This is a genomic window from Ensifer sp. EB106-03-01-XG145, from assembly GCF_058792075.1.
This window is the reverse complement of the sequence record NZ_JBYTEC010000004.1, coordinates 1-115,343: the sequence shown is the minus strand read 5'-3', so window position 1 is coordinate 115,343 and position 115,343 is coordinate 1. Positions and strand designations below refer to the sequence as shown.

The window sequence follows — 115,343 nt, the reverse complement described above, 5'->3', positions numbered from 1 at the left end:
AACGTAATGCGAGCAGCCGAACCCGCGATGACATCGACATTGGCCCAGACAAAAGAGGACATCAGCCGTGCGATCGCACGGATGCACGGCGCGGTCTTGAGCAGCGCCATCGACTGCGAATGCCGTGACCGCGTGGGCGAGGCACTGCGCGACCTTGAGAGGCTGGAGCGCGAGCGGATCGAGCGGAGCCTGTTGACCGCGGCCGGCGAGCAACGGCGTAGGATCGCGGCACTTCTCGAACTGCTGGATGATTTCGACCCGAACGAAACAGATGCGCTCGACGACGGCACCATGGCGGAGGCGGGTCTGCTCTTTGCCGATATCGCTGCCGCCGCAGAGTTGGGTTCCTATCTGCTACGACAATCGCGCCAGGTTCGCCATTCATCCGGCGTGGTGCAGGAGGTGAGCAATCGTGCCGCACCCAGCGAGTGACCTTTGCCCAGCGCGTTTCGAAGGCTTGCAGCGACGCGACGCCTCGCAGCGCAGCCGGTTCAGAGACGCGCTTCTGGACATTGCCATGTCCCAAACCGTTGCGCTCGGGGAAATGAGCTTGCTTCTCGAAACCCTGCAAGACGATAGAGGAACCGGAAGCACGGACTGGCGCTGATGTGGCCGTCCCTCGCGTCCTGGCCGTTGCGTCGGGTAGTGACATCCGGTTCGCCACGGAACCCGACGAAGGCGGAGCCCATCCGTACAGACGCTGCGCATGGTCATGGCCGTTTGGCAGGGTGGGCCGCTCCGGAAGCGGCCCACCCTTCGTCGTCCGCTTAGATATCCCAGTCGGAGTCCAGCGAGTACGCCTCGATGGAGTCGATCTTCATCTCCGCGCCGTCGGCAAAGTCGTCATTAGGCGTGTCGGCCATCCCTCCAACCGCGAGATTGACGAGCATATACATCGGCTCGTGCATATCCGCGGGCGTGTCCGTGCGGGCGATCTCCGTGTCGTCGAAGTACCAGACGATCTCATCTTCCGTCCAAAGCACGCCATAGTCGTGAAACCCATCGGTATCGGCGACCTGCACTCCGTCTCGGCTGACGGTGTGCTCGCCACTTTCGTTGGAATGGGCGGTGGTGATCACGGTATTGGTGTCCTGCCCGCGCATTTCGACGACGTCGAGTTCCGGCGGCCAGGAGCCGTCGGCGGGTAGCAGCCAGAAAGCGGGCCAGGCGCCTTGATCGTCCGGCATGTCGGCTCGCATCTCGAAGTAGCCGTAGGTCTGGGCGAAGGACGAATAGGTCGTCAGCATCCCGGACGTGTAATCATAGCCACCGATCTCGGACTGGATTTCTCCCGAGGCGCGCTCGGCGGTGATCGTCAGCACGCCGTCCTCGACCGAAAACGGGTTGACGGAAGCGGTCGGCTCATAACTCGGATTGACGTACCATTGCAGCTCGCCGTTTTCGGTTAGCGTTGCCCCCTCTTCCGGCGCCCACCAGTATTTCGCATCCCAGACACCGCCTGTGTCGCTGCGGAGTTGAAGCGTGTCGAAATCATCGGAGAAAGTCTGCGTGAAGGCGGACCGGTCCAGGCTCAGCTTGAACTGGTTCTCCTGCAATTGGTCGGTTGTCGTATCGGCGAACACCACACTTTCGCCGTCGGCGAGATGAAGGCGGAGATCGTCCCCGTCCTGGGCAGAATTGGCCAGGACCTGTTCGAACGAGGTGAACCCATAGCCATCGAGGCGGACAGTGTCGTTGGAGCTGAAATCGGCGATGAGATCGCTGCCGTTGCCATGTTCGAACACGAAGGTATCGGCTCCACCGGCGCCGATGAGCACGTCGTTACCTGCGCGTCCGTCGATGGTCTGGCTGCCCGAACCACCGGTGATGATATTGTCGGCACTGTTGCCGAACGCATATCGGTCGTTGCCGGTGACGGTCAGGTTCTCGAAATTCTCCGGCAAGGTGTAGCTCATCCACGTATCGATCGTGTCTACGCCTTCGCCGGGGGCCTCTTCGGCCCGGTTCGTCGATGAATAAAGGTAGTAGATGTCGTCGCCCGTGCCGCCGACCATCGTTACGTCGACGGAACTGTCGCCCCAGATGGAATCGTTGGCGGGCGTGCCGAAAAGGCTCGGTCCGGATCCGCTTGCGGAATACCATGCCGTCGAACTTCCGCTGTAATAGACCGGCTGTCCTAGGGCGTTCATGGCAGTTCTGCTCATCGAGAAGTCTCCTGCTTGATAGAGTGCCCCTTCCCGGTGAGCACCCCTAGCATCTCTGACTGTGGCCTGTCGCCCACACCTCCAACTCTTTTGCCCCTGCGCATTCTTCAACTGTGATGCAGCAGCTGGCCGCCGACAGGCTCCCGTGGGGATCGAGGCGCCCACCGGAAAGCAGCCTATGCGCCGGCGACGCGATATTTGGATGGAGAAAGGAAAGCGCTCACGCCGCAGCATCACGATGGCGCGGATTCCGATCGATACCTCGTGGGAAGTCCCCCGGTCGCTGCTTTGCCTATTGATAGATATGGATTGTCGACACGCCGAGAGTGTGTCAGCTTCCCGCCTGGGAGGCCGATCGATGACAACGCCGCTATCGCATATACGTGAGATAGAGCGTGTTGGCTCGGGCGCTGCGAGCCCGCGCGATGCACCCGTGGTCCAATCCTGGCTTCGCTGCCTCAATGATTACAAGCTGGATCCGACGATCGCGCAGGAAGCCTATATCGTTCCGGGATCGAAGCTGCGCGAGCATCGCGAACAGGCTGAAGAACTGATCCGCATCGGCCGCTCCGGCCTTGAAGGGCTGTTCAACCAGGTCGCCGAACAGAACTATGTTTTGTTGCTGTCCGATGCGCGTGGCGTCACCGTCGATTTCATGGGCGACCCGACTTTCGACAACCAGCTGCGCAAGGCGGGGCTCTATCTCGGCTCGGAATGGTCGGAGAGCCGAGCAGGAACCTGTGCCGTCGGGGCCTGCATTGTCTCCGGCGAACCGGTCATCATTCATCAGGACGATCATTTCGACGCCAGCCATATCGGACTGACCTGTACGGCGGCGCCCGTCTTCGACACGCTTGGCGACCTTACCGCCGTGCTCGACATCTCCCAGCTCCGGTCACCCACCGCCAAGGCGAGCCAGCAGCTGGCGCTGCATCTGGTGTCCGCGACTGCACGCCGGATCGAGCTCGCCAATCTCATGACCCGTACCCGCAATGACTGGGTCCTGCGGCTCGCGCGGTCGCCGGAATTCCTTGATGTCGACCCGGACGCCGCCATCGCCCTGGATGGCAGCGGGCGTATCACTGGCATGACCCATGGTGGTTTCGGCGCACTCGCCCGCTCGATGAACATCCGCGGCCTCAGAACGCGTGATTTCCTTGGCCTTCCGGTTTCGGAGATCTTCGATATCGACGTAGACGACCTGCCGAATTTCATGCGCGGCCGGCCGAACGGCGAACGCCTGCTTCGAGCCAAGAGTGGTCTTGTCCTTTTCGCTAGCGCCATCGCGCCCGTCGTCAGCCTTCGCACGCCTGCCGGCGCGGAACCGCGCCTCCCACGGGCTTTGCGCGATCTCAGTCGCGGCGACGCCGCAATGGAACGGGTGCAGACCCGCGCGGCGAAACTTGCGACCCGCAACATCTCTATTCTCATTCAAGGGGAAACGGGCAGCGGCAAGGAATATCTTGCGCGCGCGATCCATGACAGTTGCGGCGGCAATGGCAACTTCGTCGCGGTCAATTGCGCGGCAATCCCGGAGCATCTCATCGAGTCCGAACTCTTCGGCTACGCTCCCGGCGCGTTCACTGGCGCCAGCCAGAAGGGCAAGCGCGGCCTGATCGAGGATGCCGACGGCGGCACCCTGTTCCTCGACGAGATCGGCGACATGCCGCTTTCGCTGCAAAGCCGGCTGTTGCGCGTGCTCTCGGAAAATGAAGTCCAGCCGGTCGGCGCGCTGAAGGCGCGCCCGATCCGCCTGCGCGTGGTTTCCGCCTCCCACCGCGATCTCGCGGAACTGGTGAAGGAAGGCCGTTTCCGAGAAGACCTTTATTACCGCCTGAACGCCGCAACGCTCTGCCTGCCAGCCTTGCGAGAGCGCCAGGATCTCGGCTGGCTGATCGACCAATTGCTCGCTCGCATCGAGAAGGAGAACAACGAGCCCTACCGCATCGACAAGGCCGCCCGGGCGGCCTTGCTGGCGCATGAATGGCCGGGAAATCTGCGTGAGCTTTCCAACGTCCTGCGGGTCGCCGCCGCACTTTCCGAAGGTGGCCTCATCGATACCGAGTGCCTGCCGGAACATCTCTTCGCCGCCCAGGTCGGTTCGCTGCCTGGCGAGGACGATGCATTGAGACAGGCGCTGCGAGACTGCGGCGACAACATCTCGGCACTTGCAAGGAAGCTCGGCGTCAACCGCTCGACCATCCACCGTCGCCTGAAGCGTCTCAACTGACGCAACGCCTGCAACACCTGTTGCGCAGCAACTGTTGCATTCCACGAGACATTCGGCTGCGATCATTTTTAAGAAATTGATATTACTGAATAAATAGGCAACCTGGCGATCTGGCATGCTGCTTGCTGTCCCTCCTGTGCAAGAACAACAGGAGGAAACACAAATGAAAGCTCTGCGCTTTCACGCAGCCAGGAATCTCCGCATTGACGATGTCGAGGCCCCGCCTCAGCCCGGGCCGGGCGAGGTGCTGGTGGAGAACCGTTTCTGCGGCATCTGCGGGACCGATCTGCATGAATATGCCTATGGGCCGATCTTCATCCCGAAAGAGCCGCATCCCTTCACCGGCGCCCATGGACCACAGATCCTTGGTCATGAATTCGGCGGCGTCGTAAAGGCAGTCGGCGAAGGGGTCAGCCATGTGAAGCCGGGCGACCGGGTCTCAGTCCAGCCGCTGATCATGCCCCGCCGTGGCGACTACTATGCCGATCGCGGTCTGTTTCACCTGAGCGCCAACCTCGCACTTGCGGGCCTCTCCTGGCATTCCGGGGGAATGGCGGAAGCAGCCCTTCTCAACGACTACAATGTCCAGCCCATTCCCGATGCACTGTCCGACGAGGAGGCCGCGCTGATCGAGCCCACCGCAGTCGCTGTTTACGCCTGCGACCGCGGCGGCGTCACCGCCGGTTGCAGCGTGCTGGTCACCGGCGCAGGGCCGATCGGCATTCTCGTTGCGATGGCTGCGCGGGCCGCCGGCGCTTCGAAGATTTTCCTCTCCGACCCCAACGAGACGCGACTGTCGCTGGCCAAGGAAGCGCTGGGCGACGTCCGCACGATCAATCCGAAGATGGAAAAGGTCAGCGACGTCGTCCAGGCCGAGACCGAGGGCGGTGTCGGCTGCGACGTCGCCATCGAATGCGTCGGCAACGAACATGCGCTCAAGGCCTGCGCAAGCGCCGTGCGCAAGCGGGGCGTTGTCGTACAGACCGGTCTTCACCCAGGAGAAAACCCGTTGAACTGGTTCGACGTAACCTTCAAGGACATCGATATCCGCGGTTCCTGGGCCTACCCGACCCACTACTGGCCGCGTGTCGCGCGCCTGATCGCCAGCGGCCAGATTCCGGCGCGGCGGATCGTCACCAAATATGTCTCGCTCGGCGAGGCGGTTTCGGCAGGGTTCGATAAGCTACTCGATCCCGCCGGCACCCATTTGAAAATTCTGATCGACCTGAAGCGTTAGGCCGGTCCGCGTTGCGGGACGGTTGAGGAGCCGTCCCATCTTCATCACAGAGCAGGAGGAGAAACGATGCTCGAGAAGACCCCCACCACCCGCGTTCAGACGCTGCTTGATGCCTTTGGCGACGCGCTCGAAACCGGCCGCATCGACGATGCAGCCAAGCTCTTCGCCGAGGAATGCTACTGGCGCGACCTCGTCGCCTTCACCTGGAATATCAAGACGGTCGAGGGCCGGGATCAGGTGCGCGACATGCTTGATGCGCAGCTCGCCTTTGCAAAGCCCTCCAATTGGCGCGTCGCCGCCGGCGAGGAAGCGACCGAGACCGATGGCGTGCTCGAAAGCTGGATCTCGTTCGAGACGGCGACCGGGCGCGGCTATGGCCTCGTGCGCATCAAGAACGGCCTTATCTGGACGCTGCTGACGGCGCTTGCCGAACTCAAGGGCCACGAGGAAAAGTCCGGCTTTACCCGCCCCCTCGGCGCCAAGCATGGCCAGAATGTTGGCGCGAAGACCTGGAAAGAGGAGCGCGAGCATGAGGAGCGCACGCTCGGCTATGAATACCAGCCCTATGTCGTGATCATCGGCGGCGGACAGGGCGGCATTGCGCTCGGCGCTCGGCTTCGTCAGCTGGGCGTGCCCACCATCATCCTCGAAAGGAACGAGCGGCCAGGCGACAGCTGGCGCAAGCGCTACAAGTCGCTCTGCCTGCATGACCCCGTCTGGTACGATCACCTGCCCTACATCGACTTCCCGAAAAACTGGCCGGTCTTCGCGCCAAAGGACAAGATCGGCGATTGGCTGGAATTCTATACGAAGGTGATGGAGCTGAACTACTGGACACGCTCCACCGCCAAGTCGGCCAAATGGGACGAAGCCACGAAGGAATGGACGATCGTGGTCGACCGCGACGGCGAGGAAGTGGTGCTGCGGCCGAAACAGCTCGTCTTTGCAACCGGCATGTCCGGCAAGGCGAACATCCCGGATTTCAAGGGCCGCGAGCGCTTTAGGGGTGAGCAGCATCATTCCTCGCAGCACCCGGGGCCGGATGGCTACAAGGGCAAGAAGGTTGTCGTGATCGGCTCGAACAATTCGGCCCATGACATCTGCGCCGCACTTTACGAAGCAGGCGTCGACGTCACGATGATCCAACGCTCGACAACCCATATCGTTAAATCCGACACGCTGATGGATATCGGCCTCGGCGGGCTCTATTCCGAACAGGCGCTGGCAAATGGCGTGACGACGGGCAAGGCGGACCTCATCTTCGCCTCGCTGCCCTATCGGATCATGCACGAGTTCCAGATCCCGCTTTACGACAAGATGCGCGAGCGCGACGCCGACTTCTACGCGGCGCTGGAGAAAGCCGGCTTCCAGCTGGATTGGGGGGCGGATGGCTCGGGTCTTTTCATGAAGTACCTGCGCCGCGGATCCGGCTACTACATCGATATCGGCGCTTCACAGCTGATCATCGATGGCAAGGTGAAGCTTGCCGCGGGACAGGTGGAAGAGATCACCGAGACCTCGGTAAAACTGTCTGACGGCAAGGAAATCCCGGCCGACGTCATCGTCTATGCGACGGGCTACGGCTCGATGAACGGCTGGGTCGCGGACCTCATCGACCAGGAGACCGCCGACCGCATCGGCAAAGTCTGGGGGCTCGGCTCCGATACGCCGAAGGATCCCGGCCCCTGGGAGGGCGAACAGCGCAACATGTGGAAGCCGACGCAACAGGAGGCGCTTTGGTTCCACGGCGGCAACTTGCACCAGTCGCGCCATTACTCGCAGTATCTCTCGCTGCAACTGAAGGCACGATTGGAGGGCATCCAGACACCGGTCTATGGCCTGCAAAGCGTTCATCACAAACGCTGACGAAAGTGCGCCGACGAGAGGGCGGTTTGCCCGCCCTCTCCCCGCGCTCGCGAGAAGTCCAGGCTAGCTTCACGCGAGAGATCTGGAACGCCCTCCGAAGCGCGGATGAACGTATCTCCGAACCCGCCGCGAGCGGAGACTCTGGCAAACGCTTATCTATGGTCGTTCCAGAGACCACGCAAATCGCGCGGAGCTCTCCTCAAGGCCTTACCAGTCCATCACTACCTTGCCGGAATTGCCGGAGCGCATGGCCTCGAAGCCGTCGCGGAATTCGTCGATCCTGATGCGGTGGGTGATGACGGGAGAAAGATCGAGCCCGCCCTGCACGAAGGCAATCATCTTGTACCAGGTCTCGAACATCTCGCGACCGTAGATGCCCTTGAGGTTGAGCATCTTGAAGATCACCTTGTTCCAGTCGATCTCGAAGCCGGCCGGCGCAATGCCGAGGATGGCGATCTTGCCGCCATTGTTCATCTTGTCGATCATGTCGCGGAAGGCCGGTGCCGCTCCCGACATCTCCAGCCCGACATCAAAGCCCTCGGTCATGCCGATCGCCTTCATCACGTCGGCGAGGTTCTCCTTCGAGGCGTCGACGACGTAATCGATGCCGACGCTTTTGGCGAGCGCGAGGCGCGTCGGGTTGATGTCGGTGATCACCACCTTGCGCGCACCCGAGCGCTTGGCAACCAGTGCCCCCATGATGCCGATCGGCCCGGCGCCGGTGACGAGCACGTCCTCGCCGACGAGATCGAAGGAAAGGGCGGTGTGCACGGCATTGCCGAACGGGTCGAAGATCGCCGCGACCTCGTCCGGCACGTCCTCAGGGATCGGCACGACGTTATATTCCGGCAGGCAGACGAACTCGCCGAAGGAACCCGGGCGGTTGACGCCGACGCCGAGCGTGTTGCGGCACAGATGCCCGCGGCCGGCGCGGCAGTTGCGGCACTTGCCGCAGACGATATGGCCCTCGCCCGACACCCGCTCGCCGACATGGTACTTGGTGACGGCCGAGCCGACCTCGGCGATCTCGCCCATGAACTCATGGCCGACGACCATCGGCACCGGGATGGTCTTTTGCGCCCACTGGTCCCAGTTCCAGATGTGCACGTCGGTGCCGCAGATCGCCGATTTCTTCACCTTGATCAGCACGTCATTCGGGCCGATCTCCGGCACCGGCACCCGCTCCATCCAGAGGCCTTCTTCCGGCTTCGACTTCACCAGCGCCTTCATCATGTTCGTCATCGGTCTCTCCCTCAGATCACGCCAAGCTCGCGGCCGACCGCCTCGAAGGCGGTGATCGCCCGGCGTACGTCGTTCTCGCTGTGGGCCGCCGACATCTGCGTGCGGATGCGCGCCTGCCCCTTCGGCACCACCGGGAACGAGAAGCCGATGACATAGACACCCTTTTTCAGCATGCGCGCCGCCATCTCCTGGGCGAGCGCCGCATCGCCGAGCATGACAGGGATGATCGGATGGCCCTCGCCGGCGAGCGTGAAGCCGAGCTTCGACATCTCGGTGCGGAACAGGGTGGCATTGGCATAGAGCCGCTCACGCAGCGCGTCGCCGTTTTCGATCAGGTCGAAGACCGTGAGCGAGGCGGCGGCAATCACCGGCGCCAGCGTGTTGGAAAACAGATAGGGCCGCGAGCGCTGGCGCAGCCACTCGACGACCTCGGCCTTGGCCGAGGTGTAACCGCCGGAGGCGCCGCCGAGCGCCTTGCCGAGCGTGCCGGTGATGATGTCGATGCGGCCCTCGACGCCGCAATGTTCGGCCGAGCCGCGGCCATTCTTGCCGACGAAGCCGACCGCATGGCTGTCGTCGACCATGACCATGGCGCCGTATTTGTCGGCGAGGTCGCAGACGCCTTGCAGGTTGGCGATGATGCCGTCCATCGAGAACACGCCGTCGGTGGCGATCAGCTTGAAGCGACTGCCCTCCGCCTTCTTCAGCTCCTCCTCCAGTGCTGCCATGTCGTTGTTGGCGTAGCGGAAGCGTTTGGCCTTGGAGAGCCGCACGCCGTCGATGATCGAGGCGTGGTTGAGCGCGTCGGAGATGATCGCGTCCTCTTCGCCAAGCAGCGTTTCGAACAGGCCGCCATTGGCATCGAAGCAGGAGGAATAGAGGATGGTGTCTTCCAGGCCGAGGAACGACGAGATGCGGGCCTCGAGCTGCTTGTGCTCCTCCTGCGTGCCGCAGATGAAGCGCACCGAGGCCATGCCGTAGCCGTAACGGTCGAGCGCCTGCTTGCCGGCCTCAGCCGGTTCTTCGTTGTCGGCAAGGCCGAGATAGTTGTTGGCGCAGAAATTGAGCACGCGGTCGCCCGAGGCGACCTCGATCGCGCCCGCCTGCTTCGAGGTGATGACACGCTCCGACTTGTACAGCCCGGCCGTCTTCAGGCCCTCGAGTTCAGAACGAAGATGGGTGAGGAAGCGATCGCTCATTCAGACGCGTCCCTCGGCTCGATCGACAGCGACGACAGGCGGGAAGCCGGTGCGGCACAGGGCATCGAGACCTTCGAGATCCAGCCGCTCGAGGCCCAGTTCCGGAAGGAGGTCGTTCTCGCCTTCGAAGTCCCGGCCGTACATGGCCGAGAAGATGCGGATACCGGCCTCGTGCAGGTCTGCCGGGCATCCGGCCAGGCGCGCGAGCTGCGCCGTGACCACCAGACCGAAGGGAACATCCTCCGTCACGTAGCGGCTGTCGGCCGTCGCAGGACCCGTGCCATTATGTCCGGCCTCATGCATTTCCTGGTTCATCTGCGAGATGGTGCTGACCGGCACATGGAACGACAGGTGGAAATGTTGGAAAATGTCGCGCACTTTCAGGTCCAACTTCTCGGCTATGGCCAGGCGCTCGCGATCGAGCGTCTCTAGAAGACGGCCTATATTGGGGGTGACGTTCTGGGCCTGAACCCAGCTCTCGCCACGCTCCATACGCGACATGTTGCCAAGCGCGATGCCCAGGTGGTTTTGCGGATTCAGGTTCGACAGGGCGATTGCCAGCAGGCTGCCGCGATCGACAAAATGTTCGCCGAAGAGCGCCTTGCAAACCGCGTGTCCCCTGGCGCTCTCCGACGCCGGAACGGTCGCCAGATCAACCTGCTTTCGTATCGTGTTCACCTGGACCAGCGCCGGGCCGAGCTTCCGACCGCTGACGATCGTCGTACCCCAGGCGACGATCGGCACGCTCATGCCGCGCGCGGCCAGAAGCGATGAAAGGTAGAGCGCTCCGAACGAGGTGTGCGAACTGAAGATTACCACTTGCCAAGCAGCGAGATGGGGCGCGATTTCGTCCAGCACGAACCTGTGACCGTAGGCCGGCAACGCGATGACGATCGCATCTGCACCGCTGACCAGATCTGCTGCGCTCTGAGCGACCGCCGGATCGAACACGCCTTCGACGGCACCCTCGGCCGTCAGGCTTTCTCCCTCGGCCAGCGCCAAGGTCCCTGTGCCGGATGGCGACCAGAGCGTTGCCTTGTGTCCCAGTTTTTCAAGAAGTGCGGCGGTGCCAAAGGCAATAGAGCCCGCACCCGCGATACCTACTCGCATGTCGTTTTCCATTTTAACTGATATCGGGTAACGGGCGCCGCCAGGCGCCCGTCGTTAAGACGTTGCGGCTATGACGCCGCGTTTCGGGAGGGGATGAGTGTGGTCGCTTCGGACGGCCAGCCAACCCAGATGTCGTCGCGGCGGAGGCCTTCCATTTCGCTTGGATGAACGAGCGCGTTGAGCAGGTGTCCGTCACCGATCTCAACCTTGAGCGATGTGTGGTTGCCCTTGAAGACGCGCTGGCGGATCCGCCCCTGCACCCGGTTTGCCACGCTCGGTTCGTGCGCCGAGCATTGGATTGCCTCTGGCCGCAACACGACGTAGATCGCGTCGCCTGGGTTCGGAGACAGCGCGCCGGGGGAGGTCTTGATCGTCACACCGTTCCACCGCACCGCGGCTTCCCCTGCTTCGGTGCCGACGACATCGGAACGCAACAGATTGGTTTCACCGAGGAAGGTCGCCACGAAAGCGGAGCCCGGGCGATTGTACAGGGTCGCCGGATCGCCCATCTGCTCGATCCGGCCATTGTTCATGACCACGATCGTATCCGACATAGTCAGTGCCTCTTCCTGATCGTGGGTGACGAACATGAACGTCTTGCCGGTCTGCTCCTGGATCGCCTTGAGCTCGACCTGCATGGTCTGGCGAAGCTTCGCATCGAGTGCAGAAAGCGGCTCGTCGAGCAGGAGAACGTCGGGATCGGGCGCCAGCGCTCGCATCAAAGCGACACGCTGGCGCTGACCGCCCGACAGCTCGGACGGAAGTCGGCCTGCGAATTCCTGCAACTGTACGAGTTCCAGAAGTTCCGATACCCGCTTCTGGATCTGCCGGTTGTCGACCCCCTTCAATTCCAGACCGAAGGCGATGTTCTTCGCGACGGTCATGTGCGGAAACAGCGCATAATCCTGAAACACGATGTTCACGTTGCGCCGGTTCGGCGGAACCCGGGTCACGTCACGGCCCGATAGCAGGATGCGGCCGCTCGTGGGTGTTTCAAACCCGCCGAGCATGCGCAGCGTCGTCGACTTGCCGCAGCCGGAGGGGCCTAGCAGCGTGACGAATTTGCCGCGCTCGATATTGAGGTTGAGATTATCGACCGCGACAAAGCTGCCGAAGCTCTTCCTGACATTTTCGAACTGAACAACCGGTTCCATCAGCGGATCCTCGAACGACGTGTGAGATATTCTGCGTAAAGTCCAACGATGGCGGTGACGACCAGGACGAGTGTCGCCATGACGTTGATCTCAGGCGACATGCCGGACTGTACGCGGGCGAAGATGAGCATCGGCAACGTGGGGCGATAGCCGCCGAGGAAGAAGGTGCGGACGAAGTCATCGCTCGACAGCAGCAGGCAGAAGATCATGCCGCCGAAAATGGCCGGCCCCAGGTAAGGAAGAGTGACGCGGAAGAAGGTGACGATGCTGTCTGCGCCGAGATCACGCGCGGCGTCGACCAGATTGCCCGGCATCGAGCGCAGTCGCGTCAGCACCATGACCACAACGAACGGAACGGCATGAACGACGTGGCCGAGAATGATGGCTGCCGTGCCGGTCGGAAGATCTATGGTCGTGATGAAGATGCGCAAGGAGATCGCCGAGATCATGCCCGGCACGACGGCGGGAAGGCACGCCACGGCAAAGGCCACGTATTGAGCGGCCCCGCGCAGCGACCCGATCAACATCGCAATCCAGACCCCGATCACCGTTGCGATGGCTGTCGTCGCCGCGGCGATCATGATGGTGTAAAGGCAGGCGTCCAGGAACTGCTTGTTCTGAATGACCTTGGCGTACCAGTCGATCGTCAGGTTTCCGAGCGGAAACGAGATGAAGCTCGCATCCTTGAAGCTGACAGCGACCATCAGCGACAACGGCAGAAACAGATAGAGGACAAACAGCCAGTAGACGGACTTGAGAGCCAGCCCCGGCCAATCGAGAAACATGGCGCGCATCAGAATGTCCTTTGCTTCGAGCCGCCGACGACCCGCATGAACAGACCCACGGTCACGAGGGATGCAGCCAGCATGATCATTGCGAAGGCGGCACCCGCCGGCCAGCGGCTGCTGGCACCGTGGAAGAAGCTGCTGATCGTCTCGGAGAACATGCTGGTGGTCGGCCCGCCAAGCAGGATGGGGGCAGAAAACACGCCCATGCAGGTGAGGAAGACCAGCGAACAACCGGAGACGATACCGTCGCGCGAAAGCGGCAGCACGATGCGGCGGAAGCGCGTGAACGGCCCTGCCCCGAGGTCGGCTGACGCATCAAGCAGGGATTTCGGGATCTTCTCGATGGCCGAATAGAGCGGCAGCAACATGTACAGGCAGACCATGTAGACCAGGCCGAAGCTGATCGAGAATGAGGTGTAGAGCATCTGGATGGGGCGGTCGGTCAGCCCGATCTCCCGCAGAAGCACGTTGACTGCACCACGATTGGCCAGAAGCATGATGACCGAGAAGATGCGGATGATTTCGCCGGCCCAGAACGGTGCCAACAGCAGGAGCAGCGCTCGCGACCTACCCCCGGGCGAGACCACCTTTGCCACGTAGTAGGCAACCGGATAGACCACGATCAGGGTTACCGCAGTTGCAATCGATGCGTAGACGAAGCTACGCAGCAGCGGCATCCAGTAGAGTTTCTCGCTGAAGAACAGCGCGTAGTTGTCGAGCGTGAAATTCGCCTCCACGCCAGGCTGTGGCGGATAGCTGGAAAGAAGGCTGATTCGCAGCATCTCGTAGATGGGGCCGATATGCATCATCAGCATCCAGACAACCGGCACGCCGGCAAACAGAAGGATGCGTCCGTATCGCCACTCGGCAACGGCGCCCAACGTATATCGATAGGCCGGCGAGTGGATCACCCGGGCAATGCCTGTCGAATATTTCATTTGAGCGGCATAGGCGGGGATACCCCCATCCGCTGTGCTTGTTCCCACGGCCATTGAATTGTCCCAAACCTTGACCCGCTGGGCGGCGACCAGACGTGCGTCGTCTTACTGACCCCGTCGCTACAACGGGGTCAGGGCCAATCGCCGCTCTATGGTTGCTTAAGCCGCCTTCAGTTCGGCGACGGCACGATCAATGATTTCGTTTTTCAGCGAACGGTTGGTCGAGCTGAAGAAGGTGACGCGCTCAAGTTCGTCCTGCGGCAACGTCGACGCCAGCCGCTCCTTGTCGTTGAGCAGCTTGTCGACGCCCGAGATTGTCGAGCTGAAACCGGAGGTGCGCGTCATTGCGGCACCGACCTCAGGATTGGCCAGGATAGCATCGAACAGTTTGTAGGCGTTCTCGCCGTTAGGCGCGTTATTGACGATGTTCAGCGTGTAGCAGAACCCGTAGGTGCCTTCTTTCGGAACGGACAGTTTTACTGGCACGCCGTCCATGATCAGCTTGGCGGCCGGGCCCGACCAGGCTTGCGCCAGGTGGATATCCTCGTTGATGAACATCTGCTGCACTTCGCTGGCTGCGTCGTAGTATTTGCGAACCATATGCTTGTGCTTGATCAGGAAGTCGCGCGCCTCGTTGGCGGCGTTGCGGGCCTCTTCGGCCTTGTCGGTATAGGTAACGAAGTCGCCATCGTGGCCGAGATACTTCATGGTGATCGACATGAAGTCGCCCGCCAGGTACGCGGTCAGACCCTCGTATTTCTCGTCGAACATGATGCCCCAGCTGTCGGCCTCCGGCACGTAGTCCGTATTGCGGACCAGGCCTTCGTAGCCGGCCAGGATCGGCAACCCCCACAGGTTGCCCTCGTAGCGCGCCCAGGACGCGTCCTGATAGGCCGGGTTGAGGTTCGACCAATTGCGCAGCCTGGCCGTGTCGAGCGCCTGTACCAGCTTCGAACCGATGAACTGGCTATAGCGATGGCCCGCAACGGTGACGATGTCGGTGGTCGGACTTGCGCCTTCTGCCGTGAGCAGATTGTACTGCTTGCCCTGGTCGTCCGTCAGACGGATGCGCACCTCAATGCCGCTTTCCTTCTGGAACTGCTCGATGAAGTCCTGCGGCAGGAACTTGTCGTATGTGGTGATGTTGAGAACCGAGCTCTGCGCGCTGGCCGGCCGGATGATGTACGGCGCTGCGAGCAGCGTCGCGCTGCCAGCTCCCAGCAGCTTGAGTGCGTTCCTGCGATTGATCTTCTGTCCGATAATCATTGTTCCTCCTCGCGCCTCCCAGCGTGACTTGATGAGCGTCGGTCCGTGCGTGGCGCAATGCCGGGCCGATCGCCAATCGCGCAACCGGATAGATCCGACTGCAGCCTGCACATAGATAGGCGCAGCAATTTTGACCCGTCTAATTGTTTTTGAGTCTGCCTCTATTCCAAAAGGTTATAGGATCGCAATTCGCGTCGCGGCGCCGAGCGCCGGTGTTTTCCAGCATAGCGAGCGGTCACATTGTCAACATCCGGTGACGGCGCTAGGGTGATTGCAGGCCGCCCCCTTTTGAGAAGTTATGGAATGAAGCGCGCACCGAACCTGCGACAAATCGAGGCCCTCAAGGCCGTCATCGAATGTGGTACGGTCAGCCGTGCAGCCGAGATATTGCATATCTCGCAACCTGCGGTGAGCAAGCTGTTGGCGCATTTGGAAGAGGATACGGAACTTGCGCTGTTCGATCGCGTCAAGGGGCGGCTCATCCCTTCGGAACATGGGATGCGGCTCTACAAGGAGATTGATCGTGTCTTTGCCGGCATCAAGCAGATAGAGCGGGCCGTCGACCTGATCCGGCGCGAGGAGCTTGGGCAAATTTCCGTTGGCGTGATGCCGGCCCTGTCCGGTCCCTTCATCAGCCACACCAACAAGCGCTTTCTTGCCAGGTATGGCGATGCCTATATTTCCGTGGTGATCCGCAGTTCGCAATTCATCGTTGAATGGCTGCTCTCCAAACAGGTCGACATCGGCCTGATCAATCGCAATACGGACAACCCCTATATCGAATGTGTTCCCCTACGCGGCGGTGACCTTGTCTGCATAGCGCCGGCGGGCCATCGCTTCGCGGCGAAACAACAGGTCGAGCCGGCCGACATCGACGGCGAGCCCTATATCGGCTTTGCCGCCGACAACCGCATCCGGCAGAAGATCGAAAGCACACTTGATGGCTACGGCACCCGCCTGAATTACATCATGGACGCAACCCTTGCACCGGCGGTGTGTGAAATGGTCGCCAACGGGCTCGGGATTGCCATTGTCGACCCGGTGTTCGCCTACGGCCAGCGCGATCACCTTACGATCAGGCCCTTCCGCCCCAACATTGCATCTGATCTCAGCCTCTGCTGGCTTCGCGATACAAAGAATCGCCATCTCGTTGATGCCTATGTTGAGGCGACGCGCGCCACCGTGCAGGAAATGCAGCTCGGAATGGGTGTGACCAGCCAAGCGACTGAGTGACATGGAAGTTCTCGGGCAGTCGGCGGATCGCCGACTGCGATAAGGTGCGTCTTGCTTCAGACGAGTTTGATGAGAGCGACACCCGCAAGCAGCAGCACCACACCGGCAAGACGCAAGCCCGACACCGACCTTTGCGGGAGGCGGAACCAGCCGTAGCGATCGACGAATACGCTTGCGACCTGCTGACCTGCGACAGTGAAACCAACGGCTGCGGCAGCGCCGATCACCGGGATCGCAGTAAACACCGTGGTGACATAGGTCGCTCCGGCGAAACCGCCGAGCCAACCCCACCAGGGCATGGTCTGCACGCCGCCGATGTTGGGGCGAGGTGTCTTCTGCCTGGCGAGCGCCACCAGCATCACCGCTGCCATGGCGAGCGTGGCGACGAAGAACGAGATCGCGCCCACCGCAAAGGGTGCACCGCCAAGCTCCTGGCGCAGCAGCGCATTGACGGCCCCCTGGACCGGGAGGACCGCGCCGGCCACGAGTGCCAAGGCGATCCATCCAAGCTTGTCAGCTTTGAGGTTGTCCTTTCCGCCTTGGCCGAACACGACCATGCCGACGCCGATGAGCACGACAAGCGTGCCAGCCGCGGCTCCGGCCCGAAGCCCGGTTTGCACCACACCAAGCAGGCCAAAGCTATCGAGTGCGAGAGAAGCGAGCATCTGCCCGGCGATAAAGAGGCCGACCGATACCACTGCGCCGAGGCGGGGAAATAGAACGATCGTCGAGACAACGTAGACGGCCGAGGCAGTGCCTCCGATGAGATGCCACCACTCAGCCCGCGGAACCGCGCCAAGCACGGCGAGGGTCCCGGTGAACAGGGCGACGAGAAACAGCAAACCGGTGCCAATCGCGAGCTGGAGCGTGGTCGCCGCGAACGGTGATCCGACCGCTTTCGAAAGCTGCGCATTGGCGCCGGCCTGAACGGCGAGCAGACCGCCCGCAACCAGAGCCATTGGGACGAACAGGGTCTCCATGACGGACCTCCTTGATGAGAATGACGTTGAGCGTGGATGGGGAGAAAGGATCAGGCGCTGATGCTCTCGCGGGCCGGCAGCCGCGGGACGACAAGTCCGCGCAGCACAGCTGGGCGGGCACCGACCGCCATGTACCACCGGGCGAGATGGGGCGTTGCGTCGAGCGTGAGGCCGAGCTTGGTGAGACCGGCATGGATCCATGGCCAGGTCATCACGTCGGCAATGCCGTATGCCTCACCCGCGATGTGGGAGTAGCGCGCCAGTTGCCCTTCGAGCACCCGGTAGACGCGGTTTGCTTCCGCCTCGAAGCGGCCAATGACATAGGGGATCTTCTCCGGCGCGAAGACCTTGTAGTTCCAGAGCTGACCCAATGTCGGCCCGACATGGGCTGCCTGGAACAAAGTCCAGCTTTGCGCCTGGATGCGCTCGGCATCGGAGCCGGGCAAGAGCACACCGGACCGCGCGGCGAGATAGGGCAGAATCGCGCCTGACTCGAAGACGGTGCGATCCTGATCCGGATCGACGATAACCGGTATCTTGTTGTTGGGATTGAGGGCCAGGAATTCCGGTGTCCTCTGCTCGCCGACCTCGATATCGATGACGTGAGCATCATAGGGCAGTCCGGTCTCTTCCAGCATGATCGAGGCCTTGTGACCATTCGGCGTCTGGTAGGTGTAAAGTTGGATGGGGGTCATCTTGCGTATCTCCATCGACCGGTCCGCTCGATCGTGGTTATTTAGTTAGACCGTGCTTTCTCGCAGCGCGATCTGTCTCTTTGCCGTCTGACGCTGCATATTTGCACACCAACCACTACGCGCCGACCAAACACCAAGGCGCCTGATCGTGAGGGGTCGGCTTTGCCGATCCGATCGAGAATGGCGGGGACAGCGCTGCAACTTCGCTCGCCCGGTCCGCTTCCCTGTTGTAAGTTTGCGCAATCATGCACAGCCACCACCAAATCGACTGGGAAGATCTCCGCTTTGTCCTGGCGGTCGCGGAGGCGAATTCTCTTGCCGCTGCCGCCCGCGCGCTCGGCGTCAATCACACCACCGTGCTCCGCCGCGTCGGATCGTTCGAACAGAAATTGGGGGTTCGGCTGTTTGATCGCCTCCCGTCCGGCTACACGCTCACGGCCGGCGGCGAGGAACTGCTCGCGGTGGCGCGCCAGATGGCCGAAACGGTCACTGAACTCGAACGGCGCCTGACGGGACAGGATCTGCGTCTGGAAGGCAGCCTGCGGATCACCACCACCGATACGCTCATGGCCTCGATCCTGCCGTCGATATTGGCTGCCTTCCAGCAGCGCCACCCCGGCGTCCTGCTTGAGGTGAGCACGTCGAATGCCCTGGCAAATCTCTCCCACCGCGACGCGGACGTCGCCATTCGCCCAGCCGTCGATTCCCCCGATGCCCTCGTTGGCCGCCGGATCGCGAGTGTTGCCTTTGCCGTTTATGCGGCGCCTTCCTACCTGCAGGAACGCGGTTTGGCATCAGTCGACGAGATCGACTTCGCGAGGGAACGCTGGGTTGGGCTCGGCGACGCCCTTGCTTCCACAAGCGTCGCACGATGGATGCGCGCGACGCTGCCGGCGCCAGCGGTGCTGCGCTGTGACTCGCTGGTTACGGCGCGCGAAGCGGCAGCAGCCGGCATCGGGCTTACCGCTCTCCCTTGCTATCTCGGCGATACGACGTCCGGCCTGATGCGCATCGGCGCGCCCGTTGCTGAAATGACGCGAGAACTCTGGCTTCTCACCCACGAGGATCTGCGCCGCACGGCCCGGGTCAGCGCCTTTACCGAGTTTGCAGGCCAGGCGCTCACGAAACATCGCCCGTTATTCGAAGGGCATCATCCCTCCGACCCCTCTCGTTAGAAAATGCGACTGGCCCACTAGTCCACTGCCGGGTCCTTCCCGCACTTTAACCGACCGAGCGCTTCGGCATGGAGCGTATCGTTTGCTGCCATGAGGACTGTCTCGTACCGGTGCGTGTCAGCCAGTGGGTGGCCCTCCCAGTCCGTAACGATACCGCCCGCCCCTTCGATGATGGGTATCTGCGGAAGGATGTCGTAATCGAACACGTTGCTCTCGACCAGGAGATCAACGCTACCGAGCGCAAGCAGACCGGCAGCGTAGCAATCGTGCGACATGCGCGTGAAGCGCGCCCCGGCGGCCAGCCGCGAGAAACGCTCTCTGGCATCGAGATCGAACTGCTCCAGCGCCGATGTATAGACGATCGCCTCCTTGAGACGGGCCGTATCGCTCGTTTGGACCGGTACACCGTTGAAGAGGGTCGGGCATCCGCGCTGGCCAACCCAGCGCTCGTTTGTTACGGGCTGATCTATGATTCCAAGGAACGGCGTGCCCTGATGCAACAGAGCGATTTGGGTGCCGAAAGCCAGCGAGCCGGAAGCAAAAGACTTCGTGCCGTCAATCGGATCGAGCACCCAAACCCATTCCGCATGCGCGTTGGCAACGCCAAACTCCTCGCCGCGAACGCCGTGGTCAGGAAAGCACGTCTCGATCATCTGCCGCATCGTCATTTCGGCAAGGCGATCGGCTTCAGTAACGGGACTGCTGTCCGCTTTGGCTGAGATCTCCAGCCGTTGGCGGAAATAGGGGCGTATAACGGTGGCGGCGGCATCGGCCAGTTCGTGGGCGAATGCCAGAAACGCCGGCGGGCAGACGTGTTCGGCCGTCATTCTTGGACCTTCTCAGCTTGGGTTATGATTTTCTGCAACAGGCTTCGGACGGTTTCGACCTGCCCGTGGGCGGCCGCTATCTCCTGGCGCAGCCGCGTCTCCTGATTGCCCGTTCCGATCGTCGTGAAGCTTGGCGAGCGGGCGGGAATGAACGGGTCCCCGGCCTCGGAAGCAAAGCGGAGTGCAGGCGCGAAGTAGCCCTCCTCCTCTTCCAGCCCGAAGGCCAGGACCTGGGGCCTGTCGCCGCCAAGCAGCAAGAGTTCCACCAACATCGCGAGCATCGGCAAATCGCCGTTTCCAGACAGGCAGGCGAGATGCGCCCAACCGCCGCGGTCCGCCCGCACGAGGCAGTCCTTGACATGTACCTCGGTGATGTATGGCGCCTGCGCTGCCAGGGCCGACATCGGTGCTTCGAACGCATTGATCATGTTGCCGAAATCGAACAGGAGGCTGAGGCGCGGGTTAGCGACCGCCTCGATGATTTGGATCAACTCTGCTGATTTGAGATCCTCATGCTGTTCAAGCGTGAACCGGAGCCTGCCTTCAGGATCGAGTACCTCAAGCCGCCTGAGATCTGCGATCGTCCACGCAACGATCTGCGAGATACGCCCCTCGTAACGCGGATAGCAGCGAAGCGAGCTGGCTCCGATCAAAAGCGCAATGCGCACCGCATCCGAGAGCCCGGCAAGCTCCGTCGTGCTGGTTTCGACATGCAATTCCAGGCCGAACTCGCTCACCGCCGCGCCAAAGGCGCTCAACGCCTCGTCCGGCATTCTGGCGAGACTTGCCTGCTCGCCGTCCTCGACATGAATCTTGAGGCCCGCGAGACGCTGCCCTCTCGCGAATTCAACTAGATCCAAGGGTTTCATGCCGCCAAAGCGGAAGTTCAGGTGAAAGGCATAGGCATGGGCAAACAGCGGCGCGCGTCGTGCCCGCGCAGCGAGCCGCGCGCGACTTTCGGCCGACAACCCCTCTATCCTCTGCCTCCAGTTCGGACGATGCGTCATTTCCCATGGCATATCGGTCACCATCCTGGTTCCTTCGCGAGCTTCGTCAGGCGGCAAGAACGAGCAGGTCACGATCAGAAATACTGACCTCGACCGGGGTGCCGACCGAAGGCGGCGGCGTGTCGGGTTGGTTGAAGGTGTCGAGCGAGACGAACTGACCGGCAACCGCGACACGGATGCGGATCACAGACCCCAGGAAATGCACCTCCTCAATATGGCCGGAGAGAACGACGCTGCCCTCGTCTTTTCGCCCCAGCACCACTGTTTCCGGCCGGAGCGCCAGGCTCAACCGGTCACCAACCCGGCCGGGCAGTTCCCGGTTCAGCGCCACCGGGATATCCCCCAGCCCTACGCGCCCCGCGGCTGCGTCGAGGAGGCGGGCGTCGAGGAGATTGAGTGTCCCCACGAACTGCGCCACGAAACGCGTCGCCGGCCGATTGTAGATTTCAAATGGCGTGCCGACCTGATCGGCTATGCCTTGATGCATGACCACTACGCGGTCCGACATCGACAGCGCCTCTTCCTGATCGTGCGTCACGAAGATGGTGGTGATCCCGAGCTCCCGCTGGATGCGGCGGATCTCCTCCCGCAGGCTCATGCGTATCTTCGCGTCAAGCGCCGATAGAGGTTCATCAAGCAGCAGAACCTGCGGCCGGATTGCGAGCGCACGCGCCAAGGCTACCCGCTGCTGCTGGCCGCCGGAAAGCTGGAACGGGTAGCGCTCGCCGAGTTTCGGCAGGCCGACCATCTCCAACATTTCACCAACACGCGCGCTGATCGCTGCCTTTCCCTCGCCCTTTATTCGCAGGCCGAACCCGATGTTCTGCTCAACCGTAAGGTTGGGAAAAAGTGCATAGGCCTGGAACACCATCCCGATGTTGCGACGGTTAGCAGCCAGGCCGCTTACATCGCGCCCGTCGATGCAAATCGCGCCGGACGTCGGCGTCTCGAACCCGGCGACCATACGCAGGACCGTGGTCTTGCCGCAGCCGGAAGGCCCGAGGAAGGAGATGAATTCGCCCTTCTCGATGCCGAGATTGAAATCCTTGACGACGCGCTGCGCGCCGAAGGACTTTTCCAGATGAAGGATGTCGAGAAAGGCCATGGTCAACGCCTCACGGTAGAGAATTTGGAAAAGCGGGTGAAAAGCTGGATCAGCCCCATGCAGGCCCAGGTAATGGCAAAGGCCACCACCGCGAGCGCCGATGGCTCGTAGGCGCGATTGCCGCCCATCCAGACCATGTACGGACCGAAGGACCCGACGTTGAGCAAGGCGGCGAAGACATATTCGCCGATGACGATCGCGAAGGTCAGGAAGGCCCCTGAGAGTACCGAGACGAAGACGTTCGGCAGGATGACGACGGCGAGAATGCGCGCCCAGCCGGCCCCAAGACTCTGTGCCGCCTCCGTCAGGCTACCGATATCGATGGTGCGAAGGCCCGTGTCCACCGAGCGATACATGTAGGGTAGCGACAACGTCGCATACCCGAACAGAAGCAGGAGGTTGGTGCCCCACCAGCTTCCCGTCAGCGGCAGGGCCGAGGACGTGTTGTAAATGCGGATATAGCCGAAGACGATGACGATCGGCGGAATGACCAACGGCAGCAGCGTCAGGAACTCGACGATCGGGCGCAACCCGGGAAAACGCAGCCGCACGAAATAGGCGGTCGGGACCACGATCAGGATACCGAGTGCAATCGTCAGCAGTGCCAACACGACCGAATAGCCGAAGGTCTGCTGGAATTGCGGATCGGCCAGCACGACACGATAGGCTTCGAAGCTGTAGCCATCGCGCTGCATGCGCATGGAGAAATCGAACATGCCGACGAGCGGCAGCAGGAAGTAGAGCCCGCCCAAGGCGACGGCGAGCCAGGACCAGAGGCGTCTCTCCGTCATTTGACCCACCTTTCCGCACGCATGCGCAGGAGGATGTAGATCGCGTTGGCAATGGCGGTCAGCAGGATCATGGCAAAGGCGATGGCGTAGCCCAGATGCGGATCGTTGAGCACGTCGCCGCGGATCTGCGCAAACAGTACGATCGGCGCGATCGAGAGTGATGAGCCGGTCAGTGCGATTGCGGTCGCAACAGCACCAAAGGCATTGGCGAAAAGCAGAGCGAGCGTGCCGAGAAGCGAGGGCCACAGCACCGGCAACGCCACCAGTCGCCAGTATTGAAAACCGCTGGCGCCAAGGCTTTCCGCCGCCTCCCGCCATTCGCGCCGCAGCCCCTCCAGCGCTGGCGTGATAATCAGCACCATCAGCGGGATCTGGAAATAGAGATAGGTAAGTGCCAGCCCGAGAAACGAGACGATGTTGAAGCCGGCCCCGTAAAGATTGATGCCGAACCAATGGCGCAACAGCATGGTCACGAAACCGAGGCGGCCGAGTGTTGCGATGAAGGCGAAGGCGAGTGGCACACCGGCAAAATTCGAGGCGACGCCCGAGAAAGTGAGGATGGCATTGCGCAACGGGCGCGGAAGGCCACCGAGGGTGATGGCGGCAGCGATCAGGAAACCGAAAAGACATCCAAGTACCGCGGTCAGCAGGCTGAGCTCGATCGAAATCCAGAAGGCCGACCGTATCGAGGGCGCCAGAAGCTTGCCAAGGTTCTCAAGCGTCACATGTCCCTCAGCGTTGCGGAACGCGCCAAGCACGATGTTGAGAGTGGGTAGGATGAGGAAGAGCGTGGCAAAGAGGAAGAAAGGGGCAACCCCGAGCCAGCTGAGGACCTGCCGCGGCTTGAAGGCCGCCGGCAGGTATGCGACGCTTGTCGTCATCGGATTTGTCCCTGGAATAAATTGCGCCAAAGGCTGGCGAGAGGCCTCCTGACAGGTAAGCCTCCCGCCGACCGGGAGAGTTATTTCACGTTGGCGCCGACCACCTTGTCCCAGCCCTCGACCACCGCGGTCTTGTTGGCGGAAAGTTCATCGACTGTTGGGAAAATTGCCTTTTCATAGGCTTCGGCCGGCGGCAGCTTGTCGAGCAGCTCCTGCGGGAACTTGCCGGCCTTCAGCATGGCGTTGAAACGCGCGGGGTGGCAGTAGCCCTTCAGCCAGCCGGTCTGCCCCTCGTCGGAATAGAGATATTCCATCCAGAGCTTGGCGGCGTTCGGGTGCGGCGCATAGGCCGAGATCGCCTGCACATAGACGCCGGCGACGACACCGCTTGCCGGCACGACCACGTCCATCGGCGGATTGCCGTTCAGCGCGTCGCGCCAGGCCAGCAGATTGTAGTCCCAGGCAGCGACGATCGGCGTTTGCCCCTGTGCGATGGTGCCGGCCTTGCCGAGGACCGGCACGAAGTTGCCGGACTTGTTCAGTTCGGCAAAGAGCTCAAGGCCCTTGCCGCCGGATTCCGCTCCAGGCTTGGCGCCGCGCGAGATGCCTGCCGACATCAGCGCAAGGATCGCCTGCGCCGAGGACCGCGGGTCGCCGGTCAGCGCCACGGCCCCGGAGTATTCGGACTTCGACAGATCCGACCAGTCGGCCGGTGCGGTCTCAAGCAGGTCCTTGTTCACACCGAATGCCATGACGCCGTAGTAGTCGCCGTACCAATAGCCCTTCTCGTCCTTGATGTTGTCAGGGATTTCGTCCCAGGTCGCCACCTTGTAGGGTTGCAGGAGGCCCTCCTGCGCGGCGGCCGGCGCAAAGGCCAGGCCGAGATCGACGACGTCGGGTGCCTGCGAGCCGGTATTGCCCTTGTTCGCCCGGATTGCTTCCAGCTCATCGGCCGTACCGGCATCGGGGTTCAGCTCGTTGACCTCGATGCCCGGATATTTCGCCTTGAAGCCGGCGATCACTTCTCCGTAGTTGCACCAGTCGTGGGGCAGCGCGATGACTGTCAGCGTGCCTTCCTTGGTGGCAGCTGCCACGAGTTCTTGCGAAGCCTCGGCGCGGGCGATACCCGGCAGCGCCGCGGCCAGGGCAAGGGTGGAGACGAAGGCGCGGCTCGTTGCGCGCGATAGAAGTCTCTTCATGGTTTCCTCCTGTTGACCGTCTGCGACGGATCGTGGGCGATGACTACTTCTGTCCTTGCATCCGGTCGTCGGCACCGCCGTCAGGCCCGGTTCCCCCGCACCTTGTCTGCGTCCTGCGGAAGGCTGCATCGGTGCGTTTTCGTGTAGGGACAGGATGTAACAATTGGACGACAAAGAAACGTCCATTATGGTGCAATTGACTGTACCAATTTTGGAGACGCATCGGTGGTCAAACAGCTTGAAGGCCCGATCCTGCCTTTCCTTCGCCTTGATGCCTCGATTGCCCTGCCGAAATTCCGCCAGGTGCAGGACCAATTGCGCATGGCGATCCTCAAGGGGCACCTGCGCGCCGGAACACGCCTGCCTGCGAGCCGCATCCTTGCCGAAGAGTTGGGCCTGTCGCGCCAGACCTTGGTGCGCGTGCTCGATAACCTCAAGGCAGAGGGCTATCTGGAAGCCCGACAGGGAGCCGGTACCTTCGTGTCGGTGGCATTGCCTCGCCAATCCGCGAAACACCGGTTCACCCCAACTCCGCGGGATGCCGCAGAGACTGCACCGCAGCGCCTTTCGCGTATTGGCGAGCTGTCACGCCGGATGTCAGCCGATATCGGCCAGATGGAAGACAGGCCCTTCCTCCCCAACCGTCCGGCGCTCGACCGGTTTCCCTTTGCCGTCTGGCGGAAATGCTGGAATTCGGTGACGCGCGGTGGCAAGGCCGTGGCCATGGGTTATGGCGATGTTGCGGGCGAGCTGGTTCTGCGGCAGAGGATCGCCGAATATCTGGCCCTGCATCGGCGCGATCCCTGCGATCCCGAGCAGATCGTCATCACGCCCGGCGGGCATGCCGCCTTCACGCTCGCAGTCCTGGCGCTCGCCGATCCTGGCGATGGGATATGGTTCGAAAACCCGGGGCCCGTCACCACCAGCAACCTGTTCCGCACGCTCGGGCTGCGGCTGTGCCCAACGAAGGTCGACGCAGACGGTTTGGATGTCGAAGGCGCCATGGCTCGTTATCCCGATGCGCGGCTCGCCTTCGTCATGCCATCGCGCCACCACCCGCTCGGTGTCACCCTGTCGCTGCCGCGCCGGCTTGCCCTGCTCGAATGGGCGCGAGCAAACGATACCTGGATCATCGAGGACGATTACGACAGCGAATTCCGTTATGACGGCGCGCCGCTGCCCTCCATGCGCTCCATCGACGGCAACGGACGCGTGATCTATGCCGGCAGTTTCAGCAAAGCGCTCTATCCGGGTCTGCGTATCGGCTATCTCGTCTTGCCACCGCAACTGATCGGTGCTTTCCGCAACCTGTCGGCACTGATCCATCGCAGCGTGCCGGTCGAAACCCAGCTCGCGCTCGCCGAGTTCATCGGCGGCGGACATTTTGCCAGTCATCTGCGCCGCATGCGCGGCCTTTATGCCGAGCGCCGCGAGGCGTTCATGCAAGCCGGGCGGGACGTCCTTGCAGGGCTTGCCCGCGTCGACTGTTCCGAAAGCGGGCTCAACGCACTCGCTTGGCTGCAAGACGGGAGTGAAGACCAGGCCTCGCACCGCGCCGTGCTCGATGCGGGGCTGCAGTGCTATCCGCTATCCGACTATACGATCGCCACACCTCAGCCGGCTGCGCTCATTCTCGGCTATGCCGGTGTTCCGGCGGATCGGATGAAACCTCTTCTTCTTCGGCTGGCCGAAGCGATCGCCCGAAAATAGCCCCTCGTCGAGGACATGTTCCAGATCGCTCACCACGCAGCTAGCGCCGTATGCGACGGAGAACTCTGCGCGCGGCGCCGCGACTAGGCCTTCCGGCCCGGCTTTGTGCCAGGCTTCTTCTGGCCGATGACCCGAATTGGCGCGGAGGGCGAGCCTGCGCCCTCCGCCTTTTCACGATCGTCAGGCCGCCTTCGCCTTGATGTTGGCGGCAGAGAGAGCGATTTTGGTGAGTGCCTTGTCGGTGGCCGCTTCTTCCTGAAGGGTTTGGTCGAGCAGCGGCACCGCTTTCTCCAACCCAAGTTGCTTGGCCCAGGTCTTCAGGGTGCCATAGCGCGCGATCTCATAGTGTTCGACCGCCTGAGCCGTGGAGATGAGGCCGGCGTCGAGAGCCGGGCTCCCTTTGAACTCCTCGATGATCTCCTCGCCCTCGGCGATGATCCCCTGGATAGCCTCGCAGGTCTTTCCCTGCGCGCGCTTGCCAAGGATCTCGAAGACCTGTTGCAAGCGCTCGACATGGCCCTCCGTTTCGTCTCGGTGCTTCTGGAACGCCGCTTTGCTGTCGGGCAATTGCGCGGCGCGCGCCATCTTTGGCAGCGCTTTCAGTATCTGCCTCTCCGCATAGTAGATGTCCTTAAGGCCGTCATAGAACAGCGCCTCGAGCGTCTTCTCCGGCATAGCAAGCTCCTGTGCCATCTGGTTGGAACGCCTCCAACAGCCGCGGAGCCGAAAGGTTCCAGACGGAAACAATACTTCGCCGGCACCAGTTGGAACCCGTTCAGCGCGCCATGCATTGATGAGACCCGGCATGCTCGATCCAGCGCAACACAATGGCCGCCGGAGCATTCGAAACATCCAGTCGCAAGGAGAACTGGTAATGAAAGACAATGGCTCTGCCCCGGTCCCGGGCACATCAGCCAGAACAGGCGCGCGAAATACGAAGCGTGTGCGAGCAAAGCGCTTCGACCCATCGACGGTCTTTGCGAACGGCCACTACGACCTGACGGAATTCATCGCCAAATAGGACTCCAGCCGACGGCCGCCAGCGAGATCTTCGAGCGGACCGGACCGAGCTGGCGTAATATTGACCGCCACACGACAGAGCAATCCAGACCCGTGAGCCGGGACCCGCCTCTAGTTCGAATTGGCTAATCGCTAAACCTTGACGGGAATGCGCGCCTGGAGTTCAATCTCGTTTGAGGCGCAATGCTTCGAGGCCGCCAGAGGCCCGACAAAGGGAAGTGGCGGCCTCACCAGGCGACGGCGAAGCGTCGCTCGCCGCGACGGATGGCGCGCAGCAGCCCTCCTGGCGATCGGAACCGATGGGCATGAACTGGCAAGATTGACCGCGACGACATTTCAATCTCCCACGCTTAAGCCTCGGAGATAAAAGGGCATCGGCAAGTGGCAAGGGCCCTGATCCCTCTACCGCGGCATTCTTCGGGTTTGACAAGCCCGATCGTCGCCCCAGTTCATGGTGATGGCTTTAAGTGAGGTCGTGCGCAACAACGCACAACGAACAGCAGCACTGGTCAAATGGACCCTCGGTCGGGAACGACCGCGCCCGAGCGGCCCTGTTTCCTCCATGCGCAACTTCTGGGGCCTGTTGCTCGCCTATTGGCTCTCCGAACGTTGGCGCGAGGCCTGGGGCTTGACCTTTATCATCCTGCTGCTCACCGGATTGTCGGCGCAAGCAAGCGTCTACTTCGCCCTGACGTCCGGCGAGCTCGTCAATCGGATCGCCAATTTTCACCATCCCACCGTGCCCACCACGCCTTCGTCGCTCCTGACCACCGCAGCAACGCTCGCGGCGATCGCGATCACCAGGGATGCCGGGTTCACTGCGGTCCGTCATTTCTTCTCGACCACGCTCCACCGGAAATGGCGCCAGTGGCTGGATGAACGCTTCAACCAGGCGCTGCTCGATTCCAACCATACCCATTTCCACCTTCAGCAGAACGGATTTGGCGCCGCGACCGAAGGCGAGAGTTCGTCGCCCGACAACATCGACCAGAGGGTACAGGAAGCCATAAAGGGCATGACCGGCGGTGCCATCGGTCTTGGCGTGGGCATCGCCGGCGTTGTTTTGTCGCTTGGCTTCGTCGGGAGCAAACTGATCGAAACATCGAGCCCCGTCAGGGGGCTTGATCTGCTCGGCAGCTACGGCAGCGCCTGCCTGATGTTTCTGGCGATCGCGATCTACGTGCCGCTCAATACGTTCATCGCAGCCAAACTCGGCAGTGTCCTGCAGGGCCTGTCCACACGCATTCAATCGGCCGAGGGCAGCTATCGCAGCGAATTGAACCAATTGTTGCACCGTAGTTTTCATGTTGCGGTCATCAAGGGCGAACCGGCGCAGAAGGCCATCAACGGGCGCCGATATCGCGAGATCGACCACACCTGGACGAGGCTCAACCGCGTGACCGCCGGCTACATGGGCTTCGAGCTGGTGCATAATTTCCTCGGCTCACGCATCGTCGCCTATGCGCCAGGGCTACTCCCCTACGTCGACAAAACGATCAGCCTGCAGGACTATGTCACCGGCGCCGAGCTGGCGACGGCTCTGATCAACGAATGCTCGTGGTTCATCCATGCGATGCCCGACATCGCGACGCTCAGGGCGAATGCACACCGGATCACCGAGCTTGCCCAAGCAATAGAAGCGGTGCAGCAGCCGCAGAATTACTATGCTCGCAGCGGCCCCTCGGTGTTCGAGTACAAGACCCAGGACACCGCGCGCGGACTTACGATCCAAGCGGTCGAGCTCATGCATGCCGGCGATGACCAGGCTTTCCTGACCGCTGACGAACTGAATTTCCTTCCCGGAGAGTGGACCTTGGTGGTCGGTGAATCTGGAAGCGGCAAGACTTCGCTTCTGAAGGCAATCAACGGTCTGTGGGCACACGGACGCGGCACGATCACGACGCCGGAGAACGTGCGAAGCCTCTACGCTGCCCAGGACGTCAAGCTCCAGGGTGTTTGCCTGAAGGATCTCGTCTGCCTGCCGGATGAGGCTGACGCCCATGACGTCGCCTCTGTCGTATCGGCGTTGGAGGAAGCCGGGCTCGAAGAAATTACGGAAGGGCTTTCGAGCGATGGTCGCGATGGGCAGAACTGGGACAAGCTTCTGTCGGGAGGCGAGAAGCAGAAACTGGTCCTTGCGAGAATCCTGCTATTAAGGCCAGGCCTGCTCTTCCTCGACGAGGCGACAAGCGCCCTTGATAGCGACGCGGTTCGGGCGTTCCATCAATCGATCAAGGGCCATTGCCCGGAGGCGACGGTGATCGCCGTTATGCACGACACCTCGTCGATCCAGTCAGAAAGCGGGGTCGATTTCTTCGATAGCGTGCTCACCATCGACAACGGCATCGCGACGAAAACGCCAATTACCGACTGGCGCGATACGCAGGAGTAGCTGCCACCGGCGGCCCGCCCTATTTCTTGGGTCATGTGCCGCGCATTCATTTTGTGACGCGGCGTGAACAGCGATCAAATTCCCCCGAAGCTAGGAGCCCCAATGCGTATTGCCCTCCTTGTCAACGCACTCGAAACCGAAGCGCCGGCCTATACGACGACCGCATTGGCGCTTGCCGCGCTCTCTCGCGGACACGAGGTTCTTTACGTCACGCCTGGTGATTTTATCCTGCGCCCTGACGATACACTGATGATACGGGCGGCCGGTTTCGTCGGCACGCGACCGAAGAAGCCCGAGACGCTCTTGCGAGCACTTACGGACGCCGACAAAACCATCGTCAACGTCGAAGAAGTGGACGTTCTGCTGCTTCGCAACGATCCGTCGGAGGACGCCGAAAACCGACCCTGGGCATCTCACGCCGGGGCGAATTTCGGCCGTCTCGCCGCGGAGCGCGGTACGATCGTTGTCAACGATCCCTGCGGCTTGGCATTGGCCCAGGACAAGCTCTACTTCCAGGATTTCCCGGTGACCGTTCGCCCGACAACCTTGATCTCCAAGGACATCGATGAAATCCGTACGTTCATTGACAGCCACTCCGAGGGGGTGATCATCAAACCGTTGCAGGGTTCTGGCGGTCGAAACGTCTTCCGGGTGGGTACCAGCACGGAGGGCAATCTTACCCAAATTGTCGAGGCTGTCGGCGTCGTCGGCTATCTTATCGTGCAGAGCTACCTTCCGAAGGCGTCGGACGGCGATACGCGGTTGTTCCTGATGAACGGACGACCGCTGCACAGGGGCGACGTCTATGCTGCGTTCAGACGCGTGCCGCCCAAGGGAGACGTCCGCTCCAACATCCACGCAAGCGGCACTCCAAAGCCGGCCAACGTTACGAAGGAGATGCTGGCGATCGCCGAGACGCTACGGCCGAAGCTCGTTGAAGACGGCATGTTCCTGGTCGGCCTTGATATCGTCGGCGACAAGCTTCTCGAGATCAACGTATTCACGCCTGGCGGCCTCCAGACCATTCGCGAACTCCACGACATCGATTTCTGCGACGAGATCCTGGACTCGCTGGAAAACAAGGTGGACATCAAAAAGACCTATCGGGGATCACTCAGCAATCGGATCCTGTCGACGCTTTGAATTGGCGGCCCAATCCGTCGCGCGCTCCACTTTCGCGCAATGTGTTGACGGAACAGAACCGCCGATCCGGATGTTACTGTCCGCGAGTGGCAGGCAGAGCCCGTTTGCCGCAAAGGGCGACAAAGGAGATAGCGTTTCTGTGAATTTTCTACACCAGATTGTCTCTGACGTGCAGTTGATGCTTCGCCGGCCGCCGCGCATGCAGTACGCGGCCTTGTGTTATCGCTTTCGCAAAGACAACACACTGGAGATCCTTCTCATTACCAGCCGGGACACCGGACGCTGGGTCATTCCCAAGGGCTGGCCGATGAAAGGAAAGCGCGCGCATGAGGTGGCTGCGAGAGAAGCCTATGAAGAGGCTGGCGTGAAGGGCACCTGCCAGAGGTTTCCTTTCGGCCACTACTTCTACAAGAAGAGGCTGGACCATGGGCTCAAGATCTCCTGCAGGGTTCAACTCCACCCCCTGGAAGTCACGCGCATGCGCGGGAAATTCCCCGAGAAGGGAGAGCGAAAGCTCGCCTGGTTCGACTATCGGGAAGCGGCGAAGCGTGTCGCCGAGCCTTCGCTGCGCGACCGGATACTCCGTTTCGGACAGCAACGCGTTCCCTAGAGCCCCGCGCGTTTGGTTTCCAGAGCATCTTTCCGCTTCAAGTGATTCCACTTGAATGCGGGATCCTCTAGTGGACGCTGGCGACCTTGACGGCGTGGGCGAAATCCTCCGCCACCAGCTCACTGATCGCGATCAACACCTCCTCCACCGAAAACCCGGAGTCGATCGTCTCGCGGATCAAAAGCTGGAGGTCAAGTTCAACGACGTCCCGGCAATCCTCGAGCCGTTCCTCAGATACCGTGATGCTCTGCAGTTCTTCCATCGCGAGACTCCTCTTGACGTGGATTCTGCTGGTTCGCCCTCGCAAGCTTGTTCGCACGACCTTCCAACCCTTGGGAGGAGGTTTGAGTTCCGGCGAGAACTCCTCGAAGAGATCAAAGAAAGAGATTCGCTGCAACGCCTTGCGGTCGCATTGAGCCGCCTACCGGTCGCGGTTGCCTTGACGGCGTGACCGCCCTGCATCTCTCGACGGTTCTTCCGGCCCTTCCCAGCCAAAGACGCTGCGACCGCCGAACTCTTGCGATTGTCGAAACTCGCCGGCCACGATCTCCTTGAGATCCGGGCCGGTCACGTATCTCTCGAACTGGCGAGCCTGATCGTCGAGGCGCTTGAGAACCTGCATCTCTTCGTCACGACCGAGCTTCGCTTTCGACACGGCTGACTTCATCACCCGGATCGTCTCGTCGTAGACTTTCAGTGGAACCGGGAACGGGTGGCGATCCTTGCCGCCGTGGGCGAGCGAGAAGCGCGCCGGATCGGCGAACCGGCATGGCGCACCGTGCACCACTTCGGCCACCATCGCCAGCGCCTTGACGGTCCGCGCCCCAACGCCCGGCACCAGCAGGAGATGCTCGAAATCCTCTGGGCCACGGTCGGCGGCCGCAGCGAGCGTGGCATGCAGGCGTTTCATATTGACGTCTTCTTCGCGCACGTCGTGATGTTCAGGCATAATCAGATGCGGCAGCATTGGCTGCGCGCTTTGCTTGGTCACCCGCCTTGGCTCGATGGCTGCGACCTCCCGGACGATCCGATCCGGCCCCAGCGAAGCCAGAAGATCGAGCTGGCTATTGCGCGAGGCCGCGGCGCGGCGGTCGGCAAGGTTGACGATCTCGCCCTGCCGCGCGCCTTCGATCGCCGTGTGGGGCGAATCCACGAAGCTGGTGATCCCCTCCGAAAGCCAATGGTAGCGCCGGGCCTGCCGCTTTTCGCCGTTCATGCCCTGTTGCACGATGACCCATTTGCCGTCGTCGGTGACGATAAAACCGTGCAGGTAAAGGTCGAAGCCGTCTTGAACTGCTGCACTGTCGACCTTTGCGACGAGGCGGCTGGTTGTCGCCAGGCCACTTCCATCGAGGCCCACGCGCTCGCCAATTGCAATCAGCTCGCCGGGGGTCTCCCGGGAGTTCCGCCCTCGACCGCCACAGACATGAATACCGAGTTCGCCTGACAGAGGCGACAAACCACGCTTCAGGGCGCCGATGACGCTGGTGGTGATGCCGGAAGAGTGCCAGTCCATGCCCATGACGCATCCGAAAGACTGAAACCAGAACGGATGTGCCAACCGCCGAAGAAACTCGTCTCGACCATATTCGATGACGATCGCCTGGGTGATGATCGCACCAAGTTTCGTCATGCGCTCGCCAAGCCACCGGGGAACCCGGCCACCGTGAAGCGGAAGATCTGCACTGCCTGCTCTCTGGACCATCCGGCTCTTATACACCGGCAGATGGTGCAGTCACACAGGAAAGTTCTGCAAACGTTCTCATTTGCGCCGGCAGTCGGCGAGACCACGGTCGCAAGCCGAATGGTCATGACGAGACCTTGCCCCCAGGAAGGTTCGACTGCACCAGCTTGAGTAACCACCAACACTACCTTTGCGCTTAAGATAGGGTTCAGCAATCGGCGATATGCTCCGCACCAAACGGCATTTGAGCAGGGTGCAGAATGAGTGAGTTCCAAAACAGAGCTGTTCGATTGATGGTTGCCTCCATAGGCGATGCTTCGACCAGCGATATCTCCGTGCGTCGCACGAACGTTCTGACGACTGCGATGGAACTCTACGTTGCCTTGGGGGGATCGCACGAGCAGCTTGAGACCGCCATCGCGAAAGAGGCGAAAAAGGAAAGCGACGCGCCGAGACGTATTGATCTGGTAATCGGCGATCTGATGATGGAGATGGCAACCATAAGCCACATTCACGATATCGACGTCATGCAGGCAGCGCACAATGTTCTCGACAGCGGCGTCCGTGAAACGACTTCCGCCTGAACTCCGCCCGTCCCGGCGGGTTTCTCGCTGCTCTGCGCCTTGCGCCCTTGGTGCCGTCGATTGTCGCTTGAGTAGCCAACCATTCCCTTGGGAGGCAGAAATCCTCGGCTTCCCGCTTCTCCGGCACCGCGTAGCAATGGTCTGTTAGAAGGGGGCGGCCAGGAAGTTCAATTGGACGTTCAGCCAATACCGGGCCTGTCTGGTCGCGGATTGAACCTCATGCCCAAACTCCTGGGTGTAGCGGCCTTCACACATCGTCGTGTCGACCACCCACAATCCGCCCGCGTAAATCGCCATCAGCAGGAAACCGCGCATGGCGGAGCAGAATGAACATTCGATATTTCTAAATTATTAACGCGGGACGTGATCTGCGATTTATGTCGAGCGGACCGCCTCCGGTCGGCTACCGCCCACGCCCGCGTCCAAAAAAAGAGCCTCCACCAACCAAGCAGAGGCCCAGAGTCAGGTGCTTGCGATTGGCCGCTGCAGCGGGGACTGCGACGTCGGCGCAACCGCAATCGGAAAAGGCTGACAGAGGCTTCATCGGAAGGCAATGAACCTAAACGGACTATTGGATAACCAGCCGGGGCTAGACGGAACACCTCCAGGGCAGTAGCGATCGAACGCCCACAGGGCGATCCGCTGGCGTGCGCGCGAGATTGTGCGGCGGCCTCCGCGCTCACGGCCCAATGATGATTTGATCGCTCAGCGTTACCTTCTCGAAGTCATTGATCAGAACATCGGCACGTACCTGCCAGGCGCCCGCCAGCGGTATGTTCACGCGCTCGATCCGCCAATCTGCGTCGCCCCTCCGCGCTGCCGCACGTTTGAATGGCTCGATGCCGGAATCAGGCTTGGATAGGACGAGCGTCACCTCCTTGGCGGCAAGCGGTTCGACTTCGCCCGTGGCGAGGTTGATCGATACGTCGACCTCGCCCACCCGTCCGGGCAAGACCTCAACGAGGGCCATCGCCTTGTCCGTGTGGATGTGAACGCTTGCAGGCTGAGCCGCCAGAGCTAAGAGCGCGCGCGACGGCGGCGTGAAGCGCCAGCAAGAAACGGCGCCGAAAATCAGGACGACGATCAGTGTTTCCGCGGCGATCGAGCGGACCAGCCGCTTCGCCGATACCCGATCGTCAGCCATTACCGGTTCCGTCAGGCGCCAGCGATTTGCAAGCGCCAACAGAAACAGTCCGACCAGCAATGCCATCTTGACCATCAGCACCTGGCCATAGGCGGTTTCCACCAGCGCCCGTGGCTTCTCCACCTGCACGATGGCCAAGATGAAACCCGCCACGATAAGAACAACGAGCACGTAAGGGATGGACGCCGAGAACCGGCCGAGCGCCTGAAGGGCCATCGGGTCCTTGCGCCGCAACGCGAGGCCCAGGGGAGCCAGCGCTCCAACCCAGAGACTGATCGTTGCGACGTGCAGGAAGACTGCCGGGCGCATCAGCCATTGCGGCTCGGCTGTCGATGCATGGCCGCTCAGCGACAAGGCGACGGATGACGCGATCAGCGCGGCGAGAGATGACAGTCGAGCAGACCGACCCTTCGCCCGGAGAGCGATGGCGGCCACACAAAAGGCAGCGAAGGCGGCAATGGCCGTCCCGCCGAAGCTCGTTGCCATCGCCGTGGACCAAACGACCGGCTCGACAATTTGCGTCACGGAAACGCCCAGTGCATCGAGCCCCTGAAAACCCACAGCGGCAAGTGCGCCGAGGAGCCCTATACCGAGCGCTGCTGCGACGACTTTGCACCCTGATCGCGGACCAAAGAGCAGCCAGTGGCGCGAAAACACACCGCCGACGCCGATGAACAGCCCCACGTAAAGCGCGAGCTTCGATAGGAGGAGACCGGCGCGCACGGCCCAGTCGATCTCGTCTTCGTTCATGAACGGAGCGGTGCTGGCCGCGCCGACCGAAAAGACGACCGATCCACCGATCGGATGCCCGTCGGCAGAGGTCACGCGCCAGCTGAGCACATGTGTGCCGTGCCCAAGATCGGGTGGCGCCGCGATCACGACCACTCGATCCTTCAGGTCGAACCGCTCGAGCGGGATCGCTGTTCCATCCGGTCTGACGAGCTTTAAGGACAACGGCGAAACCGGCTCGCTGAAGGTCAGCACGTAGACCGATGGCGCGGTGCCGACGACCGCGCCATCCTGCGGTTCACTTGTGTTGAGCGATGCGTGGGCGAAGGCCGCGGCGGCCTGCATGAGGACCCCGCAGAGCGCGATCACCATCAGCCTCGCAAGACGAGTGAAGCTCGATGATACCTGCATCATGCGTGATCTCCGGTCACTTGGCCCTCGCCCCCACGTTGCGCTGCTCAGTGCACGCTTTTCTTTTCAAGCAGCTTGATGCCGGGCGCCGGATATTCGAGATCGTCACTCGACTTGCCTTCTGCCGGGACCTCGATCCAACGCTCGGTCGCGCCATCAGGGCACTCCTGCACCAGCGGCACGTAGAGTGTCTTGCCGACTGGCAGGCCCTCAGTCAGAAACGCGCGGAAGACAAACTCCTCATATTCGTCGTCGGCCAGGCTGCCGCCCTTCCAGACGACCTCCTTCACGCCCTCCTTCATCGGCGTGCCGAAGTAGTCATAGGACTTCTCGTAGGCTCCCTTGACCTTCTCCAGCGTCCAGCCCGGCTTCGGCATCGGCTTTGCGGCGATCATGCCTTCCGGGATCTGAACGCGCAGAGCGATGGTCGGCTTGCCCTCGCATCCATGCGGGACGCGGATGACGGCCTTGTAGGACGCGCCGACATGCGCCTCCGTTGTTTCGAGCGTGGAGTGGGCAAAAGCTGCCGTGGTGCTTATCGCGATGAAGGCAGCGGTGGTGATGAGTTTCGACAACATATGGCTATTCCTTTGAGATTATTGGGCTTGTGTTGGGTCGCGGGAAATCCCCCCGCGGCTATCAGGGATTGGATGCAGTGATCCGGAAAAGGTTGCCGACATTGTTGGTCGGTGGCGGGCAGCGATCGCACAAGACGGTCAGTGCACGGGTCCCCGTTGGCTCAAGAGCGGCTTGCAGTCAGTCTTGGACCACGCGGAAGGGACGTCGGGATGCGCCGAAGATCGTCGCGATGGGGCCGGCGGACGCCAGGGGAGGATATCCCTCCCCCCGACATAGGCTGGCGCGAACGCAACCGATCAGGCGAGCAGCCGAGGGGGCGCGCGAGGATAGCCGAGGCGATGTTCGCCCGTCGGCAACGGCTCTGCCGCGGACCAAAACGTGTGCACCGCCGACGCGACTTGGTGGTTAAGATCGTCGCCAGGCTGCGCAGTCGCCGCCAAGACCTGCGAGGACACGCAACATCCAAGAAGGCAGCAATTGGCAGCCTTGCCATGGCCGCCGTCGTGATTGCCGTCGTGATTGCCGTTGCTGGCGTGATCCGCGCTGATGCACAGTGCATTGCCGAAAGCGTCGAGTTGCGAGACGGCAGGCATCGAGCTGAAGGCAAATGCGCCGGCGACCGATTGCAGCACGAACAGGCAGGCAGCGATGAACGCCAGTCCCCAACCGTTGCGTCGCCTCACCACAATCAAGCTCCTTCTACGCTGTCTCCGAAAATGTCCGGAGCCACCGCATAGCTAGCCGGTACGCCCGCCCCCTTCCTTGCTCCGCAGCAAGCATCCGCGTGACGTTCAGGGTATCGGCCAGTTGAGTGGCGCCATTCTTCGGGCTCCCCGGCAAGAACAGACCTGCCGCAACCAGGGAGCGCGCCGCCGCCTGACAGCGTAATCAAACTTTCATTTTTCCATCATGCAGATTGGCAAGGACTGTCACACTCAACTGTTAGCAAGCGCCCGGCTTCATTCGTGCCACCGATCCTGGTGTCCGCCAATCTGCAAGGAGCGTTTTGCAATGAGAGTCTCCGTCACTACGTCCGTATTCATCGGCCTGATGGCAAGCGTCGCGTTTGGCGCGTCGGCGGCCGCAGCCGCAAAGACGAAGTTCGAATTCTGGTACGGCCTTTCGGGTGATCTTGGCGAACGTGTCCAGGATGCCTGCAAGAAGTTCAACGACAGCCAGTCCGAGTTCGAGATCGTCTGCACCTCTCAAAATGGATACGACACGACCCTGCAGAACACGATTGCCGCCTACCGCGCCAAGAAGCAGCCGGCAATCACCCAGATCTATGATGCCGGCACTCTGGACATGATGCTGTCGGGCGCATTCGTGCCCGCCAAGAAGCTGATGGCCGACAACGGCTACACCATCGACTGGAACAACTATTTCGGCGGCATCGCCAACTATTACGCCACGGCAAAAGGCGAGCTGAATTCCTTCCCGTTCAACTCCTCGACGGCCATGTTCTATTACAACGTCGACGCCTTCCAGAAGGCCGGCATCGACTTCAAGCCGGACACCTGGGAACAGGTCGAGGAAGCTGCCCGTAAGCTGAAGGCCGCCGGTTACGAATGCCCGCTCGCCTTCAATTTCGACACCTGGCCGCTGATGGAGCAGTTCTCGGCCATCCACAACCAGCCGCTCGCCACCAAGGCCAACGGTTACAACGGGTTGGACGCCGAGCTTGTCGTCAACAAGACCAAGTTCGTCGATCACGTGAAGTTCTTCAAGAAGATGGCCGACGAGAAGCTCTTCGTGGTCAAGACCAAGCAACTCGGCATGGACATCGTCCCCGCCTTCACGTCCCAGACCTGCCAGATGATACAGACCTCGATCGCCGACCACGGCACGATCGGCAAGACCCTTCCCGAAGGTGTGAAGTGGGAAGTCGCCATGTTGCCCGTATGGAAGGGCACCGAGCGGCAGAACTCACTCGTCGGCGGCGCATCGCTCTGGGTGCTCGCCGGTCGTCCGGAAGCGGAATACAAGGGCGCGGCGGCCTTCCTCAACTACCTTGCGACGCCGGAAATGGCCGAGTGGTGGTCAACGGTGACGGGTTATATCCCGGTGACCAAGACCGGTTTCGACGCCATGAAGGCCAACGGGTTCTACGACAAGGCACCCTACAAGGGGCGTGAACTCGCCATCCAGAGCCTGTCCTTCACCCCGACCTCTGAAAACACCCGCGGCATTCGCCTCGGCGGCTTCACGCAGATCCGCAAGGAGTTCGCGACCGCTCTCGAAGCGATCTTCATGCAGAACGCAGACGTCCAGGCTGAGCTCGACAAGACGGTTGAACGCGGCAACGCCGTTCTGCGTCGCTTCGAGAAGACCTACGCCGGACAGACCCTGAACTAACATCTGATCCGTCCGGAGCCTGCCGCAACATCGGCAGGCTCCGATTTCTATTCTTGCGCATCGGAAATACAACACATGGACAAGCGTGCGGCCTTTCGCAGCTGGTGGCTGCCCAGCCTATTCGCCCTGCCACAGATCATTTTGATCCTGCTCTTTTTCTATTGGCCCGCAATTGCCGTGTTGCGGTGGGCCTTCACGCTCGAGCCGCCATTCGGCGGCGCCGCTGAGTTCGTCGGTTTTGCCAACTTCCAGGAAGTATTCGCCGACCCGCTCTACTGGAACTCCGTCGGCGTCAGCCTGGCATTCGCCCTTTGCGGCACGCTTGCCACCATTTTCATTGGCCTTGTTCTTGCCCTTGCTGTCGACCGGCAGTTGCCGGGCTCCGCACCGTTCCGGTTCCTCTACATTCTGCCTTACGCGATTGCGGGGCCGGCTGCCGGCATGGCTTTCCGTTTCATCCTGTCGCCTGAGCGCGGGCTGATGGCATCGGTCAACGCCACGTTTCCGGATTTCTGGAACCCAGCCAAGTACGGCAGCCACGCCCTTATCCTCGTTATCGTCGTCTTTGCCTGGAAATGGGCGGGCTACACCTTCATCTTCCTTCTTGCTGGTCTGCAGTCGGTCCCTCGATCGCTGATCGAGGCGGCCGCGATGGACGGATGTGGCCCGATCCGCCGCGCAGTCGACATCCAGATCCCGCTGCTGGCGCCAACGCTCTTCTTCCTGCTGGTCATCATGATGACCGAAGGTTTCGTCGGCGCCGATACCTACGGCATCGTCGCCCGAACCACGGATGGCGGCCCGAACCACGGCACCGACGTGATGGTGTACCGCATCGTCGAGGAGGCATTCCGCGGTTTGAACTACTCCGGCGCGTCGGCCCAGAGCCTCGTGCTCATAGGCCTCATCATGATCTTCACCTTCATCCAGTTCCGCTTCATCGAGCGCCAGGTCCATTACAAGTGAGGCTCCTATGATCCAGCGGACACCTTTCGCCAACGCGCTGACCTATGGCGTGATGATCTTCGGCTTACTGCTGCTGATCGGCCCCTTCATCGTCATCGTGTCGGGCGCCAGCCAGACATTCCAGCAGGTCAACGCCATACCCTTCAGCTTCGTGCCGCAGGACCGCCTCTTCGAGAACATGGGCGCCGCCTGGTCGCGCGCCAACCTCGGAACAGCGATGCTGAACAGCTTCGTCATGGCCAGCCTCGTCACGGTCGGCAAGGTGGCGCTGTCGGCGCTGACGGCCTTTGCCATCGTGTTCTTCAGAACGCCGCTGAAGGGCTTCTTCTTCTGGATGGTGTTCATCACCCTGATGCTGCCGCTCGAGGTGCGCGTGGTGCCCACCTATGCGGTCGCTGCCGACCTGTTTCAGCCGGTTCGACTGCTGATTTCCGCCGTCACCGGTTTCGAAGTTTCCGTCGATTGGAACCTTCTCAATTCCTATGCCGGCCTCACGCTGCCGTTGATCGCAACCGCGACCGGAACGTTCCTCTATCGCCAATTCTACCTGACCCTGCCCGACGAGCTGGCGGAGGCCGCACGCATGGACGGGTCAGGCGCGATCCGCTTTTTCATCGACATGCTGCTGCCGCTCTCGCGCACCAACATGCTCGCACTGACGACGATCATGTTCGTCTATGGGTGGAACCAGTATCTCTGGCCCCTCCTGATGGTGACGGACCCCCAATACAAGACCACGATGATGTCGCTGGTCGCACTCCTGCCGTCCGACAACGGCACGCCGGACTGGAACGTGACGCTCGCCGGATCGCTGATCATCATGCTGCCTCCGCTCATCGTCGTTGCCGTCCTGCAGCGGTGGTTCGTTCGCGGCCTCGTGGCCACGGAAAAATGACCCCGCTTTCCCCAAACAGAACAGACAGAGAGGTCCGCGCCCATGGCTGACATCGCAATTCGCGCCGTGCGTAAATCCTACGGAAAAAACCCCACCCTGCATGGCATCGACCTCGCCTTTGCGTCGGGAGAATTCGTCGTGATCCTCGGCCCGTCCGGCTGCGGAAAATCCACGCTTCTGAGGATGATCGCGGGGCTTGAGGACATCACCGCTGGCGAAATCGCCATCAACGGCCACGTCGTAAACAGGCTCGAGCCACGTGAACGCGGTTGCGCCATGGTGTTCCAGAACTACGCCCTCTATCCGCACATGACGGTCGCGGGAAATATCGGCTATGCCCTGAAGGTGGCCGGTGTCCCGAAGGCGGAGCGTTTGCGCCGGATCGAGGAAACGGCGAAGATCGTCGGGCTCTCCGATTATCTCGATCGCAAGCCGGCGGCACTTTCCGGCGGCCAGCGCCAGCGCGTTGCCATGGCGCGCGCGATCATTCGCGAACCGAAAGTCTTTCTTTTCGACGAGCCGCTGTCGAACCTGGACGCCAAGCTGCGCGTCACCATGCGGGCCGAGATCCGCAAGCTGCATCAGCGTCTCCAGGCAACGTCCATCTTCGTCACCCACGATCAGGTGGAAGCGATGACGCTGGCGGACAAGCTGGTCGTGATGAACAAGGGCGTGGTCGAACAGGTCGGCCAGCCGCTCGACATCTACCACCGACCGGCAAGCATCTTCGTCGCATCCTTCATCGGCTCGCCGGCGATGAACCTGTTCGATGCCGCTGTCGACGTTGACAACGCCTGCCTAGCGTTCGGCGGCACAAAGATGCCCATCGACAGGGCGCTTGCTGGGCGACTGGGCGCAAGGCACGTCACGGTCGGTATTCGCCCGGAACAATGTGTCGTTGCGCCTGAAGCAAAGGGCGTCTCGATCAAGGTGGATTTCGTCGAGGAGCTCGGCTCCGGCCGCGTCATCCACTCGGAACTGAATGGCCATCCCTTCGCCGCCAGTGTCGACGAGCATACGCGCACCCGGCCGGGCGATCGGATCACCCTGGAGCTGCCTCTGGCGCATTTGCATCTCTTCGACCAGGAGACCGGCCGGCGGATCCACGTCGATCTGGAGCCCCGCGCCGTCAGCAGCGCAGCCAGCCATCCAACGCTCCAAGCAGTCTGATCACTTCAATAAATCAGGAGAAACCGTGATGAACGACATCATATCCGCCGTGGGATTCTGTAATCGAACGGGCAAGGGCGATCTTTCGAGCCTTGACGCCTCCTTGCGCGAAATTGCCGAGACCGGAGCCGACGCCTGCGAGATCGGAATCTATGGCGAAGAGATCGTCAGTGGCGGCCGCATCATCGAAGACCGTGTCCAGCGCGTCGCCGAGACGACGAAGAAGTACACCTTCAAGAAGCTTTCGCTGCACGGCCAGATCGTATCCAACTTCATGGATCGCCAGCACCACCATCTGCAAAAGAAGGTCGTGAGGGCGATGCTCGAGCTGTGCGACCGGCTTGGTGCGGGGATTCTCGTCCATCACTCCGGCGCAGCACAGCTTGCCCCCGGAGAGAATGCCGCTGATCTCGACAAGATGGAACGCAACGCACTCGCGGAGATGGCGGAGGTCGCAAAAGGCTACGGCGTCCGCATCGCGCTCGAGAACATTTTCACGACCGAAAGCGGCCAGTATCGACAGACACCGAGCCAGGTCGCCGAAACCGTGCGAGCGATCGGTTCCAACAACGTCGTCGCGCTCATCGACTTCTCGCATGCTTATATCGAGTCCACGCATCGCGGGCTGGATTTCCGTGACGAACTGAGGGCAATGGCGCCCGTGACGGGCCACCTGCATGTTCACGACAGTTTCGGCCTGCCCTATTCCATGAACCGCTTCTATCATCCGGCCGAAGCGACCGCGCTCGGCATCGGCGATCTGCATCTGCCGATCGGCTGGGGCGACATTGCCTGGGATGACATCTTCTCCGAACTGACCTTCCTTCCGGATACGACGCTGATCATGGAAATCGGCGCCGAGCGGTTTGCCGATCAGCAACCTGCGTGCCTGAAACGGGCAAGGGGTCTCGCCGCAGCGGTCGGACTTCGATCCGCTGCATAATATTTCCGGTTGCCCCGCCGCATGTGTGGTGGGGCAACCGGATTGCACCCGCTCAAAGCGCACATTCCGGCCGCGTGTTGCGATACACCTGAGACTTGAGCCGCCGCTTCGCCGCTCGGCATGAAACCGGTCTCCCACAGCGCCTTGCCGTATCACCGCAAAAATCCGACCTTCGACATCCCTGATCTCGGCGCACCTATCCCTGTTCGCACGGTCAGTGCCGACGCCAATCCATCGGCCGCGCGTTTTTCTAATGCGGCCGAATGGCTCAGCGGGCGGCCGCGACATCACCCGACTTGTCGCGGGGATAGGCGTAGGCACCTGCCTTTGAGGTTCGAAAGCCGCCACTCGCCAATGCCTCGGCGAGCTTGACGGCCGCCACCACGCCATCGATGACGGGTACTCCAGCTTCGCGGGAGAGCCAATCGCACAGCTCCGCCATGCCTGCACAGCCAAGAACGATCGCGTCGACGCCATCCTCGCGTATCGCCGCGCGCGCTTCGCTGAGTAGTTTGGTCCGCGCACTTTCCGGGTCGGCTTCCAGGGCCAGAACAGGCAGATCGACCGAGCGCACGCGGCGGCAGCGCGCGGCAGCACCATATTGCCTGACGAGATCCTCGATCACCGGCACCGACCTCGGCAAGGTGGTGATCACGGCAAAGCGGGTCGCCACCGTCATTGCGACCTGCACCGCCGCCTGGCAGATACCGATGACCGGGCCGGTTGCCACTTCGCGCGCGGCCGCAAGGCCGGGATCATCGAAACAGGCAATCACATGCGCCGACGCACCCCGCTTCTCCGCAGCACGGATCGCCGCCAGCATCGCCGGGACGGCCATCGCCTCGTCCGCGTAACCTTCGATCGAGACGGGCGCACCGATTGCGGTCTCCGCATCGATCACAGAGCCTTCCGATCGCACAGCTTCGGCGGCCCGTGCGATCTGATCGGTCATTGATGCGGTCGAGTTCGGGTTGATGACATGTATGCGGATCATCGGGCGGCCCTCTCCGGCCTTGGGTTCACTTGCGCGAGCTCGAGAGGCAGCAGTTCCTCCGGCTTCTTAAGTTCGAATTGTCGATCTGAGGTGATGTAATTGTCGGCATGTAGCCGCGCGATCGGCTGATAGGTCTCGGGGTTCGCATAGCGCCCCGCAGGATCGAGGCACCGGTCCTGGATATGCATGTGCACGACCCTGCCGATGACCAGCACGCGCTTGTGATAGTCGAGGATCTGCTCGACCCTGCATTCAAAGCTGCAGGGACTTTCGCCAATACGGGCGGCGTCGATCTGGTTGCACGGTATCGGCGTCAGGCCCGCGAAATCGAGTTCATCGACCTCCGAGGCGAAATTGACGCCACAGACGATCATCGCATCGGCGAGCGCCATGTCGACCATGTTGACGACGAACTCGCCGGTTCGGCGGATGTTCGTGACCGTGTCCTTCTCGTCGCCATTGCCACGGTTCTGGATCCCGAGCACCACCAACGGCGGTTCATGGGAGAACACGTTGAAGAAGCTCATGGGCGCTGCGTTGTTGTGTCCGGCTGGCGATCGCGTGCCGACGAGCGCGATGGGGCGCGGACCGATGAAGTTGGTCAGCAGTCGATAGCGATCCGGAGGCGGTAGCGTGGTGAAATCTATGTTCAAGTCCGGATCTCCTGCTTGCCTGTTGATAAATTCAGCAAAGAACCCCGACGCCCGGCGCGACGACAATCGGGGCGGCAGCGCGCACGCCCGCCGTTGACTACATTGGGGAATGGCGTCGGTGAACGGCAAACGGCGGCGAAAAGCACTGATGGCTCGAGCGCGCAGACACGGCCGACACCGACATACATCCTTCGGTGGGAACTATAGATTCTCAGGAAAGCATCGCCGGCCCGCCGGTCGGCAACGGGTACGATGCGCATGCTGCCCTCCCCGACAGTGCCAATCCCGAAGATCAAGCTATATTGCATCCATTATAACGTCAATATCGCACACGAGAATTGCATACAATAATGGGAGAAATTAGAGAGATGGACCTTTCTCCGGCAAGGCAAGAAACTCGCCGCGTAAAACTGGCAGGCATATATGGAAAAGAAATCAGGATCTCGCCGAACTCCACGGGAAGATGGGGTGGTAGAGGCGGACCCAGGTCACCCGCACGCGGCAGATGTGGACGAGCTTTCCTTGATCGCATCCCCGAATAAATTGCATACAAAACGTGCGGGTACGCATCCCCGAACCTGAGCTTCCGCAGGCAAGCAGCGTCCGAGTGGGCGTTGCGATCTAAAGGCCCTCTTCCTTTGCGTAGGCAGCAAGGAGATCCGGCAAGCCGTCCTCAGCGTTGCTTTTCAGCAGAGCTCGGGCCGTGATGGCGCCGATGTGGTGGCCCATCAGCTCGCATGCCTTTTCGCGATCGTTCCGCGCAAGGGCGGCGATCAGGGCGCGGTGCTCGGATACGGCGCAATCGGAAGAATGGGGGCGTCCATAGAGCGAAAGGATCATCGAAGAGCGCGAAACGAGTTCCGTAACATACCGCAATAGGGTCGCGTTCTCAGTCAGTCTTGCGAGCAGGACGTGAAACTCACCGGCGAGTTGAATCGAGGTCGACGGATTGCTGACCCTTGCCTTGTCCTCGGCATCGACATGCGCTTCAAGCTCCTTGATCTTCGGCGGCGTCAGCCTGCCGATCAGGCTATCGATCACCAATGTCTCCAGGGCTCGCCGCACGGCAAAGATATCGTGCCCATCCTCGAGGCTGGGATGGCTGACACAGGCGCCCTTGTTGGGACGCAATTCGATCAGTCCCTCGCCGTTCAGCCGCGCCAGCGCCTGGCGCACGATCGTGCGGCTAACGCCGAGCCGCTCGCCGATCGAATCCTCCGGAAGCTTCGTTCCCGCAGCGAAGGCCTGGTCTAGGATCGCGCGCTTCAGGATACGATAGACCACGTCCGACTTGGGAACCGAGGATTTTGCATTGCTGGCGCTGGGTTTGGGCGTCGTCATGAAGAACCTGAAAAATGGCGGGGCGTGCGGTCGAAAGAGTCTGCCGAGGGATGGACCGCAAACAACTATCATCCCCCAACCGGAACGGCAAAGGCGCGGCCGACCCCTTCGGCCGACCGTTCCTGCGATTGCCTGTCGACGTCTCGACCGGTCGAACTCTCCTCCGTCAGCCCGGTTGCCGATCTCATCAACAAAGCGTCACTCGATGGCCGGCAGGTCACCTGCCAGTTCGCCGCCGTCCACGACGACGCGGCCGCGCCGGATAACGGTGCGCTTGCGCGGGGTTAGCGCGACCGCCTCCGCCAACGTGCGCGCCGGCACCAGCACCAAATCGCCGAAACAACCTTCGGAGAGACCATAACCGCCGAGCCCGATGCCTTCCGCTCCACCGAAAGTGCAGACGCGGGCCGCATATTCGAGATCGACGTCGTTGGCCATGCCATTGCGCTGCGCCAAATACTTCGCCCGCTCCAGCATGTCGCCATTTCCATACGGCTCCCAGGTGCCTTGAATACCGTCGGAACCGGAGGCGACGGTGAGACCGCTCGCGCGCATCAACCTCAGTGGCAATGCGGGCGCCGATGGACTTCCCACGGTCATAACCGCGATACGCTCGGCAGTCAGCCGTTCGACCAACCCAGCCTGCCGTGAGGCATCGAGCATCCCCAGGCAGTAGGCATGGCTTACCATGACCCGCCCCTGCAGCGACAAGGCGCGCGTGCGTTCGATGATGAGATCAAGGCAAAATGCACCGAGGTCACCCGGTTCGTGCAGATGGATGTCGATCGGTTTTGCATGACGTTCCGCAAGAGCGAAGATTGCATCGAGATGACGCACCGGATCGCGCTCGATGGAGGCAGGGTCGATACCGCCGACGATGTCGGCGCCGGCGCTCAGAGCCGCGTCCATCAACTCGAGCGTGCCCACGCGCGGTAGCATGCCACTCTGCGGGAAAGCCACGATCTGCACGTCGACCAGATCTCGCATTGCCTCGCGCGTTTCGAGGACACCCTCGATATTGGCAATGCCGATCTCGGTATCGACGTCGACGTGGCTGCGAATGCTCAAAACGCCGTAGGAAAGCGTCTGCATGATCTGACGGGCCGACTGCCGGCGGGCATTGATGCCAAGTTCGCGCTTGGCGTTGCGGTCGGCCAAGATCCGGTCATTGCGGGTCGGGCCGACGCGGTTTTCGAACCAGTCCATGCCGATGAGGGTCTTGTCGAGATGGGTATGAGCCTCGACAAGACCCGGCATGGCGACATGTCCGGCCGCATCGATCTCGACCGCGGCACGGACGCTATCTGCCGCAACGAACCGGCCGTCACGGATGAAAAGGTCTTCGAGCGGGCCGCCGAAGGGACGGGCATTGCGGATGAGTAGGTCTGCAGTCACCTTGAAATCCTCGTCTATGCCGGTGTTTACGTGCGATCGCCTAGTCCGGCACGGGCCATGGCGAGATCAAAGGCGCGCAAGGCGCGATCTAGGATCGCGTCTTCGTCCTGACCAACAAGGCGCCGCCCGCGCATCAGCACACGTCCACCGACGATGGTCGTATCCACGTCCGCCCCGTTGGCGAAGCGCGCGATGCGCTGCACCGGATCGTGCGGCGGCCAGAGATGGGGCTGACGCATGTTTACGAGGAGGATATCGGCGCGCTTGCCGGCCTCGAGCGAGCCGAGCTGATGCTCCATCATCAGTGCGCGCGCGCCCTCGATCGTTGCCATCTCAAGCAGCTGCAGCGGCGGCAACACGGCATCGTCTGCAAAATGGCGCGCGTGGTAACGGTGCGCCTGGAACAGGTTGCGAAACATGTCGAAAGGCCTATCGGGTGCCGCGGCATCGGTGCCGAGGGAAACAGTGACGCCGTCCGCCATCAGTTCCGGCGCCGGGCACCGACCGTAAACCGACATCAATGCACTGGGATTGTGTGCGACCTTGGCACCGGTTCGTTTCAGGACTGCGCGGTCGCCCTCAGTCAGGTCTATGCAATGGGCAAGCAGCGATCGCTCGTCAAAGAGGCCGAGGCGCACGTCATTGGCGGCGATGGACCCGTCGCGGTGTCCATCCTGTACCAGGAGGCATTCTCTTTCCCGCGCACGATCTCGGACCTTGCATGCAATTCTGTATACCGTTTCATCGCGCAGTTCCTGCTCATCGAATACCGGCAGGGAAAAGACGACCTGTAGCCGCTCGTCACGTCCCGCCCAAGCATCGACCAACTCCGAGGCCACGTCGATTTGCCGGTCCGGGTCGACGACGATGTCGCTGTGGGCCGTCGGCGTATACTGGCGATACACATGATCCTGTCCTGGACGGTTCGGCCCCACTGCCAGAACCTCCCGCACGCCCATGGCGGCAACCGAGGCGAGGTGCGCTTCGGCCGCCTCCGGGGCCTCGCTGCGCATGATATCCGGGCCGCCGCCAAACAGCAGCGCCGCGGTCGTCGTGCCGCATTTGATCCTCTCGGCGGCCGACAGTGCCGCCTCCGCCGCCCAGAATTCGGGATCTGTCGCGGTTGCGTAGATACGGCCGGTCACGGACATCCAGTCCTCGGCCTCACTGCCCAGCCCCTTGGTCAGCATATGTCCGGCATGGGCGTGCGTGTCGATCAATCCGGGCATCGCGACCATGCCGGCCGCGTCGATGCGCTCCGCATGCGTTTTTCCGACAAGGTTTCTGTCACCGATGGCGGCGATGCGTCCATTCTCAACCAGGATATGGGCGCGTTCGAGAACCCGCCGTCCCGGATCCATCGTGATGATCGTGGCATTTTCAATCAGTAGTGCGTTCGTCATGGACGTTTCCCTCTCCGGCTGCCGGGTTTGGCGTTCTTTTTTGACAAAGCGCTGCCAAATCGACTTTCGCCATCTTGATATTGTTTGCATCAGATGTACACTATTTTTGGGAACATTCGTATCCAATAGCAAAGACAATATGTATACGCTAAACGGGAGAAAGCAGTGAAAACCTCTATAAAGACCCTTCTGGCGGGACTCGCCCTTCTGGCGCCGCTGTCTGCGCCCGCATTTGCCGAAACGCTGCGGTGGGCCTCATCCGGCGATGTCATTTCCTACGACCCGAACGCTCAGGTCGACAGTTTCACCCAGAGCGTTCACCACATGGTTTTCGATCCTCTGGTGCGCCGCAACAAGGATCTGAAGCTGGAGCCGGCGCTTGCCACGTCCTGGGAAGTCGTCGAGCCCACGCGCTGGCGCTTCAAGCTGCGCCAGGGCGTGAAGTTTCATGAGGGCCAGCCCTTCAACGCCGACGACGTGGTGGCAACGATCCAGCGCCAGATCGATCCCGGCGCGCGCAACCGCGAAAACCTCTCCACCGTTGTCGGTGTCGAGAAGGTGGACGAGTATACCGTCGACCTCATCCTGCGCGCACCTTACCCGCTGCTCCTCAACGATCTTGCCGCCATCTACATCATGAGCAAGCCCTGGATGGAGGAGCACGACGCACTGAAACCGGGCAATGCTTCGACCGGCGTCGTCACCTATGCCAGCAACCATGCCAACGGCACGGGCGCGTTCAAGCTGAAGGCCTACGAGCCGGACTCGCGCTCGGTCTTCGAAGTGAACAAGGAGTGGTGGGACAAGCCGCAGCATAATCTGGACGAGGTAGAATTCCGCCCGATTGCCTCCGACGCGACCCGCGTCGCGGCCCTGCTGTCAGGTGAGGTCGACATGATTGCGCCGGTTCCGCTGCAGGACGTCGACCGCATTGCGGCCACCGACGGTCTGAAGGTCGTCGAAAACCCGTCGCTGCGCACCATCTTCTTCGTCTTTAGCTACCGGCCGGAACTGCATGCAACTCCAGGCCAGCCCAATCCGCTGCGCGATGTGCGCGTGCGCCAGGCACTGTGGCACGCGATCGACACCAACACCATCCAGAAGCGCCTGATGCGCGGCAAGTCCCGCACGGCCGGCATGCTCGTCGCACCGGCAGTGACCGGCTACGACGAGGACATCGATGTACCGCTGCCTTACGACGTCGCCAAGGCCAAGGCGCTGCTGGCGGAAGCCGGCTATCCGGACGGCTTCAAGACCGGCCTCGCCTGCCCCAACGACCGCTATATCGCTGACGAACAGATCTGCCTTGCCGTTGCCTCCATGTGGGCGCAGATCGGCGTCCAGGCCAATGTGAGCGTCGAGAGCAAGACGACCTATTTCCCACGGACAGACAAGGGCGAGTTCGATGTCTATCTTCTCGGCTGGGCTTCGTTGCCGCCGATGGACGGTTTCAGCCCGCTGCAAGCGCTGCTCGCCACCAATGACGGCACCTTCGGCGGCAGCAACGCAGATGGGCTTTCCAATCCCGAGATCGACAAGCTGGCCTATGCTGCTTCGACGGAACTCGACGAAACCAAGCGCGTCGAGGAGTTGAAGCAGGCCTTCCGCATCACCCATGATCAGGTGCTCTACCTGCCGCTGCATCAGCAGCCGGTCGCATGGGCGATGAACAGCAAGGTCGACATGCCGCAGTTCCCGGACGAGTATGTCCGTCCGTGGTTCGCGCAGATCAAGAAGTAATCGGGACTCTCCCAAGGCCAGTCCCGGCAAGCGAAAGCAAACCGGGACTGGCCCGCAAACCGGGTCAACCCCTCCAGAACCGGCGACGGCACGGAGGATGCGGGAGCGCATAAGCCCGGCGGCCGCCCTTAGGGCAACATCGCTCCCCGTAAGGACTATCCGATGATCAGACTTCTTTCAGTCAGGCTGCTTCAGGCCATCCTCGTGATGGTCGCGGTGACGGCCATCGCCTTCGTCATGTTCCGTTTCGTCGGCGATCCAGTCGCCTCAATGGTTCGTGAGGGTGCAACCCAGGCGGAAAAGGACGCAGTGCGCGTCGCGCTCGGTCTCGACAAGCCGGTCTTGGCTCAGTTCGTCAAATTCGTTGGCCAAGTGCTGACCGGCGACCTCGGCACAAGCTATCGCTACCAGCAGCCCGTGACGACCCTGTTGCTCAGTCGCCTTCCCGCCACGCTGGAACTGGTGATCGTTGCCACCGTGCTGGCACTGTCGCTCGGCATACCGCTTGGGGTGCTCTGCGCGCTGAAGCCGCACGCCTTTTTCTCTCGGCTGACCCAGTCAGCGACACTTGTCGGCATTTCGATGCCCACTTTCGTCACAGGCCTGCTGCTGATCCTGGTTTTCGCAGTGAACCTGCGATGGTTGCCATCGTCCGGACGCGGAGATCTCGTCGATATCGGATTCTGGCAGACCGGATTTCTCTCGCTCTCGGGCCTGAAGTCGCTGATCCTGCCCTCGATCACGCTGGCATTGTTCCAGCTCACGCTGATCATGCGGCTGGTGCGCTCGGAAATGATCGACGTCTTGTCGTCGGACTACATCCGCTTCGCCTTCGCACGCGGCCTGCCGCGGACCTACATCTATGGGCGGCTCGCGCTGCGCAACGCATTGATGCCGGTCGTCACCGTCACAGGCCTGCAGATCGGGCAACTCATCGCATTCGCGATCGTCACCGAGACGGTGTTCCAATGGCCGGGCATGGGCCTGCTGTTCACGAACGCCGTCGGCTATCCCGACGTGCCGGTGCTGGCCGCCTACCTTCTCTTCGTGGGCTTCCTGTTCGTCATGATCAACATGATCGTCGACATTCTCTACACCTTCATCGATCCGCGCCTGAGGACACGATAATGGCTACGCAATCCCTGATGCGCCGACTTCCGCCGGTTTCCGTTGTCATCGCCAGCCTGGTGCTCGTCGTCATGCTGGTCCTCGTCATCTTCGCGCCGATGATCGCGCCGATGGACCCGCGCGACGTCGCCTCCTATTCGCTGATGGACATGGAAATTCCGCCAGCCTTCATGGAGGGCGGCGATTCCCGCTTCCTGCTCGGCACCGACAACCAGGGCCGCGACCTTGTCTCGGTCATCCTGTTCGGCTTGAGGATCTCCGTCGTCATCGGCCTCGGCGCAGTGGTCTTTGCGGCCGTGCTCGGCGTCGTGCTCGGCCTCGTCGCCGGCTTCTTCGGCGGCGTGGTCGATAGCATCGTGATGCGGATCGCCGATATCTTTGTCAGCTTCCCGACCATCCTCGTCGCACTGCTCATCAGCGGCATTGCCCGCGCCCAGCTCAGCGCCGAGACGATGCTCGCCTGGGCGCCGCTGGTGCTGATCTTCTCCATCGCCATCAACGAATGGGTGCAATACGCGCGAACCGTACGCGCCTCGACCATGGTGGAGATCGCGCGAGACTATGTGCGCGCCGCCAAGGTCATCGGCCTGCCATCCACCCGCATCATGGGCCGCCACATCCTGCCGAACATCATGAGTCCGGTGATGGTCATCGCCACGATCAACCTCGCCGGCGCGATCCTGACGGAGGCAACGCTCTCCTTCCTCGGCGCAGGCATGCCGCCGACCTATCCTTCGCTCGGCACGCTGATCCGCATCGGCAACCAGTTCCTGTTCTCCGGTCTCTGGTGGATCGCAGTGATGCCGGCGACAGTGCTGGTCATCCTCGTGCTGGCCGTCAACGTGATTGGCGACTATCTGCGCGACCATTTCAACCCGAAACTGATGGCCCGATGAGATGACCGAAACAACGCGCCCCGTCCTCGATATCCGCAATCTCCGTGTCGAGTATCCGCTGGCCAACGGCGACACGCTTGTCGCCGTCAAGGACATCGATCTCACGATCCGGCCCGGAGAAATCCACGCCCTCGTTGGCGAATCCGGCGCCGGCAAGACCACCGTCGGCAACGCGCTGATGGGTCTCTTGCAGGCCCCCGGCAAGATCGCCGCCGGCTCGATCATCATCGCCGGCAAGCAGATCAACCTGCGCACCGGCCGCACCGAAGGCATCGTGCCCGGGCGTGACGTCGGTGCGATCTTCCAGGATCCGATGACGAGCCTCAACCCGCTCTTCACGGTGGAAAGCCAGCTGTGCGAAGGCATGCTCACGCATCTGAAGCTCTCCTCAAGGGAGGCGAAAGCTCGCGCGCTCGAACTGATGAAGGCCGTCGGCATCCCGGAGCCCGAGCGTCGGCTTGGCAGCTACCCGCACCAGCTTTCCGGCGGACAGCGCCAGCGGGTGGTCATCGCCACAGCACTCGCCTGCAATCCGCAGCTGATCGTGGCCGATGAGCCGACCACCGCGCTCGACGTCTCGGTGCAGGCGCAGATCCTCAAGCTCATCCGGGATCTTGCCGACCAGCGGGGTGTCGGCGTGTTGCTCGTCACCCACAATATGGGCGTCGTCGCCGAGATCGCCGACCGCGTTACCATCATGCAGAACGGTGCGGTCGTGGAAAGCGGCCCGACGCGCGAGGTGTTGACAGCACCGAAGGCGCCCTATGCCCGCACACTGATCGCGGCCGTGCCGCCCATCGATACGCGGCTCGAGCGTCTGCCAGTGCCGAGCGAAGAAACGCAGGTAACGCTCGACGCGCGCGCCACGGTGCGCCGCAAGAGTGCGAAGAGCGAGACCGGTAGTCGCGACGAGGTGGTGCTCTCGGTGCGCGACCTTGCCGTGGAATACGGCGGCCGCGGATTGCTTCGCAAGACATCGGTCTTCAAGGCCGTCAAGGGCGTGTCCTTCGATGTTCGGCGCGGCGAGATTTTCGGCCTCGTCGGCGAATCCGGCTGCGGCAAGACCACCGTTGCCAACACCATCGCCGGTCTTGTCACCCAGAGCGCAGGCTCCATCGATTTCGAGGGCACGGCGCTTGGCGGCCGAAGAGAAAAATCGATCCGCCAGTCCCTGCAGATGGTGTTCCAGGATCCCTATTCGGCGCTCAATCCGCGCCTGAGGATCAACGCCGCCATTGCGGAACCGATCCTGTTCTACAAGCTGGCCTCGAATGCGGATGAAGCCAGGCAGGACGCAAAGACATTGCTCGAAGCGGTCGGCCTTCCCGCCGATGCCGGCGCACGCTTCGCGCACGCCTTCTCCGGCGGCCAGCGCCAGCGCATCGCCATTGCCCGCGCTCTGGGTCCGCGCCCGTCGCTACTCATTTGCGACGAGCCGACTTCGGCGCTCGACGTCTCGGTGCAGGCACAGCTCCTCAACCTGCTGAAGGATCTGCGTGATCTCGCTGGGCTCTCCATGCTGTTCATCAGCCACGACCTCGCGGTGATCCGCCAGATGTGCGACCGCGTTGCCGTGATGAAGGCTGGAGAGATCGTCGAGCTCGCCGATACCGAAACCCTCTTCACCGCGCCGAAACACGAATATACCCGCGAGCTTCTCCGCCTTGCCCCCTCGGTCGAGCGCATCATGGGGCGGGAACTGGCTTCGGCGTAAGCGTGGATGGCAAGGCCTTTGCCGCCTTTCCGCGCCGGCCAAACCCCAACGGCATTGGGGACCTGTCGCCGACATCCTTTTTGGCCCGCCACTGTCCCGGCTTGCGCTGGTGACCTTGGGGGGCCTCCCATCGCGAATGACTGACGCGCCACCGCGCAAGTGCCTCTTCGGGCCACAAACAAGAAGAAGACGTAAAGGAAATACCCGATCATGCCCAAATCAACCCAGCCCACGACGGGCCGCCAATGGATGCTGCTCATTCTCGTCGTGCTGGTCGCCGTCAATCTGCGGCCATTTCTTACCGCCCCCGGGCCTGTGCTGTCCGAGATCGTCGCCGATACCGGCATGGGATATGGCAGCCTGGCCCTGCTGACATTGTTGCCGATGATGCTGATGGGTGTGGGTGCCTTCGTATCCCCGTCGCTGCAGGCCTTGATCGGCACGCGGCGCGGCATTCTCATCGCTCTCGTTGTGCTGGCTGCCGGTTCCCTGCTTCGGCTCGTCGCACCGGGCGGCATAGCGTTGGTGATGACGGCCGCCCTTTGCGGCGCAGGCGTCGCCTTTATCCAGGCGGCTTTCCCGGGGATCATCAAGGCGGAGTTTCCGCGCAGCATACCCGTGGTCACCGGCCTCTATTCCGCCATCCTGATGGGCGGCGGGGCTTTGGGCGCGCGGCTGACGCCATTCCTCGTCAGTGCCGGCTACGGCTGGCGCCCGGCCCTTGCCTGGCTCGCGGCACCGGCGCTTGTTGCTCTCAGTGCCGCGTGGCTGATCCTGTCGGATTCGCGCAGCGATCGCCCGAACAAGGCGCTCACCGGCCGGCTGCTCCGCCGGCCCCGGACCTGGACGCTCATTCTCGCCTTCGGCCTGGTCAACGCCGGCTACTCTTCGGCCGTCGCCTGGCTCGCCTCCTATTACCAGTCTCTTGGCTGGAGCAGCGGAGATAGCGGCAATCTCGTAGCGCTGATGGCCATCTGTCAGGCGGCTGCCGCCCTCGCCCTTCCGGTCTTGGCCCGCAGCAGCATCGATCGCCGTGCGTTCCTGCGCCTGACGCTGGCGATGCAGGCGATCGGTTTCGCCGGTCTTGCGTTCCTGCCCCAGGCGGCGCCCGCGATCTGGGTTGGCCTGTGCGGTGCCGGCCTCGGCAGCAGCTTCTCGCTGGCGATCGTCACCGCCCTCGATCATCTGCCGCGGCCGGAAGAAGCCGGCGTGCTGGTAGCATTGATGCAGGGCGGCGGCTTCCTGATCGCGTCCCTCGGCCCCTTCGCCACGGCATTTCTGCACGACATCAGCGGCAGCTTCGCCCCTGGGTGGACGCTGCATCTCGTCTGCGTCGTCGGCGTTTTCTTCCTCTATACGCGCTTCAACCCGTCACACTACGCACAAGCCATGCAGTCCCCGATCTGAGCAAAATATTGCTCTCTCGATGGGTTTCGACCCTTGGCCCTCCTCGTGTGGGCTGACCGGCATCTTGCGAACGAACTCGGCCAGAACACGAGAGGCATCACCTGGCGACGAGCCTTTTCGTTTTGCGCCCACCGCTGTTGCCGAGGGTCGATGCCAAATCACTAGACATCTCGCCGTTTTGTATGCAATTCGAGGAGACAATTGCTACGGCTTGGAGTGACCAGTATGGCAAAGAAAGAGAGCGAAGGCGGCGGCGGCCGCGCTCAGGCCGTTCATCGCGTCCTGAAACGCGCAATCCTTGATCAGGCGCTGTCTCCAGGATCGAAGCTGCCGGAAGATTCGATCGGCGAAAGGTTGGGTGTCAGCCGGACCCTGGTGCGCGAGGCGCTGGTTCGCCTCAGCGAGGAAGGGCTAGTGGAGTTGCGGCCGAACAGGGGCGCCGTGGTCGCGCGGCCGACCCTTGAGGAAGGACGCAATCTGTTCCTGACCCGAATGGCGCTGGAGCGGCTGGTGGTGGAGACGCTTTCTGGAAAATTGACGAGCGAACAAATCGGCATTCTTTCGTCTCATATCGCTGCCGAGGAAGCGGCGAAGAAGGAGCGTGCTCCGTCGATCCGTCTGGCGGGCGAATTCCATACACTCCTTGCACAGATGACGAACAACGCCAGCCTCATCCGCTACGTGAACGAACTGGTCGCCCGCAGTTCCCTGATCCTAGCACTCTATGGCCGACCGCATTCTTCGGAATGCGCCGTATCGGAGCACCAGGAGCTTCTGGACAAATTGATTGCCGGCAAAACCGACGAGGCGGCAGCCCTCATGGCGCATCACCTCGATTCGGTGACGACCCGGGCTTTGCTTCCGACCGACGGAGACAGAAACATCAAGGAAGTGCTGTCCGCCTACGCTGTCGCGGAAGGCCTTGCCTAGGCGAAACGCGGCACTCCCGGAAGGTAACCGAGAGCCTAGTGCGACAGTCGGGGCGGGAGCCATTTCTTGGACACCCGCGCTACCGACCTTGTAACACTTCGACGTTCGGCACGAGGCAGACTGCCGGCTCGTGATGACGAACGTCGGTGCAGTCCAGGCAAACCCTGAGCTCTATCAGGCTTCGCCAACCCCACCCGACACGAGACGCCCCTTATGGAAGGTCGCAGTCCTGGCGGGCACGCGGGCCACCGCCTCTGCAGAGCAACTCGCCCCGACGAGCGTGAATGAGGCCTCATCGCCGACGTTTGGCCACGCGCGCTTGCCCTTGTCGTCGAGGGGCAAGATGCCACCGGTGGCGATAGACATGGACCGTGAGAGACGGAACTCGTCCGACCCACGATAAAGCTGCGCATAGAGATACGCCTTTTCCAACATGTCCCCGCTGCCGAACGGCGACCAGTGATCGATGACGCTATCGGTTCCGGTCATGACGAAGACCCCCTTCTGCGCCAACTGCGGCAAGGGCATCATCAGTCCACCGATCGGCACCGTCGAGGCAATCGAGATCTTCTGTTCCGCCAGGCGCGACGCCGTCTCCTCCAGCACCTCCGGAGCAAGTGTCGTCAGTGCGAAGGCGTGGCTGATCGTGACTTTGCCGCGCAGAGCGAGATTCTTCTCGACCGTATCGATCATGTAGTTGACCGCCGCCACGCCGGCGGGGCTCGTTTCATGCAGATGAATGTCCACACCCTTGCCGGTATCCAGCGCGATCTGGAACATGGCGTCGAGTGACTTTTCCATGGCGCCGTCGACATTCGTCGGATCCAGGCCGCCGACATACTGAACGCCCATCTGCATGGCTTCACGCATCAGGCCATCGACCTTGGAGTGAAGCAGGCCGTGTTGGGGGAAAGCCACGATTTCACACACGAAATCATCACGATGGTTTTCCAACGCCTGCTGCAGGTGCTCAAGGCTTTTGAGGCCGCTGACCGGGTCGATGTTGCAATGGCTGCGTGCGACGGTGCTTCCCTTGGACTGCAGCAGCGCGATCAGGCCCTCGGCGCGCTCTCGCGAGGTCGGCAGCAACTGAGGAAGCAGCTTCTCCTCAAGCGCGATCATATCCATGATGGTTTTGCCCTGACGCGGGCGCGGCGCCTGCCACGGGCCACCATAAAACGTCTTATCGAGATGGATGTGCATATCGCGCATCGTCGGCAGCAACAGTTGCCCGTGCGCCTGATAGCGCGGCACACCTTCGGGCAGGTTCGCATTCTCCGCGTGCAAGGCGACAATCGCGCCGTCCTTGATCTCCAACGCGTAGAGCGCAGTCCGTGTGGCGACGACGACATCGCCGTCATACTCAAACCCCTCCTCCAATCGCACGCCGGTCAGGATGTAGTGGCGATCCGCGAGCGTCTTGGTGTTCGTCTCGCCGGCGCTCTTACCCGCGCTGGCCGATGCCTCGCGAACCGCTCCGCCAGACAACCCGGCGACAGCGCACGCCGTGGTCAGCGCCCCGGTCCGGCTGAGAAAGGTTCTGCGGCTTTGCGGTAGCATCTGTTCCAACATTGTTGCGTTGCCTCATCATGGATTGGGTTAGGGCCGCCAATCTACCGAACGGCGCCACCGCATGGCAGCGACATTTACCAATGCTGGCTATTCGATTTGCCAATGCAAGCGGGCGATCACGCAGCGATTGTGAATAACGAAGGGGTGGACGCCTCCCCTCTGTCGCTACCTCCGCAGGTCACAATACTCGATGAGGCGTTCCGCCAAGGCCAGTGCTGCAGGGCTAGCATCGTCGCGGTAAAACAGCGCCAGTTCAAAGTCATCGACGGACGGCAGACGCTCGGCAGCGCCCAGCACGCGGTGGGAAGGCAGACGGCAACTCGCAGGCAGCAGACTGACACCAAGCCCGGCAGCCGAGGCGGCGGCAAGCGCTGCGAGACTGGCGCTGCTGTAGCTGATGCGCCAGCGGATGCCGAGAGTGTCGAGCGCCTGACATAATTCGTCGCGGTAGAGGCCGTTCAGTGGGAACACAGCCAAGGGCACCGGCACCTGCTCGATCGCCGGACGCACGAGGCTGTCCAGCCACAGCAACGGTTCCGGCCTTGCCGCGCGCGGCTGTTGCTTGCGGCGCTGTTTGACGAGAATAAGGTCGAGCTCCCCGTCCCGATAGGCGAGTTGCAGATCGGCGCTGAGACCGCTCGTCACGTCCAGCCGCAAGTGCGGATGCTGGCTATTGAAAGCCGCCAGCAGATCGGCCGTCGGCACCATGAAATCCTCGGGCATTCCCAAGCGAAGCACGCCGTCGCGCCATGGGCCCGCCAAGGCGTCATGCGCCTCTTCGTTCAGCGCGATGATGCGGCGCGCATAGCTCAGCAACTTGACGCCTTCCTCCGTCAGCTGCACCTGATGTGACGAGCGTTCGAAAAGCGCCTTCCCGAGCATTTCCTCAAGTCGGCGAATTTGCTGACTGACTGTCGATTGGGAAAGGTTCACCCGCTCGGCTGCGCGGGTGAAGCTGTTGCTTTCGCAAATGGCCACAAAGCTCAGCAACAGCTGGGGATTGAACATGGGATAGCGGTTCATTCGTCCCCCAAAAATGTGCTTGAGCCGATTTCGGCGAGGATGACGGCGGATCGCCGCACCATGCGATCACCAGGCGGTCCAGATCACGCCTCACACCAAGATTGAATGCGTTGCATTTATTATCTTGTATACAATCTGCATGCAAAGGGAAAAGTCAGGCTTCGCTGCGAAACGATGGCCAGCCTCCATCCGAACCTACCCTAGAAGCCCTGGAGCGCGCCAGGTATGCGCCCGACGAGTTCATGAAGGATCGTCGCGTTTGGAACGGAAAAATCGGTTCCTGCATCTCGCACCCCGGTCCATTCGCTAACGCAATGGTTTCCATCGGTTTTCTTAATTTCCGAACAGCCGAAAACATCCCTATAGGCGAGGCCATGTCGCGCTCTCCGGTCGCGAATTGCGCAATGCGGCAGCGGCGAACATCGCATTGGTACCCCAGACGCCGCAACGAGCAGCTGCCTCTCGAAAGGCGGCTAGCCCGAGGGGCGAACAGCCGCCTGGAAAGGTGCAATGTGATGACGCAAGAACTGGACAGCGCAGCCCGTTCCGACACGATCCCAGGCGAGCGCTCCTCCACATGCGCGCTTCGCGTCGGTTTCCTGGCCAGGATCGCGTCATCTTTTCTCCTTTATCCAGGGTATCGAAGGCTCTGGATATCCAACCTTTTCTTCTTCGGGGGCCTCTGGACGCAGACGCTCGTGCTCGGCTGGCTGGTGTTTGAGACCACCCGCTCGGAGTTTTCCGTCGCCCTCTTCACCGCGGCAAGGCTGGGGCCGATGATGCTTGGTCCCCTCGCAGGCGTGATCTCGGACCGCTTCGACCGGCCCAAACTGCTTTTGGCTGCGTCCGGCTGGGCCTTTGCCGTCCTCAGCGTGATTGCGCTTCTCGTAGCCCTGGACAAAATATCCTTCTGGGGCCTGGTCTTTGGGGGCTTCTGCATTGGCCTGGCGCAATCCCCATCCCAGCCGGCACGTTTCGCGCTGGTCGCCGACCTCGTCGATCGCGAGAAGCTCAGCAACGCGAATGCTCTGAACTCGCTTGTCCTGAGCATGACGCAGATGATCGGGCCGGCGCTTGGAGGAACGATGATCGTGGCATTCGGAGCTGCATCGGCGCTAGCGATCACCGCCGGCTGGTATCTCGTTTCGTTCGTAGCGCTCTGGCCGATGAGGAACCTGAAGAGCGGCCGGCAACCAGATCGAGAAGAAGGCTTTGTGAGCCTTGTCGCGTCAGGCTTTCGCACCATCTCCGGGAACGTCCTCCTCCGGTCTGTCCTGGGCGTCACGTTCTTGGCCAATATTCTGCTGTGGCCGATCTACCAGGGCTTCATGCCGGTTATCGCTAGGGAACATCTGGACCTGACGCCACAGGGGCTCGGCCTGCTATTGGCATGCGCCGGCACCGGCAGCCTGGCTGGGGCTCTCGTCATCGCCAGTCTCGGAGACTTCCGCTACAAGGGCGGCCTTTTCCTGATTGGCACGGCCATCTGGGGCGGACTATGGGCGACTTTCGCTCTGTCGTCCTCGGTGCCTCTGTCGTTCGCTCTCATGGGGCTCATCGGACTGTCGGCGTCACCGTTCGGCATCCTGCAGACCACGCTCATGCTCATGATGACCGAACCGCACGTGCAGGGACGCGTGATGGGCATTCAGGAATTGACCATCGGCGTGATGCCGGTTTCGAGCCTGCTGCTCGGCTCGGCGGCAGAAATCATCGGCATTGCCAATGTGGCGCTGATCAGTGGGACGCAGTTGGCCATTTCACTTGCGATCTTGGCTCTGCGTGTTCCGGAACTGCTACGCTACAGCGGCCACAATAATTGAGCGCGCCAACAGAAGCCTACCCTCGCGATGCAATGTCGTTTTGCCCGCTTAACGGGATCGACGGCTTGCAACCTCCACAAACGCGTCAAATACGCGAGCGCCCGGATGGCTTTCGGCGTCCAGCAATTCCGGGTGCCATTGCAGCCCCATGGCAAAAGACTGCGAGCCGATCTCTATCGCTTCGACGACTCCATCGGATGCTCGGGCCGTGACGGTCACGGCGCCGGATACCTCCACAATCGCCTCTCGATGAAACGTGTTCACAGCGAATGTGTCGGCGCCGAAGATTTCAGCCATTCTGGTGCCGGCGACGATGCGCACGTCATGCGACACATTTGCCTGGTCATGATTGAGGGCTTCCGGCCACGCCGAATGGACATCCGAGACCATCCGGCAGCCGTTGAGACACCCAAGCATTTGCATGCCATTGCAGATGCCAAGCACAGGTTTGTTACGCGCAAGGAACCCTTCCATCAACGCCATATCGACAGCAAGACGATCAGATGGCGGATATTGGGATTGGTCTCCATCGACGTACCAGCCTTTCGGAAAATTGATACGGCCGCCGACGCTCAGGAACCCATCGAACTCCTCGACGACCTGGTCAACCAGATCATGAATGTACGGGATGCCGAAGGCAAAAGCGCCGGCGCGGCGGATCGCAGAGAAGTAATTCTTCGAGGTATCATAGCGTCCGCCACCTGAACTGGTGTTCTCATCCATGATCACGGCGATCTTCGGCATGCGGTCCATTGGTTCATCCAGAATCTAGAAATTCTACGTATATTTATCCCGTCCGGACCGCGCAGGCAGTCGTTTTCATACCGACACCACATCTATCTCCGAACGTGACCCACTGGCTAGGCCAAAGCCATCCGGACCCTATGGTTTCCGCCGATCTCGATAAGCTCGGATCGCGCCGGTGCCGTAAAGACATCCGGCGCGGTGCTGCCGTCGGAAACGAAGCTGCGGCCGACGAGTTGCGGCATGGTGGCGTAGAGATCCTGCCTGGCCGCCGGATTCAGGGCCGCATCCGGATCGGGAATGGCCGCGATCAACCGTCGCGTATAGGGATGGGTGGGCGCTTCGAAAATCTCGCGCCAGCCGCCCTCTTCCACGATCTCGCCGAAATACATGACCAGCACCCGATCGCTCATATGCTCGACCACGCTAAGATCATGGCTGATCATCAGATAGGAGAGGCTGAGCTTTTCCTGAAGGTCGAGCAGCAGGTTGATGATCTGTGCGCGGATCGATACGTCGAGGGCAGAGACCGGCTCGTCGAGCACGACGATCTCGGGCTCGAGGATCAGCGCGCGGGCGATGCCGATGCGCTGGCGCTGGCCGCCGGAGAATTCATGCGGGTAGCGCCCCGCCTAATATTCAATTACTTATGTATTCACCCCTCACGTACAGACGTCCGCGCTCCGTCAACACACGGTCGGTAGACGGCCGAACTCTCGCCGAACCCACCATCGGCCGCGGCGCTGCCTCTCAGGTTTAAAGAAGCTCGGCCATCGACCGTAGGAGCCGGTCGATCTGGTGAGGCGTGTGCTCGGAAAACACCGCAAGCCGCATGGTCGAGACGTCTGATGCATCGGAATAGCCGCCGGGCTGCTGCACCCTGACGATGATGTCGCGCTCCGCAAGATGATCGCGCAATTGCTCGAGGTCGGTGACGCCCTTGATGGTGACGATCGGCACTGGCGTGTCGGCGACTTCGAAACCCAGTGCCCGCAGCCCGCTGCGCATGTGCTTGACGTTGCGGACGAGATTGGCACGCTTTTCCGGCGTCGTTTGCAGAACCCGCAACGATGCTGCGGCGGCGGCCGCAAGACCCGGAGGCGCCGGCGAGGCACCGCGCATGATCATGGCATTGCCCGCGATCTTCGCGGCAAGATCCGCGCCACCAGGGACGATGCCGCCAAGCGCACCGAATGCCTTGCTCATCGTACCGGCAAGATAGTTGCCCTCGCCTTCGAGCCCCGCATGTTGCAGCGATCCGCGGCCGGTCTCGCCAAGGACGCCAACGCCGTGGGAATCGTCGATGCAGAGCAATGCGCCATCATAGGAGGCCATCGCTTGCCGGTAGTCGATAAGCGGTGCCAACTTGCCCGAGGACGGAAAAACGCCATCCGTCAGAACCGCCGGCCGCTCGCCCGGTTTCACATGCTGCGACAATTGCGCGGCCAGATCGTCCGGGTCGACATGGCGAAATTCATGGATCCGCTTGCCGAGCGTCGGGATTGCGTCGCGGGTGCTGTAGTGCGTCGCCGAATCCATCAGGATCACGTCGAAATCGTCGCGCAAGCCCTGCAGCAGCACCATCGGGCTGGTGTAGCCGGAGATCATGTAGACGACCTCCTCGGCTCCGAACCAGTCGCGCAGACGCCCCTGCAGGTCGGCATAGACCTGCATATGGGCGAGCGTGCCCGGGCCCATGCCGTACTGCCTGGTGGCGTCGCAGGCCGCCTCGATCACTTCGGGGTGGCCGTGCAGGCAGAAGTAGGACGTGCCGCAATAGTAGTCGACCTCGCGCCCGCCGATGAACATGCGGGCGCCCAGGGGTGACTCCATCTTGATCGGAGCGGCCATGGTCCGGCTCACGCCGCTTCCGCCTGGGACGGGCTGCGCCGCTCCAGGAACATCGGCCCGACGCGAATGCCGCGCTTGCCGTTGTCGTCGACGGCGTCGAGCTCGAGGATCTCGTCTTCGTAAAGCCGTCCATGCATGCGGAAGCGGCCATCCTCGACCGGCTCGCAAGTGTGGGTGCAGAAGTACTCGATCAGGCATTTCATCCCGCCATGGCTGTAGGTCAGGTAGGTGACGTTGAAATCCGGCCCGTATTCGCCGAGATGTGGCGCGATCGCGTCGGGCACGGTTTCGTCCTCAGGCGCCTCGATGCGTGTCCACTTCGCATCCTTCCAAACGAGTTTGCCGGCTTCGGGAAACGAGAGGTTCATGTGGGCGTAGTCCGCGCCGCGGCCGTAGATACGGCCGTCGATGACAAAGTCGTTGCCGGCAACCGGACGGATCCGGTGCGGCACGCCCTCGCCCATCAGATAGATCTTGCCGTCCTTGGACTTGACCTCGACGATCTCCTGCGTGGCGTCGTCCCGGTAGCAGCCCGGCAGGGTCTTGAACTGAGCTTCGGAGATCTCCGGAGGACGCTGTGTCCGCTCCGGCATCTTGCCCATCTTGCGCTCGGCAAGGACGATGCGCACGCCGTCGACGCCGAGCCGCGAGGCGATCTGGTTGGCGAAATCAAGGGTAGCGAAGATCAGCACCCCGACGCCGGCGGCCGGCAGCAGCATCATCTGCGAGGCATAGCCGTAGACGGCACCGCCATGACCGACAGAGGTCCAGCCATCGACGTCGCCGGAACCGAAGCACAGGCCATAACCGTTGAGCGTCTTGTCGTGGCCGGCCGGACGCTTGCCGAACGGCGTCCACATTTCGCGCAGCGAGGCTGGCGAGATGATGGAATTGCCCTCTGCGTCGAAGCCGCCACGAAGCAGGCATTGGGCGTAGCGTGCCATGTCGCCGGTGGTGGAAAAGATGTTGCCGGCCGGAGATCCGCCGAGGCTGAAGACCGGGGCCGGCGTGTCGCCGTCGAGCGTCCACATGTCGGCAGGCGCGAGCCGCTCGCGAATGCCGGGCGCCATGCCGCAGGAGGAGTTGTCCATGCCGAGCGGCTTCAGGATATTGGCGGCGACATAGTCGGAATAGCTCTGGCCGGTCACCGTCTCGATCACCCGGCCGACGACAGCGATGCCGGCATTGGAATAGTGCATCACCCCAAGGCTCGGATCTTGCTTCAGGATCGAGCTCGCGAGCTCGTTGACGGTATCTTCGAGCGGCGGCCGGGTGGCGTCGAGATAGTGGCCGCTCTTCGGCTCGCGCACGAGACCGGCCGTATGGGTCATCAGCTTGCGCAGGCTGATGACCGAACCGTGTGGCCCGCCTTCAGCGCCGGCAAACGGGTTCTCCGGCTTGAACCCCGGCAGATAGGTCGACACGTCGACATCGATATCGACCAGGCCCTTTTCGGCCAGTTGCATGATTGCCAGCGAGGTGAAGGTCTTGGTGATCGAGCCGATGCGGAAGCAGGTGTCCTTGCCCATGTCGAAATGGCGGTCGTGACGCTGGACATGGCCTTCGGCGAGCACGCCATCTCGATCAACGAGGGCGTAGGAGATCGACGGGATCGCCTTGTCCTCGACCTCGTATCGGATCAGATCCTCGAAAAGCTCGATGGCAGCAGCAGACAGAGAGGACATGGAAAATGCTCCTTTGATCTTAAAGGGATTGGGGGACCTTAAAGGCATTGGGTCTCAATGGGCGTGACGGGGGTCGAGCATGTCGCGCAGCGCATCGCCGACCAGGTTCCACGACAGCACGAAAAGGAAGACGGCAGCGCCGGGGAAGGCAAGCGTGTACCAGAACTGGAAGGGGTTGCCGGGCTGGCCGACGATCCAGTTGCGCGAATAGGCGATGAACTGCCCCCAGTCGGCGTAGCCTTCTTCGGTACCGACACCGAGGAAGCTGAGCGCCGAGGCCGACAGCACCATGGAGCCGGTCGCCATCGTCGCCAGAACCAGCACCGGGAACATGGCATTCGGCAGGATATGCAGCACGATCAGCCTGAGGTCGCTGGCGCCGTAGCTCCTCGCCGCGTGGATGTAATCCATCTCACGGATCCTCAGGATCTCGCTTCGCACGATGCGGGCATAACTCATCCAGCCGAATGTCGTCAGCGCGATCGTGATCGGCGCGATGCCCTTGCCGAGCAGCGCCGTCAGCACCATCGCCGCGATCAGGAAGGGCACTGCCATGAACACGTCGACGATGCGCATCAGCACTTCCTCGACGACCCCGCCGTAATAGGCGGCGACTGCACCGACGACCGTGCCGATCAGCACCGAGATCGCGACGACCCCGAGCCCGATCTTGAATGCCGTGCGCGTGCCCCAAACGACACCGTAGAAGATGTCGTACTGGCCCTGCGTGGTGCCGAAAACGGCCTCCGGCGACGGTGGCTGCGGCGTTGCCAGGAAGCCGGCGCGCGGCGTGTCGTAGGGGGAAAGCTGGAAGCTTTGCGGCGGCGCCAGGACCGACGCGAAAACGGCGATCAGCACGAAGGCGGTGAGGATCACGACGCCGAACAGGGACACCGGATTTCTTGCGAGGTAACGAAGAAACTTCATTGCGTCTTCACCCTCGGATCGAGCAACGGATAGATGAGGTCGACGATCAGGTTCATCAGCACCAGGACGACCGCAAAATAGAGGCCGAAGCCGAGAACGGCGGGAAAATCGAGATTGGCGGCGGTCTTGGCGGCGAACTGGCCGAGCCCGGCATAGTCGAAGATGGTCTCGGTGATGACGACACCACCCATCATGACGGCCAGCTCCATGCCGGCGATGGTCGCAAGCGGCAGAAGCGCATTGCGCCGGGCATGGTGCAGTTCGACCACACGGCGCGGCAGACCCTTGGCGCGGGCAGTGCGCACATAATCCTGGCGCAGGGTTTCCAGCATCGAGGTGCGCATGACCCGCGTCATGCTGGCGACGTTGACGTAGGTCAGCGTGATGACGGGTGCCGCAAGGTGGCGAAGCGCGTCGCCGAAGATTGCCAGATTGCCGTTGAGCAGCGCGTCGATGGTGTTGGCGCCGGTGTAGCGCACGAAGTCGCTGGAGCTAACCACGGTCTGTGCCCATTGGCTGAGCCGGCCGGGCGGGAACCAGTCGAGCGCCGAATAGAAGATCAACAGCATCAGCAGGCCGAAGACGTAGACCGGGAAAGACCAGCCGAGAATGGTGAAGATGCGGATGACGTGGTCCGGCCAGCGGTTGAGATAGATGCCGGCGCGCGAACCGAGGAAGACGGCGAGCAGCAGGCAGGGAACGAAGGCGAGCACCACCAGTTCCAGCGTCGCTGGAAACAACGACATCAGCGCCGTGGACACCGGCTGACGCGCGGTTTCCGACCAGCCGAGATTGCCACTGAGCACACCGCCGATCCAGCGACCATACTGGATGTAGGAGGGATCATTGAGCCCATACTGCTCGATCATCCTGCGGATGCTCTCCTGACCACCCTTGAGATAGTCGGGTGACGGCGCGTAGGCCGCCAATCTCTGGGTCGGCGAAAGCGACATCTGCAGCGCGAAGATCATCAACGACAGTGCGAAGAGGACGATCGGCAGCATCATCAGTCGTCTGAGTGCATAGTTCAGCACGGTTCACACGTTCCGATTTCAGGGAAGATGAAACAGGTGCGGGGGGGGGGGGGGGGGGGGGGGGGGTTTCCCCCCCGACCCGCACTCGCCAATCAGTCGTTGGCCTTGGTGACCGGGTAGAAGTCCCAGGCGCCGTAGAGGATCATGTTGTCGACATAGCCATCGATATTGCTGCGGGTGACGACGTAGCCGAAGTCCTCCCAGAGGAACTGGGTGGTGGCGTATTCGTAGGACATTTCCTGCAGCTTGGCGTAGATCGGCTCGCGCACGGCGGGATCGACCGAGGCCCAGGCTTCGTCGAGCAGCGGCTTGAATTTCTCGGCCATCAGGTCGCGGTAACCCTGGCCGACCATGCCGCCGACGAGACCCGTGGGCGAGAGGTAGTAGCTGGCAGCGCCGAGCGGGCCACCCGGGTCGGAATAGTCAGGACCCCAGCCCATTACCGTCAAGGGTGCCGCCGGCTTTTCGCGGTTGTTGAGCTTGTCCGAAACAGATGCCCATGGCAGCGCCTGGATCTGCATCTTGAACTTCGGATTGATGCGCGACAGGCCCTGCTGCAACGCCGAGAGCGCCGCAGTCAGCTGCGGATAGCCTTCGGTCACGTAGGCCGTGAAGGTAAAGCCCGTGTCCCACAGCTTGCCGCCAAACGCCTTCTTAAAGTGCTCCTCGGCCTTGGCGGGATCGTAGCTGTAAACAGGCGAGTCCGGGCGGTAGCCCATGATGCCGCGCACCGTCGGCCCGCGCGACTGCACGGTCTTGCCGAGCAGCACCTGGTTCAGCAGCGCGTCGTAGTTCTGGGCATAGTTGAAGCCCTTGCGCACGTCGATGTCGGCGAAGAAATCCGGCGGGATGCCCGCACCGTCGAGCTTACCGCTACCGATCGCCGGATTGTCGTTGTCGTCGAGCGGCCATGCAAAGAAGACCCCGCGCGAAAACACCTTCTGCAGGCCGTCGATGACCTTGACGCCCTCGGTCTTGCTGAGTTCGTCGATGAACTCGACCGGTGCGGTCACGAAATCGGCGTCACCGGACAGAAGCTGCAGGCGCCGCGTCGTCCATTCCGGAACGGTGCGCATCACCACGCGCTCGAGCTTGGCAGGCCCCATGAAGTAATTGTCGAAGCGCTTCAGCGTTATGCGCCGGTCGGTGCGATCCCATTCCTCGAGCATGAAGGGGCCGGTGCCGTTTTCTTCGGCGAACAGGGGATTGGCGCCGAGTTCCGGACGGTAATGGGCCTTCCAGGTGTCGCCCGAGCCATCCCAGCCGCCGACCGAGGCAACCCATTCCTTGTCAAGGACCGAGGTGCCGAAAGGCAGCGCGATCACGCCAAGCGTTGCCGGAAACGACTTGGGCAGCTTGAGCGTGACGTTGTCGCCATCGACGACGATCTGCGATGCGAGCTGGTCATAGACCTTGCGCAGGACCTCGGGGCTGGCGTCGTTGATGGATTTGACTTCGCCTTCTGTCTCAACCCACTTGGCGATGTCGGTGTATTTGCCGGCGGTGATCACCTCCGTGATCGCGTTCGACATCCACGACTGCCCCTGAAGGATGGCGCGCAACAGCGAATAGCGCACGTCCTCCGGCGTGATCTGGCCGTAACCCGGCTCGATCGTCGCCTTCTGTGCGTCGGTCAGCTTGTCGTAATATTCCCAGGTGACTTTGCCGTCGGCGCCCTTCGTCCCGACCTTGTGGGCGAAAACGCCCTTGCGGATCGGGAAGGTGTAGCTGACCGAACCGTCATTGCCTTGCTTGATGAGGCCGTTTTCAAGCGACGGAACCTCGGTCGAGAGTGACGGCACGAACTCTGAAATCTTCGAGCCGTTGAAGTTCAATAGACGGCTGTAGATATTGAGCGAGCCGTAGGAGCTCGGCGTGTTGGCGATATAGGCCGGGTCGAACGACTGGATGTCGTCGGTCCACATGAAGATGAAAGTGCCGGGGTTCTTGGTCTCGGCCATAGCGGGCGCAGCCGCGATGCCGAGCCCCAGGCAGAGGGCTAGGGCTAAGTTGCGTTTCATCGTTGTTCCCATTTGGTGGAGGCGGAAGTTTTTCTTCTCGTTATGGGGGAGGCTAGAAGAGCCCTTGCACGTCTGTCCAATGTGTAATTAGGATAGACTATGCAAAACACGCATGAGGGCCAGCATGGAACTGCAATGGCTTGAAGATTTTCTGGAAATTGCCGCGACAAGGAATTTCTCGACGGCGGCGACTGCACGCAACATTTCCCAGCCCGCCTTTAGTCGGCGCATCAAATCGCTTGAGAACTGGATCGGCGCCGATCTCATCGACCGCAGCACCTATCCCGTGCAATTGACGCGGGCCGGCACGATGTTCCTGCCGGGCTGCCAACGCCTCGTGCGCGAGGCCTACCGGCTGCGCACCGATTGTCGCAATGTCGCCGGCGAGAGCTCGGCCATGCTGACGTTTACTTCGCTGCATACGCTGGCGATGTATTTCTTCCCGAAATGGATCGGCTCGCCGCTGATCTCGCGCTTGCCCCTTCGCACCAGCATGCATGCCGCCGACTTCCTTGAAAGCATCGATCACCTTTGCTCGGGCCAGTGCGATTTTGCCATCACCTATGTGCATCCCGATGGCCCGCCGGTACTGGAAGGCGGCCCGTTCGAATCCCTGCAGATCGGCAAGGACCGGCTCATCCTGGTGTCGGGAACCGACGAAAATGGCCGCCCGCTGTTCGACATCGACGTGCCGGAAAGCACGGAAATCCCCTACCTCGCCTATTCCTGGAGCGACGGCTACATCGGCAAGCTGGCGACCTTGATCCAGTCGCGCTGGCGTCGCCCGCTCAATCTCAGCACCGTCTACCAGTCGGGTCTCGCCGACGGCCTGAAGCACATGGCCGTCGCCGGGCGCGGTGTCGCCTGGCTGCCGCAGATCTGCGTGGCGGAAGCGATGCGGCAGGGCCGCCTTGCCCAGATCGGCGGGCCACAGATGTCACTCGAAATGGAAATCCGGATCTTCAGGCGCGCCGGTCCCGGCAGTCCTGACAGCGATGGGTTGTGGCAGCATCTCAAGCAGTGCGCGGCGCTGCCGCAGTACAAAAGTGGCTTCGATGTCGATATCGACGCCGCCTAGAGCGTCGTGGCGCCCAAAGGCAGCGGATCGCCGCCTATGCGAAGACAGGCGGCTCAATGCACAAAACGCATAGTTTCGCCTGCCACATTCGTGACACATTGATTTCACTCGGTTTTGTGGCCTAGGCGGAAGGTCGTGGTGCAGCGCACAGGCCGTGGCGGTCCGCCTAACCGGGACGACCCTGCCATTCAACCATATTGACAGGATGCAACCTCGTTGCGAGACCTGAGGACGCAACGTCCCCTCGCAATCGGGTCCATGTGCTGATGTCCCTGTCCAAATCCGCAACACCTGAACTGCCCGAGGATGTCATCCTTTCTGTGGAAGACCTTGAAGTCTGTTTCGCCGCCCACACCCGCGCCGAGCTGCGCGCGGTACGCGGCGTCTCCTTTCGCATAGCGCGCGGCGAGACCGTCGCGCTGGTCGGCGAATCCGGGTCCGGAAAATCGGTCACGGCGATGACGATCATGCGGCTGACCGAGTATGACGGTGCGACCATCACCGGCGGGCGAGTGCTGATGCGATTGAAGGACGGCACGGTCGCCGACCTCGCCAAGCTCTCGGAAAAGCGCGTCGAAGCTCTTCGCGGCGCGGACATCTCGATCGTGTTCCAGGATCCGATGTCGAGCCTAAACCCGGTCTTTACCGTCGGCGACCAGATCGCCGAGGCGGTGATCCATCACCAGGGCAAGACGCCGGAGGAAGCGCGCCAGATCGCGCTCAACACCCTCAAACTGGTCCGCGTGCCCGATGCGGAGCGCCGGCTCGACCAATATCCGCACCAGCTTTCCGGCGGCATGCGCCAGCGCGTCATGATCGCGATTGCCCTTGCCTGCCGCCCATCGCTGATGATCCTCGACGAGCCGACGACCGCGCTCGACGTGACCATTCAGGCGCAGATCCTCGATCTCGTTCGTGCCCTGCAGCGCGAAATCGGTATGTCAGTGCTGTTCATCACCCACGACATGGGCGTCGTCGCCGAAGTCGCCGACCGCGTCTGCGTCATGCTCAAGGGCGAAATCGTCGAAACCGGCTCGGTCTACGACATTTTCGCCAAACCGAAGCATGCTTATACACGCGCCCTGATTTCCGGCGTGCCACGCCTCGGCAGCATGGCCGACAAGGATGCGCCGGAAAAATTCCCGCTGCTGGTGTTTGAACCGGAGCAGCAACTCGCGGAGGCGACAGAATGAACGCGTCTGCGCAAATGACGGACGCCCGGCGCCCTCTCGTCTCGGTGCGCAACCTGGTCACGCGCTTCGACCTGAAGGCGGGGCTGTTCGGCCACGTCTCCGGCCGGGTGCATGCGGTGGAGAACGTCACCTTCGATATCTTTCCGGGCGAAACCCTGGCGCTGGTCGGTGAATCCGGTTGCGGCAAGTCGACGGTTGCCCGCTCGATCATGCAGCTCGATCGACCACGGTCGGGCTCTATCCGCTTCGATGGAACCGAGCTGATCGGCGCGCCGCGCCCCGTCCTCGCGAGATTTCGCCGCGAAGCCCAGATGGTCTTCCAGGATCCTTTCTCCTCGCTCAACCCGCGCATGACGATCGAGCAGTCGCTGATGGATCCGATGCGGGTTCACAAGCTGGGCTCGACGGAGGTCATGCGCGCCCGTGCCGCCGAGCTTCTGGCTAAGGTCGAGCTTTCGCCCGAGCACCTCGAGCGCTATCCGCATGCGTTTTCCGGCGGCCAGCGCCAGCGCATCTGTATCGCCCGCGCGCTCGCGCTCAACCCGCGTCTCATCGTCGCCGACGAGGCCGTCGCCTCGCTCGACGTGACGATCCAGGCGCAGGTCATCAATCTCTTGATGGACCTGCAGCGCGAAATGCAGATCGCCCTGCTGTTCATCAGCCACGATATGGCCGTGGTCGAACGCATCGCCCACCGCGTCGCCGTCATGTATCTCGGCGAGATCGTCGAGATCGGCGATCGCCGCTCGGTATTCGGCAACCCGCAGCACCCCTATACCCGCAAGCTGCTATCGACCGTTCCGATCGCTGACCCGACACGCCGCCCGGAAGGACGCCAGCCGATGTCCGACGAAATCCCGAGTGCGGTGCGTGGGCCGGACTTCGTGCCGCACGAACTGCCGATGCTGCAGATCTCAGCGAGCCATTACGTGCGGCAGTCGTAACCGGCTGACAACGGCCGCAATTTCCCGTTCCAGATCAGAGTAACCCAACATGAGCACTTCCGAAGTGACGCAATCGGCTGCGAGCGCGGCCGGCATGGCGTCGGCAGACATCGACAACGGCGCAAACGAGGTGAAGGCCGAGGGCTTCCTGCGTCCAACGGCTGCCGAGCAACCGACGCCCTATATCGAAGTCGACGAGAGACGGCTTACGCGCAACATCAAGGGCATGCAGCAGCGCGCCGACGCGGCCGGCGTCACGATGTTTCCGCATGTGAAGACGCACAAGAGCCTCTACATCGCACGACAGCAGCTCGAGGCAGGCGCGCGCGGCATCACCGCATCCAAGCCCAGCGAGGCACTGATCTTCGCCGAAGCCGGGATCCCGTCGATCATCCTCGCCTATCCCATCGTCCGCGCCGCGTCACTCGATCGCCTGCTGCCTGTGGTAAAGGCACGGGGCGTCGAGCTGCGTACGATTGCGGCGAGCGAAACGGGTGTCGATGCGCTGTCGGAAGCCGCCAACCGACACGGCGTCGAGATCGGCGTGTTCCTCAAGGTCGACGTTGGCCTCGGTCGCGTCGGCCTCAAACCCAATGGTCCTGCAGCGCTCGATTTGTGCGCAAGGATCGCCGCCACCGACGGCCTGCGTTTTGCCGGCCTGCTTTCGCACGCCGGACATGCCTACGCGGCTTCCCAACCGCACGCCTTAGCCAAAATCGCCCGCGATGAGGCGACAGACCTCGCCAGTCTCGCCGACCGGCTTCGCGAGCGCGGAATCGCGGTCGACTGCATTTCCGTCGGCGCGACGCCGACTTGCCAGGGCGCGCCGCTGCCCCAGGAGGTCGACTGTATCCGGCCCGGCAATTACGTCTTTCTGGACGGTACCGCGCTCCGGCTTGGTATCTGCTCCGCCGACGACCTCGCGCTTTGCGTGGTCGCCCGCGTCGTTGCCTCCAACGACACGCACTTCGTCATTGACGCCGGCTCGAAGTCCATGAGCTCCGATCGCGGCGCGCATGGCATGGGTGGTGCAGGCTTCGGCACTGTCGTCAGCGCCGAAGGCGACGGCGAAACCGGTATGTGGACACTCGAACGACTGTCCGAAGAGCATGGTTTCGTTCCCTTCTCGGGACGTCCCTTGCCGCTCGGCAGTCGCGTGCGTGTGTTCCCCAACCACTCCTGCGCCTCGATCGCCAACTTTGACAGTTTCGTCCTAAGTCGCGTCGATGGTACCGCGCTCAGCCTCCCCGTGGATGCCCGCAGCGGTCAGACCTGACGAGCCTCACCGGCTTTACCAATCTCAACTCTCTCTCCCTCGCACCGCCAGCACATCGCCGGGAACCGTCCTCGTCTTGCAGCGTTTCCTGTTCCACCGGTGCTTTCGGACGCCGGACCGCAGGAGAGGACCTGGATCGTACAGATCAGAGGTTAGAGCCGAGGGTAAAAGACGATATGGGTTTGGTGCAACTCGGCCGGGCTCGCCTTGCGCTGGTGCTTCCACGGCATCGCGAACTCCTGCGCATGACAAAGAACCAACAGCTCTACGACCTTTACGAGGCCTATGCGCGCGAGTCGATGACCCTCGACAATCTGTTGCGGGAACTTCCGCGCCGCGAGAAGCAGGTATCCGAACATCAGCAAATCTGCCTGGACCTGCAGGCCGAAGTGGTAACGCTGCTGACGCGGCTCGCAGAGCCGCTCAAGCCGGGAGCGTTGTAGCATTCGGCCGCGACAGCCCCGGAGGCACCGTGCCCGACGCTTAACGCTTTTAAGCGACCCGGAAATAGTCTGTCCCAACTTCCAGAGCCTCAGCTCGGAATTCGCCCCGAAGGCCACCTGATCTGATCAAAACGAGTTCCTATATTACAGTTCCGTCGCCGGCGGTTCATTCCCCGTGAGCGGAGATGAGACCAAGGCGTATTTATCAACCGGAGGAATTCTGGATGACTAAGAGAGCTGTTCTGGCCGGTGGCTGTTTCTGGGGGATGCAAGACCTGATCCGCAGGCTTCCCGGCGTCACCGATACGCGCGTGGGTTACACCGGTGGCGACGTGCCCAATGCAACCTACCGCAATCACGGCACCCATGCCGAGGGCATCGAAATCCTCTTCGATCCGGAGAGGATCAGCTATAGGCGAATTCTGGAGGTCTTCTTCCAGATCCATGACCCGACCACGAAGAACCGCCAGGGCAATGACATCGGCATGTCCTATCGGTCGGCAATCTATTACGTCGATGACGAGCAGAAGCGAATTGCCGAAGATACCATCGCGGACGTGGAAGCATCAGGCCTGTGGCCAGGCAAGGTCGTGACCGAAGTGGAGCCCGTGGGAGATTTCTGGGAGGCCGAGCCGGAACACCAGGACTACTTGGAGCGCTATCCCAACGGCTACACCTGCCATTTCCCGCGTCCGAACTGGGTTCTGCCCCAGCGGTCGGCTGCGGAGTGATCGTTCTGGCAGATGTGCCTGAGCCCCCCGTGTAATGCATAGGCTCTGTGGTCGTGGTGATGCCGGGTGAAGCATGGGCCCAACCAGGTCGGATGGGCCCTTATTCGGAAGCATATCCTTCGATGTGGTAGTTGCTTGGGGTGACACGGGTCTGATTAGTCCCACCCGTGCTTCCCGATCGTTTTGTGGCCGCGGCTAGCACGCCTTCCTGCAAACGGCCTCATCGGCAAGAATGGCGGCCGCCTCGTTCAGCAAGACGTCCTTTGCGTTCTTGCGGGCATTCTCGATGGCAATGTCGGCACTCAGGCTCCGCTCGTTTGCGTTGAGACCATCATCTCCGCCAGTATCGTCGACATCGCCTGCCTGCGCACGAGCCTTCCGTCGACTTTCTCGTTCAGCCTGTTCTTTGCGACGTTCGGCTTCATTGAGGGAAACCGTACCCTTCTCGCGCTGCGCCTTCAGATCCGCAATGTCTTTCAGCAAGCGCTGGAAGTCCGGATCGCTGTCAACCCGCGCTTCATGGCGGCTTTGCAGTTTCGGCAGCAGCGTCATTACGGTGTCGGCGGGCGCATATTTCGCGGGCTTGATCTGCGTCCATGGCAGGGCGTTGTCGTAGCTGGTCTCGCCAAAGGTTTTCGGGTCGGAAAGGCTTGGCAGGCTGATATCAGGGGTTACGCCGCGCAGTTGCGTCGTGCCGCCGTCGATCCGGAAAAATTGGGCAATCGTCACTTTCAGCTCACCGAATTCGGGTTTGCTGTTGCGAACCATCTCGTCGAGATTGACGACAGCTTGAACGGTGCCCTTGCCGAAGCTGGGTTCGCCAATGATCACACCACGACCGTAATCCTGGATTGCCGCAGCAAAAATCTCCGACGCCGACGCCGAGCCACGATTGATCAGGACACCCACCGGGCCCGTCCAGACGGGGTCTGAAAAATCGGCGCTTCTTACTTCGACCTTGCCGTCACTGCCGCGCTGCTGGACGACCGGACCATTGCCGATGAACAGGCCGGTCAAGTCAATCGCTTCGTCCAGTGACCCGCCGCCATTGTTGCGCACGTCAATGAGAACGCTTTCGACCTTTTCCCGCTTGAGTTCGTCGAGAAGCTTCCGGACATCGCGGCTCGCGCTTCTAAAGTCCTTGTCGCCTTTGCGCCGGGCTTCAAAATCCTCATAGAATGCCGGCAGCGTAATCACCCCGATCTTGCGCGTGGCGTCGCCCAATTTCACAGTGAGAACGGTCTTCTGGGCAGCCTGCTTTTCAAGGCTGATTTTATCGCGCACCAGGGTGACGACGCGATGAGTGGCATCTGCTCCGGCATCTGCCGGCAGGATGTCCAAGCGCACGACTGAGCCTTTTTTCCCGCGTATCAGTTGCACGACTTCATCCAGGCGGGTGCCAACCACTTCCTTTATCGCGCCGTCCTTGCCCTGACCAACACCGGTAATGCGGTCTCCGACCGCAAGCTTGCCGGACAGCTGCGCCGGCCCGCCGGGCACGAGCTCGCGGATCGTGGTGTAATCGTCGCGTTCCTGCAGTACGGCACCGATACCAACCAGGGAGAGCTTCATGGCGATGTTGAAATCGGCCGAAGCGTTCGCGCCGAAATAATCCGTGTGCGGATCGACGGACGTCGTGTAGGCGTTCATGAACGACTGGAAAACGTCACCGCTCTTGTACTTGTAGGCGCGATCGAGAGCGTTTGTATATCGCTTGGTGAGCGTTTCGCGAATGGCTGCGTCGGTCTTGCCGCCCAGCTTCAAACGCAACCAGTCGCTTTTTACGCGCTTGCGCCAAAGGTCGTTGCTCTCGGCTTCCGATTGTGGCCAGGGCGCCTTGTCGCGCAGTACGGGATAGTTTTCCTGCGTGCTGAAATCGAAGTCCTGTTTAAGCAAGTCGCGCGCGTAGTTCATGCGGTCGACAACGCGCTTCCCGTATACGTTGAAGATCCCGAACGGGATCTTCAAATCCTTCTGTTTGATAGCATCGTCGATCTCACTGCGATCAGACATGAAACTGTCGATGTCCGCCTGCAGGAAAAGCACGCGATCCGGATCGAGTGATTCGATGAACCGATCCATGATCCTGGCCGACAAGGCGTCGTCGAGTTGAACCGGCTTGTAGCTGAAACGCGTGAGAAATTTTGCACTCAACTGCGCAGCTTGTGCCTGTTGCTTCAGCGGCTCCAGAACAGGCGGTGGGGCGACCTCAGCATAGGCGGACTGTACGAATGCAAGAAATGCACCAAGGAAGACGTATGATATGCGCATTCAGCGTTGATCCAATTCTTAATGCCGAGTGTCTATGCCAATCTAGGTGAAGCAATTATGGTTTTTTGGCAACCGGGTGGCTCATGCTCGGCAGTTCTTGCGACCGAAAGACCGTTCAATCGACGGCGAGGTCGACCCCGCCGCCGTCAGAATGACCTCCACGTCATCAGAAAAACCTCATATGATGAGCGTCCGCTCAAAAGCTTTCCAGAGGATCCAGATGATCCGGCTCGAACCGCCGCTACGAGTTGCAAGCGAGGCAGATGCGAAGGCGTTGGCCGATCTCGTCAACTTCGCGGGCGAGGGTTTGCCGCTGTACATCTGGGAGGGGCTTGCCAAGGACGGGCAGGATCCATGGGACGTGGGTCGCGCCCGACAAATGCAAAGGGTGCGCGAAGGCCAGATTGTAGTCGTGGACTTCGGAGATGGCGCCGTAGCAAGCCTGACTGGTTACCCGATTGGATCGGAGCCCGAGCCAATTGCCGATGATTTCCCTGCCCTGTTCCGGCCGCTGCAAGAACTGGAAAACAAGGCACTCGACAGCTGGTATGTCAATGTACTGGCCTGCTATCCCGAGTACCGAGGGCAAGGGCTTGGCTCACGCCTGCTCGGTCTGGCAGAAGAGATAGCGCGGGATCAGGCGCTCCGTCGGATGAGCGTCATCGTTGCCGACAACAATGTCGGTGCCAGACGACTGTATGAGCGCAGCGGCTACGCGCAAGTGGCAACGCTCGCCTGTGTCAGGGAAGGCTGGAAGGGCGATACGGAAAACTGGGTGCTTTTGATGAAACCGCTTCGTGCATCGGATGGCTGATGAGCTCGCAATCTCTCGAGCCCTCAATCGTGCGCACTCGCCCGATCATGATCGTGGCCGCCACGCGTCCTCACCGCCGAATGCCTGTGCTGCTGTCGGCTCAGCCAATCTTCTTCGTCTAACGTGCAATCGGTTCGAATGTCTGTATGTCTGCCATGGGGACGGTCCGTGGCGCACGACAACCGACGACGAATCACCCCCAAAACGGTGGACAATCCCGGGATGCGTTCGGAGGTTATCGAGCAGCGGCCGCTCCTGCCCTCGGGCTTGGAACATTCGGCGTTGAGGTCATGAGACAGGAAAGCACCCACCCAGAACGCCAGAATTGCTGCGCTAAGGCACCCGCTTTCCTTGCGCGACTTCACGTTTTGAAATGAACCGTCACTTAAAATGACTTCCTATTCCGGGCGAGTGTGGTCATGTGACGCTCAAAGTTCGTCTGAGTCACCCCTCGACGACCAACGGACCAAAGAGCTGACAGTATGGAAAACCCGATCGCATTGAACCGTCTTGCCGAAAACAGCGTCTTTCGCAAAGGAGATGTTTTCGTCCTCTTCGGCGAGTTGTTCGGTCGCGGATACGCGACTGGCTTGCTCGACGAAGCTCGGCGGGCTGGAATGGAAATCGTGGGGATCACGGTCGGAAGGCGCGACGAGAAAAACGCGCTGCGGCCTCTGGACGCCGAGGAACTCTCCGCCGCCGAAGAGCGGCTGGGCGGTAAGATCATCAACATCCCTCTGATGGCCGGCTTCGACCTCGACGCTCCGGCCGGTGGCCCAACCCCGACCGATCTTCTCGCGGACATGACGCTGGAGAGCTGGCAGGACGACAAGCTCGACTGGGACTACATCAAGCAGTGCCGGGACATCGCCACCGCGCGGTTCACGAATGCGCTCAAGCAGGTCATGGCCGTTCTCGACGGAATGATCGCCGGCGGCCGCAACGTCTTTTTCGCCCATACAATGGCCGGAGGCATCCCGAAGGCGAAGGTCTTCCTGGTCATTGCCAACCGGATCTACAAGGGCCGTGGTGCCCGCCACATGTCGTCGCAAGCCCTGCTCGACAGCGATATGGGCAAGCTCATCCTGCAGAATTTCGACGAAGTCTCCGCAATCACCTTCCGACATCTCATCGACTTCAGCACGGCGATCCGCGAGCGCATCGAGGCATCGGGCGGTCAAGTCCGCTATACGGCCTATGGCTACCATGGAACGGCCGTCCTGATCGACGGCAGCTACCGCTGGCAGACCTACACTAACTACACGCAAGGCTACGCCAAGCTGCGGCTCGAAGGCATCGCGCAGGATGCCTGGACCGCGGGTGTCAAGGCGACCGTCTATAACTGCCCCGAAATCCGGACCAATTCGTCCGACGTATTTACCGGCATCGAGCTCCCACTGATACCGCTGCTGCTTGCGTTGAAGAAAGAGAACGGCGGCCATTGGGCGGAGCACCAGTGGCAGGCCTGCCAGCAGCTTCTGGCAGACGGCTTCACGATGAAGGATGTGTTCCAGAAAATTACCGACATGCAGGCCAATGAAGTCATGCGTCCGTTTTACGACTTCTCGGCGTGGCCCATGGCGAACAGCCAAGCACAGTCCGATCTGACAATCGGCACGTCTAACGAGATCACACAGATGCATCGCGACGGCAAGGTCATGATCAGCGATCACCTGAGTGCTCTTGTGGTCGAGGCGACGGGCCAGCTCATTTTTGGCGCGTCGTCGGAGCCGTCCGGTCCCGTCCAGTGGCTCAACCACGATATCGTGGCGCGCCGGCTCAACGCTTCCCACATGCAATGGGAATCGCCCTCTGTCGCGGAAGGGGCGCAAGACTCTCAGCTCGAAGTTGCCTGAAAGCGGCCCGCCCGCAGGCGCGGTCGACAACGCGTACTACGCGACCACCAACGCCGCCTTCCCCGTCGCGGCCTCTCCGATTACGGCCGCGTCGAACCCATGCTTGCTGAAGACGTCGAGCACTTCCGGCGCGGACGATCGCGAGCAGGCGACGAGCAGACCTCCGCTTGTCTGCGGATCGCATAGCAACGCCTTGTCGATCGTTCCCATCTCGCAAGAAAAGGAGACGTCATCTCCGTAGCTCGACGCCTCGACAAGATCCGCATCGCCGCGCTGGAAGCAACGCTCAAACTCTACCGCGACCCCGACCGGCTGAAGGAGCGCCTGCCGACGCTACGCTGCCTCACCCGCCCGGAAGCCGAACTCGCCGCGCAGGCCACCCGCCTCGCCCCGGCAATCGATGCGCTGCTCAAGCCGCTCGGCTATTCGGCGGCGCCGTGACCCTGCCAAAGCCAGGTTGGCTCGGGCGCGCTGCCCGTCGATACGATCCCAAGCGCCGATCTTCGGCTGACGGGCACGGGCGGCGACGCGCCGGAACGGCTCTCCGCAAGGCTTCGCGCCCTACCCTTGCCGGTCGTCGGCCATATCCGCGATGGCGCGCTGATCCTCGATCTGCGCTGCCTCGAGGCTGACGCGCCCCTGATCGAGGCACTGACGGCGCAATGATCGTCGGGACCGCAGGGCATGGCCAAGGCGCGATCACCGGCTTCGTCGACGTGCCGGGCCACGAGCGGCTGATCCGCACGATGCTCGCCGGCGCCGGCGGCATCGATTTCGCGCTGCTGGTCGTCGCTGCCGATGACGACGTCAAGCCGCAGACGCGCGAGCATCTCGCCATCCTCGACCTGCTCGGCATTGTCAGGGGCCTCGTCGGGCTGAAGTGACGGCGGAGATTCGGGCCGCGCTCTCCGATTCCGGTCTGGGCCACGCTCCCGTGATTGCCGTCTCCGCCGTGACCGGCGAAGGAATCGAGAACTTGCGGAGAGCGCTCGCCACCGCTGAAACGGAAACCGCCGCCCACAATAATGCCGGCCTCCTGCGCTTGGCCGTTGACCGCAGCTTTACCCTCTCAGGCGCCGGCACTGTGGTCACCGGCATGGTGCTTGGCAACCGCGTCAAACTTGACGATACCGTGATCGTCCGGGCTGACCCGCCCGCGTGCGCGGCATCCATGCGCAGAACCGGAAGGCCACAGAAGCGCTTGCCGGCCAACGCTGTGCGCTGAACCTTGCGGGGGAGCGCGTGGCCAAGGACGCGATCCGGCGCGGCGACGTCATTTTGGCCCCAGCGCTGCATGCCCCGACGGACCGGATCGACGCCACGGTCCACGTGCTCGCCTCGGAGGCTAAGCCCACCGGCGCCTGGTTTCCCGTGCGGCTGCACAGCCATGCTGCCGAAGTTGGCGCACGGATCGTGCCTCTCGCCGGCCCGCTCGCGGCCTGGTGCAACTGGTTCTCGACCGCCCCATTCAACACGCGCCCCCCATCCCTGGTATCCGCAGCAGCTCTGCCCCGAGTTCATCTTTCAAATCCTCCGCCGTCTCGTACCCGCGCGCGGTAGGCTCGGCAAGTAGCCATGGCTTCAGTTTCAAGTCTGAGGGTTTGGTGGCCATGCCCGCATAAGATCAGGTCTTCTCGCGCCAGACAATTGTAGGATCCGACAAGGTTCGGCGCGCGCCCGAGGAAAAACATCCGACTGGAACGACTTTGATGACCGCACGTTATTAAAGCGGCCCCATTTCCCTTCCCATGTCCGGGGCTCAGCCACCCTTTCCTGTGGCCCCGTCGTCGCCTTTCGGGGCCATTCTTTTTGGCTCGCTTCCTGCCTGGTGGGAACCTTTTCGCCCGTATGCGCGTTTTGGCTCGTCGGGATCACGCGGCGGACTCTCCAATTGTCCCCGCGATAGCCAGAAGCAGCCTCCGGCCTCGTCGCACCGACGGGGCCATTTTCTCGTGTGGACGCGAAAGAAGACGCCCCGGACTTAGGTCGGGTGCGCTCGGGCAAAGGTCCTATCCGCATTGCCGAATCTGATTTCCCCCGTCATTGCTGCCCAAGCACTAACGGTATCGGAAGCCCCCGCCGTTGGCGCCAGTGATCCCAGAGCGCGACCCCAGCCCCAAGCGAACCAGTGCTCTGAGGTCCATCTCAGGGCTAGGTTCCGCAAAGATTGAGCGCACGGCGGTTCATCGGAGGTTCAGGCTTGAGGAACCAAGCTGAGATCTAGAGAGGATGCGTCAAATGAAAAAGCTATTATCCACCCTCGGAGCCGTAGTCCTAGCGGCATCTTTCGCGCTACCGCTAAATGCCGCGCCGATCTTCGTGCCGAAACCCGAACAAGTGCAGGCTAGCGATGTCGAGCAGGTAAGACACCGGAAACATCGTCATGAGCACGCGGATCGCCACTGGAAACGGCGGTACGCCCACCGTCCCTGCGATTACTACGGCCGGTGCTACCCCCGCTATTCCCGGTATTACGGCTATCGTGATCAATACCGATACGGCTATCGAGACTATTACCGCTACGAACGGCGGCAAGGCGTGACCGTCTATTTTAACTACTAGCCGCAACGCTCGCATGCTTAACACCGCCCCGGGAAACCCGGGGCGGACGTTCGATTGAGGCGTGATTCGTGGAGATTGCCGAGGCCACTGCGGGGACCGCGAACCTCTAAAGTCAGAGATCATCGCTTATCTTCAATCGATCGAAAGGGTTGTAGACGTCAGGCCGGAGGCACGACATTGGCGCAGCGTCACGGCGGCAACTTCTTTGGTTGTTTTGCGGCCGGTTCGGCGCATACTGTCGCTATCGCTGGGCAGTATTTAGGGCCCCGACGACTGGAAGACTTCACGCTTTCGCCCCAGGTTACAGGAGGTCGCGTGATGTCTCCCACGACCCACTCAAAGGTACTTCTCCCTCACGAGATCAACCAGATCGAACAGATCTTCGTGGACGTCCTGCGCGGGCTCGGCCTATCGCGGAATTGCGAGGCCGCAGAGGCAATCGGAAGGCGTATTATCAGCTGTTACCAAGGCGGCACTCGGGAGAGCGGCGCTCTGAAACACATGATCGGCTACTATAAATCGGCGGCGGTGGAAGAGAACGCGGACTCGCTTACGCGCGGCAACCAGGAGGTTTCGATCCAGGAGATTACCGGCCAGCCACTCAGCCCCGACGAGCTTGATATGCTCCAACGGACATTCGATCGGGCGTGCATCTGGTGTAGGATCCCGCGCTCTGGAAAACGCGCCGAAAGCCTGGCCCGGCATATTGCCAATCAATTCCGCAATGGGGTGAGCGACGAGGCTGCGCTGTTCGACAGCGCGATGTTGCGGGAGCAAACGTTCCGCAGCTCTTTCTATCAGTCGGATGCATAGGGAACATTCCGGATCGGTGGCCGTTGTTTTCATTGCCGATGACCCCACGGATCAAAGGCTGGGGTTCCATCGACAGTTTTAAGAATGCGGCCCCTAGTGTAGCACGGTTGGTATAGTACGCGCGCTCTGAGGCCCCGTCGGAAACGACGGGGTCATTTCTTTGAGGCAAGCACTTCGGCTTAGGCCTGATACTCCCCCGCAAAGGTCCTAATCCGTTGTGGGACCCAAACTCCGCTGCCCATTGCTGGCTGAGTAGTCAGCCGGCATGCGATGACCGGAGATGACGTCGAATGAAGTCCCGGATTTCGTGAATGAGTTGATCGCGGCTGGGTGCGAGATCACGGCCATCGGGCACAAGATTTACGTGACAGGCGAGGCGAAGGGTTCCGCAATCGGAGAGGTTCGTCGGATTACAGAAAAATACGGGGACCGTGATCCGCTGAGGTTGGAGATTATCGCCATAGCCATCACGATGTGCTCATCACAGCCGCTGTGCTGATCTGGTTGATTCTGTCGCTCACGTAAGCGCGACAGGGCTCCTACAAACCCTGAATTTCTACTGAAAGTTTAATATCTAATATACACCGAACGACGTGAGAACGCGCCGTGTACGAAAGAGGATTTCTAACCCGTTAGGATTAGTGCGAATTTGACACCTGTCAGATCCTGAAGTCGTCGCCTGTCGGTTGAGAAACCAGGCGAAGCAGCCTCTAATACGCACTAGAACGATCCGTGAACAATTTATGTGCCAAAGCACAACACCTCGACCCAATAAATTTTTGGGCTTGTTCCGTTCAGGAATGCTGAACTCATGCCGGCCGCTCCATGACTCGGTGAGATTGATGGCAGGCCTTGCCAGTCGTAATTTGTGGCGCCATCAAAATCCCTGCCGGAAACAATTCGGGGAATTCCAATGAAAGACACACAACCGACTATCCTGGATCAGGTCCTATCCGATTTGATCAGGGGCCAGATTGAGCAGCGCCACACAAACGAACTTCGGGCCATTCTCTCCACCGGCAATGAGATTACGATGCACGGACCCTTTACCATTGGGCGCGACTTTATCATCTACAAAACCGCGAAGGATAACAGCGGCAAGTGGGCAATGACCCCCTTTGCTCATATCGTGCAATTGGTAATTACGTAGACTTCGGCGCTTACCTAATTGCGACCACACGGCGAGAAAGTGTGGTATACTTCTGAGGTTGCCATGCGGCGACCGGACACAACCGGACCCCTCCTTAGCCGCACGGACCGCGAGGCCTTAAAGGGCGCTTGCGCGTCTTTTTGCCAGAAATGACGAACTGACAATGGCGACGAATGCGATCAGCATTCACAGCGCTCCGATCAAGGAGGAAAGCGCCATGTCAAGTCGTCTCGTTTTCGCGCTACTCATCGCGTCCATGGGCATAGTTATGGTTTGGGCCTTCAGACCCGCGCCGACTATCTTCACTGGTTATGAAACACCACCTAGCGCGGCCAAATCCGACCGCATAGACAGCGTACCCCGTTGATGCAATCGAACGGCGACCACCCTGCGCAGACGGCGGTTCTTGGGTGGGCACTTTGTCAATAAAAAAGGCCGGGCAAACCCGACCTTCTACATATCGCCTCAATAGCCAGTGCCAGTACATCCGTGGTCAATGGCCAGAATCGATATTTGTTAAGCAGCAGAAAGGTTGTCCGCTGCGCTCTTGCCGGATCTACCGTCCTGCACGATTTCGAAGCTGACCTTCTGACCTTCGACAAGTGACCTCATCCCAGCCCGTTCAACTGCGGATGCGTGAACGAAGACGTCCGTTCCGCCGTTGTCAGGGGCGATAAAGCCAAAGCCTTTGGTGCTGTTGAAGAACTTTACGGTTCCAATGTTCATAACAATTTCCTTTCAATCGCAATTGAATTTCCTGGCCAACATTGCGTCAGCCAAGCGTTAGATCGATTTTGAGAGAAAAGTCGGCTTGAACGCCAAAGCGAGGAAACAAAGCTCAACAAGCAAGATCGATGCGCAACTCCTACAGGCACAATGTGTCGTCAACAAGTCGGTTCCTCGTCTGCCTTGAGTGGGGTTTCCATCCCGAGGCATCCACGCTGGCAAACAGAAAACCCGCCTTGCGGGCGGGTGGTTTGGCGACGGCCGGTCACAGTTCGGACGTTGGAAAGACTCTACCGGGGTTTCGCGTCGAAAGTCAATTCATTTCGGACACGAAACATTACTTGCACCCAAAGCATTTGGCGCATGCGACCAGATCCTGTTCCAGGACCGGCGCAACGCCGCGCTCGCTGATCTCGAACTTCAGGCCGGGCCGACTGTTGCCTGCGCGGGATCATGACGAAGCGCAATGACATCAAAACAATTTACCACGGAAGAAACTATACAATTGTATAGCAATGATCTTGCGACGCGGCCACACCCGGTTATTCTGGGCTTCGGCGGCCTCGGCCGCCTCAATCAAATCTCTAATCCTGGTAGTAGCGATGTCACGCTTCGATATTCTCTTCGAACCCGTCAAGATCGGCCCGGTCACCGCGCGTAACCGCTTCTACCAGGTCCCGCACTGTTCCGGAATGGGGTACCGTTATCCCAACGCAGAGGCCCACCTGCGCGGCATGAAAGCAGAAGGTGGCTGGGCGGTCGTCTCGACCCAGGAAGCGGAAATCCATCCAACCTCGGACCTGACGCCGGCCAACGAAGCGCGTCTTTGGGACGAGGGCGACCTGCCGGCGCTCTCGGCCGTCACCGAGCGCATCCATCACCATGGCAGCCTGGCGGCCATCCAGCTCGTGCATAATGGCCTGCATGTCGCCAACCGCTTCAGCCGCATGATCCCGCTTGCCCCGTCGCATGCCATCAGCGACAGCCTCGACCCCGTCCAGGCGCGAGCGATGGACAAGGCCGACATCGCTGACATGCGCCGCTGGTATCGCAATGCCGCGTTGCGTGCCAAGAGAGCCGGTTTCGACATCATCTATGTCTATGCCGGCCACGACATGAGCGTGCTGCAGCACTTCCTGTCGCGCCGCCACAATGATCGCAGCGACGAATATGGCGGCTCCTTCGAAAACCGGCTGCGGCTTTTCCGGGAGATTCTGGAGGATACTCGCGAGGCGATCGGCGATACCTGTGCACTCGCCGTACGCCTCGCAGTCGACGAACTGATGGGCCCATCCGGTATTACCAGCGAAGGAGAAGGCAAGGACATCATCTCGGCGCTCGCCGATCTTCCCGACCTATGGGACGTCAACCTTTCCGACTGGTCCAACGACAGTCAGACGGCCCGCTTCTCCGAGGAAGGCTACCAGGAGCCCTATATCCGCTTTGTCAAATCCGTCACGACCAAGCCGGTGGTCGGCGTTGGGCGCTATACCTCACCGGACAGCATGGTGCGGGTGATCCGCCAGGGTATTCTCGACTTCATCGGCGCGGCACGCCCGTCGATCGCCGATCCCTATCTGCCGAAGAAAATCGAGGAGGGACGCATCGACGACATCCGCGAATGTATCGGCTGCAACATTTGCACTTCCGGCGACAATACCAACGTGCCGATGCGCTGTACGCAGAATCCGACAATCGGCGAAGAGTGGCGCAAGGGCTGGCACCCCGAGATTATTGCAACGTCGCTGGCGCCCGAGCCGGCGCTCATCATCGGTGGCGGCCCGGCGGGTCTCGAGGCGGCGCGTGCTCTTGCCCAGCGCGGCGTCGACGTCGTACTCGCCGAGGCGGGCGGAGAATGGGGCGGACGGGTCGCGCGCGAATGCCGCCTGCCAGGGCTTGCGACCTGGGGCCGCGTACGCGACTGGCGCATCGGCCAGCTGAGCACGCAGGTGAATGCCCAACTCTACCTGCACAGCCCGCTGAGCGCCGACGACGTTCTTCAGTACGGCATGCCTCATGTCGCGATTGCCACCGGCGCGAACTGGCGATGCGACGGGGCCGGCCGCACCCACCGCCTGCCCCTCGAATTCTTTTCCGAAGGCGCCCTCGTTTCGCCCGACGCCCTTCTTGTCGACGGCGCTGCGGCCGTGTCCGTCGACGGTCCGGTCGTAATCTTCGATGACGATTGCTTCTATATGGGCAGCGTGCTTGCTGAAATGCTGGCCAGGGCTGGCCGGGCCGTGACCTTCGTGACGCCCGAAGCCCAGGTTTCGCCGTGGAGCAAGAACACGCTGGAACAGGGACGGGTGCAAAGACGTCTCATCGAACTCGGCGTGGATATCATTCCTGCCATGGCGCTTGCCGGGCGCACGAAGGACCGGCTTGAGGTTTCCTGCGTCTACAGCGGAAAGACGCGGCAAATCGACTGCGCCACACTCGTCCCGGTTACAGCTCGGCTGCCCGATGAAACCTTGTGGCATGACCTGAAAGCACGGGAAGCGGAATGGGCCGATGCGGGGATCAAGACTGTTGTCCGGCTAGGCGACTGTCTGGCGCCCGGCCTGATCGCCGCCGCCGTCTATTCGGGTCACGAATATGCCCGAACCTACCAGGAGCAGATCGATAGGGATTGCCCTCCTTTCCTGCGCGAAGACATAGCAGTGCTTCACGACAGGTTGGGTAGCTGGAACCGATAGCGGGCGCGCCGGGGCGCGTTGCCCTCGGCACGACCATCGCATTGAAGCTCGACGTTCGAGTCGCAAATACGCGCCTGCCGGTTTGCGCGCATTCACGATCCTGAAGGCAATCCGGTTGAACTCTGGGAACCGCCGGTCCCCTGAGTGGTGGTGAACGCTTCGCCATCCATGCGCAGATAACCGAAGGGTATCGTCCATACGTCCTCGTATGGTTTCCCTCTAGACCTTGGAATGTCGCGCACTACTTCTTAGTTTGGCGCGCCTGAAATTGTATCAGGCCGCAGCCTGTTCGCGTTCTCTGCCGCAAGGATCTGTGGCTCGGATCTGCCCTTCGCCCCTCCAACGTATTTTCACCACGCCAGCGGGATGACTTTCCATGGCCACTGCCCAATGCACCTGTGGCGCTCTTAGACTGACGTCTGGCGAACCGCCGCAATTGACCGCGCTGTGTCACTGTTTGGCTTGTCAGCGAAGAACTGGCGCGCCATTCAGCGCCAATGCGTTCTACTCTGTCGACTGCATCGAGATTTCCGGAGCGTCCAAGGAATTCGTTCGCACTGCTGACAGCGGGCGCAAGGTGCGAATGCATTTTTGCCCAACATGCGGTTCTACCGTCTTTTGGAAGGCCGAGGCCGCACCGTCCTGGATCGGGGTGGCGGTCGGCTCCTTTGCCGACCCGACCTTCGCGCCACCTGCCCTGTCCGTGTTCGAGCAGTCGAAGCACAAGTGGGTGCAGCTTGACGAGAAGGTCAGGCATTTCAAAGGCCTACCGACCGGCCAAGATTAGTGGCGCGCTGACGAGAGTGTCGAGGCGCGTGTGAGAGCGAGCATGGACCATATCGGAAAAAACGCTTTCCGCTTCATAGCTGTTGAATCGCAAACCACCGGGAAACGCCCGTCCTGCAGCGTGACGGTTGCGCGCCTCTTGCCCCCGTCCCTTGAGGTTGGGACCTTACTGTCACCCATATGCCGTCGGGGCAATGGGAAACCACATCCGGCCGCCGCCCTAAGCACCTCCACGGTTGGATAGGCCGCCGGACCAGCCCGATCCCCGTCACGACTGCTGTTAGTCGCCCGATTTCGTGCGTCCGTCTGAGAGACCTGCTGGCTAAATTCACACGGCATTTCCACCGACTTCGGCCGAGGCAAAGGCGGGTCCGAAGTTGGCGGATCCGGACGACGGCCGGTAATTCTGTGGTCTTTGGACCTAGTGCCCAGGCAAGCTCGGCGGCGCGACAAACTGGTAGTATGACCACACCCCGATCAACGCGGCTACCAGCGCCAGCCAAATCAGCGCCTTTCGCTGCGTTGGACTGACCGGCTTGGCCTCCTTCTTTGGCTTCGGTCGTTCAAACTTGATGATGTTGTTGTCGTCCATCTTGATCCCATCCTGAACACGCCACTGCCCGCATTCCCATGCATATAGCGGGCACGGCGTCATTGATACGCCCTCAAGCTCGCCTTCTTGACCTAAGCTCCTGATTTGGCGTCAATAAGATATGAATGCAGGCTCGTCCTGGTTATCGAGACGTCGGAGGCAGGAGCATGGCTGGGCGCTATGAAGAACCGCAGGATTCCAACGCCATAGCCCCTTTCGGATCAGCCTTCGATGGCGCGAAGATCATCAGCCGGCGCCAGAGGCGCTGGGGTCCACCAGGCTCATTTTACCAGGGCATTCAGCCAGACCGTCGGAACAAGTCCGGCAAAGTGGCATCGCGTGCGATGCCACTGAAGACCTCTGCCACATGCTTGTTCTCCTCAAAGGAGCATCGCCATGAATTTCAACACTCAACGAATTGAATTTTCGGGCCATTCCGGCGCAACCCTCGGCGCTCGTCTCGATCTTCCCAACGGTCCCGTGCGGGCCTACGCGATTTTCGTCCACTGCTTCACCTGCTCCAAGGACCTGGCAGCGGCGCGCCGCATCGCGGCCGAACTTGCGCGTGAAGGGATCGCGGTCCTCCGCTTTGATTTTACCGGCTTGGGATCCAGCGAAGGTGAGTTCGCCTCAACCAATTTCTCCTCCAACATTGCCGACCTGCTTTCGGCTGCAGACTATCTGCGCCGACACTTCGAGGCACCGTCACTGCTGATCGGCCATTCCCTCGGCGGCGCGGCAGTTCTCGCCGTCGCCAGAGACATTCCAGAGGTCCGCGCGGTGGCGACGATCGGGGCACCGGCCGATGTCGGCCACGTCCTGAAGAACTTCGGGACGAGCCTCAAGGACATCGAGGATAGCGGTGCCGCCGAGGTCGATCTTGCCGGGCGCAAGTTCCTGATCAGAAAACAATTCGTGGAAGACGCCCGCGCGCATCGCGTCCTGGATGCTGTCGCGACGCTGAAGAAACCCCTTCTCATTCTTCATGCCCCGTTGGATCAAACGGTCGGTATCGAGAATGCGAGCGACATCTTCCACGCGGCAAAACACCCCAAGAGCTTTGTCTCCCTGGACAGGGCCGACCATCTGCTAACCGATCCTGCCGACGCCGCCTTCGCCGCCCGGATCATTGCGGAATGGCTGGGTCGCTATCTCGTGGCTGACCCTCCACAGGGCACGAGACCGATGGAACAGGTTCGCGTGATGGAAACGGGGGAAGGCAAATTTCAGAACTCGGTCCAGGCCGGTAGCCACCGCCTTTTTGCCGACGAACCACAAAGTGCGGGCGGGCTGGATTCCGGTCCATCGCCCTATGACTTCCTCTCGATCGGACTCGCTGCTTGCACCTCGATGACGCTGCGTCTTTACGCCGACCACAAGAAGCTGGCGCTGGGGCGCATCAAGGTGGAAGTCTCGCATTCCAAGATCCACGCGAGGGATTGCGAAGAATGCGCTGCATCCGAACGCGCCGATGGCGGAAAAATCGACCGGTTCGAGCGGGTCATATCGGTCGACAGCGAGATCTCGGATGAGGTTCGCGCCAAAATCGCCGAAATCGCCGACAAATGCCCAGTCCATCGAACGCTGGAAGGGATAGCCAAGATAGAGACGGCCGTGAGATAATTCCGAGGTCTCGCCCATCGAACCGGTCCCGAACGCCCACGCAAGGTACGGGGTCCTCGGCCTACGAGGCGGGAATCACGCCAAGCATGGACATCGTTTGCATTGGAGGCTGATCGGGCGAAGGCGAAATCTGCAGCGATCTAAACAATGGTGGCCCGTGTGGCGAAGCTCGTCCGGAAAAGTGCGTCGTGCGCAACTGTGTCGGGATCAAAACAGCAGTCACGGGCGATGTAGATTTTATAATCTGCATCGCTTGACCACCCGACGCTGGAAAAAAGGACGCCGCTGGTCGCTATCCCAGCCATGACCAACGTCTTGATGCCTTTTGCCTGCAGGTCTTGGTGCAAAGTCGTGCCATGAAACACATTGGCGCGCGGACATGCGTATCGCCAGTCGCTTTCGGCTACATCGAGCCCAGTTACGGGCGCCGGGTCACGAAAGTAACCTGTCTTCATGATGTTGCAGATCAACATATTGTTTTCACAGGGCGACTCATAGTCGATCGCGAAATTCGCGAAGATCGTCGGGTTCTCCGTGTCACGCCACCGCGCAATCAGTGAATTGGTGCGATCGAGCAGATCCGTTGGAACATCGTTTGCCAGGATCGAAAAGACGTCGGCCTGATAGTGCATGATCAACAAAGCTGCATCGGCGACGTCCAAATCATCCATATACGACACTGCTGCCCTCCCGCTTTCCCGCCTGCTCGCTTCGACGTAACCAGGTGGCCGAATTCTCAAATCGCCGAACGGCCCTCGCCTCATTCAACGTCGACGCGGCGTATCGTGTCAATCACGGCTGCGGGCGATCGGGTTAGCGCTAACAGCATTCGGCAACAGGTCGATCCGCCCCAAGACGAGCACGGTTAGGCGGCGGAACCGAGAGCCAGTGGCGTACATCCTCCCCTAACCGGCCGCGCCAGCGACCGGACAATGTCGATGATGTCGCCTCCCGATGCGATCGAGTCTTCCGTGCTCCAGGCGACCCCCGATCTTGAAGCCTGAAGACGACGGGATACCGTGCTAGTGCTTCAGTATCTGGCTGAGGAACAGTTTCGTCCGCTCGTGCCTGGGATTGGTGAAAAATTCGTCCGGATTTGCTTCCTCAACTATCTGTCCGGAGTTCATGAAGATCACACGGTCGGCGACCGCCCGCGCAAACCCCATCTCGTGCGTGACGCAGACCATCGTCATGCCGTCCTTCGCCAGGCTCGTCATGGTGTCCAGAACCTCGGACACCATCTCCGGATCGAGCGCGGATGTCGGTTCGTCAAACAGCATCACTGCCGGCTGCATACAGAGGGAGCGCGCGATCGCGACGCGCTGCTGTTGACCGCCAGAAAGCTGGATGGGGAACTTATTGGCCTGCTCTGGAATTCGTACCCGCTCCAGGAATGTGAGCGCTCTCGCCCGCGCCTCTGCTTCCGGTAAGCCGTTGATCCACATTGGGCCGACCATGCAGTTCATCAGCACGGTCATGTGCGGAAACAGATTGAAATGCTGGAACACCATTCCGACATTGCGCCGCACGTACGAGACATTGCGCATCTTGGCATGCAGGTTGATGCCGTTGACGACGATCTCGCCTTCCTGGTGCGCCTCCAGGCGGTTGAAACACCGGATCAACGTGGACTTGCCGGAGCCGGACGGGCCGCAAATGACGATGCGCTCCCCTTTGCGAACCGTCAGGTTGATATCCGTCAGCACCTGGAAGGCGCCGTACCATTTGGAAACGTTCCTGGCGTCGATGATGGTCTCAGCACTCATCTGACCTTGCTCCTGGCATAGTGACGTTCGATGCGGGACTGGATCAACTCGAGAGCGATGGACAGGGTCCAGTAGAGCATGGCGGCGGATATGAGCATTTCCATGTGCTGGAAGGTCTTCTGGCCCAGTGTGCGGGCGAGAAACATCAGTTCCCAGACACCGATGACGGAGACCAGCGAGCTATCCTTCAGCATCGAGATGAACTGGTTGCCGGTCGGCGGGATGATGACCGGCAGCGCCTGTGGCAGAATGACCTTGCGCATCGTCAGCCCGAAGCCGAAGCCGATGGAGCGTGATGCCTCCCACTGGCCGCGATCGATGCTCTGGATGCCGGAGCGGAAGATCTCCGTCATGTATGCGCCGTAGCAGAGCGAAAGTGCCAGAATGCCGGCCGGCACCGCGTCGATGATGAAGCCGAGTTGCGGCAGGCCGAGATAGATCAGATAAACCTGCATCAAAAGCGGCAGGCCGCGAAAGAAGGACGTGTAGAAGCTGGCAATCGCATAGGCGAAGCCGTTGCTCGAGAGCTTGGCCACAGCGCCGAGAATGGCGATCGCCGATGCGATCACAATCGAGATCGCTGAAACGTATACCGTGGTTACCAGCCCCTGCGTGATGAGGAACGGTAATTTCTCCTCGATAAATGGCAGGCTGAGATTGAAGGTCTGGAAGAAGGCGAGGAACAGCGCGAGCAACTCAAGCCAGACGACGGCGATCTGGACTCTAAGGCTCGCAAAACCGATCAGGACGATGTTGAGGCAGAAGAGCACTGCCACGACGAATGCGGTCGCAAAACGGCCATAGAACCCACTTTCGAGCGGCTCGCCGATCACCGGGCGCATCAGTTCGCCCATCGTCGTGCCGGTCAGGCCGAAGGCCGTGAAGGCAATGAGAACGGTGGCGAAAATGCTGGCCACGAACCACGGCTTGTGGACGAGTATTTCGGACTCAACAGTATCCGGATAAAGCATGTTTGGTCCCTTTGGACAAAGGACGGTCCGGTCTCCCGGACCGCCAGATATGGGCTGCCTTACTTCACGATGGTGTAGTCGACGCCGTACCACTTTTCCGAGAGCTTGCTCAGCGTGCCATCGCCCTGCATCGCCTTGATCACTTCGGCGATCTTGTCGCTCAGTTCCTTGTCACCGTGTTCGACGGCGACAGCGAGCGGCTCGTAGAAGACCGGGTCGCCAACTTGCTTGATCGGATAACCGGCCTTGATCGCGTCGCGGATGCTGGGCAGCGACGACACGACCGCATCGAGGCGGACACCGTCACCGAGCCGCAGGTCGTCGAAGGCGGTCGTCGAGTTCGCGTAGGATTTCACTTCCTTCGGCTTGAACGTGTATTGGAAGGCAGGCGCGCCGGCGGCATCGAGTGTCAGATCCTGTTTGGCGTAGGCTTCGAAGGTCGACGTAGCCGTGGCGCCGACAACCTTGCCGTCCAGATCGATCAAACCGACCGTAGGGCTGTCCTTGTGAACGGCCACGGCAGCCGGGGTGTAGTAGTAAACCGCCGGGAAATCGAAGACCTTGGCGCGTTCCTTGGTCGGCGTCATCGAGCCGACATGCATGTCCCAGCGTCCCTGCCAGTTGCCGGCAGTGATGATGTCCCAACCGGGCGTGACGAACTCAACGCCGACACCCAGCCGCTTGGCAATTTCCTTGGCGACATCGACGTCGAAGCCGTCCATCTCGTTCTTCTCGTTCATGAAGGACTGCGGCGCCCAATTGGCGTCGGTCGCTACCTTCAGTGTCTTTGCATCGAGCACGTGGTCGAGCACGGCACCGGCGTGAGCCGGAACGGTCGCGAGCGACAGGGCGAGCGATGCCGCCGCGGTGAGTTTTGCGAATGTGTTCATGCTGTCGTTCCCTTTTGTCGTTCTGTTTTTGACAGGGTCCTCTTCCTGCCATCGGGTTGATCTTCTGTTCTCAGGCGGCCTTCCGTCTTCCGGCGATACGAGGTAGCGCGGCGCTGCCCTTTCCTAGAAACCGTGGAAATCAGCGCTATCCTTTCTGAGCCATCTCGTCGCGGACGCTCCGCGCGACACGGAAGGCTTCGACACCCGCGGGAATGCCGCAGTAGATCGCGATCTGCACGAGTGCCGCGCGAAGCTCGTCATCGGTTAGACCGTTGCGGATCGCCCCACGAAAATGGATGCCGAACTCATGCATTCGGTTGAGCGCCGCGAGCATTCCGAGGTTGAGCAGGCTGCGGCTCTTCAGATCGAGGCCCTCGTCCGTCCAGACGGTGCCCCAGCAATATTCGTTCAACAGATCCTGGAACGGACGCGAGAAGGCATCGCTGCTACCGACCGCGCGATCGACATAGTCGTCACCGAGCACCCTGCGCCGGACAGCCTCTCCCCTTGCCTGCAAAGCCTCATCCATCAACCGTCTCCCCCTGGCACAAAAACTCGCCCATCAGCGATGCAACAACGTCTGGCGCCTCGATGAGGATGGAGTGGCGCAGGCCCGGCAGGATGCGAAGCTGCGAACCGGGAATGCGCTCATGCATGTAGCGCGCCATACGTGGGTTGGAGCCGGCGTCGTCCTCGCCGGTGGCGATCAGCGTCGGGCAGCGGATCTGGTCGAGAAAACCGCCGAAATCCGTTTCCGCCAACACGCGATAGGCGGCCGCGTAGCAGTCGGGATCGTTTTCGGCGTCCCGCGCCCTTAGCCTTTCGACCACGTCCGGGTGGCGCGCCTGGAAGTCTTCCGTCAGCCAGCGCGACAGTGAGGCATTGTGATGATCGGCGGGCGTGCCGGCTCTGAGCGCCGCCAGGCGTTCGAGAACCCGCTCACGTTCGGCCGGCGTGCGGCCGGCGACCGTCGACAAGAGCGCCAGCCGGCGCAGACGGCCCAGATGGGTCAGGGCGAGACGCTGGGCGATCAGCCCGCCCAGCGAAAACCCCGCAAGGTGGAAGGTGGGGAAACCCACCGCATCGGCGAGAGCCAGCGTCTCGTTGACGAAATCATCGATCTCGTACCGCCCCTTGACCCAGCTGGACCGGCCATGCCCGCGAAGGTCGAATGTCAGGATCGTGAACCGATCCTTCAACCGTTCGACCACGCCCGACCATGCCTCGAGATAGGAGCCGACGCCATGGATGCAGACGAGCGGTTCGCCTTCCCCCTCGATACGGTAGTTGAGCGTCACCTCTCCAATGGTATGGCGCTGAGCCCCTGCCATCGTCAGCCACCCACCGCAACGCGCTTCTGTTCCGTCTCACGGGCGGCGAAGAATGGCATGATTTCGCTGACGAACAATTCCAGCGTCCGCTTCTGCAGCTCGAACGGCAGATTGAAGGTCAGGCCCAGGCAGTACTGGTCCACGCCGGCGGCCTCATAGACCAGCAGCTTCTCGATCGCTTCGTCCGGCGTGCCGAACATCAGGTTCTTGCGGATGTTTTCCGGGTTGTAGTTGTCTTTGCCCTTGACCGCCTCATAGGGCACAGCCTCGGGGAACCCCTCGCTCACGGTTCCGATGTTCTGCATGAGGTTTTCGAAGGCGCGGCCGTAATCCATGCTGTGTCTGACGGCGCGCTCCCAGCCATCCGGCCGGTCATAGACGCAGGTGCGGCGCTGCATCATGAAGCGCGGACGCCGTACTTCGGGATGATCGGCAACGGCCTTATGAAACTTCTCGGAAAGCACGTGGATCTCGGCCTCCGGAGCGGAAAGCGGTGTCGACAGGATGCTGGCGCCGTTCGCGATCGCCCAGTCGAAAGTGCCGGGGTCGCGCGCCGCCACCCAGATCGGCGGATGAGGCTGCTGCAGCGGCTTCGGCACGGCCGCCGTGATCGGGAAATTCCAGTATTGCCCCTCATGGGCATAGTCGCCGGACCAGAGCTTTTTCACGGCCGGCACGATCTCCTTCATGTAGGCCACACCCTCCTGCTGCGGCATGCCGCCCGCCATGCGGTCGAACTCGTACTGGTAGGAGCCGCGGGCGATGCCGAATTCCAGGCGCCCGTTGGTCAGGTGATCGCAGAGTGCCGACTCGCCGGCGAGCCGGATCGGGTTCCAATAGGGCGCGACCAGGGTGGAGGTGCCGAGCCGGATGCGATCCGTGTGCTGGGCAAGCCAGACCAATGTCTGAAACGGATTGGGGGAGATCGTGCATTCCAGCGTGTGGTGCTCGGCAGTCCACAGCGTTTCGAAGCCGCCTTCGTCGGCAAGCCGCGCGAGTTGCAGCAAGTTGCTCTTCACCTGCTCCATCGGAATATCGGGGGAGAAGCGTTCCATCGTGAGGGAGACTGCGAACTTCATGTTTTCTGCCTTTCCTGTGCCCGTGCTTTTGCTGTCATTTCAGGCGGATGACGAAGGGGTCCTGCATCCCGCCGGAGTAGTCGACGATGACGTTCTTCAATCGCGAGAACTCGTGCATGACCTCGAAGCCGCCGCGCCGGCCGTAGCCGCTTTGCTTGAATCCGCCGTTGGCGGACATGAAAGAGGCAGAGCGGTAGGTGTTGATCCATACGGTCCCGGCGTCGATCCGGTTGGCGAACCGCAGCGCCCGATCGATGTCCTTGGTCCAGATGCCGGAGGCCAGGCCATAGCGCGTGTCGTTGGCGAGCCGGATCATCTCTTCCTCGTCGCGAAATGACATGACGCCGACCACCGGGCCGAAGAGTTCGTCGCGCATGAAGGTCATGTCGTTTTCGGCGTCGACCATCACGGTCGGTTCGAAGTACCAGCCCCCCGACGAAAGCCCTTGCCGCTGCGGCCGCCGGCCGCCGGCGGCGATGCGCGCCCCTTCCCTGACGCCGGAGGCCACGTAGGATTCGACTTTTGAAAGCTGATCAGCGAGCGCGAGCGGACCGATGTCGGTGTCGTCGGCCATCGGAAGGCCGACGCAGATGCGTTCTGTCCTGGCGACGAGCGCCTCAATGAAGCGATCGTAGATGCGCGCTTCCACAAAACAGCGCGAGCCTGCGACACAGGTCTGGCCAGCGGCAGCAAAGACACCGGAGACGACGCCGTTGACCGCATGTTCGATATCGACATCGCCAAAAACGACATGAGGCGACTTGCCGCCGAGCTCCATCGAGCAAGGGACAAGGTTCTCAGCCGCGTTGCCGGCGATGCGCCGGCCCGTGGCCGTGCTGCCGGTGAAGACGTACTTCGCAATTCCGGGATGACGTGTCAGCGCCTCGCCGGCACTCTGGCCGGTACCGGTCACGACATTGACGACGCCGGCGGGAAAGCCCGCCTCGTGGATCAGCTCCGCAAGCGCCAGCGTCGAGGCGGTCGCATGCTCCGAAGGTTTGATGACGACCGTATTGCCGATTGCGAGGCAAGGCGCCAGCGTGCCGGTCAGAAGCATCAGCGGCGAATTCCACGGCGTGATCATGCCGACGACGCCCAAGGGTTCGCGCAAATTGAAGTTCAACGTATCGAGACGATTGATCGGGATCGTCTCGCCCTGCAATTTGTCGGCCATGCCCGCGAAATAGTGGTAGCTGTCGGGCATGGAGCGCATCTGCGCCCGGGTTTCCTTGAGAAGCTTGCCATTGTCGCGCGTCTCGATTTCCGCGAGCGTGTCGGCGTTGGCGCGAACGAGTTCGGCAAGCCGGCGCATCAGCGCACCGCGATCGGTCTGCGTCATGCGGCGCCAGGCCGGATCGCGAAAGGCGGCATTGGCAGCGGCCACGGCGGCCTCGACATCGTCCGCATCCGCTTCGGCAAGATGATACCAGCGCTCGCCCGTCGTCGGGTCGAAACTGGCGATGTAATTGCCGTTCTTCGGCGCCACGAACTGTCCGTTGATGAACAGGAGCTGGCGCGAACCTTCGATGGAACTGACCGTCGTCTTCATATCATTGTCCTTGGTCTTTGGAGGTCTGAAGCCAGGTACGGGCTTCGCCGTCGATCATCGCGATACGGCCACCGTCGTCGGAATCCATGTAGATGCCGAAGCGGCCCGCCTGCCTCTCGCGTACGTAGCGCCGCAACATGGATCGCAGTTCGTGCGTCGCGATCGCATCGTCGGGAAGATCGTCGAGCGGGAAGAAGCGCAGATCGGCTGGCAGCCTGGTGCCGGCGCCGCCCTCGCCCGCCAGTCGGGCGCGATAGACCAGATAGCCCGGGTCGCTGTCTGCAACATCGAAGACCGAATAGAGGAAGGTCTCGTCCGGGACGAGCCGCAGCGCGTCGCCACCGTCGATGACGAGCTGGCTGTCCGCCTTGCGTCGCCGCGCAGACGGCAAAACCCAGCCGCCCTTGCCGTCCGAACGCAGAAGCAGGCCGTCACCCGCTTCGATCAGATAGCCGATGATCATGCCATGCGACGCGAGCCAGCCATTCGGCAACGGATCCTTAACGCTGGCATAGCGGCCGCGGCAAAAGCCGAGCGGTGCGGTCGGACTGGTACCAAAGGCCCGAACTTGGCCGATCAGGATCGCATGATCGCCGGCATCAACAGTGCTGAAAGTCGTGCAGTCGAACCAGGTCAGGCTGTCGGTCAGGACCGGCGCGCCCGTGTGGATGTGATCGTGGGTCACCGACTGAAACTTGTCCGGAGATTTTGAGGCAAAGGTTCCGGAGACGTCGACCTGTCCTTCATGGAGGATGTTGACCGCAAAACACCCTGCATTGGTGAAGGCAGGATAGCTCGAAGCCGACTTCGCAACGCAGACCAGAAGCAGCGGAGGATCGAGCGAAACCGAGGTGAAGGAGTTCGCAGTCATTCCACGCGGCGTGCCGTCATCGTCGCGGGTGGTGATGACGGTGACACCGGTCACGAACGTACCGAAGGCGCGGCGAAGCGCAATCGGATCAATCGGCACGTCCGTCGATGCTGCAGTCTCAACCATGCGCTTCTTGCCTCCTCACCATCAGGTTGATTGGAGGCTAATGCCGTCACGGCGGTCGTTCTTCCGTCGCTTCACAGGAGTGGGCGAAGAACTTCTGCATCGAACCCTAGGAGGCGATTGAAGCCCACGAAAAGGGGTGGCGACGTGGTCGCAAGACGGCTCCCGACGGACGAGGAAAAACTAGCTGCGGAGGGTGGAACGGTTGTCGATGACACCGTGCAGGCGGATCGCGAGTTCGACGGCAAAGCGCTTTTCCGGCGTTTCGACATCCACGCCAAACAGCTCCTGGATGCGCGCCAGCCGATAGCGCAGCGTCGTCACATGCAGGCCCATCGCGTCGGCACAAGCCTGGCTGCGACACCCCTCCTGCAAGTAGATCGACAGCGTTTCGAGGTAGGGGGTTCCGTTGTCCCGGTCGTGATCGGCGATCGCCCCAACACTCTCGTGCACGAAACCGCGCACGTCGCCGGCCTCGCAGGCAGCGACCAGCATCGGCAGCGGGCCGAAATCCTGCGCAGAGACCGCGCCAGTCAGACCAAAGGAGCGGCCGATGCGGATCATTCGCGCGCAGCGCTCCCAGGCCTGCGGATAATCCGACAGGGCCGCACACCGGTTGCTGGCGACGACGATCGGTGCCTCGTCGAAGTAACGGCCGAGTTCCTCGGCAATACGGCGGGCGAGCTTTGTCGTGCGCTCCTGCCGCTTACCCGTATCGTGGGGAACGAGGCAGACGACGCCGCCCTCGACGGCAATCAAGTTCGCCTGAACGGATGCCTGCTGCATGACACGCGACAGCGTGTGCTCCACATCGACGGAAGCGCCGCCAAATGCCTTCGTCTTATCCGGAAAATCGACGACGATCATCTGCTGAGGCACGGAAAAACTCAGGCCGAGCCGCTGGGCGCGCTGGGCAACATCGCCGGCATTGCGCCACCGCGCCTCCACGATCTCGAAGAAGAGTTCGGTCTGCGTCCTGGTCTCGAAGCGAAACCGGATGAAGCTTCGCATCATCTGCACGCTCAGCGCAAACTTGGCGCTGTCGAGCATCAGGAGATCGAGATCGCTGAACTCGCGCGTCGTCGGGAAGATGATGAGCGCCCCGACCAGTTGATTGTCGACCATCAGCGCTTCGACACGGGCCGTTATCTTGAACCGTTGCGTGCCGTCATCGAGGTAGAGGTTCACGGCATCGGTCGTCCCGCGCTCGACAGCGTCTCGGGCGGCCTTCATCAGCGGCCGGCTAAGAACGGTGGAAGCCGCCTCGTGCCAACTGGCCTCGTCGTAGAGTGCGTTCGGCGGCTGGCCGGCGACAACCTGATTGGCGGTGAAATCAACGACCACCGTCGGATTCGGCAGCATCGTGCCGACCATGGCCGAAAGTGGTGCGACCGCCCCATCGCTCAACACATGTTCCAGAAGCGAGGTATGTGCCTCCAGGGCGCGCTCCAGCCGCTGCGCCGACCGCTTCTCCGCCTCGAGACGATGTTCCCGTTCGACGGCGATGGCACCGAGGTGGATGATCGTGCCGAGAAAGGCGAGATCGTCTTCCGACACCTCGGCGACCTCGCGAGCAATGACGCTCAGCACCATCGGTCGGCCCTCAGCATCCCTGCAGTTCATCGGCATGACGAGCACCGTACGATAGTCGCGCTCGAAAGCCTCCCTCCGATAACCTGGAAACTCGGCGGATTCGCGTGCGTCACGGATGTAGACGGGCTCGTTTCGCTGCAGCGCGATCAGCGACGGGCTGGTCGCCAGCTCCCATTTGTCGGGCAGTCGCCGCTCGATCAGTGTCGGATCGTAGCGCACGATGACATGGGCGTAACCATGCGCCGCGTCGATGCCCATGATCGACCCCAGAGACCAGTTCGCATGGCGACAGGCGGCCGCAATGAGCTGCTGCAGCGCCGTCTGAAGATCGCCACCGCTGTTGATCTGACTGGCGACGTCGCGGAGCGCCAGTATCTGGGACTTCTGATCCAAATCGTCTCGCCTCTTGACATCTATCAACCAACCATGCGCGCGGCGAAGGCCAAAGTCTACTCCGCTTCCGCGAAGCCGCAGCGCACATCTTCCGACGAAATGTAGGAAGCGCCGCCCGACGATCCCGCTAGGGTGCGAAGCAATCCCAACGAACAGCAACGGCGCATCCCATGACGATCGGCATTCGAAAAATCTGCACTTTCCTCGAAGAAACGCTGGTGGAGGGCGGCAAGGCGGCGCCGCGTCCCGTCAATATCGTCGTGGTCGCGGCAGTGATCCAGAATCCCTGGGCAGGCCGCGGCTTCGTCGAAAACCTCAGGCCGGAGATTATCCGCATTGCAAGCGAGCTCAGCCGCGAGATGACGGACCGATTGCTGCGCCAAATGGAGCCGGAACGGATCGAAGCTTGCGGCAAGGCGGCGGCCGTCGGCATCGCCGGTGAAATCGAACATGCTTCGGCGATGATCCACACCCTGCGTTTCGGCAATCCCTTTCGCGAGGCGATCGGCGGCACCAACTACCTGGAATTCGCCAACACCCGCAATGCGCCTGGTGCGCTGCTGTCACTGCCGATGATGCACAAGAGCGAGAGCGGCAAACGATCGCATTTTCTCACTTCCAACTTCCAGATCGCCGACGCCCCGGGGCCGGACGAAATTATCGTCGCCATAGGTGCCTCCGACAGCGGCCGTGCCCATGCCCGCATTGCCGACCGGTTCCAGGACATCGCCGAAATGGATGCGGAAAAGGCTGCATTGCTCGGCAAGGCTAAATAAGAGCAGACAAACGAGTTGCGCGGGAGTTTGCCATGAAGCTTGATGCGATCGACCTGCGCATTCTCGATGCAATCCAGCGGGATGGACGCATCACCAAACTCGCACTCGCCGAAAAGGCGGGCCTTTCGCCCACGCCCTGCTGGATGCGGCTGCGCAAGCTGGAAAAGGCCGGCATCATCAGCGGCTACCATGCGCACGTGGCATTGCGGCGTGTGGCGCCGGTTGCAAGCGTGATGGTCGAGCTGACGCTCGCCAACCACCGTCAGGCGGACTTCGACCGGTTCGAACGAGCCGTCCGCGATATTCCGGAAATCGTCTGCTGCTGGTCGGTCGGCGGCGGCGTCGACTATATCCTGAAAATTGTCGCCGCCAATATCGACGCCTATCAGCGCCTGATCGACACACTTCTCGATAGGGAACTCGGCATCGCGCGCTACTTCACCTACATCGTCACCAAGACCGTCAAGGAAGAAGCGGTGCTTCCCGTGTCTTTGCTGATGCCCGATGTGGCCTAGCAGGGACTGGCGCCGGAGCGCCAGACATACGCACCCGGCGGGACAGGGTTGCGAATTAGATCGCGCCGAAGTTGCTCGTCCATAGCTCGCGAAGATCGGGATCCGCGTCGACACGCCGGGCAATACTGAGCAGCTTCGGGCAGTTTTCTGCCAGCCAATCGCGCCCCGGTCGCCAGCGCGTCATCGCCGCGATCCAGATATCAAGGGCAGAGAACCGCTCTCCGAGCGCCCACGGCGCGGGTGCGATCTCGTCCTCCCACTGGCGCCACAGATCCATTCGGCGCCCGAGCACCCGGCTGCGCAACTCGTCCGGCACGCTCGGTGCCCAACGCTCGGGGTAGTCAGCGTAGGTGAAGGTCCCATATACGGCAGTCACGAGCCAGATCAGGCGACGAAGAAAGGCAGGACGAAGCGGGTCCCCGACCGATGGCGCAAGTCCGGCTTCTGGGTATGTCTCCGCAAGATGAAGCAGAATGGCCGCGCTCTCCGTCATCACCGTGCCATCGGGAAGTATGAGCACGGGCACCTGTGCGAGCGGGTTGACGGCGACAAGACGGTCCCGGGCCGGGCCGGGCTCATCGAACCCCGCGACATTCTCGAACGTATAGGGTAGCCGCGCTTGCACCAGCGCCGCTTCGACGAGAACGGAGCCCCAGCTCGGAACGCCGTAGAGGCGGTAAAGTGCTTGTGTATCGGCCATCGTCATTTTTCCTCGCAGTGCACGGTGCCATTTTGGTCGCCGCCCCGCAAGATTGTGCCAGAACGTTCCCAATCTCAGACGACGCCGTTCTTTCCTGAAGTCGATGGCAACTTGGTCTCGCGAACGTCCCACGCACGGACGGCGACGAGCAGCGCGACCGATGGTCTTCGGCCGTATCGCCGGGCGTTTACTACTCTTGCTCCGTAGACTTGCCACGTGCGGGCATCGGATTGTTTTTCGCTTCCATGGCGGCCTCGATCTGCCTGATGACCTTGACGGCCTCCTGGAGGATTGCCCGCATCTCGTCATCGTAAAGATGCACCGGCATCCCACCGGCCCGAATGACATCCATGGTTTCGGCTGACTCCTTCAGTCGATCGGGCTGCCCGAGCATCGTCCAGCCTTCCTGGACAGCGACATAGGCCCGGACGAGGAGGCGAAGCTTTTCGCCCTCCGTCAGCATGTGAACGTCACGCTCGGCCTGCGTCAGTTCGGCAATGACGTCTGAAGTACTTCTCATAGGACACCCAGGCTACGCAGATACAACCGGTTCATTCAGTATGAGCTAACGTATGGACCGGAGAAAGCAAGTGGCCTCGCCTTGGCCGACCGATTTGGCCAACGAAGGCCGAGGTCGTGGGGATCTGCTCGTCGCAGGAATTCTTCATCATGAAGCCTCAGGGGGCAGCATCAACGGGTTCTTAATCCTTCGTTGACCATAATTTCCGTCGAAGAGCCGAACCGCCGGTCGTTGCCGCCGGTGGATTGTACCTCGAATGAATCGGAACCCGCCGTGTCTGAGTATCCAGTAACCGCGTATCTGGCGCCTGTATCGTGCGTCGCAAGAAGAAGCGTTCAGCGCATTGGACGATGGTTTGGGCGTGTGACCGCGATCGCCGCCATCGCAGCGTCCGCTATGGCCTTCACCACCACCGCGTCTTCGGCGGAAGTTCGATCATTAAAACTGTTCTTCACCCACACCGGCGAGCGCGCGACGATCACCTTCAAGCGGGACGGTAAATACGACCCGAAAGGGCTTTCACAAATCAATCGCTTTCTCCGCGACTGGCGTAGGAACGAGCCTGCCCGCATGGACCCGCGTCTTCTCGACCTCGTCTGGGAAGTCTACCAGCGTGCCGGGGCCAAGGACTACATCAACATCGTCTCCGCCTACCGCTCGCCCGCCACCAATAACATGCTGCGCGGCCGTTCGCGCAGCACCGGGGTCGCCAAGAACAGCCAGCACATGCTGGGAAAGGCCATGGACTTCTACATTCCAGGCGTGAAACTCGCTCGGTTGCGGGAGATCGCCATGCAGATGCAAGTCGGTGGGGTCGGCTACTACCCCACCTCCGGATCTCCCTTCGTGCATCTCGACGTCGGAAACGTGCGGGCGTGGCCGCGGATGTCGCGCCAGGAACTGGCCCGCATTTTCCCGAAGGGGCAGACGCTTCACCTTCCCGCCAATGGCGGGACCTTGCCGGGTTATGACCAGGCGATGGCCGACTACAAACGACGGGTCAAGGCCACCTCGATCGTGGCTGCGAACAGTGCCGGTCCAGCAAAATTAAAGACTGCGGCACCCGCCGACAACACCCTGCTCACCGCAATGCTTCCAACGCGCAAGAGCCGTGGGGAAGAAGCCCTCGAACGCCAGACCCTCAAGCAGTCTGTCGAAGAACCGCCGTTCTTCGACCTTGCTTCAATCACAGCACCGCTTCCGACGCTCCGCACGGTCGCCAGCGAGCGCGCGCTCCCCGTAAACATCTCTGCATTCGTTCCGTCATCGTCGTTCAAGATCGCACTTGGCACGGGCATGATGCGGGCACCGGGCACCAGCGAATCCAGTCTCACGGGCTCGCCGTCCGCGAAGACGGAGTGGGCCATTCGCGACGCTACGCTTCTCAAGTGGGCGCTGGCGCCGGCCAAGGATCTTGAGCAACTCATCCTTCCGGCAGGCCTCGGGTTCTCGGTGGCCGGCGCTGAGGATGCAAACCGCGCACCGAAGGGCGCTTACCAACTCGGCGAACAGAAAAAGGCCTTTGACAAGGAACGCTTCTGGTCGGACGGCTGATTGCGGCGCGCGGACGTGTATCCCGGCGACATGCAGTCGAACCGGCCGTTAGTCAATCAACCGGTCGGTTCAACCTGCCGGCACCGCCCGCCTCACAGAGACGTTTCCGGCGCTACGATTTAGCGCCGTCAGCCATGCTGCTGATGTAGGCGCAGAACATGTCGGCCATGGCGCCGGCATAGGCCTCTATCTCGGCCAGACTCCGTGGCGTCTCTGAAAACGCCTTACCGACGGTGGTCATCGTCGTGATGATCAGATCCGCGGCCAGTTGCCGGGCAGCACCGGTGCTGTGCGGAAGCACTTCCAGCATGAAATTTTCGAAGATCGGATCGCCCGCTTCCTTTGCCTCCCGAGCTTCGGGCGCATCGCGATAGAGCGGGGCGGCGTCATCAAGCGCGACGCGGACGATCGCCTCCTCGCATTCGGACCGGATAAAGGCGTGAACGAGGGTCCGTAGCCGCTCAAACGGCGATTGCGAGCGATCCTCGAGGATACCCCGCAGAAGATCCGTCGTCTGCTGCCACTCGTCTCTTTGCAAGCGAAAGAGGATCGCGGCCTTGTTGGGAAAATACTGGTAGAGCGATCCGATGCTCACGCCGGCTTTTTCCGCCACCCGGGTGGTCGTGAATCTCTGCGCACCCTCCTCCGCCAAAACCTGAACAGCAGCCTGCAAAATGGCGCGGACAAGCTCGTTCGAGCGCGCCTGCCTCGGCTGTTTTCTTGAGGATATACGGGCACTTGGACGATCCGTCATTGGGGCGCTCGGCAATGCGATTAGCAAATGCGACGAATTATTCGTATTTTCAATTTCAACACAAGCGCATTCCTACAACGGAGCTTTTCATGACGACCTTGACCACCGAACCTCTCGCACCGCTTCTCGATCGCCTGTTCAAAGAAGCCGATGCGGCATCAAGTCCGGCGATGGCCGCGCTTTCGCGCGAGGAGCGCGAACGTCTCGTGCGCAGCAAGACGGAATATCTCGATTTGTATGGGCGACTGAAGGATCTCTGGCTCCCGGTATCGCGCGAAACGGGCACGCTGCTTTACATGCTGGCTCGCAGCTGCGGCGCAAAATCGATCGTGGAATTCGGCACATCCTTCGGCATCTCCACGCTCCATCTTGCCGCCGCGCTGCGGGACAATGGCGGCGGGCGATTGATCACCAGCGAGTTCGAGCCTTCCAAGATCCTACGGGCACGCCAAAACCTGGCTGACGGCGGCCTTATCGACCTTGTCGAAATCCGGGAAGGCGATGCGCTCAAGACCTTGAGCACCCGTCTTCCCGAGACGATCGATCTGCTGCTGCTCGATGGCGCCAAGGCCCTCTACCACGAGGTGCTGGATCTGGTGGAAGACCGTCTGAAACCCGGCGCATTGATTGTCGCTGATAACGCCGACGATTGCCCCGACTACCTTGCCCATGTTCGCTCAGAGGCCTCGGGCTATATCTCCGTGCCCTTCGCGGAGGATGTCGAACTGTCCATGCGGGCCGGATAAATCTGCGGCTACCCAACCTTCAAGACTTGTCCGAAGACTGGAGAAACATCATGCACGTATTCGTAACGGGCGCGACCGGCTGGGTCGGCGCGGCCATCGTGGACGACCTTTTACGCGCAGGCCACCGCGTCACCGGCCTTGCCCGCTCCATGGAGAAAGCAGAACATCTTGTCGCCGCCGGCGCCAATATAGTCCAGGGCTCGCTCGACGACCTTGATGTGCTGCGCGAAGCCGCATCGGCGGCAGACGCCGTCGTCCATACCGCTTTCAACCATGATTTCATCCATGCCGCCGGGAACCATGGCTTCACGACATTCCTCGAGAGTGCCGCACACGACCAGCGCGTGATCGAGATCCTCGGCGGTGCACTCGAAGGATCGAACCGGCCGCTGCTGCTTACCTCCGGTCTGTCCGGCCTGCCGCGCGGCGTCACCGAAATGGACCTTCCGAACCCGGCCAGCCCGCGCAAGTCGGAGGCAGCAGCAAGAACCCTTGCCGCACGGAGCGTGCGCGCAGCAACCATACGCCTCGCCCCGTCCGTTCACGGGATCGGCGATTACGGCTTTGTTCCGGTCCTGGTGAAGCTGGCGCACGCGACTGGCGTTTCGGCCTATGTCGACGAAGGACAGAACTGCTGGTCGGGTGTTCACAGGCTGGATGCCGCCCGCGTCTACCGGCTCGCCCTGGAGCAGGGAGTGACGGAACCGGTGTACCACGCCGTCGCCGACGAGGCGGTCCCGTTCAAGGAAATCGCCGCTGTAATCGGCCGCCAACTCAACCTTCCTGTCGAGGCGCGGCCGCGTGAACACTTCGGCTGGTTCGCCACGATGGCAGGCGCCGACATGGCCGCTTCCAGCGCGCATACCCGGACATTGCTTGACTGGCAGCCTTCCGGCCCCGGCCTTCTCGCAGACCTCGATCAGCCCGGCTACTACACTCGATGAGCGCTGGTGGTCAGCGATGGGGTTCTGTCGCTGTCAACCGCGATGTTGGCCCACAACGTCGACCCGGCCGTCCGGGCGGACTGGCTAAACGACATGTTCCTGCCGTCAGACCCTTTCGATTGGTCGCGCAACGTGGTCCTCCTTCGCAGCGGCGACCAGACATACTCGTCGACGCCGGCCTGGGGTTGGACCCTGACCTGAACTTGCGGTCGGGTTCGAACACCCCCGACTGGCACAACGGCTTTTGAACACGACCCCGAGGAAGCAACTCGCGTTGCAGCCCAATCCTCCTCAACCGGGACGGCGACATCAAGCGCACCAGGGACCTGACCCGCCACGTCCTTCTCGACGGCGTCGGATCCGCCCACTGGAACGACTGGTTCCGTCACCATGACCAGGAGATACCCGTCACGGTTCGCCGGCTGAGTTTTGAAGATTTCAATCAGAACCTCGCGGCGGCACGCTGCGGAATTGGCATTGCGATGGGGGACAACATCACTGCTGGCGAAGAGCTTGCCCAAGGTGCGCTTGTCCGCCCGCTCAAAGGTTTCATAAAATCGGCGACGAAGGGCTATTACGTCATCACGCAAAAGAACCGGGACCATTCCCCGCTCGCCAAGGTGTTCATCGATTGGGTGGTCAACGAAGCCCAGGCCACAATAGAATTTGCCTGAGGGAATGGAGCAACGGCCAAATCGCCCCTAATGAGGATACGCGTCGGTTGCGCGTGCTGGACTGAGCACTCGGACGATTGAGCAACGACGCAACAGTCGCCATAGTGCTGGCGCACCGCGGTGCCGGATTTTTCGGGAGGAAGCGACATGCATGAATTCGCAATTCTTGTCACCATCCTGGGCGTCTTCCTTCTTGGAGCCATGAGTCCTGGCCCAAGCTTTATTGTGGTGTCGCGTATCGCGATCGCCCGGTCACGCGCTGACGGATTAATGGCAGCGGTAGGCATGGGAATTGGCGGCTTTCTATTCGCTTGCATTGCAGTCGCCGGCCTGACAGCGATCCTCCTTCAAGTGGAGTGGCTCAGCATGCTGCTCAGGCTCGCCGGTGGCGCGTACCTCGTCTGGATCGGCGTCGGTATCTGGCGTGCCGCTCCCCAGACGATAGCAATTGCCGATGCGCCCGCAGATCAACCAGGTACACTGTGGAAGTCTCTGCTGCGGGGCCTTTTCGTGCAGATTTCCAATCCGAAGACGGCCATCTTCTATGCATCCATGTTTGCTGCGCTGCTACCGTCTCCCACACCCACCTGGATGCTGCTGGCGCTTCCGCCACTGCTCTTCATCAACGAGTTCGTGTGGTATGCGATTGTCGCCCTGGGTTTTTCGTCACGTGCGCCGCGGGTCGTCTATCTGCGCTCGAAGACCTGGATTGACCGCGTGGCTGGCGCTGTGGTGGGCGCACTCGGCATCAAGCTGATGGCCGATAGCGTGCGAACAATCGGCTAGGGCCTATCCGCACTCGACTCTCCCGACCACGCTTCAAAGCCGCAGACGTCGGCGTTTCCACCGTCGACCGCATCCTGAATGTGCGGGGTCCGGTGCGCGCTCAAACGGCCGAACGCGTGCGGGAGGCTGCCGAACGCATTGGATTTCACGGGGTTACGGCGATCCGCCGCCGCTAATATCTGAGCGACGCTTACTCGCCGCGACCACGCTCGTACAGCATGTCGTGGATCGAACCCCCAATCGATAGACGGTGGGTTGCCCAAAGTTTGTGTTGACCGTTTTCGACGGCGCGGCGAAACTTGCAACCGGGAGCGAGGAGGAGGACGAATGATGGCTGAGCCAGACCGCTGGCGCCACATGGCAAGCGCACCGAAAAACGGCAGTCGGATCCTCGTCACGATCCGCCCGTCCGAACAGGGGACAGCGGAAGTTGACCTTGCATATTGGTCGAATGGCGATCAGTTCGGTAGAGAAGGCTGGCGCGCCTCCGATTCCTCGCCCGGCCGCATCATCGAATACGCCGAGCCGGAACTGAAATGCTGGATGCCGATGCCTTCAGCCAATCTCAATCTCACCTCGATGCCCCTACCCTGGGAAGGCGATGACGACCAAGAACTGGACGGGTCGGGGATTTGACGAAAGCGAAGAGCATATAGCAGACCGGCCCGCCATCCGGGTCCGGCAAGCAATCCAGGTGCCCTTATCGGCCCGACGGAGGAACCGCTCTATTGGGCAAGCCCCCATGCAGGGGCAGAGTGCTTTGCGCCTTTTCCAGCCATCGTGCATGTCCTTGAATGGCCATCAGCGTTCAGGCAATCCCGCTTTCCGCAACCCCTCGGCCATTTGATCTTGCCACCGCGGGATGTTTTGAAACCAGGGAAGCGCTCGATACCGGTCGATTGTAAAGCCTGGCTCGGCCGCCAATAGCTTCCTCGCAGCCCATCGGGAGGTCTCCAAGTCTCCGTTCATCGCCGACCAGGCGGCGAGATGACGGTAGGACCATGTGACGTCCGGATAGGTGTTGACGACCTCATGGGCTATCGCAATCGCCTGTGAAAGAGCACCTTCCATGGCCAAGGAAAAAGCCATCCCCAATCTCATATTGAATGCGAGCGGATCTCTTGGGCTCAGGGTCATCCCCCGCTGGAAGCATTCCGGTGCGTGCGTGGCTTCGTTCTTGTAGATCGCGAGCCACCCCAGGCGCGCCCATGCCCAGGCATTGTTCGGATCAAGCGCAAGCGCCTTTTCGATAAAGGTGGTCGCGCGCTCCTGGTCGCCGCAGATGCTCATTGCCGCACCGGCGGCAGTCAGGGCGGTTGGATCGTCGCCGATCGAGCCCACAGCCTCTACCGCTGCGCGCGCCTTTTCCAGCTCACGCTCCGGCTGTTCGGTCCATAGGTAGGAGGCGTTCGAGGCGTGGCACCACGCCAAAAGTGCATGCGCGCGACCATAGCCCGGATCGACGGCGATAGCTTGCCGAAGCAGCTCGATCGCCTGGTTGTTGGTATCCTTGCGGCGGCCCCAGAGGTTCGGGTAGGCGCGCATGACAAGGTCATAGGCCCTGAGACTGGTCGGCGGCCTGCGCCTAGCCAGTTCGATCTCGGCATCGCGGATCGCCGGGTGAATGGCGCCTGCCACCTGCGCCGCGATCCGATCCTGGAACTCGAACATGTCTTCGATTGCGCCCTCGTAACGGTCGGACCAGAACTGGGTCCTTGTCTCCGCATCGACCAATTGCACCGAAATGCGCAGTCGATCGCCGCCTCGGCGAACGGTGCCCTCGACCACATAATTGACGCCGAGTTCCCTGCCGACCTCGCGCACGTCGACGAAGCGTCCCTTGTAGGTGAACGCGGACTGTCGCGCGATTACAAAGAAATTCCGAACGCACGAGAGCGCCGCGGTGATCTCCTCGACAACGCCGTCCACGAAGTATTCATCGTCTCGCCCGCTGAGGTTGTCGAAGGGCATGACGACGATCGATGGCTGGTCCTTGCCACGGCGGGCGGCAAGTGGTGGCACGGACGCGATGCCGCCTTCGACAGACGTCTCTTGCTGCCAATCGACCCCGAAGACGAAAATTGGGCGCGGGATGTTCTTCAAGTTGCGCTCGCCGAGGCTGATCAGCGGGAACGGCACTTTCCCATCGAGATGCTCGCGCACCGATGCGGAAATGCAGATGCCTGACGGAGCGGCGATCTCTTGCACGCGCGCAGCGATATTGACGCCGTCGCCGAGCAGGTCGTCTCCCGCTACGACCACGTCACCCAGGTTGATACCGATGCGGAACTCCAAAGGGCGATCGGGCGGGCGGTCTTCCAAGGTACTGAAAAGACGGCGCTGGATTTCGACTGAGCACCGGACGGCCTGGACAGCGCTTGGAAACTCGGCGACAAAACCGTCACCGGCGCTACCGAAGATACGGCCGCCATGCTCCTTCACAACTTCGGCAATCCGGTTGCGGCACACATTTAGTGCGGCAAGTGTACCTTCCTCGTCCAGCGCCGCAAGGCGACTGAAGCCAGCAACATCGGCTGAAAGGATGGCTGCGAGCTTTCGATCCACAGCGATGACCGCTCCTGGGGCGCCACGATATCGTCGGGCTTAATATGCCGGCATTTTCCCATATTCACGAATGCTTGTCGCCAGCAAGATCGGAGGATCGGCAGCGACTCAGGATGCCGCGTCGCCACACGTCTGATAAGACGCATGGCGACGCAGATTTCGGTTACCGCTGCGCGACCGGGCGCACCAGCGGCGTCACCCTTCGGATGGTCACCCGGCGGTTCTCCTCCTCGGGTTCCTGCGTACCGATTTTCAGGAAGCGCTCACCATAGCCTTGCGTGACGAGGTTTTCCGCCGGGATGCCATAGACCTCGGTCAGGAGGACTGCGACCGACTCCGCTCGTTCATCGGACAGGACCAAGTTCGCGCGGTCAGAGCCGACAGCATCCGTATGCCCCTCGATGAAGAAGGTTTCCCCGGGATCCTTGTCGAGAACCTTCTGCATTGCATCGGCGACCGTTCGCAGTGTCTTTGCCTGTGACATCGAGACTTCGGCACTCCCCGTCGCGAAGTGGATCGTGTCGAGATCGATGCGCCGGACCTTGTCACGGAGGCGAGCCGAATTGCGGACCTCATCGATCGTATAGACTCGCTCGACGCGTTCGACCGGCGGCTCGGACAGGAATTCGTAGTAATCCCGATCCGGGTCTTCCGAGTAATCGACGATGTAGTCATCGACCGGAATCGTCAGGCGCATCGGCGGCAGTTCGTACCCGACGTCGACGATCGCCGGGCGCCGATCCTCCTGATACTCCGGCGCGTACATCAGCACATATTCGTTGCCATCGTCATCGACGCGCGAGCGCTGCAAGATGTCACCATAGCGTAGACGGTGACGATCCGATACCCGCCCGGACGGACGATCGTTTCACGAACGCGTCCGCGCGGAAGCTCGTCGTAGTAAGACTCTTGCGCATCGTGGCGCAGGCGCGGACGATCGTCGCCACGCACGAAAATCTGGTCGCCGACGCCGAGGACGACGCGATCGTCGACCCTCTCGACCACCTGCACCTCGGTCACATCATTGTTCGTGGTGTTGTTGACCGTCGTGCTGTTGATCACCGTATTGTTGATAACGGTGTTGTTGACGATGTTCGTCGTCTCCGGGACCGCGAAGACTGGCGCCGCCTCGACGCGTCGGCCTTCTTCCTTGATCGCCGCCTCGATCCTCTGCGAAACGGCCTGCCGCACCTCGGCCGGAATCTCAGCCTGGGCCGCGGCGTCGTCTGCAGGCGGCGCTATGTTCTGATCCTGGACGCGCAGCTCTTCGCGCTGCTTGCGCCGAGTCTCGCGTGCCCGGTTATCACCGAAATTATCGGCGTCCTTGTCGCTGTCGAGCACAGCCGCGCCGTTATCGACCGGAAGCACCACGGTTTCGTCCGTCGCCGCCGGATCCTCGGCGATCTTGCGCTTCTCTTCCTTCGTGCGCTTGTCGACGACAACCGGCGCGGCCTTGCCCTGGGGCTCCTCGCCCTGGCGCTGCTCGGCCGTTGCGGGTTGTTCGGCCCCTGGAACCGGCTGCTGCTCACCCTCGCCTGTCTGCGGCGTCGGCTGCTCTGCTGTGGTTTCGCCTGTCGGTGCGGCACGCTCTTCGAGGGCCTTTTGCTCCTCGGGCTGCTTTCCTTCAGCTTGCTGCTTGCGCTTCTTGGGTAGCGGTACCTGCTGTTCCTCGGCCTTCTGAGGGGTGCCTTCCTCTACGGCGGGCTGCCGTCCTTCCGCCTGCTGCTTGCGCTTATTGGGCGCGGGTGCCTGCTGTTCTTCGGCCTGCTGCGGGGTCCCTTCTTCTACGGCGGGCTGGTGGTCTTGGGCCTGCTGCTTGCGCCTCTTGGGCACAGGATTTTGTTGCTCCTCAGCCTGCCGCGGAGCCGCTTCATCGACACCAGGCTGCTGTTCCTCAGCTTGCTGCTTGCGCTTCTTGCGCACAGGAGTTTGTTGCTCTTCGGCCTGCTGTGGAGTCCCTTCCTCTGCACCAGGCTGCTCCTCCGCCTGCTGCTTGCGCTTCTTGCGCATCGGAGCTTGTTGCTCTTCGGCCTGCTGCGGAGCGCTTTCCTCGACGCCAGGCTGCTGTTCTTCGGCGTGCTGCTTCCTCTTCTTGCGCACAGGCGCTTGCAGCTCTTCAGCCTGCCGCGGTGCGTTTTCCTCGGAGCCGGGCTGCTGCTCTTCGGCCTGCTGTTTGCGCTTCTTGCGAACCGGCTCTTCGACCTGACGCTGCGGCTCCTCGGCCTGCGGTCGCTGCTGTTCTGTCTGCCCTTCCTCGGCGGCATGCTGCTTCTTGCGCTTCTTGAGCAGAAGCAAGTCCTCGGGAGACTGCTGGTCGGTCCCGTCCTGCGCTACCTGGAACGGCGCCCTCAAGCAGCCGGCAAGAAACCGCGCGGCCCGAAGCTCGATCTAAAGCGGGTGCGCCGCCACCAAATCTGCCCCGCTTATCCGCGCCCGCCCGGACAACGATCTCGCCGATGACAAGCTCGATCACCGCTCTCGCACCAACCGGTCCAGCTTCTACCTGAACAGCCGGATCCGCCGAGAAGGATCGTTGTCCGGCACGAGCATTGCGGCGCCAGCCAAATAATTGCGACGGATGTATTCCGATGCGATGCGCAATCGCCGAAATGCTTGCGCCGGGCTCCATTGCCTCAACCACGGCCCGCTCCTTGAATTCATCGGACCACCGCCGCCGAAACTGCCGCGGCGCAGCCTCAAGCCGTTCCGGAACGGCTTCGATCATATGGAGGTTTCTAGTTCCAGAGCTAGGCGCAGACATAGAAGCTCACGCCTGTGAATCGTCTGTCCGCAATACAGGCGCCCGCGCTACCTACGCCAGATGGGGTCAGCTTGCCGCTTACCGTTCTCTCCGGGTAGCGCTAGAACGTCAAAAAGCCCGGCGGATTTCTCCGCGCGGGCTTTTGAGTGTTTGGTTGCGGGGGCAGGATTTGAACCTGCGGCCTTCAGGTTATGAGCCTGACGAGCTACCGGGCTGCTCCACCC

The 115,343-nt window shown here is 61.5% G+C and carries 99 protein-coding genes and 7 pseudogenes; 50 read left to right on the top strand and 56 right to left on the bottom strand.

The annotated features are described in order from the left end of the window. The first annotated feature begins 6 nt into the window (after nt 1-6). Nucleotides 7-432 (top strand): hypothetical protein, encoded by a 426-nt coding sequence (locus AC3WWH_RS12990; protein WP_058321332.1) that lies wholly within the window; start codon nt 7-9, stop codon nt 430-432. A 335-nt stretch (nt 433-767) separates the two neighbouring features. Here AC3WWH_RS12990 and eglC read toward each other — a convergent pair whose 3' ends face one another. Continuing rightward, nucleotides 768-2,165, bottom strand: coding sequence for an endo-1,3-1,4-beta-glycanase EglC (gene eglC / locus AC3WWH_RS12985; RefSeq protein WP_058321331.1), 1,398 nt, complete (start codon nt 2,163-2,165; stop codon nt 768-770). A gap of 358 nt (nt 2,166-2,523) precedes the next feature. Between eglC and AC3WWH_RS12980 the strand changes: the two genes are divergently transcribed. From AC3WWH_RS12980 to AC3WWH_RS12970, 3 genes are all read left to right on the top strand, one after another. Further along, nucleotides 2,524-4,395, top strand: coding sequence for a sigma-54-dependent Fis family transcriptional regulator (locus AC3WWH_RS12980; RefSeq protein WP_058321330.1), 1,872 nt, complete (start codon nt 2,524-2,526; stop codon nt 4,393-4,395). A 163-nt stretch (nt 4,396-4,558) separates the two neighbouring features. Then, entirely contained in the window at nt 4,559-5,632 is a 1,074-nt protein-coding gene (locus AC3WWH_RS12975) for a 2,3-butanediol dehydrogenase (protein ID WP_058321329.1), read from the top strand. Nucleotides 5,633-5,698: 66 nt separating this feature from the next. After that, nucleotides 5,699-7,498, top strand: a complete 1,800-nt coding sequence (locus tag AC3WWH_RS12970) for an NAD(P)/FAD-dependent oxidoreductase (RefSeq protein ID WP_058321328.1) — start codon at nt 5,699-5,701, stop codon at nt 7,496-7,498. A 207-nt stretch (nt 7,499-7,705) separates the two neighbouring features. Here AC3WWH_RS12970 and tdh read toward each other — a convergent pair whose 3' ends face one another. The 7 genes from tdh to AC3WWH_RS12935 all read right to left on the bottom strand — a co-directional run bounded on the left by tdh (nt 7,706) and on the right by AC3WWH_RS12935 (nt 15,195). After that, nucleotides 7,706-8,740, bottom strand: a complete 1,035-nt coding sequence (tdh, locus tag AC3WWH_RS12965) for an L-threonine 3-dehydrogenase (protein ID WP_492376995.1) — start codon at nt 8,738-8,740, stop codon at nt 7,706-7,708. Between the two features lie 11 nt (nt 8,741-8,751). Next, a complete protein-coding gene (locus AC3WWH_RS12960; RefSeq protein WP_492376994.1) occupies nt 8,752-9,939 on the bottom strand; it encodes a glycine C-acetyltransferase in 1,188 nt (395 codons plus the stop codon). Beyond that, the gene (locus AC3WWH_RS12955; protein ID WP_197417294.1) at nt 9,940-11,049 is read right to left on the bottom strand and encodes an NAD/NADP-dependent octopine/nopaline dehydrogenase family protein; all 1,110 of its coding nucleotides are present in this window, start codon (nt 11,047-11,049) and stop codon (nt 9,940-9,942) included. It lies immediately after the preceding gene. 68 nt (nt 11,050-11,117) lie between these two features. Next, complete coding sequence (locus AC3WWH_RS12950; RefSeq protein ID WP_058321880.1) at nt 11,118-12,203, bottom strand: ABC transporter ATP-binding protein; 1,086 nt, start codon at nt 12,201-12,203, stop codon at nt 11,118-11,120. Next, nucleotides 12,203-12,997 (bottom strand): ABC transporter permease, encoded by a 795-nt coding sequence (locus AC3WWH_RS12945; RefSeq protein WP_058321881.1) that lies wholly within the window; start codon nt 12,995-12,997, stop codon nt 12,203-12,205. Before AC3WWH_RS12945 ends, AC3WWH_RS12950 begins: the two co-directional genes overlap by 1 nt. Continuing rightward, nucleotides 12,997-13,983 (bottom strand): ABC transporter permease, encoded by a 987-nt coding sequence (locus AC3WWH_RS12940; protein WP_082640750.1) that lies wholly within the window; start codon nt 13,981-13,983, stop codon nt 12,997-12,999. Before AC3WWH_RS12940 ends, AC3WWH_RS12945 begins: the two co-directional genes overlap by 1 nt. Nucleotides 13,984-14,088: 105 nt before the next feature. Then, complete coding sequence (locus AC3WWH_RS12935; RefSeq protein ID WP_058321883.1) at nt 14,089-15,195, bottom strand: extracellular solute-binding protein; 1,107 nt, start codon at nt 15,193-15,195, stop codon at nt 14,089-14,091. Nucleotides 15,196-15,498: 303 nt separating this feature from the next. On the opposite strand from AC3WWH_RS12935, the gene AC3WWH_RS12930 reads away from it, so the two are divergent. After that, complete coding sequence (locus tag AC3WWH_RS12930) at nt 15,499-16,428, top strand: LysR substrate-binding domain-containing protein (RefSeq protein ID WP_058321884.1); 930 nt, start codon at nt 15,499-15,501, stop codon at nt 16,426-16,428. A 56-nt stretch (nt 16,429-16,484) separates the two neighbouring features. Here AC3WWH_RS12930 and AC3WWH_RS12925 read toward each other — a convergent pair whose 3' ends face one another. After that, nucleotides 16,485-17,408: a DMT family transporter gene (locus tag AC3WWH_RS12925; RefSeq protein ID WP_058321885.1), complete on the bottom strand. Its 924-nt coding sequence runs from the start codon at nt 17,406-17,408 to the stop codon at nt 16,485-16,487. A 50-nt stretch (nt 17,409-17,458) separates the two neighbouring features. Continuing rightward, nucleotides 17,459-18,103, bottom strand: coding sequence for a glutathione S-transferase N-terminal domain-containing protein (locus AC3WWH_RS12920; protein WP_113399278.1), 645 nt, complete (start codon nt 18,101-18,103; stop codon nt 17,459-17,461). Nucleotides 18,104-18,348: 245 nt separating this feature from the next. On the opposite strand from AC3WWH_RS12920, the gene AC3WWH_RS12915 reads away from it, so the two are divergent. Beyond that, nucleotides 18,349-19,278, top strand: a complete 930-nt coding sequence (locus AC3WWH_RS12915) for a LysR family transcriptional regulator (RefSeq protein WP_058321887.1) — start codon at nt 18,349-18,351, stop codon at nt 19,276-19,278. Nucleotides 19,279-19,295: 17 nt separating this feature from the next. On the opposite strand, the gene AC3WWH_RS12910 is transcribed toward AC3WWH_RS12915, so the two are convergent. The 6 genes from AC3WWH_RS12910 to AC3WWH_RS12885 form a co-directional block, all read right to left on the bottom strand. Continuing rightward, the gene (locus tag AC3WWH_RS12910; RefSeq protein ID WP_058321888.1) at nt 19,296-20,105 is read right to left on the bottom strand and encodes an inositol monophosphatase family protein; all 810 of its coding nucleotides are present in this window, start codon (nt 20,103-20,105) and stop codon (nt 19,296-19,298) included. After that, nucleotides 20,102-21,073, bottom strand: coding sequence for a sugar phosphate isomerase/epimerase family protein (locus tag AC3WWH_RS12905; RefSeq protein ID WP_058321889.1), 972 nt, complete (start codon nt 21,071-21,073; stop codon nt 20,102-20,104). The genes AC3WWH_RS12910 and AC3WWH_RS12905 overlap by 4 nt, the downstream gene beginning before the upstream one ends. Nucleotides 21,074-21,158: 85 nt before the next feature. Further along, on the bottom strand, nt 21,159-22,217 hold the full coding sequence (locus AC3WWH_RS12900) for an ABC transporter ATP-binding protein (RefSeq protein WP_058321890.1): 1,059 nt from the start codon (nt 22,215-22,217) through the stop codon (nt 21,159-21,161). 2 nt (nt 22,218-22,219) lie between these two features. After that, nucleotides 22,220-23,008 carry an ABC transporter permease gene (locus AC3WWH_RS12895; RefSeq protein WP_058321891.1) on the bottom strand — a complete coding sequence of 263 codons (789 nt, stop codon included), beginning with the start codon at nt 23,006-23,008 and terminating at the stop codon, nt 22,220-22,222. Further along, entirely contained in the window at nt 23,005-23,889 is an 885-nt protein-coding gene (locus AC3WWH_RS12890; RefSeq protein ID WP_113399280.1) for an ABC transporter permease, read from the bottom strand. Before AC3WWH_RS12890 ends, AC3WWH_RS12895 begins: the two co-directional genes overlap by 4 nt. Before the next feature lie 80 nt (nt 23,890-23,969). Continuing rightward, nucleotides 23,970-25,088, bottom strand: coding sequence for an ABC transporter substrate-binding protein (locus tag AC3WWH_RS12885; protein WP_058321893.1), 1,119 nt, complete (start codon nt 25,086-25,088; stop codon nt 23,970-23,972). 225 nt (nt 25,089-25,313) lie between these two features. On the opposite strand from AC3WWH_RS12885, the gene pdxR reads away from it, so the two are divergent. Further along, nucleotides 25,314-26,798: a MocR-like pyridoxine biosynthesis transcription factor PdxR gene (pdxR, locus tag AC3WWH_RS12880; protein WP_113399281.1), complete on the top strand. Its 1,485-nt coding sequence runs from the start codon at nt 25,314-25,316 to the stop codon at nt 26,796-26,798. Nucleotides 26,799-26,978: 180 nt separating this feature from the next. On the opposite strand, the gene AC3WWH_RS12875 is transcribed toward pdxR, so the two are convergent. Beyond that, on the bottom strand, nt 26,979-27,473 hold the full coding sequence (locus AC3WWH_RS12875) for a YciE/YciF ferroxidase family protein (RefSeq protein WP_058321958.1): 495 nt from the start codon (nt 27,471-27,473) through the stop codon (nt 26,979-26,981). A 130-nt stretch (nt 27,474-27,603) separates the two neighbouring features. On the opposite strand from AC3WWH_RS12875, the gene AC3WWH_RS12870 reads away from it, so the two are divergent. The 4 genes from AC3WWH_RS12870 (at nt 27,604) to AC3WWH_RS12855 (ending at nt 31,963) form a co-directional block, all read left to right on the top strand. Beyond that, nucleotides 27,604-27,819, top strand: a complete 216-nt coding sequence (locus AC3WWH_RS12870) for a hypothetical protein (RefSeq protein ID WP_162752584.1) — start codon at nt 27,604-27,606, stop codon at nt 27,817-27,819. 474 nt (nt 27,820-28,293) lie between these two features. Further along, nucleotides 28,294-30,210 carry an ABC transporter ATP-binding protein/permease gene (locus AC3WWH_RS12865; RefSeq protein WP_492376993.1) on the top strand — a complete coding sequence of 639 codons (1,917 nt, stop codon included), beginning with the start codon at nt 28,294-28,296 and terminating at the stop codon, nt 30,208-30,210. A gap of 102 nt (nt 30,211-30,312) precedes the next feature. Beyond that, nucleotides 30,313-31,353 carry a glutathione synthetase gene (locus tag AC3WWH_RS12860; protein WP_058321895.1) on the top strand — a complete coding sequence of 347 codons (1,041 nt, stop codon included), beginning with the start codon at nt 30,313-30,315 and terminating at the stop codon, nt 31,351-31,353. Nucleotides 31,354-31,492: 139 nt separating this feature from the next. After that, entirely contained in the window at nt 31,493-31,963 is a 471-nt protein-coding gene (locus tag AC3WWH_RS12855; RefSeq protein ID WP_058321959.1) for an NUDIX hydrolase, read from the top strand. 67 nt (nt 31,964-32,030) lie between these two features. Here the strand turns inward: AC3WWH_RS12855 and AC3WWH_RS12850 are convergent, their stop codons facing one another. Together AC3WWH_RS12850 and AC3WWH_RS12845 are read right to left on the bottom strand one after the other, a co-directional pair. Next, on the bottom strand, nt 32,031-32,225 hold the full coding sequence (locus tag AC3WWH_RS12850; RefSeq protein WP_057249919.1) for a hypothetical protein: 195 nt from the start codon (nt 32,223-32,225) through the stop codon (nt 32,031-32,033). Between the two features lie 159 nt (nt 32,226-32,384). Next, nucleotides 32,385-33,668 (bottom strand): DUF763 domain-containing protein, encoded by a 1,284-nt coding sequence (locus AC3WWH_RS12845; protein WP_057249763.1) that lies wholly within the window; start codon nt 33,666-33,668, stop codon nt 32,385-32,387. Nucleotides 33,669-33,907: 239 nt separating this feature from the next. Between AC3WWH_RS12845 and AC3WWH_RS12840 the strand changes: the two genes are divergently transcribed. Further along, complete coding sequence (locus AC3WWH_RS12840; RefSeq protein WP_113399283.1) at nt 33,908-34,231, top strand: hypothetical protein; 324 nt, start codon at nt 33,908-33,910, stop codon at nt 34,229-34,231. Between the two features lie 679 nt (nt 34,232-34,910). Here AC3WWH_RS12840 and AC3WWH_RS12835 read toward each other — a convergent pair. The 3 genes from AC3WWH_RS12835 to AC3WWH_RS12825 all read right to left on the bottom strand — a co-directional run bounded on the left by AC3WWH_RS12835 (nt 34,911) and on the right by AC3WWH_RS12825 (nt 37,777). Then, nucleotides 34,911-36,518: a copper resistance protein CopC gene (locus AC3WWH_RS12835; RefSeq protein WP_113399284.1), complete on the bottom strand. Its 1,608-nt coding sequence runs from the start codon at nt 36,516-36,518 to the stop codon at nt 34,911-34,913. A 44-nt stretch (nt 36,519-36,562) separates the two neighbouring features. After that, entirely contained in the window at nt 36,563-37,093 is a 531-nt protein-coding gene (locus AC3WWH_RS12830) for a YcnI family copper-binding membrane protein (RefSeq protein WP_113399285.1), read from the bottom strand. Between the two features lie 297 nt (nt 37,094-37,390). Further along, nucleotides 37,391-37,777 carry a DUF2946 family protein gene (locus tag AC3WWH_RS12825; protein WP_162752585.1) on the bottom strand — a complete coding sequence of 129 codons (387 nt, stop codon included), beginning with the start codon at nt 37,775-37,777 and terminating at the stop codon, nt 37,391-37,393. Nucleotides 37,778-38,105: 328 nt separating this feature from the next. Here AC3WWH_RS12825 and AC3WWH_RS12820 point away from each other — a divergent pair, with 328 nt between their 5' ends. The 5 genes from AC3WWH_RS12820 to AC3WWH_RS12800 all read left to right on the top strand — a co-directional run bounded on the left by AC3WWH_RS12820 (nt 38,106) and on the right by AC3WWH_RS12800 (nt 43,423). Further along, nucleotides 38,106-39,449, top strand: coding sequence for an extracellular solute-binding protein (locus AC3WWH_RS12820; protein WP_058321900.1), 1,344 nt, complete (start codon nt 38,106-38,108; stop codon nt 39,447-39,449). Nucleotides 39,450-39,524: 75 nt separating this feature from the next. Next, nucleotides 39,525-40,415, top strand: coding sequence for a carbohydrate ABC transporter permease (locus AC3WWH_RS12815; RefSeq protein WP_058321901.1), 891 nt, complete (start codon nt 39,525-39,527; stop codon nt 40,413-40,415). A 7-nt stretch (nt 40,416-40,422) separates the two neighbouring features. After that, nucleotides 40,423-41,310, top strand: coding sequence for an ABC transporter permease subunit (locus AC3WWH_RS12810; protein ID WP_058321902.1), 888 nt, complete (start codon nt 40,423-40,425; stop codon nt 41,308-41,310). A gap of 42 nt (nt 41,311-41,352) precedes the next feature. After that, complete coding sequence (locus tag AC3WWH_RS12805; RefSeq protein WP_492376992.1) at nt 41,353-42,480, top strand: sn-glycerol-3-phosphate import ATP-binding protein UgpC; 1,128 nt, start codon at nt 41,353-41,355, stop codon at nt 42,478-42,480. A gap of 28 nt (nt 42,481-42,508) precedes the next feature. After that, nucleotides 42,509-43,423, top strand: a complete 915-nt coding sequence (locus tag AC3WWH_RS12800; protein ID WP_058321903.1) for a TIM barrel protein — start codon at nt 42,509-42,511, stop codon at nt 43,421-43,423. 268 nt (nt 43,424-43,691) lie between these two features. Here AC3WWH_RS12800 and AC3WWH_RS12795 read toward each other — a convergent pair whose 3' ends face one another. From AC3WWH_RS12795 to AC3WWH_RS12775, 5 genes are all read right to left on the bottom strand, one after another. Next, nucleotides 43,692-44,414 carry an aspartate/glutamate racemase family protein gene (locus AC3WWH_RS12795; RefSeq protein ID WP_058321960.1) on the bottom strand — a complete coding sequence of 241 codons (723 nt, stop codon included), beginning with the start codon at nt 44,412-44,414 and terminating at the stop codon, nt 43,692-43,694. After that, nucleotides 44,414-45,070 (bottom strand): flavin reductase family protein, encoded by a 657-nt coding sequence (locus AC3WWH_RS12790; protein ID WP_058321904.1) that lies wholly within the window; start codon nt 45,068-45,070, stop codon nt 44,414-44,416. The genes AC3WWH_RS12795 and AC3WWH_RS12790 overlap by 1 nt, the downstream gene beginning before the upstream one ends. A 621-nt stretch (nt 45,071-45,691) precedes the next feature. Further along, nucleotides 45,692-46,411 (bottom strand): GntR family transcriptional regulator, encoded by a 720-nt coding sequence (locus AC3WWH_RS12785; protein ID WP_058321905.1) that lies wholly within the window; start codon nt 46,409-46,411, stop codon nt 45,692-45,694. Nucleotides 46,412-46,609: 198 nt separating this feature from the next. Then, nucleotides 46,610-47,806, bottom strand: a complete 1,197-nt coding sequence (locus AC3WWH_RS12780; protein ID WP_058321906.1) for an amidohydrolase — start codon at nt 47,804-47,806, stop codon at nt 46,610-46,612. 26 nt (nt 47,807-47,832) lie between these two features. Further along, nucleotides 47,833-49,335, bottom strand: coding sequence for an amidohydrolase family protein (locus AC3WWH_RS12775; RefSeq protein WP_245299095.1), 1,503 nt, complete (start codon nt 49,333-49,335; stop codon nt 47,833-47,835). Nucleotides 49,336-49,374: 39 nt separating this feature from the next. Between AC3WWH_RS12775 and AC3WWH_RS12770 the strand changes: the two genes are divergently transcribed. The 6 genes from AC3WWH_RS12770 (at nt 49,375) to AC3WWH_RS12745 (ending at nt 57,024) form a co-directional block, all read left to right on the top strand. Beyond that, nucleotides 49,375-50,949, top strand: a complete 1,575-nt coding sequence (locus AC3WWH_RS12770) for an ABC transporter substrate-binding protein (protein WP_058321908.1) — start codon at nt 49,375-49,377, stop codon at nt 50,947-50,949. A gap of 162 nt (nt 50,950-51,111) precedes the next feature. Beyond that, nucleotides 51,112-52,077, top strand: a complete 966-nt coding sequence (locus tag AC3WWH_RS12765; RefSeq protein WP_057249798.1) for an ABC transporter permease — start codon at nt 51,112-51,114, stop codon at nt 52,075-52,077. Beyond that, nucleotides 52,077-52,973 (top strand): ABC transporter permease, encoded by an 897-nt coding sequence (locus tag AC3WWH_RS12760; RefSeq protein ID WP_058321909.1) that lies wholly within the window; start codon nt 52,077-52,079, stop codon nt 52,971-52,973. The genes AC3WWH_RS12765 and AC3WWH_RS12760 overlap by 1 nt, the downstream gene beginning before the upstream one ends. A gap of 1 nt (nt 52,974) precedes the next feature. Continuing rightward, nucleotides 52,975-54,687 (top strand): dipeptide ABC transporter ATP-binding protein, encoded by a 1,713-nt coding sequence (locus AC3WWH_RS12755; RefSeq protein WP_058321910.1) that lies wholly within the window; start codon nt 52,975-52,977, stop codon nt 54,685-54,687. A gap of 210 nt (nt 54,688-54,897) precedes the next feature. Then, the gene (locus tag AC3WWH_RS12750) at nt 54,898-56,094 is read left to right on the top strand and encodes a cyanate transporter (RefSeq protein WP_058321911.1); all 1,197 of its coding nucleotides are present in this window, start codon (nt 54,898-54,900) and stop codon (nt 56,092-56,094) included. Nucleotides 56,095-56,319: 225 nt separating this feature from the next. Next, a complete protein-coding gene (locus tag AC3WWH_RS12745) occupies nt 56,320-57,024 on the top strand; it encodes a GntR family transcriptional regulator (RefSeq protein WP_057249807.1) in 705 nt (234 codons plus the stop codon). 174 nt (nt 57,025-57,198) lie between these two features. On the opposite strand, the gene AC3WWH_RS12740 is transcribed toward AC3WWH_RS12745, so the two are convergent. Both AC3WWH_RS12740 and AC3WWH_RS12735 read right to left on the bottom strand, forming a co-directional pair. Then, nucleotides 57,199-58,596: an amidohydrolase family protein gene (locus AC3WWH_RS12740; protein WP_197417296.1), complete on the bottom strand. Its 1,398-nt coding sequence runs from the start codon at nt 58,594-58,596 to the stop codon at nt 57,199-57,201. Between the two features lie 165 nt (nt 58,597-58,761). Beyond that, nucleotides 58,762-59,619: a LysR family transcriptional regulator gene (locus AC3WWH_RS12735; RefSeq protein WP_058321912.1), complete on the bottom strand. Its 858-nt coding sequence runs from the start codon at nt 59,617-59,619 to the stop codon at nt 58,762-58,764. Nucleotides 59,620-59,729: 110 nt separating this feature from the next. On the opposite strand from AC3WWH_RS12735, the gene AC3WWH_RS12730 reads away from it, so the two are divergent. After that, entirely contained in the window at nt 59,730-61,442 is a 1,713-nt protein-coding gene (locus tag AC3WWH_RS12730; protein ID WP_492376991.1) for an MFS transporter, read from the top strand. A gap of 48 nt (nt 61,443-61,490) precedes the next feature. On the opposite strand, the gene AC3WWH_RS12725 is transcribed toward AC3WWH_RS12730, so the two are convergent. The 7 genes from AC3WWH_RS12725 to AC3WWH_RS12695 all read right to left on the bottom strand — a co-directional run bounded on the left by AC3WWH_RS12725 (nt 61,491) and on the right by AC3WWH_RS12695 (nt 69,704). Further along, complete coding sequence (locus AC3WWH_RS12725) at nt 61,491-62,195, bottom strand: gamma-glutamyl-gamma-aminobutyrate hydrolase family protein (protein ID WP_113399289.1); 705 nt, start codon at nt 62,193-62,195, stop codon at nt 61,491-61,493. Between the two features lie 107 nt (nt 62,196-62,302). Next, nucleotides 62,303-62,731, bottom strand: a complete 429-nt coding sequence (locus AC3WWH_RS12720; protein ID WP_373419850.1) for an ABC transporter ATP-binding protein — start codon at nt 62,729-62,731, stop codon at nt 62,303-62,305. A gap of 211 nt (nt 62,732-62,942) precedes the next feature. Then, nucleotides 62,943-64,037 carry an aminotransferase class I/II-fold pyridoxal phosphate-dependent enzyme gene (locus AC3WWH_RS12715; RefSeq protein WP_058321915.1) on the bottom strand — a complete coding sequence of 365 codons (1,095 nt, stop codon included), beginning with the start codon at nt 64,035-64,037 and terminating at the stop codon, nt 62,943-62,945. Nucleotides 64,038-64,045: 8 nt separating this feature from the next. Then, a complete protein-coding gene (locus AC3WWH_RS12710) occupies nt 64,046-65,722 on the bottom strand; it encodes a serine hydrolase domain-containing protein (RefSeq protein ID WP_058321916.1) in 1,677 nt (558 codons plus the stop codon). 54 nt (nt 65,723-65,776) lie between these two features. Next, nucleotides 65,777-66,649, bottom strand: coding sequence for an ABC transporter permease (locus tag AC3WWH_RS12705; RefSeq protein WP_058321917.1), 873 nt, complete (start codon nt 66,647-66,649; stop codon nt 65,777-65,779). Then, a complete protein-coding gene (locus AC3WWH_RS12700; RefSeq protein WP_245299097.1) occupies nt 66,646-67,683 on the bottom strand; it encodes an ABC transporter permease in 1,038 nt (345 codons plus the stop codon). The genes AC3WWH_RS12705 and AC3WWH_RS12700 overlap by 4 nt, the downstream gene beginning before the upstream one ends. 92 nt (nt 67,684-67,775) lie before the next feature. After that, the gene (locus AC3WWH_RS12695) at nt 67,776-69,704 is read right to left on the bottom strand and encodes an ABC transporter substrate-binding protein (protein ID WP_058321918.1); all 1,929 of its coding nucleotides are present in this window, start codon (nt 69,702-69,704) and stop codon (nt 67,776-67,778) included. A 124-nt stretch (nt 69,705-69,828) separates the two neighbouring features. Between AC3WWH_RS12695 and AC3WWH_RS12690 the strand changes: the two genes are divergently transcribed. From AC3WWH_RS12690 to msrA, 5 genes and pseudogenes are all read left to right on the top strand, one after another. Next, entirely contained in the window at nt 69,829-70,782 is a 954-nt protein-coding gene (locus tag AC3WWH_RS12690) for a LysR family transcriptional regulator (protein ID WP_057249844.1), read from the top strand. Between the two features lie 266 nt (nt 70,783-71,048). Next, nucleotides 71,049-72,919 (top strand): annotated as a pseudogene (locus AC3WWH_RS12685) (ABC transporter ATP-binding protein). 49 nt (nt 72,920-72,968) lie between these two features. Next, nucleotides 72,969-74,195 (top strand): alanine racemase, encoded by a 1,227-nt coding sequence (locus tag AC3WWH_RS12680; protein WP_082640756.1) that lies wholly within the window; start codon nt 72,969-72,971, stop codon nt 74,193-74,195. 245 nt (nt 74,196-74,440) lie between these two features. Next, a complete protein-coding gene (locus AC3WWH_RS12675) occupies nt 74,441-74,638 on the top strand; it encodes a hypothetical protein (protein ID WP_245296090.1) in 198 nt (65 codons plus the stop codon). Nucleotides 74,639-74,862: 224 nt separating this feature from the next. After that, entirely contained in the window at nt 74,863-75,369 is a 507-nt protein-coding gene (msrA, locus tag AC3WWH_RS12670) for a peptide-methionine (S)-S-oxide reductase MsrA (RefSeq protein ID WP_113399291.1), read from the top strand. Nucleotides 75,370-75,469: 100 nt separating this feature from the next. Here msrA and AC3WWH_RS12665 read toward each other — a convergent pair. Further along, nucleotides 75,470-77,640: pseudogene (locus tag AC3WWH_RS12665) on the bottom strand (carboxy terminal-processing peptidase). A gap of 46 nt (nt 77,641-77,686) precedes the next feature. Here AC3WWH_RS12665 and AC3WWH_RS12660 point away from each other — a divergent pair. Together AC3WWH_RS12660 and AC3WWH_RS12655 are read left to right on the top strand one after the other, a co-directional pair. Continuing rightward, nucleotides 77,687-78,454, top strand: coding sequence for a GNAT family N-acetyltransferase (locus AC3WWH_RS12660; protein WP_492376990.1), 768 nt, complete (start codon nt 77,687-77,689; stop codon nt 78,452-78,454). 482 nt (nt 78,455-78,936) lie between these two features. Continuing rightward, the gene (locus AC3WWH_RS12655) at nt 78,937-80,310 is read left to right on the top strand and encodes an enoyl ACP reductase FabMG family protein (RefSeq protein WP_058321920.1); all 1,374 of its coding nucleotides are present in this window, start codon (nt 78,937-78,939) and stop codon (nt 80,308-80,310) included. 36 nt (nt 80,311-80,346) lie between these two features. On the opposite strand, the gene AC3WWH_RS12650 is transcribed toward AC3WWH_RS12655, so the two are convergent. Beyond that, nucleotides 80,347-80,520 (bottom strand): AIR synthase-related protein, encoded by a 174-nt coding sequence (locus AC3WWH_RS12650; RefSeq protein WP_113399294.1) that lies wholly within the window; start codon nt 80,518-80,520, stop codon nt 80,347-80,349. 21 nt (nt 80,521-80,541) lie between these two features. Here AC3WWH_RS12650 and AC3WWH_RS12645 point away from each other — a divergent pair. The 6 genes and pseudogenes from AC3WWH_RS12645 to AC3WWH_RS12620 all read left to right on the top strand — a co-directional run bounded on the left by AC3WWH_RS12645 (nt 80,542) and on the right by AC3WWH_RS12620 (nt 84,835). Beyond that, nucleotides 80,542-80,976 (top strand): annotated as a pseudogene (locus AC3WWH_RS12645) (hypothetical protein). 11 nt (nt 80,977-80,987) lie between these two features. Then, nucleotides 80,988-81,788 (top strand): annotated as a pseudogene (locus AC3WWH_RS12640) (GTP-binding protein); the annotation flags it as partial. A gap of 760 nt (nt 81,789-82,548) precedes the next feature. After that, complete coding sequence (locus AC3WWH_RS12635; RefSeq protein ID WP_082640757.1) at nt 82,549-82,872, top strand: hypothetical protein; 324 nt, start codon at nt 82,549-82,551, stop codon at nt 82,870-82,872. 177 nt (nt 82,873-83,049) lie between these two features. Next, entirely contained in the window at nt 83,050-83,685 is a 636-nt protein-coding gene (locus tag AC3WWH_RS12630; RefSeq protein ID WP_156433058.1) for a hypothetical protein, read from the top strand. Between the two features lie 280 nt (nt 83,686-83,965). Continuing rightward, a complete protein-coding gene (locus tag AC3WWH_RS12625; RefSeq protein WP_058321926.1) occupies nt 83,966-84,184 on the top strand; it encodes a Y4lK-related protein in 219 nt (72 codons plus the stop codon). Between the two features lie 414 nt (nt 84,185-84,598). After that, complete coding sequence (locus tag AC3WWH_RS12620) at nt 84,599-84,835, top strand: hypothetical protein (RefSeq protein ID WP_058321927.1); 237 nt, start codon at nt 84,599-84,601, stop codon at nt 84,833-84,835. A 516-nt stretch (nt 84,836-85,351) separates the two neighbouring features. On the opposite strand, the gene AC3WWH_RS12615 is transcribed toward AC3WWH_RS12620, so the two are convergent. Then, nucleotides 85,352-85,561 (bottom strand): cold-shock protein, encoded by a 210-nt coding sequence (locus AC3WWH_RS12615; protein ID WP_058321929.1) that lies wholly within the window; start codon nt 85,559-85,561, stop codon nt 85,352-85,354. Between the two features lie 602 nt (nt 85,562-86,163). On the opposite strand from AC3WWH_RS12615, the gene AC3WWH_RS12610 reads away from it, so the two are divergent. Continuing rightward, nucleotides 86,164-88,257 carry an oxidoreductase gene (locus AC3WWH_RS12610; protein WP_058321930.1) on the top strand — a complete coding sequence of 698 codons (2,094 nt, stop codon included), beginning with the start codon at nt 86,164-86,166 and terminating at the stop codon, nt 88,255-88,257. 376 nt (nt 88,258-88,633) lie between these two features. Further along, nucleotides 88,634-89,044, top strand: a complete 411-nt coding sequence (locus AC3WWH_RS12605; protein WP_058321931.1) for a GFA family protein — start codon at nt 88,634-88,636, stop codon at nt 89,042-89,044. 420 nt (nt 89,045-89,464) lie between these two features. On the opposite strand, the gene AC3WWH_RS12600 is transcribed toward AC3WWH_RS12605, so the two are convergent. Continuing rightward, complete coding sequence (locus AC3WWH_RS12600) at nt 89,465-89,635, bottom strand: hypothetical protein (protein ID WP_197417297.1); 171 nt, start codon at nt 89,633-89,635, stop codon at nt 89,465-89,467. A 396-nt stretch (nt 89,636-90,031) separates the two neighbouring features. Here AC3WWH_RS12600 and AC3WWH_RS12595 point away from each other — a divergent pair, with 396 nt between their 5' ends. Continuing rightward, nucleotides 90,032-91,258 carry a bifunctional alpha/beta hydrolase/OsmC family protein gene (locus AC3WWH_RS12595; RefSeq protein WP_058321933.1) on the top strand — a complete coding sequence of 409 codons (1,227 nt, stop codon included), beginning with the start codon at nt 90,032-90,034 and terminating at the stop codon, nt 91,256-91,258. Between the two features lie 140 nt (nt 91,259-91,398). Here the strand turns inward: AC3WWH_RS12595 and AC3WWH_RS12590 are convergent, their stop codons facing one another. From AC3WWH_RS12590 to AC3WWH_RS12545, 10 genes are all read right to left on the bottom strand, one after another. After that, nucleotides 91,399-91,929, bottom strand: a complete 531-nt coding sequence (locus AC3WWH_RS12590) for an isochorismatase family protein (RefSeq protein ID WP_058321934.1) — start codon at nt 91,927-91,929, stop codon at nt 91,399-91,401. 351 nt (nt 91,930-92,280) lie between these two features. After that, nucleotides 92,281-93,024 carry an amino acid ABC transporter ATP-binding protein gene (locus AC3WWH_RS12585; RefSeq protein ID WP_058321935.1) on the bottom strand — a complete coding sequence of 248 codons (744 nt, stop codon included), beginning with the start codon at nt 93,022-93,024 and terminating at the stop codon, nt 92,281-92,283. Next, the gene (locus tag AC3WWH_RS12580) at nt 93,021-93,995 is read right to left on the bottom strand and encodes an amino acid ABC transporter permease (RefSeq protein ID WP_057249870.1); all 975 of its coding nucleotides are present in this window, start codon (nt 93,993-93,995) and stop codon (nt 93,021-93,023) included. The genes AC3WWH_RS12585 and AC3WWH_RS12580 overlap by 4 nt, the downstream gene beginning before the upstream one ends. Before the next feature lie 59 nt (nt 93,996-94,054). After that, the gene (locus tag AC3WWH_RS12575) at nt 94,055-94,885 is read right to left on the bottom strand and encodes a transporter substrate-binding domain-containing protein (protein WP_058321936.1); all 831 of its coding nucleotides are present in this window, start codon (nt 94,883-94,885) and stop codon (nt 94,055-94,057) included. Nucleotides 94,886-95,030: 145 nt separating this feature from the next. Next, on the bottom strand, nt 95,031-95,414 hold the full coding sequence (locus tag AC3WWH_RS12570; protein WP_058321937.1) for a carboxymuconolactone decarboxylase family protein: 384 nt from the start codon (nt 95,412-95,414) through the stop codon (nt 95,031-95,033). Continuing rightward, nucleotides 95,407-96,216: an alpha/beta fold hydrolase gene (locus tag AC3WWH_RS12565; protein WP_058321938.1), complete on the bottom strand. Its 810-nt coding sequence runs from the start codon at nt 96,214-96,216 to the stop codon at nt 95,407-95,409. Before AC3WWH_RS12565 ends, AC3WWH_RS12570 begins: the two co-directional genes overlap by 8 nt. 2 nt (nt 96,217-96,218) lie before the next feature. Next, nucleotides 96,219-97,295, bottom strand: coding sequence for an LLM class flavin-dependent oxidoreductase (locus AC3WWH_RS12560; protein ID WP_058321939.1), 1,077 nt, complete (start codon nt 97,293-97,295; stop codon nt 96,219-96,221). Nucleotides 97,296-97,329: 34 nt separating this feature from the next. Next, nucleotides 97,330-98,844 (bottom strand): aldehyde dehydrogenase, encoded by a 1,515-nt coding sequence (locus AC3WWH_RS12555; protein ID WP_058321940.1) that lies wholly within the window; start codon nt 98,842-98,844, stop codon nt 97,330-97,332. A gap of 1 nt (nt 98,845) precedes the next feature. Next, complete coding sequence (locus AC3WWH_RS12550; RefSeq protein ID WP_058321941.1) at nt 98,846-99,841, bottom strand: flavin reductase; 996 nt, start codon at nt 99,839-99,841, stop codon at nt 98,846-98,848. A gap of 180 nt (nt 99,842-100,021) precedes the next feature. Next, entirely contained in the window at nt 100,022-101,824 is a 1,803-nt protein-coding gene (locus AC3WWH_RS12545) for a helix-turn-helix domain-containing protein (RefSeq protein ID WP_058321942.1), read from the bottom strand. Nucleotides 101,825-101,994: 170 nt separating this feature from the next. Between AC3WWH_RS12545 and AC3WWH_RS12540 the strand changes: the two genes are divergently transcribed. Together AC3WWH_RS12540 and AC3WWH_RS12535 are read left to right on the top strand one after the other, a co-directional pair. Then, complete coding sequence (locus AC3WWH_RS12540) at nt 101,995-102,600, top strand: amino acid synthesis family protein (protein ID WP_113399618.1); 606 nt, start codon at nt 101,995-101,997, stop codon at nt 102,598-102,600. Nucleotides 102,601-102,632: 32 nt separating this feature from the next. Continuing rightward, nucleotides 102,633-103,115 (top strand): Lrp/AsnC family transcriptional regulator, encoded by a 483-nt coding sequence (locus AC3WWH_RS12535; RefSeq protein WP_058321944.1) that lies wholly within the window; start codon nt 102,633-102,635, stop codon nt 103,113-103,115. A gap of 55 nt (nt 103,116-103,170) precedes the next feature. On the opposite strand, the gene AC3WWH_RS12530 is transcribed toward AC3WWH_RS12535, so the two are convergent. Both AC3WWH_RS12530 and AC3WWH_RS12525 read right to left on the bottom strand, forming a co-directional pair. Next, the gene (locus AC3WWH_RS12530) at nt 103,171-103,815 is read right to left on the bottom strand and encodes a glutathione S-transferase family protein (protein WP_197417298.1); all 645 of its coding nucleotides are present in this window, start codon (nt 103,813-103,815) and stop codon (nt 103,171-103,173) included. A gap of 190 nt (nt 103,816-104,005) precedes the next feature. Next, nucleotides 104,006-104,335 carry a hypothetical protein gene (locus AC3WWH_RS12525; RefSeq protein WP_058321947.1) on the bottom strand — a complete coding sequence of 110 codons (330 nt, stop codon included), beginning with the start codon at nt 104,333-104,335 and terminating at the stop codon, nt 104,006-104,008. Nucleotides 104,336-104,731: 396 nt separating this feature from the next. Here AC3WWH_RS12525 and AC3WWH_RS12520 point away from each other — a divergent pair, with 396 nt between their 5' ends. Next, a complete protein-coding gene (locus tag AC3WWH_RS12520; RefSeq protein WP_082640763.1) occupies nt 104,732-105,889 on the top strand; it encodes a peptidoglycan L,D-endopeptidase MepK in 1,158 nt (385 codons plus the stop codon). A gap of 112 nt (nt 105,890-106,001) precedes the next feature. Here AC3WWH_RS12520 and AC3WWH_RS12515 read toward each other — a convergent pair whose 3' ends face one another. Beyond that, on the bottom strand, nt 106,002-106,643 hold the full coding sequence (locus AC3WWH_RS12515; protein ID WP_058321948.1) for a TetR/AcrR family transcriptional regulator: 642 nt from the start codon (nt 106,641-106,643) through the stop codon (nt 106,002-106,004). Between the two features lie 89 nt (nt 106,644-106,732). Between AC3WWH_RS12515 and AC3WWH_RS12510 the strand changes: the two genes are divergently transcribed. From AC3WWH_RS12510 to AC3WWH_RS12480, 7 genes and pseudogenes are all read left to right on the top strand, one after another. Continuing rightward, nucleotides 106,733-107,389 carry an O-methyltransferase gene (locus AC3WWH_RS12510; protein ID WP_058321949.1) on the top strand — a complete coding sequence of 219 codons (657 nt, stop codon included), beginning with the start codon at nt 106,733-106,735 and terminating at the stop codon, nt 107,387-107,389. A 50-nt stretch (nt 107,390-107,439) separates the two neighbouring features. Beyond that, entirely contained in the window at nt 107,440-108,333 is an 894-nt protein-coding gene (locus AC3WWH_RS12505) for an SDR family oxidoreductase (protein WP_492376989.1), read from the top strand. 3 nt (nt 108,334-108,336) lie between these two features. Then, nucleotides 108,337-108,539 (top strand): annotated as a pseudogene (locus tag AC3WWH_RS12500) (MBL fold metallo-hydrolase); the annotation flags it as partial. A gap of 78 nt (nt 108,540-108,617) precedes the next feature. Beyond that, on the top strand, nt 108,618-109,007 hold the full coding sequence (locus AC3WWH_RS12495) for a LysR substrate-binding domain-containing protein (RefSeq protein ID WP_082640758.1): 390 nt from the start codon (nt 108,618-108,620) through the stop codon (nt 109,005-109,007). 147 nt (nt 109,008-109,154) lie between these two features. After that, on the top strand, nt 109,155-109,793 hold the full coding sequence (locus AC3WWH_RS12490) for a LysE family translocator (protein ID WP_058321952.1): 639 nt from the start codon (nt 109,155-109,157) through the stop codon (nt 109,791-109,793). A gap of 5 nt (nt 109,794-109,798) precedes the next feature. Next, a pseudogene (locus AC3WWH_RS12485) lies at nt 109,799-109,966 on the top strand (LacI family DNA-binding transcriptional regulator); the annotation flags it as partial. A gap of 157 nt (nt 109,967-110,123) precedes the next feature. Beyond that, nucleotides 110,124-110,429 carry a hypothetical protein gene (locus AC3WWH_RS12480; RefSeq protein ID WP_057249940.1) on the top strand — a complete coding sequence of 102 codons (306 nt, stop codon included), beginning with the start codon at nt 110,124-110,126 and terminating at the stop codon, nt 110,427-110,429. Nucleotides 110,430-110,594: 165 nt separating this feature from the next. Here AC3WWH_RS12480 and AC3WWH_RS12475 read toward each other — a convergent pair whose 3' ends face one another. From AC3WWH_RS12475 to AC3WWH_RS12465, 3 genes and pseudogenes are all read right to left on the bottom strand, one after another. Continuing rightward, the gene (locus tag AC3WWH_RS12475) at nt 110,595-112,358 is read right to left on the bottom strand and encodes an adenylate/guanylate cyclase domain-containing protein (RefSeq protein ID WP_058321953.1); all 1,764 of its coding nucleotides are present in this window, start codon (nt 112,356-112,358) and stop codon (nt 110,595-110,597) included. A gap of 163 nt (nt 112,359-112,521) precedes the next feature. Further along, nucleotides 112,522-114,470 (bottom strand): annotated as a pseudogene (locus AC3WWH_RS12470) (OmpA family protein). Nucleotides 114,471-114,474: 4 nt separating this feature from the next. Beyond that, nucleotides 114,475-114,987, bottom strand: a complete 513-nt coding sequence (locus tag AC3WWH_RS12465; protein WP_492377099.1) for a transposase — start codon at nt 114,985-114,987, stop codon at nt 114,475-114,477. Nucleotides 114,988-115,343: the final 356 nt, after the last annotated feature.

Bases quoted from the DNA above. Each gene is read 5' to 3' on its own strand.
- AC3WWH_RS12990 (WP_058321332.1), top strand. From the start codon at position 7: ATGCGAGCAGCCGAACCCGCGATGACATCGACATTGGCCCAGACAAAA.
- eglC (WP_058321331.1), bottom strand. From the start codon at position 2,165: ATGAGCAGAACTGCCATGAACGCCCTAGGACAGCCGGTCTATTACAGC.
- AC3WWH_RS12980 (WP_058321330.1), top strand. From the start codon at position 2,524: ATGACAACGCCGCTATCGCATATACGTGAGATAGAGCGTGTTGGCTCG.
- AC3WWH_RS12975 (WP_058321329.1), top strand. From the start codon at position 4,559: ATGAAAGCTCTGCGCTTTCACGCAGCCAGGAATCTCCGCATTGACGAT.
- AC3WWH_RS12970 (WP_058321328.1), top strand. From the start codon at position 5,699: ATGCTCGAGAAGACCCCCACCACCCGCGTTCAGACGCTGCTTGATGCC.
- tdh (WP_492376995.1), bottom strand. From the start codon at position 8,740: ATGACGAACATGATGAAGGCGCTGGTGAAGTCGAAGCCGGAAGAAGGC.
- AC3WWH_RS12960 (WP_492376994.1), bottom strand. From the start codon at position 9,939: ATGAGCGATCGCTTCCTCACCCATCTTCGTTCTGAACTCGAGGGCCTG.
- AC3WWH_RS12955 (WP_197417294.1), bottom strand. From the start codon at position 11,049: ATGCGAGTAGGTATCGCGGGTGCGGGCTCTATTGCCTTTGGCACCGCC.
- AC3WWH_RS12950 (WP_058321880.1), bottom strand. From the start codon at position 12,203: ATGGAACCGGTTGTTCAGTTCGAAAATGTCAGGAAGAGCTTCGGCAGC.
- AC3WWH_RS12945 (WP_058321881.1), bottom strand. From the start codon at position 12,997: ATGCGCGCCATGTTTCTCGATTGGCCGGGGCTGGCTCTCAAGTCCGTC.
- AC3WWH_RS12940 (WP_082640750.1), bottom strand. From the start codon at position 13,983: ATGGCCGTGGGAACAAGCACAGCGGATGGGGGTATCCCCGCCTATGCC.
- AC3WWH_RS12935 (WP_058321883.1), bottom strand. From the start codon at position 15,195: ATGATTATCGGACAGAAGATCAATCGCAGGAACGCACTCAAGCTGCTG.
- AC3WWH_RS12930 (WP_058321884.1), top strand. From the start codon at position 15,499: ATGAAGCGCGCACCGAACCTGCGACAAATCGAGGCCCTCAAGGCCGTC.
- AC3WWH_RS12925 (WP_058321885.1), bottom strand. From the start codon at position 17,408: ATGGAGACCCTGTTCGTCCCAATGGCTCTGGTTGCGGGCGGTCTGCTC.
- AC3WWH_RS12920 (WP_113399278.1), bottom strand. From the start codon at position 18,103: ATGACCCCCATCCAACTTTACACCTACCAGACGCCGAATGGTCACAAG.
- AC3WWH_RS12915 (WP_058321887.1), top strand. From the start codon at position 18,349: ATGCACAGCCACCACCAAATCGACTGGGAAGATCTCCGCTTTGTCCTG.
- AC3WWH_RS12910 (WP_058321888.1), bottom strand. From the start codon at position 20,105: ATGACGGCCGAACACGTCTGCCCGCCGGCGTTTCTGGCATTCGCCCAC.
- AC3WWH_RS12900 (WP_058321890.1), bottom strand. From the start codon at position 22,217: ATGGCCTTTCTCGACATCCTTCATCTGGAAAAGTCCTTCGGCGCGCAG.
- AC3WWH_RS12895 (WP_058321891.1), bottom strand. From the start codon at position 23,008: ATGACGGAGAGACGCCTCTGGTCCTGGCTCGCCGTCGCCTTGGGCGGG.
- AC3WWH_RS12890 (WP_113399280.1), bottom strand. From the start codon at position 23,889: ATGACGACAAGCGTCGCATACCTGCCGGCGGCCTTCAAGCCGCGGCAG.
- AC3WWH_RS12885 (WP_058321893.1), bottom strand. From the start codon at position 25,088: ATGAAGAGACTTCTATCGCGCGCAACGAGCCGCGCCTTCGTCTCCACC.
- AC3WWH_RS12875 (WP_058321958.1), bottom strand. From the start codon at position 27,473: ATGCCGGAGAAGACGCTCGAGGCGCTGTTCTATGACGGCCTTAAGGAC.
- AC3WWH_RS12870 (WP_162752584.1), top strand. From the start codon at position 27,604: ATGCTCGATCCAGCGCAACACAATGGCCGCCGGAGCATTCGAAACATC.
- AC3WWH_RS12860 (WP_058321895.1), top strand. From the start codon at position 30,313: ATGCGTATTGCCCTCCTTGTCAACGCACTCGAAACCGAAGCGCCGGCC.
- AC3WWH_RS12850 (WP_057249919.1), bottom strand. From the start codon at position 32,225: ATGGAAGAACTGCAGAGCATCACGGTATCTGAGGAACGGCTCGAGGAT.
- AC3WWH_RS12845 (WP_057249763.1), bottom strand. From the start codon at position 33,668: ATGGTCCAGAGAGCAGGCAGTGCAGATCTTCCGCTTCACGGTGGCCGG.
- AC3WWH_RS12840 (WP_113399283.1), top strand. From the start codon at position 33,908: ATGAGTGAGTTCCAAAACAGAGCTGTTCGATTGATGGTTGCCTCCATA.
- AC3WWH_RS12835 (WP_113399284.1), bottom strand. From the start codon at position 36,518: ATGATGCAGGTATCATCGAGCTTCACTCGTCTTGCGAGGCTGATGGTG.
- AC3WWH_RS12830 (WP_113399285.1), bottom strand. From the start codon at position 37,093: ATGTTGTCGAAACTCATCACCACCGCTGCCTTCATCGCGATAAGCACC.
- AC3WWH_RS12820 (WP_058321900.1), top strand. From the start codon at position 38,106: ATGAGAGTCTCCGTCACTACGTCCGTATTCATCGGCCTGATGGCAAGC.
- AC3WWH_RS12815 (WP_058321901.1), top strand. From the start codon at position 39,525: ATGGACAAGCGTGCGGCCTTTCGCAGCTGGTGGCTGCCCAGCCTATTC.
- AC3WWH_RS12810 (WP_058321902.1), top strand. From the start codon at position 40,423: ATGATCCAGCGGACACCTTTCGCCAACGCGCTGACCTATGGCGTGATG.
- AC3WWH_RS12805 (WP_492376992.1), top strand. From the start codon at position 41,353: ATGGCTGACATCGCAATTCGCGCCGTGCGTAAATCCTACGGAAAAAAC.
- AC3WWH_RS12800 (WP_058321903.1), top strand. From the start codon at position 42,509: ATGAACGACATCATATCCGCCGTGGGATTCTGTAATCGAACGGGCAAG.
- AC3WWH_RS12785 (WP_058321905.1), bottom strand. From the start codon at position 46,411: ATGACGACGCCCAAACCCAGCGCCAGCAATGCAAAATCCTCGGTTCCC.
- AC3WWH_RS12765 (WP_057249798.1), top strand. From the start codon at position 51,112: ATGATCAGACTTCTTTCAGTCAGGCTGCTTCAGGCCATCCTCGTGATG.
- AC3WWH_RS12760 (WP_058321909.1), top strand. From the start codon at position 52,077: ATGGCTACGCAATCCCTGATGCGCCGACTTCCGCCGGTTTCCGTTGTC.
- AC3WWH_RS12755 (WP_058321910.1), top strand. From the start codon at position 52,975: ATGACCGAAACAACGCGCCCCGTCCTCGATATCCGCAATCTCCGTGTC.
- AC3WWH_RS12750 (WP_058321911.1), top strand. From the start codon at position 54,898: ATGCCCAAATCAACCCAGCCCACGACGGGCCGCCAATGGATGCTGCTC.
- AC3WWH_RS12745 (WP_057249807.1), top strand. From the start codon at position 56,320: ATGGCAAAGAAAGAGAGCGAAGGCGGCGGCGGCCGCGCTCAGGCCGTT.
- AC3WWH_RS12740 (WP_197417296.1), bottom strand. From the start codon at position 58,596: ATGTTGGAACAGATGCTACCGCAAAGCCGCAGAACCTTTCTCAGCCGG.
- AC3WWH_RS12735 (WP_058321912.1), bottom strand. From the start codon at position 59,619: ATGAACCGCTATCCCATGTTCAATCCCCAGCTGTTGCTGAGCTTTGTG.
- AC3WWH_RS12725 (WP_113399289.1), bottom strand. From the start codon at position 62,195: ATGGACCGCATGCCGAAGATCGCCGTGATCATGGATGAGAACACCAGT.
- AC3WWH_RS12715 (WP_058321915.1), bottom strand. From the start codon at position 64,037: ATGGCCGCTCCGATCAAGATGGAGTCACCCCTGGGCGCCCGCATGTTC.
- AC3WWH_RS12710 (WP_058321916.1), bottom strand. From the start codon at position 65,722: ATGTCCTCTCTGTCTGCTGCTGCCATCGAGCTTTTCGAGGATCTGATC.
- AC3WWH_RS12705 (WP_058321917.1), bottom strand. From the start codon at position 66,649: ATGAAGTTTCTTCGTTACCTCGCAAGAAATCCGGTGTCCCTGTTCGGC.
- AC3WWH_RS12695 (WP_058321918.1), bottom strand. From the start codon at position 69,704: ATGAAACGCAACTTAGCCCTAGCCCTCTGCCTGGGGCTCGGCATCGCG.
- AC3WWH_RS12690 (WP_057249844.1), top strand. From the start codon at position 69,829: ATGGAACTGCAATGGCTTGAAGATTTTCTGGAAATTGCCGCGACAAGG.
- AC3WWH_RS12680 (WP_082640756.1), top strand. From the start codon at position 72,969: ATGAGCACTTCCGAAGTGACGCAATCGGCTGCGAGCGCGGCCGGCATG.
- AC3WWH_RS12675 (WP_245296090.1), top strand. From the start codon at position 74,441: ATGACAAAGAACCAACAGCTCTACGACCTTTACGAGGCCTATGCGCGC.
- msrA (WP_113399291.1), top strand. From the start codon at position 74,863: ATGACTAAGAGAGCTGTTCTGGCCGGTGGCTGTTTCTGGGGGATGCAA.
- AC3WWH_RS12655 (WP_058321920.1), top strand. From the start codon at position 78,937: ATGGAAAACCCGATCGCATTGAACCGTCTTGCCGAAAACAGCGTCTTT.
- AC3WWH_RS12650 (WP_113399294.1), bottom strand. From the start codon at position 80,520: ATGGGAACGATCGACAAGGCGTTGCTATGCGATCCGCAGACAAGCGGA.
- AC3WWH_RS12635 (WP_082640757.1), top strand. From the start codon at position 82,549: ATGAAAAAGCTATTATCCACCCTCGGAGCCGTAGTCCTAGCGGCATCT.
- AC3WWH_RS12625 (WP_058321926.1), top strand. From the start codon at position 83,966: ATGACGTCGAATGAAGTCCCGGATTTCGTGAATGAGTTGATCGCGGCT.
- AC3WWH_RS12620 (WP_058321927.1), top strand. From the start codon at position 84,599: ATGAAAGACACACAACCGACTATCCTGGATCAGGTCCTATCCGATTTG.
- AC3WWH_RS12615 (WP_058321929.1), bottom strand. From the start codon at position 85,561: ATGAACATTGGAACCGTAAAGTTCTTCAACAGCACCAAAGGCTTTGGC.
- AC3WWH_RS12610 (WP_058321930.1), top strand. From the start codon at position 86,164: ATGTCACGCTTCGATATTCTCTTCGAACCCGTCAAGATCGGCCCGGTC.
- AC3WWH_RS12605 (WP_058321931.1), top strand. From the start codon at position 88,634: ATGGCCACTGCCCAATGCACCTGTGGCGCTCTTAGACTGACGTCTGGC.
- AC3WWH_RS12600 (WP_197417297.1), bottom strand. From the start codon at position 89,635: ATGGACGACAACAACATCATCAAGTTTGAACGACCGAAGCCAAAGAAG.
- AC3WWH_RS12595 (WP_058321933.1), top strand. From the start codon at position 90,032: ATGAATTTCAACACTCAACGAATTGAATTTTCGGGCCATTCCGGCGCA.
- AC3WWH_RS12590 (WP_058321934.1), bottom strand. From the start codon at position 91,929: ATGGATGATTTGGACGTCGCCGATGCAGCTTTGTTGATCATGCACTAT.
- AC3WWH_RS12585 (WP_058321935.1), bottom strand. From the start codon at position 93,024: ATGAGTGCTGAGACCATCATCGACGCCAGGAACGTTTCCAAATGGTAC.
- AC3WWH_RS12580 (WP_057249870.1), bottom strand. From the start codon at position 93,995: ATGCTTTATCCGGATACTGTTGAGTCCGAAATACTCGTCCACAAGCCG.
- AC3WWH_RS12575 (WP_058321936.1), bottom strand. From the start codon at position 94,885: ATGAACACATTCGCAAAACTCACCGCGGCGGCATCGCTCGCCCTGTCG.
- AC3WWH_RS12570 (WP_058321937.1), bottom strand. From the start codon at position 95,414: ATGGATGAGGCTTTGCAGGCAAGGGGAGAGGCTGTCCGGCGCAGGGTG.
- AC3WWH_RS12565 (WP_058321938.1), bottom strand. From the start codon at position 96,216: ATGGCAGGGGCTCAGCGCCATACCATTGGAGAGGTGACGCTCAACTAC.
- AC3WWH_RS12560 (WP_058321939.1), bottom strand. From the start codon at position 97,295: ATGAAGTTCGCAGTCTCCCTCACGATGGAACGCTTCTCCCCCGATATT.
- AC3WWH_RS12555 (WP_058321940.1), bottom strand. From the start codon at position 98,844: ATGAAGACGACGGTCAGTTCCATCGAAGGTTCGCGCCAGCTCCTGTTC.
- AC3WWH_RS12550 (WP_058321941.1), bottom strand. From the start codon at position 99,841: ATGGTTGAGACTGCAGCATCGACGGACGTGCCGATTGATCCGATTGCG.
- AC3WWH_RS12540 (WP_113399618.1), top strand. From the start codon at position 101,995: ATGACGATCGGCATTCGAAAAATCTGCACTTTCCTCGAAGAAACGCTG.
- AC3WWH_RS12535 (WP_058321944.1), top strand. From the start codon at position 102,633: ATGAAGCTTGATGCGATCGACCTGCGCATTCTCGATGCAATCCAGCGG.
- AC3WWH_RS12530 (WP_197417298.1), bottom strand. From the start codon at position 103,815: ATGGCCGATACACAAGCACTTTACCGCCTCTACGGCGTTCCGAGCTGG.
- AC3WWH_RS12525 (WP_058321947.1), bottom strand. From the start codon at position 104,335: ATGAGAAGTACTTCAGACGTCATTGCCGAACTGACGCAGGCCGAGCGT.
- AC3WWH_RS12520 (WP_082640763.1), top strand. From the start codon at position 104,732: ATGGCCTTCACCACCACCGCGTCTTCGGCGGAAGTTCGATCATTAAAA.
- AC3WWH_RS12515 (WP_058321948.1), bottom strand. From the start codon at position 106,643: ATGACGGATCGTCCAAGTGCCCGTATATCCTCAAGAAAACAGCCGAGG.
- AC3WWH_RS12510 (WP_058321949.1), top strand. From the start codon at position 106,733: ATGACGACCTTGACCACCGAACCTCTCGCACCGCTTCTCGATCGCCTG.
- AC3WWH_RS12505 (WP_492376989.1), top strand. From the start codon at position 107,440: ATGCACGTATTCGTAACGGGCGCGACCGGCTGGGTCGGCGCGGCCATC.
- AC3WWH_RS12490 (WP_058321952.1), top strand. From the start codon at position 109,155: ATGCATGAATTCGCAATTCTTGTCACCATCCTGGGCGTCTTCCTTCTT.
- AC3WWH_RS12480 (WP_057249940.1), top strand. From the start codon at position 110,124: ATGGCTGAGCCAGACCGCTGGCGCCACATGGCAAGCGCACCGAAAAAC.
- AC3WWH_RS12465 (WP_492377099.1), bottom strand. From the start codon at position 114,987: ATGGAGCCCGGCGCAAGCATTTCGGCGATTGCGCATCGCATCGGAATA.